A 115,343-nucleotide genomic window follows, 5' to 3' on the forward strand; every position below is an offset into this window, starting at 1 on the left:
GTAGGACTAAAAACTTATATTGTAAACTTCAAACAGGATTATCTAACAAAAGTGTAAACCTATACCAGGACTAGACCCAGGCAGCCTGAGTGCATGGATAGTGCATTAATAGTGCATGAGGAGTGCATGGGAACAGTATAGATAGTGCATGGATAGTCCATCAGGTACCCATGTCCGAAGTACCGGACACGCATCCGTGAGGCAACAGGGATACCTACTTTTTAGTATATAAAGGCAAAAAAACGGGAATACGGAAGTAAATTTCCGGTATGAAAGATTTCCGGCATCAGAACAGGCTGTATTATAGTCCTGTTGAATTTGCAATGAATTATATCGGGGGTACCTGGAAAATGCCTATCCTGGTGGCGCTTCGTGAAGGACCGGTCCGGTATGGCGATCTGAAAAAGTCCATATCGCATATCACCGATAAAATGCTGATTACGCAACTGCGCGACCTGGAAGAGAAAAACATGGTGACCCGGAGGGCATATGCTGAAAAGCCCCCGCGCGTGGATTATGCGCTCACCGAAAGGGCAAAGCAGGCATTGTCTGTTATCGATGCACTGCATGCCTACGGCGCATTCCTGATGAAGGAAGAAGAGATTACACTATAAGGAAGCAGCGACTGCGGCCGCTGCTTCCTTATACATTTACCTTTCCAGCTGGAAGCCGGGTTCCATTGCCGGCCGCTCTGCCAGGTTGGATACAGTAAAGCCGGTGGCATACATCCACCGGGCTATTTTTGTCAGCTTTTCTATATTGATAGTAGCCGCTTCATCGCCCGGGGTGTGATAAAGCGCATGTGGCAATGAGCTGAAGTAGAGTACCGGGATATTCTTTTTCGCATAGGGATAGTGATCGCTGCGGAAATACCATACTTCCGGATGGGTGGCTTTATCCCATGCCGTATCCAGTTTGAATCCCGGTCCTTTACGGTTTTCTTCCACTCCTATTTTTGCCAGCGCGGAAGAGCTGAGGTGAGGCGGGATGAGGCCAAGCAGGGCGGCGCTGTCGGGCGCATTATTGCCGATCATATCCGCATTTAATACAGCTACCAGTGATTCCCGGGGCACCGTTGGATGATCCGCAAACCAGGTGGAGCCAAACAGTCCTCTTTCTTCCGAACCATGCCAGATGAACAGGGTGGAGCGCTTGCCCGGTTGCTGGCGGAAGGCCCGGCCAATGGCCAGCAGGGCAACGCTTACGCTGGCATTATCATCGGCGCCATTGTAAATAGAATCGGCCACTCCGGGTACATTCCTTACCCCGTCATGATCCTGGTGGCCGCTGAACACCACATATTCTCCTGCCAGCTTAGGATCGCTGCCTTTTACTTTCGCTACCACATTTACCGAAGGGTAGGTAAAAGATTCAGAGAAGATGTGCGCTTTCAGTTGTTGCCCTGGCTGCTGTACCAGCGGCAGTGCATCCTGCTGCAGCCAGATGATGGGAACGCCGGTTAACAGCTGCCGGTGAAAAAGACTGCCTTCTATCTGGTAGGAACCTCGGTTGTTATATTGTGTGGCTTTGCCCCATCCTTTCTGTGCCAGTTCATCCCCAACAAAAATAATGGCCACTGCGCCTTTGGAGGCGAGGTACTTTGCCCAGTAGTTCACTACTATGCCTGCGTATCGCGTAGGTACATGCACACGCGGATCATTGATGCCTTTGGCGGAAAACTGCAATGCCACTACTTTTCCTTTTATGGTAGCGGCAGATACGGTGTCGGCATCATTTATAAATACAATGGGCGCATCCACCGCTGCAAAGCTGGGTTCATATACAATGGCGTCCTGCCATAAATGAAACGGCCGGTTGCCTATACTGATGGTGCTGTTGTTACTCACCCGTTCCCGTATCAGGGAAAAGAACTGGAAGTAGGTGCCATCATCACCGGCGGGTTCAAGACCGGCTTTACGCGCCTGTTCCGCCAGCCATACGGATGCCTTTAATTCGTCCAGTGTGCCGGCTTCCCTTCCCCTGAAATGATCGTCGGCCAGGTAGTACAGGTCCTTTTTAATATCGTCCGCTTTTATGGCGTCTATGGGTTTTTTGCTTTGCGCCATTAATGCGCTGCCGGTTAACAACAAGGCAGCCAGTGCGGCGGAGAAACGGTTTGTCATAAGCATATCTTTCTGCAATAAAAATAAGGTAATGAGGGCTAATATATTCATCCCGTTGGCGCACTGGAATTTTTTTTGGAAGTTTCAATACCGGAAATTATATTTGTAAAATAGTATAGTATAGTATAGTACAGATGCAAATAGTACAGGTCAACTAAAAAAGCACGTTATGAATGATTGGATCACAGCGCCGTTCCACGATTGATGTTTCCACCATTCGTATTCCATTTACGTTTTAAATTGAAAAAAAAATGATTGCCAAACACTTGCTGAAATGCGTCATCGCATTTTTTGCTGCGTTTTGTTTGTGCATACCAGCGTATGCCCAGCAGAAACCATTCAAAGGTAAAGTCATCAGTTCCACCGACAAATCACCACTACCATTTATTTCTATAGTTGTAAAAGGCACCACCGCCGGTGCAAAAACAGATGAGGAAGGCCGGTTTGTGCTTACCATGCCCACAGGCAGCAACACAGTGGTTGTTTCGGGAATTGGTTTCCGGCAACAGGAGTTAACACTCACGCAGGATTTCACCACTATTGCCCTGGAACCCTCTGTGGAAAACCTGAACGACGTAGTGGTAGTAGGATATGGCACCACAAAAAAAGCCACGTTAACAGGTTCCGTTGCAGCAGTGAAAAGCGCGGAAATAGTAAGAAGCCCGCAGCCCAATATCTCCAACTCACTCGTTGGCCGTATGCCGGGCCTCATTGCGCCCAACACCAGCGGGGAACCAGGTTACGACGATGCCCGGCTGCTGATCCGCGGGGTGGCTACCACCGGTAACTCTGCCCCGTTAATTGTAATTGATGGCGTACCCAATGCACTCGGTGGATTTTCCCGCTTAAACGCCAGCGATATTGAAAGCATCAGTATCCTGAAAGATGCTTCTGCCGCCATTTATGGCTCGCAGGCAGCGAACGGCGTTATATTGGTCACCACCAAAAAAGGAGAAGCCGGCAAAACAAATTTCAGCTTCAACCTCAACCAGGGTTTTATAAAACCTACCCGGTTGCCGGAATTTGTAGATGCGGCTACCTACGCCACTATCGTAAATGAAATAGGCTATTATAACAATCCTTCACAAGGCCAGCGCCAGCGCTATTCCGATGCGGAAATAGAACTGTTCAGAAACGGGAAAGACCCCGTGTCTTACCCGAACACAGATTGGGAAAAGGAAGTGATGAAACCACTGGCGCCTCAAACTTCCGCCAATCTTTCCTTCTCCGGCGGCAGCAATAAACTGTCGTATTATATCTCCGGCGGCTATCTGAACCAGGATGGATTGTATCGCAACAGTCCACTCAATTATAAACAATATAACATCCGCGCAAACTTCGATATTAACTTCTCTTCCCGGTTTAAAGCAACGGTACAGATGTCTGGCCGGCAGGAAGAAAAGACCGCACTGGCCGGCTTTGGCGCCTCCAATGTATTTGAATTCCTTTACCGCACCTATCCAACACTCCCGGCTTATTATCCGAATGGCATGATGGGCGCCGGTGTGGAAATGGGGAAAAATCCGCTGGCAATGGCACAGTTATCCGGTGCAGATAAAAGACCCATCACCACCGGTAGTATCATTGGTAAAGCGAGTTACGAATTAGCTAAAGGATTATCAGTAGATGGAATGGTATCTATCGACAAGCGTTTTGAATTTGATAAACAGCTGGCTAAAAACTGGATCGTGTACCAGTACGATAAAGGCACACAAACCTATGACGCGGTGAAAGGCGGTCCCAATAACCCTTCCATGTCGGAAAGCCAGATCAACTATACACTCCTGAACTCTTTTCTCCGTTTGAGTTATGATAAACATTTTGGTAAACACCAGCTCAGCGCGTTTGCAGCAGTACAGCAATCGAAAACAACGTATGAAACTTTTGGCGCCGGCCGTCAGAACTATATCACCACCTTGTTGCCGGAACTGAGCCAGGGAGGCGCTTTGCCAACAGATGCAAGTAACTACGGCAGCAGCTACATCATTACCCGCAGAAGTTACTTCGGCCGTATTAGTTATAACTATTCAGAAAAATACCTGTTGGATGTACAGCTCCGTGAAGATGGCTCCTCCATTTTTGCACCGGGAAGACAATACGGATTTTTCCCCAGCGCAATGGCAGCATGGCGTATTTCAGAAGAATCGTGGTTTAATAAAAATACGATCAACAGCTTAAAGCTCCGCGCTTCCTACGGACTGCTGGGAAATGAAAATATTAAACCGGACGATGCGCCCGGCTATCAATATCTTCAAAACCTGAACCTGCAAACCAATGCACTGAGCACATTAACAAACGCAGGACAGCCTTACGGCGCCAATATCCCCACCATTGTATACGCCAAACTGGCGAATCCAAATATCACCTGGGAAACAGCAAAGAAGGCCAACATCGGTATAGACGCTTCTTTATTCAATCACTTTAATGTTACCCTGGATGTGTTCAGTGAAACGAGAGACAATATCCTGGCGCCGAGAAATTTAAGTATCCCCGGCGTAAGCGGTATCAGCAGCAGCCAGATCCCCGACGAAAATATCGGTAAGGTTACCAACAAAGGCATTGAAGCCTCCGTGATGTATGAAACCCGCTTCAACGACGTAAAATTCAATATCGGTGGTAACTTCAGCTTTATCAAAAACAAAGTCATCTTCCTGGATGAAGCGCCGGGTACCCTTTCTTACCAGAAAGTGGAAGGACACCCGATCAATGCCGGCCTGTACTACCGCAGCATCGGCATCTTCAAAGACCAGGCGCAGATCGATGCTACACCACACGCTCCCGGCACCAGGCCCGGTGACCTGATCCTGGAAGACTACGACGGCGATAAGGCAATTACCGCTGCCGACCGCGTAAGAGTAGACCAGAACAATATTCCGCAAATCGTATATGGCATCACGTTAGGCGCTTCCTGGAAAAGTTTTGATGTAAATATTTTATTACAGGGACAGGGGGAATCCGCACAATACCTCCTCTGGGAATCCGGTGAATTTGGCTCCTTCCTCAAGGAATGGGCAGATAACCGCTGGACACCGGAGAATACCAATGCTTCCTGGCCTCGTCCTGTATCCAGACCGAATTCCAGTAACCTCGGTGCATACCCAAGTACTTTCTGGAACTGGAATACTTCTTTCCTCCGCCTTAAAAACGTAGAGATTGGCTATAACCTGCCTACTGCTTTATTGTCGAAAGCATCCATTAAATCGGCCCGCTTTTATGTGAATGGATTTAACCTGCTCACCTTTACAAGAGTGAAACAAATAGATCCGGAAGGCACCGATGGCAGCGGATATTTTTACCCGCAACAGAAAGTGTTTAACGTAGGCGTGAATGTGAATTTTTAAGAGGGGAAACAAATCATTTACTATTTCAATTGCAAAGAAATGAAGACTAAAAATATATCACTGATCCTGGTAGCAGCCGGCCTGGCGGCACTGGGAGCATGTAAGAAAGATTTTCTTGACACCGCACCAACCAGCATCATCACCGATGCTGCCGTGTGGGGCGATTCCTCGCTGGCGGAAGCCTATGTTACAGGAAGATATATCGGTGTAGGCGGTAGTAACGATGGTGGAAAACCCGGATTTGGCCGCGCTTTTGAAGATGCCTGGATGAGTTCTGTAACAGATGAATCCGTGGTAGTATGGGACAACAATACCTGGTTTGTGCAACAGGGCGCCCTCACGCCGGACAGAACCGGCTGGATGAGCGATACCTGGATCAGGAGCTATCGCAGCATCCGGGAAGTGAATTACGCGTTAGCCAACATCGACAAAGTTCCAATGAGCGATTATGGAAAAGAACGGCTGAAAGGAGAACTCCACTTTATCCGCGCTTACCGCTACCAGGACCTGATCCGCAACTTCGGTGATGTGCCTTTGGCCGGCGACCGCGTATACAACCTGGATGATACCAACTTCGATTCGCTTTTTATCCGTAAACCGGTGCAGGAATGTATTCAGTATGCAGTGAATGAACTGAATACTGCCGCTACTATGATGAAGGATAAAAGTTATCCCACTGGCCGCGGCTCCTACGCTGCCGCACTGGCATTGAAAGCGCGCCTGTTGTTATACGCTGCCAGCCCTTTGTATACCAATGGCTCCAATGATAAAACAAAATGGGCCACCGCTGCTGCTGCAGCTTCCGATGTAATAGCGCTGAACAAGTTTACGCTGTATAACAACTACAAAACTTTATTCACCATCAGTGGCACCAGTGAAGATATTTTTGAACGGGTATATTCTCCTACCAACGAACACACCAACCTGGAACTGGTAAACGGTCCCAATGGTTATGGCGGATGGGGCGGAAACACGCCAATGCAGAATCTTGTAGACGATTATGAAATGGCCGATGGCTCCCGTTTCGACTGGAACAATCCTGCAGAAAAAGCAAATCCCTACCAGAACAGGGACCCACGTTTTTATGCGAGCATTCTCTATAACGGCGCTCCTTACAGAACCCGCAACGTGGAAACATTCCGTCCCGGCGGCAAAGACAGTAAAGATGGCAATGGTAACTGGAATACCAGTCCTACCGGCTACTACGTAAGAAAATATATCAACGAAGCCAACCCGGTTGAAAACCCGAACCAGACAGCTTACCAGCCCTGGAAATATTTAAGGTATGCGGAAGTGTTGCTGAACTACGCGGAAGCGCAGAATGAAGCTGTAGGCCCGGATAACACGGTGTATAAAGCGGTGAATGATATCCGCGCAAGAGCAGGCATGCCTGAACTACCCAAAGGATTGTCGGCCGACAGTATGCGGAGCCGCATCCGCAACGAACGCCGCATTGAACTGGCCTTTGAAGAACACCGCTATTTCGATGTACGCCGGTGGAAGATTGCAGAGGTAACAGAAAACGTTCCCGGCTATGGCATATTGCCATCCAAACAACCCAATGGCGCCATCGTATACACAAGAATTATTGCACTGGACAACCGCAAATTTGATAAAGCAAAAAATTACTGGGTGCCCATTCCGCAGTCGGAAATTAATTCATCCGGAAGAAAACTCCGTCAGAATGCGGGGTACTGATATACTCCTTAAAATGATACGGATAGCGGGCATACCGTTATCCGTATTGCTCATAAATACCTGTAGCTATAAGTTTAAAAAGATTTTTTTCATGATACGATTCATCCACTTGAAACAGGGCATCTGGTTATTGGCGATGTGCTGCTGCGGACAAGCCTTCGCACAGGATGCCAGGCCATTTACAATCCCTGTGGAATCAAAAAATAATGCCATGGTATTACAGGTAGATGCAAAGGGACAATTGTCCACCATCTACTTTGGTACCAAACTATCCAACGCCGCAGAGTACCAGCAGGTACCAATGGCGTACAAACAAACCGAAGATTATTCAACCGTATCCAATGCTGCCTATACCGCTGCCGGTACAAAAAACCTGGTGGAACCCGCCATCGCGGTAACGCATGCCGATGGCAATAATGCGCTGGACCTGCGTTATGTAAGTCATAAAGTAACTCCCCGCGGAGCAGATGCAGAAGAGATCAGTATCCTGCTGAAAGACCCCGTGTATCCCTTTGAAGTAACGCTGTATTACAAAGTGTATAAAGCTGAAGATGTAATAGAACAATGGTCCGTAATCAGGCACCAGGAAAAAGGAAATGTAACCCTGCAGAAATTTGCTTCCGCCAATCTTTATCTCAAAGCGCCGCGTTACTGGCTCCGGCAGTATCATGGCGACTGGGCAAAGGAAATGCAGCCGGAAGAAACACCGATTACACATGGCATTAAAACACTGGATTCCAAACTGGGTACCCGCGCCAATTTATTCCAGCCACCGGTTTTCATGGTGTCGCTGGATAAACCGGCTACAGAAGACGAGGGCAGTGTGTTATACGGGTCCCTGGAGTGGAGCGGAAATTTCAGGATCGATCTTGAACTCGACAACCTGGATAACTTACGTATCATAGCTGGAATCAATAACTATGCATCTCCCTATGTATTAAAAACAAATACCGCTTTTGAAACGCCGCCTTTCCTGTATACCTTCTCCACCAAAGGAAAAGGAGATGCCAGCCGTAAGCTGCAAAGCTGGGCGAGGAACTATAAATTACTGGACGGAAAAGGAGAGCGGCTCACGCTATTAAATAACTGGGAAGCCACTAATTTCAACTTCGATGAATCCGCACTGAAAAGCTTATTAAAAGATACCAAAGACCTCGGCGTGGATCTCTTCCTGCTGGACGACGGCTGGTTTGGTAATAAATTTCCGCGCAACAGCGATCACGCCGGGTTGGGCGACTGGCAGGAGAACCGCAAAAAACTGCCTAACGGTATTGCTGCGCTGGATAGCATGGCGCAACTTAACGGGGTGAAATTTGGGATCTGGATAGAACCCGAAATGGTGAATCCAAAGAGTGAGCTGAACACAAAACATCCGGATTGGGTATTAAGACAACCCGGCCGCGAAGAACATTATTTCCGTAACCAGCTGGTGCTGGATTTGAGTAATCCGCAGGTACAGGATTTTGTGTTCCGGGTGGTGGATTCGCTGTTTATAAAAGCGCCCAAATTATCTTATATCAAATGGGATTGCAACGCTGTTATTTACAACGCATGGTCCGCTTACCAAAAGCAGCAGCAGTCGCAGTTCTATGTGGAATATGTGCGGGGCTTGTATAAAGTACTGGCCAGGGTACGCGCTAAATATCCCAATGTGCCCATGATGCTTTGCTCCGGTGGCGGCGGCCGTGTGGACTATGCTGCGTTACAATATTTTACGGAGTACTGGCCCAGCGATAACACCGATCCTTTGGAGCGCATCTATATCCAGTGGGAAAACTCTTACTTCTATCCGGCCATTGCCAGCGCCAACCACGTAACCGACTGGGGTAAGCAACCTATCAAATTCAGGGTGGATGTAGCCATGATGGGCAAGCTGGGTTTTGATATTGTAGTAAAGGATTTAAAAGAGAAAGATCTCGCTTTCTGCAAGGAGGCGATTAATAATTATAATGCTTTGAAAGATTTGATCTGGCACGGCGACCAATACCGGCTGGCAGATCCGCGCGAGGGCAGCGTAGCCGCCGTAATGTATCTCGATGAAAAGAAAGCCACCGGCGTATTGTTTAACTACCTGGTAAATTACCGTTATGGCGAAGGCAGCAAATTTCCCATCCGGTTAAAGGGCCTGGACCCTGCAAAGAAATACCACCTGAAAGAAATTAATCTTTATCCCGGAGAAGATACAGTTATCCCGGATAACACTATATTTACCGGCGAATTTTTAATGAACATCGGATTTAATCCACAGCTGAATGTTAAAAGAACCAGCGTGGTTATCCGGATTAACGAAGTATCCTGATTATCTATGAACAGATTCCAGTTAGAAGAGCACCCCCACCAGCGGTTAAATATCTTAACGGGCGAGTGGGTATTAGTATCGCCGCACCGTACCAAAAGGCCGTGGCAGGGCAAAGTAGAGAAAGTAAATAAAGATCCGCTGCCGGAGTACGATGCCTCCTGTTATTTATGCCCGGGCAACAGCAGGATGGGCGGGGATCAGAACCCTGCTTATACAGAGCCTTTTGCATTTACCAATGATTTCGGCGCACTGATGGCAGATACACCTGCAGGCGCTGATGTGACCGACAGCTTATTACATGCACGGGCCGTGAAGGGCACCTGCCGTGTGATCTGTTTTTCCCCGCGGCATGATCTTACGCTGCCGCTGCTGGAAGTAGCAGACATCCGGAAAGTGATTACGTTGTGGCAGGAAGAATTTCGCCAGCTTGCTGCCGATACGGATATAAAGTATATCCAGATTTTTGAAAACAAAGGCGACATCATGGGGTGCAGCAACCCTCATCCACACGGCCAGATCTGGGCAACCAGCGATTTACCGGCGGAGTTGATCAAGGAAACATCTCACCAGAAAAAATATTATGAAGCTACCGGCAAAAGCCTGCTGCAAAGCTATGTAGCTTTGGAGCTGGAAAAGCAGGAAAGGATTGTTTGTGAGAATGATCACTTCGTGGCATTGGTGCCGTTCTGGGCGGTTTGGCCATTTGAAACCATGATCATCAGCAAGCGGCATGTACCGGATCTGCTGCATTTTAATGAAGCAGAGCAGCACGCGCTGGCGGATATTTTAAAAAGACTGACCATAAAATATGATAATCTTTTTGAAACATCATTCCCTTACTCCGCCGGTATGCACCAGGCGCCTGTGAATTCGGGCGATCATCCGGAATGGCACTGGCATATGCATTTCTATCCGCCGCTGCTGCGTTCTGCATCCGTGAAAAAGTTTATGGTAGGGTATGAGCTGCTGGCCAGTCCGCAGCGGGACATTACACCCGAATGGGCTGCCAGGAAGTTACAATCACTGCCTGAAACGCATTATTCACTGCAAAAAGTTGCAAGTGTAGAAAAAACGCAATAGCTTAGTAGGATAGTGTAGTACAGTTAATTCCAGATCAATTTTTCCTTACATGCAGGACGTATACGAACAGATACATGAACTGGACGGCATTCCGGGTCTTTCTAAACATGAACAATTTGTTCAGGGCATCATCAATGCCATCAACTCAAAGTTGTTGTCGAGAGGCGACTCATTGCCTTCTGTGAATAACCTGATCGGGGAGCTTGGATTTGCGCGGGAAACGATTGCCAAAGGTTATAAGGAACTGGTGGAAAGAGGGATTGTGGCATCGCAAAACAGGAAAGGTTTTTTTGTGAGCAGCGACGATACCGGGCAGCAGCTGAAAGTGGCGTTGCTGTTATTTGCGTTTGATACTTTCCAGGAAACATTTTATAAAACCTTCCGGGCAAATCTTGGTGAAAACATCCAGCTGGATGTTTTCTTTCATCATAACAATATCGAGGTATTTGAAAGCATTGTGGCTTCCGTAAAGGGCCGCTACGGGATGTATGTGGTAGCGCCTATCCCTCATCCCAAAACGGCGGAGATCCTGCGGGGGCTGCCGATGGATAAGTTCCTGATGATTGACCGGTACGAGCCGTTACAGGCAGATTGTTCTTACATTGTGCAGGAGTTCGGGGAATCTTCCTACCGGGCATTCACCGCGTTAACAGATACCATCAGGCAGTTTGATGAAATGATCTTTTATTACCGGCCGTCTACCGATACGCCGATAGAAATACTGAAGGCATTCAAACGCTTTATAAAAGACCATCAGATTAACGGTGTTATTAAAACGGAATATGTACCCGGCACGGTGGCAAAAGGAAAAGTATATTACACCATCAATAATACGGAGTTGTGGGCCATCCTGAAAGATTGTGTGGGAAAGAAAATGACGCTTGGAAAGGATGTGGGCATTTTATCTCACAATGATGATGTGGTAAAGGAAATTATCTGTAATGGTATCACCACTTATTCCACGGACTTTAAACTGATGGCGGAGAAGGCAGCAGTTTTTGTACTGAACCGGGAGAAGATCCAGGAAGTACTGCCTACCATGCTGATAAGAAGAAAATCTTTGTAACTGTAATTATTAATGCCACTTTCTACTATTATAAGCTTTGCTTTTTTCGTGGTACTCATGACGGTATTGTCGTGGTACATTACAAGAAGGCACCAGTTGAAAACCGCCGCCGACGTATTTCTTGGCAGCCGTAGTTTAAACTGGCTGGTAATAGGTGGTGCGCTCATCATGACCAACATCAGCGCCAACCAGTTTATTGGTGAAAACGAATCTGTTTTCATCAATAACATGTCTATTATGTCGTGGGGTGTTACCTCTGTATTTGCGATGTTGCTGGTAGGCGAATTCCTGATGCCCATCTATCTGCGGATCGGGGCCGTTACCACACCCGATTTCCTGGAAGTACGGTATGATAGCGGCACCAAGAAAATAGTATCCGTTATTTTCCTGCTCAGCTATCTTGTAAACCTGATCCCAGCCGTATTGTATGGCGGGGCAGTGGCCTTTAACGGTATCTTTCACCTGAATGAGCTGCTGCATATCAGCTATTGGTCCACCATCTGGATGCTGGCATGCCTGATAGGCATCATGGGCTTTTTCTATAATGTATTGGGCGGTTTAAAAGTGATCAGCATCTCCGACACATTGCTGGGCGGTGGTATGATCATCGGTGGATTGCTGCTGCCTTATTTCGGGTTTAAATACCTGGGGCATGGCGATGCGGAAACCGGTTTGCTGACTGTACTCGGAAGCCATACCGATCACTTAAATGCCATTGGCTCGGCGCACGACGCGGTTCCTTTCAGCACTATTTTTACCGGTATGTTGCTGGTGAATATTTACTACTGGGGTATGGAACAGTTTATTGTGCAGCAGGCGCTGGGCTCCGTGAACCTGGAGCAAAGCCAGAAAGGGATTGCGCTGGCGTGTTTGTGTAAGTTATTGTCGCCGCTCATGCTCAATATCCCCGGCCTCATTGCCGTACACCTGTACATCCATCCGCAGGCAACGGCGGAAGTATTTCCCAGGATGGCGGCAGATGTGTTGCCGCCGGTATACACCGGTTTAATTGCGGCCATTGTTTTTGGTGCGGCGCTCAGCACTTTTAATGCGGGGCTGAACAGCGTAGGTACGTTGTTCACCATGAATTTATATAAGCCTTTCATGATAGCCCGCAAAGGCAGCGTAACGGATAAAGAACTGATCAGCAGAACCCGTATTTTCCAGGTGTTGGTATTGTTGTCGGGTATTATCATTGCGCCGTTTATCATGTTGTTCAAAGGCGGCTTTTATAATTATATCCAGATGCTGGCAGGGTTTTTTAGTCTTCCCATTTTTACCATCATGGTGGTGGGAATGGCCACCCGGCACGTTCCGCCGGTGGCGGCCAAAGCGGGGCTGGTATTTTTCCTGGCCGTAAACGTATTACTGCAATGGGTATTTGATACCGGTATCCATTACCTGCATCTGCTGGCGATTACCTTTGTGGTAACGGCGGTGCTGATGCTGATCATCGGCAAAATAAAACCAATGGCAGTACCTTATCAGCCGGCAGTAATCCCGGTAGTATCCGTGGAGCCGTGGAAAAACCGGCACTGGTACAGCGCTGCCTTATTGATATTAATGGTGTTGCTATTTATGATCTTTTCACCACTAGGACTTGCAAAATGAATAACGCTCTGATCTGGTGCAGATACTTTTTATCTGTTACGGGAATGCTTTGCCTGTTAACGCCGTTACACGCACAACAGGCCACTCATGTGAAACATATTCCTTTCGGGAAAAACAATTATATCGCCTACGATTTGCGCAAAGGCACTTACTCCGTTTGGACCGGAAATAAAGAAGTGATCCGGAATGCATTTGCTTTTTATGAAGATGCCCACCGGCCTGATACCCTCACTGCTACCCGTACTTTTGCCAGTGCACGCATAAAAGACCGGATGGGAGAAGGGACCCGGTATGTGATTACTTCTGCTGGTAACGGCATAAAAAAACAGCAGGTATTTTATGTGTATAAAGGGAAAGATGGTTTTTATACGGCTGTAACCCTGCAGGGAAAAGGCGCGCGCTCCCGGGCCATGAGCCCTTTAACAGGAGAAGCCGCGATGTATACCAGCGGGGTAGTGGTGCCCTTTGACAATGATGCCTGGATCAGGTACCGCGTAGCGGACCAGCAAGGCCCGGCATTCACCAGTTCAGAAGTAACCGCGTTGTACGATAGTGTCACCAACGCCGGGCTCATACTCGGCTCAGTAGAACACAGCAACTGGAAAACAGGGGTAAAGGTGGAAAATTCACGCATTTCTGTGGTGGCGGGGTGGACTGACAGTCTTGTTACCCGCGATAAAATACCCCACGGCATCGTTACGCAGGGCGATACCCTGTGCAGCTCCCCGAAGATCCTGGTGCTGCCCGCCGTCAACTGGCGCAAAGGCATGGAGCAATATGGCAGCGCTAACCGCCTCGCCGAACCCCGCTATATTTTTGAATGGACCGGGGCAAAGCCGTTGGGCTGGAACAGTTGGGGAAGCATGCAAACGAAATTAAACCTGGCTAAAGCCAAACAGGTTGTCGATTTTTTTGCAGACTCCTGTAAAACATTCCGTGGTAAAGACGGCAGCATTTACATTGACCTCGACTCCTATTGGGATAACATGACCAAAGGCGGCATGACAGGCGATTTCAGCCAGCTGAAAGAATTTGTGGCGTATTGCAGACAGCGGGGATGTAAGCCCGGCATTTACTGGGCGCCGTTTGTAGACTGGTCCAAATCCTCCCGCGTGGTAGAAGGAAGCCACTACAATTATGAAGAAACCTGGACAAAAGTAAACGGGCAATACCACGATTTTGACGGCGCCCGCGCAATGGACCCTACCCATCCTGCTACCCGCGAGCGCATCGCTTATCTCATTAAACGGTTCAAGGAAACCGGCTTTGAAATGATTAAGATTGACTTTATCGGGCATGCAGCCATAGAAGCAGATGCGTATTATGATCCGTCCGTGCATACGGGCATGCAGGCATTCAGGAAGGGCATGGAATTCCTTGTAGATCAGCTGGATGGCAAGATGCTGGTATACGCCGCCATTTCGCCCGGTATGGCCACCGGCAGGTATGTGCATATGCGCCGTATTGCCTGCGATGCTTTCAAAAATATTGACGAAACAGCCTATACCCTCAACGCTACCAGTTTGGGATGGTGGCAAAATAAAGTGTACGGTTTTACCGATGCAGATCACGTGGTGTTTGCAGGCGCCGCTCCCGGTGAAAACAGGGCCCGCCTTACTTCTGCCATCGTTACGGGTACCGTTATTACCGGCGACGACTACTCCGCGTACAGCAGCGCTTCCGGCGTAGCGCAGCAACTGCTGCAAAACCACGATGTGCTGGAAGCGGCACAATTGCCAAATGGTTTTGTTCCGGTGGATCATCATACCGGTGATACGCCGTCCAGCCTGTTTGTACACAACAGCGGCCGCTTTACCTACCTGGCCGTGGTGAACTATAACAAGCGCCCCACCACCTTTGAAGCTGATTTTAGCAAGCTTGGACTCGGCAGCGGGGAATATCTCTGTAAAGAATTATTCTCCGGTAAAACATCTACGGAGAAAGGGAAGATCCATATAACTGCAGATGCGGCAGATGCCATGATCTTCCGGTTAGAAAAGAAATAAAGGAAGAGCGGTCATGTGCCATTTTATCTCTAACTTTAATAAAAAAAATGGAAAATAAAGGGCTGCTTTTTATTCCGGATATAAGTGGCTTTACCCGTTTTGTGAATGAAATAGAGATTGAGCACAGCCGCCATATTATCCAGCAATTATTGGAACTGCTGATAAACGCTAATCAGTCGGGCCTGGAAGTGTCTGAAGTTGAAGGTGACGCCATCCTGTTCTATAAGTTTGGATCCCCGCCGGAACTGGAAGTACTGTATAAGCAGGTGGAAAAAATGTTCTGCGAATTTCACCGGTACCTGGTCAACTACAACCACCGTAAAATTTGCCAGTGCAAAGCATGTGTATCCGCTATTGACCTCACCCTGAAGGTAATTACCCACTATGGCGAGTTCACCACCTACCAGGTGAAAAATTTCAGTAAGCTGATAGGGAAAGATGTGATTGTAGCGCACCAGCTGCTGAAAAATGATATTGAACAACATGAATACTGGCTGGTAACAGACAACCTGCTGCAGGATGAACCACCGGAAGGACTGGCGCAATGGATGACATGGGATGCCAGCACCAAACAAACAGAAACAGGCGCTATTCCTTTCCATTACACTCATTTAAGTGAACTGCGCAATGGGTTGCCGCCTGATCCTGATCCACAGATAGAGCTTAATAACAAAACGAAAATGATTTCTGTGTCGAAGGAGTTTGACACGGATATCAAAACGCTTATTTATACTGTGGTGCATTTTGAGTTCAGGCACCTGTGGCAAACAGGTGTGAGCGCAATAGATGAGGTAGAACATTTTCTGCCTGGTATAGGTAGTCGTCACCGCCATGTGATGGATAACGGTAAAGAGGTGATCATGTACACCAGCAGCTTCTCGTACGATCCCGAACAAAAGGCGTTGTTCAGTGAAACAGATGAGAAGCGGCATAGTGCTTTCTACTATACGGTTGAAAAGATAACAGACCAGAGAAGCCGGTTGACGATAGATTATTATCTTCCTAAAAATTTTATACGGCAATCTTTGTTCCGGCTCACGGAGAAAGAAAAGATGGAAGCAGATTTGCGGAAATCGCTCGAGAAGCTGGAACCTGTTGTAATGAATATGGTATTGCCGCTTGATTTTTAGAAAGAGGGTAATACCTGGATTAATGGGCTATTGTATTAAATCCCAGTCCTATGCATTGAAGCAGGCATATTCTTTTTAATCCTCTCTCTATGCTGCTTGCCCCATTTCTCCATAGATGTTAACACTTCAGCGACGCTGTGACAATAATCAGTAAGCGTATATTCTATTCTTGTCGGATAATCGTCGTAAACTTTTCTTGAAATCAGTTCATTTTCTTCTAGGTGTCTCAATTCTTTCGATAGCACACGATTTGTTATTCTGGGAATCGATGAAAGGATTTCATTAAATCTTTTATTTCCGTGATAAACAGAAATAATAATAGGCAGTTTCCATTTACCACCGATTACATATTGTGTGTCTTGTACGAATTTGATTTTATCCTCAAAATTCAATTCTTCTTTTTTACTCATTTAAGTATCCTTTTGTATACAGGTATCAAAAGTATATCTTTTTGTCGATAATTTTGACACGCACAATTAAAAACTAATCAGAGATGAGAAAGACCTGGTTTATTACAGGAAGTTCACGAGGGTTGGGCAGAAGCATAACAGAAACTGTTCTGAAAAAAGGAGATAACGTGGTGGCAATTTTCAAATAACATAAGTAGCAATAAAAATTATATTAAAATGAATAATCAAAAAGAACAGGTTTGGTTTATAACCGGAGCTTCAAATGGTTTTGGCTTAGCACTAGTAAAGCAATTATTAGATGCAGGGTATAAAGTTGCTGCAACTTCGAGAGATAAGACACAAATCGAGGAAAAACTAGGACAAAGTCCTGGTTTACTAGCACTTACAGTTGATATTACCAGCGATGATGATGTCAAAAGAGCGATTGAACAAACGGTTGCCAAATTCGGTAAAATCGATGTTGCGGTAAACAACGCAGGCTATATGCTTTTGGGGGCTTTGGAAGAAGTATCCGATAAAGAATTTCGTCAATCTGTAAATGTAAATGTATTTGCATTTCAAAATGTAATCAGGAATGTAATGCCTTATTTCCGCAAGCAGGAAAGTGGACATTTTTTCAATTTTGCTTCATCTGCCGGATATTCTGCTGATGCGTGTGCAGGTAGTTATAATGCTGTAAAATCAGCTGTTATAGGATTCTCCGAAGCATTGGCATTGGAAGCAAAACCTTTTAATGTAAAAGTAACCATTGTTTCACCGGGACTTTTCAGGACAAACTTTTTAGGAGCATTTCCGGTAGCTCAAAATAAAATTGAAGCATACGGCACACAACATCTGGTTGATGCAATGAACCAATATAACGGACAGCAGCCAGGCGATCCCGATAAATTGGTAAAGATTTTAATTAATTCCGCGGGAAAGGAGAATGCCCCTTTACATTTGTTGATGGGAGGAGATGCCTACGAAAGAGCTGTAAATTATTACAAATCTCAACTTGAAAAACTGGAACAATTGAAAGAGTTGAGCCTCTCAACCGGATTTGAATAAAACCCTGTATTTGAACACAACCCTAAGAGATTTGGATACAGTCAGCTTCTTGATATTCCTCAACTTTGGTTTATAATTTAAAAGCGAAATTATTAAATCTTATGAGGGGAACATGTATGATAATTGGGTGCTTAAATGAAGGAGATTATTTATATGAATGAATGTAAGAAAAGACGGGAATTTCTTCCTGTCAATGAAGATAAAACATAATGTTTTTTTACAGTAAGCATTATGATGTGCATTTACACAATTGGATTTTCTCAAAGCAACCTAAATAATAATTAAAAAAATAATAAAATGAAAAATCAAGAAGTAATAACTGTAGATTATCAGCAGTTAAAGGAAGGAAAGAACAGGGTTTATTTTATGAGCCAGAGTTATAAATTAGCTGGAGATTTATACTTACCAGCAGGATTTGACAGCCAAAAAAAGTACCCTACAGTTATTTATACCCGTGTGGGTACACAAGTGAAGGAACAAACCGGAGCAACATATGGCAATAAGCTTTCAGCAAAAGGTTATGCTTTCTTAGTGTTCGATCCGAAAAACTTTGGCGATAGTGAGGGAGAAATCAGAAACTATGAATCCATGCATAATATGATTCCCAATACCACTGATGCAATAAGCTTTTTAAGAACACTGAAATTTGTTGACAGAGGCAGATTTTATGGTCTTGGGGCTTGCGCTGGTGCTCCTTATATCTGTAATGTAGCTATTGGAGATGCCCGGATAAAAGCAGTAGCAACATTGGTTGGTAATTTTGATGCAGCTGCCAGTTTATTTGGGGCTTATCAGAAAGATCTTCTTGACAAAATGCTGCAGACAGCGGCAGAAGCTAAGCAGAAATATTATGAAACCGGAGAATATGAAACCGCACCTATTTTTGGTGGAATGCCTTTGCCCCCACCTGATAGTGCGTCAAAAGCGATGAAAGACGCATATGGGTATTATTTCCTTAGAGCCGGGCAAGATAAGTGCCCTAACTATTCTCCTAATTATCCCACTGTAGGTTTGCCTGTTGATCCGGCAAGGGTATTTATGAACCAGGCAAAGTATTTTACTACGCCATTTTTGGTTATTGCGGGAAGCGAAGCATTTACACATGACATGGACAGAGAGGTATATGAAATGGCGGCGGGAGAAAAGGAATGGGTGGTCATAGAAGGGGCATCACACATGGATTTGTATGATATTGACAAATTTCTTGACCCTGCAATGGATAAGGTTGATGAGTTTTTCAAGAAGCATTGAGTGCGTACAGTAGGATTGCTAAAATAATGCAATCCTGCTGTATAGTATTAAATCTTAATCTGATAGAATTCATTTAATGAAATTAATAGGTAAATATGGACAATCGAAAAATCTGGTTTGTGACGGGTGCTTCAAAAGGGATGGGCTTGTTACTCACAAAATTATTATTGGAGAAAGGTAACAAGGTTGCAGCAACATCAAGAGATTCAAATTCACTAAAGTCAAATATTGGCATAGAAAGTGACCATTTTTTACCACTTGGATTGGATATCACAAATAGCGAGGATGTTAAAGAGGCAGTTAATCAAACAATCCAATATTTTGGAGGGCTGGATGTTGCTGTTAATAATGCGGGATTTTCATTTATTGGCAGTTTGGAAGAATTAACAGATGAAGAATTCAGAAAAGCTTTAGATGTAAATTTGTTCGGAACGGTAAATGTGATTAGGGCTTCGATGGCACAATTCAGAAAACAGCGTTCCGGGCGAATAATAAATGTAGCCTCAGCTGCCGGGTATTGCGCTGGGCCGAATATCGGTAGTTACGTAGCATCAAAATTTGCAATGGTTGGCCTCACAGAGGCATTGGCTTTAGAAGCGAAACATCTTAACGTGAAGCCTACAGTGGTATTACCGGGGTCTTTCAGGACTAATTTTTTAGATGAAAGTTCTTTGAATTATGCAAGGACTCCTATTATTGACTATGAAAGTGCAAGTACATATCAAAGTTACGCAGAAAGAGCTGGAAAGCAGCCCGGTGATCCAGAAAAACTGGTTGCAGAACTGGTAAATCTGGTCAATATGGAAAATCCTCCGGTTCATTTAATACTGGGACCTGACAGCTTTAAAATGATCATGGATAAAAGAGCACGAGATTTGAAAGAGTTTGAGGTCTTTAAAAAGATATCATTATCTACAGATTTAGAAATAAATTAACTGGAATAATATTGTATTCTGCAAATACCCAATCAATATGAAAACAGAGAGGCCTTACCATATCAAATCAATATCAGAATATCATGACTTATTAGGTGTGGAAAAGCCACAGCACCCTTTAATTAGTTTGATTAACCATGAAAATATTAAGAATTACTCTGAGGAGAAGTTAAGAAGCAAAACCTATGATTTCTATACCATCAGCAGGAAAATAAATTATACTGGTACGATGAGGTATGGACAGCATTACTATGATTTTCAGGAAGGTGCAATGGTTTTCCACGGACCCAATCAAGTCATTGTTTCTGAACTCGCAGACAACGTGAACTTACAAGGTTGGACAATGCTGATACACCCGGATTTTATAAGGGCTTATTCTTTGGCCGCAAAGATTACTCAGTTTGGCTTTTTTTCTTATGCTGTACATGAAGCTCTTCACCTCTCCGACAAGGAAGCAACAATTGTTGAAGAAGTAATGGACACTATCCGAAAAGAATATAGTTCGAGGATAGACGTTTATAGTCAAGATATACTTATCTCACAAATTGAGTTGCTGCTGAATTATTGTAACCGGTTCTACAATCGGCAGTTTATAACAAGGAAAACAGCAAACAGTGAATTGCTTATCAACTTTGAAAAGTTAATGAATGATTATTTTGAGGGAAATAATCTTTCCTTAAAAGGAATACCTTCTGTCCAGTATTTTTCCACCGAACTGAATATGTCTGCTAATTATCTAAGTGATATGCTTAGAAGCCTTACGGGTCAAAGCACACAACAGCATATCCATGATAAACTAATTGAAAAAGCCAAACATATCCTAACCTCTACCAATATGACGGTCAGTGAAATTGCTTATGAATTGGGTTTTGAATATCCGCAGTCTTTTAGTAAGCTTTTTAAGAAACAAACGAACATTACACCGCTTGAATTCCGTCAGTCATTTAACTGAATGTGAGTATCACATTTTGTATTGGTTTATTTAAGTGCCAAATAGCTTAAATCGCATAGCGTTACAGCCATTGGATTTAAAGATTAACTTCTGGTTAGATAACCAGAAGGAGTTTCGGAAAGCCTACACTTACCTTTATTAATTAAATCATTTTATGAAGAAACTATTTTATCACAGGATCATCTACAGGACTTGGCGGAGCAACAGCGATATTATTTGCTCCAAAGGTTGGAATGTAATTGCAACCATGAGAATTCCGCAAAAACAAGAAGGACTTATCATCAATATTTAATCGGCGAGGGTAGAATGGCATTTCCTTTAGGAACGCTTTATCACCCAAAGCGCCCTATCTGCTGATGCAGTTGCACAGTTTATTTTTGAAACCTCAACTGACGGCAAAAATCAACTGAGGTACGTTATTGGACAAGACGCTAGAATGCTTTTGTCGAAAAGACAAAAAGGATGAAACTTTTATGAACAATATAAAAACACAATTCGGAATTTAAAATGTATGTAATAGCAGGGCTGCCAGGTTCAAGTCTAAAATTACATCGGAAGGGTTAAGGCAGGAAGATTTCGATTTGAGTATGGCGGTAAATTAGACTTCTAGATAGAAAGGGAATTAATGGATGAATAATTGGGAAGCGAAAAAGAGAAGGTGTCTCACCATCCTGCTTTTAAAGTGGACATCTAAGCCCCACATAGATGTTCTGTCCCGTAAAAATTTTGAGGCACCCTCTCTTTATTTCATCCTCTACTCATGAAACACAGGCATGGCCGGGAAATACCATCCGTTGTAAGTGAGTGTTTTTTTCAGTGTAGCGGTAGTAGCGTCATACATCAGTACCCTGTTCACATCTCCGGTGAAAGAGCCATTCAATGTAGTCATTACCAGTTCATTTTTATCCTTGTTATACGCAGCACCGGCGCCATAGAAATATTGGCCGGAAGGCAGTGTGATAAAAGGAGATGCAAGCGATGCGGTGTTGCCAATGATATAGCGGTACAATTGGGTACCACCGGCAAAACCGTTGTTACGCACAATGTAAACAGCATTCTCCGTCGTAGAGGCAGTGATAGCCGCGTGGCGCCACGCTCCCCACGGAGACGGTACAGTGAAAGGCAGTTTCACGGCAGTGCGCACCAGTGTAGCGGGGTCTATGCGGATCAGGGAATCGGAGTTGGTAGCATATACGCCGCCATCTTTACCGGCAGCGAAGGCCAGGTTAGCCGCGCCGAATTTTTTTACTACAGCGTACGTGGTGCTGTTTAAAGCAACGATACCATCTGTTTGGGACAACACGAAAATATAGCTGCCGGCTTTTAACATATCACCGGTGTAACCGGCTACACCAGTTACTTTAGCGCCTACTGCAAGGGAAGGTAACGTAATGGGATATACGCCATCGCTTGCACTCAGCAGTCCGCGGGTGGCATCCACACCAATAAAGGCATGACCATCATTACCTGGCAGGGTAGTGATACGGCCGGTTTCAACCAGGCTGCCTGCATCTGTTACTACCAGTGGGCCGCCGGCTTTTACAACGATATACATTTTGCCGTTGAATACAGTGGCATACTGCAGGGTATTGGAAGGGCCACCCAATGCGCCTGTGGGGTTTTCTGCATGGTAAATATTGGAAACAAGACTATCGCCGCTGTAGGAATAGAAATGCAGATCGCCGGTACCATGACCAAACCATCCTTCGTTAGCGATAAAGAATCCATTGCCGTATTTACCGGCGATTAATGATGCCGTAACGCCGCCGGTACCCGCTTCGTTGGTACGTTGGCGTTCGAGGGGTTGTAAGGCATCATCTTTTTGACAGGAAGCAACAAACAGCATTAATGCTGCAGACAGAAAGGATAATAACTGTTTTTTCATATTTATTGTTTTGTTAAGAAAATACGACGCACTTTTCTCCGGGGTAAGAACCCTGGAAAAATGATCATAATACCGGTTATCCTCCCGGCATCACGCCTAAGGCTAAACGAAAAAGAATAACAGCGCATAAATGGCTGGCAGGCCTACATTCATGGCATTTCACCCGAAAGCGTTGAATGATCAATTACAAAAGGCAGGTCTTCTGGCTTACCTGCTTTTCCGGGACCTTCCCATCTGCCGGACAGGCAGACAGTGGTATGGAGTTCATCCGGAAAAACAATTTATCTGACGATAAATGCAGGATTACAGCTACGGGGATAGCTCCGGTTTTACACCGGATTCCCTTTTAATCCGCCGCGGGGCGGAACCAAATGCGGAGGCAAACCTACGGTAATTAGGTATAAATGCCAAAATGAAGTGGAGGAGGGTGTGGGCAATGGATGGATGGCTCCTTTATGGCCCGTATGTTGGCCCCTTTGTGGCCCCAATAAAAAAAGCGTGATACAATTCAACATTGCATCACGCTTTCGTAAAAAGCACGTATATAAAACTTATCCTTTCATCTGCCACGCCTTTGTTTTCGTAAACGCCCTCAATCCCTGGTGCGATAACGTTGCGCCAAAACCTGAATGCTTTCTGCCTGCCCACGGTAGTCCTGCTGTAACCCGGTCGCAGCAATTCCAGTAGCCGGTGCCTGCATTTACCTGTGAAAGAATTTCCTGCGCACGTTCCCCGTTGGAAGAGTATACCGAAGCAGTGAGCCCGTACTCCGTATCGTTCATCAGTTCGATGGCTTCTTTGTCACTGCTTACTTTCATGATGCCTATCACCGGACCAAAGCTTTCTTCCTGCATAATTTTCATGTTGTGATCCACATCTGTGAGGATGGTGGGCTCAAAGAAGTTGCCTTCATGCACAATGATATGGCCGCCAAGTTTCAGGGTGGCGCCTTTTGCACGCGCTTCCAGCACCTGGTTTTCGAGTACTTTTAGTTGTTCTTTCCTGGTGATGGCGCCAAAGTATACGCCGTCATCTGTGGGCAATCCCAGTTTCCAGGATTTAACTGCCTTTACAAATTCGGCTACATATTCGTCGTATACTTTTTCGTGTACGTAGATGCGTTCTACAGCGCAGCAGCTCTGGCCGTTGTTATAAAAGGCGCCATCGGCGGTAGCTGCGGCCACTGCTGCAATATCTTCGATATCGTCTGTTACATAAAGCGGATCTTTGCCGCCAAGTTCAAGTTGACAGGGCAACATCCTGGACGCTACTTTTTCATAGATGTATTTACCGGTTTTATAGGAGCCGGTAAAGAAGTAACCATCCACGCGCAGGTCCATCAGGTTTTCGCCGGTGGCTTTTCCACCAATGGCTATTTTGAAAGCATTTTGTTCAAGGCCGGCGTAATAGAAAAGTTTCTCTATTTCCATACCCGTGAGGGTAGCGTATTCCGAGGGTTTGTACAATACGGTGTTACCGGCCAGCAGCGCGGGAATAAAAACATTTACGCCTACCAGGTAGGGATAGTTCCAGGCAGAGATATTGCAGATAACCCCCAGTGGTTCGTAAGAGATTTTTTCCTTTAGTGTATCCGTATTGGTTACCCATTCGTCCGACAGGTACTTCTCTGCATTGTCCAGCATCCAGTTGATCCGGGCTACAGCGCCGTTGATTTCATTGCGCGATTGCTGCAATGGTTTTCCTGATTCGGAAGTAAGTATGCCCGCCAGTTTCTCTACTCTCTTTTCCAGCTGCTGGTTGAACCGGGCAATCACTTTGATACGCTCTGCCAGTGGTTTGGCCGACCAGTGGGCGAATGCCAGCCGGAGTAATGCGGTTTTCTCAACTACTCTTGCCAGTGAATCTTCTCTGAGAACGGCGAGGGTTTGTGCGGTGGCAGGATTAAAGATTCTCATTTCGTATGGTTTCTAACTGCTTGAAGAAATTGTGTTTTGATTTGTTGGGAGAGCGGGTTGCTTTCCTTCTCCGGCATTCTTTCCGGATGCCATTGCACGCAAAGCATAAATCCTTTACCGGTTTTATCTTTGAATTCAATACCCTCAATCATTTCATCGCTGGTATCGGAAGTGGCGCTCACCATAATATTTTTCCCCAGCTTAGCCGGATGGATGCCCTGGTGATGCGCACTGTTCACCTGTCCTTTTTCCTGGCCGGTAACGGCGTACAGCAATGAATCTTTCCGGATGTTTACTCCATGTATTTTATCGCTGGTATCTTTTTTATGAATTTTGTTGGCGGCTTCGCCGATGTCTTCATATACTTTTCCGCCTTCGAGGATATTGATGTATTGTAGTCCGCGGCAGATGCCCAATACAGGCAGCTGTTGCTGTTGGGAATACTCATAGATGCGTTTTTCAAAGGCATCCCTTTCGGGCAAAAATTCATGCGGCTGATGCGGATAGTTTTCAGCGCCGCCATACAGCGAAGGAATTACATCTACGCCACCGGTGAGCACCAGGCCATCGCAGGTATAAATATCTTCCACGTTATTACGCAGAAAGGAAAGGATCACCACTTCGAGGTCATCACCGAGGTCTTCGGGTGTAAACCAGTTTTCATAATTGGCAAAACTGGCTTCCGTATAGCTGATCCCTATCTTTTTCTTCATGATCTATAGCGCGTTTAGGTACAACTGTTTGAAATCTTCCCGGGTAACTGGTTTCGGGTTGTTGGGATGGGCAAAATCGGCGAGTGCCAGGTCAGCCAGTGTTTCCACGTGTGCATCCGTAACGCCGATATCGCGGAGATGATGCGGGATGTTTATTTTTGAATTAAGATCAAAAAGATATTGTACCACTGCTTCGCCGGTTTCTTCTTTTAACTCCAGGGTTCTGGCGATGCGGCGGAACTTTTCTTCAAAGCCCGCAATATTGAATTGCATGCCGTAAGGAATATTTACTGCATTGGCGAGGCCGTGATGCGTATCCAGCAGGGAGGAGAGAGGATGCGCAAGGGAATGCACCACACCCAGTCCTTTCTGAAAAGCGATGGCGCCCATCATAGAAGCCATGAGCATATTGCTCCTGCTTTCAATGTCCGGTTTGTTGGTGGCTTTTTCCAGTGAGTTTTTAATGAGATAGATACCTTCCAGGGCAATGCCATCACATAAGGGATGTGGATTCTTTGCCAGGAATGCTTCCATGTTGTGGGTCAAAGCGTCCATGCCGGTGGCGGCGGTGATAAACGGAGGCAGGTCCATTGTGAGGGCCGGGTCCGCAAATACAATCTTCGCCATCAGTTTGGGCGAGAACAGTATTTTCTTCTGATGGGTTTCATCGTCGGCAATGATGGCGCTTCTGCCTACTTCGCTGCCGGTGCCGGCAGTAGTAGGTACGGTAATAAAATGAGGCACATCATTGGTCACATAAATATCGCCGCCTATGAGGTCGTCGTATTTAAAAAGATCTTCGCGGTGATTTACGCGCAACACAATGGCGCGTGCCACATCCAGTGCGGCGCCCCCGCCAATACCGATGATACTGTCGCGTTGCGTATGATCCCAGAGATCAGTGCCTTTATACACATCGCTCTTCACCGGGTTCTTGTGGATATCGCTGAATACTTCCACGGAAATATGATGCGCCTGCAGGTCATTCACGATCGATTTAAAAAATGGTAATCCTGCTATCGTTGGATCGGTAACGATCATAGGCCGTGATAATCCGTTTTTCTGTAAATAGGCCGGCAGTTCGCTGATTACGCCTGCGCCAAAACGGATGGTGGTAGGAAAATTATACTGAAATGCCATATGCTGATGCTTAGATGATTTCAAAATATCTTTTAAGTTCCCAATCGGTCACTGCTTTGGCATATTGCCGCCACTCCCATTCCCTGGTTAACGTAAAGTGTTCCACAAAAGATTCGCCAAAGAGTTCTTTTGCGAGGGCCGATTCCTTCATTTGTTGGGTGGCTACATGAAGGTTCTGTGGTAATACACCATTCGAGGTGTCTTTGTACCCATTACCGGTGGTTAATTTTTTCTCCAGGACCATTTTATTTTTCACGCCGTACAACCCGGCAGCCAAACAGGCGGCCAGTGCGAGGTAGGGATTGGTATCCGAACCCACCACCCTTGTTTCCAGGCGGGTGGCCTTTTTATCGCCCGGTAAAGCCCGTAATGCCACCGTTCTGTTATCTATGCCCCAGGTGAGCGTGGTAGGGGCCCAGGCGCCTTCTACCAGCCGTTTGTAGCTGTTGATAGTGGGCGCTATCATGGGTAATATAAAAGGTAAACAATGCAGCTGACCGGCAATGTAACTTTTCATGACGGCACTCATTTTATGTTCGTCGTGTTCGTCGTAAAATAAATTCTGTTTGCTGCCGGCATCCCAGAGGCTCTGGTGTACATGCCCGCTGCAGCCTGGCAAACTTTCATGGATCTTAGCCATGAAGGTGGCCATTACGCCATGTTTGTATGCAATCTCTTTTACCGCGGTTTTAAAGAGTATGGCCTGGTCGGCCGCCTGTAAAACCGTACCATACTTGATGGCTGCTTCGTACACACCGGGACCGGTTTCCGTATGTAATCCTTCTACCGGTATATCAAATTTTACCAGTTGCTCAAACAGGCTGCTCATATACTCATTCTTTAACGCGCTGCGCAGGATGGAATAGCCAAACATGCCGGGCGATAAAGGCGTAAGGTCGCGGAACTGCTTCTGGTGGACCGTATCGGGTGTTTCCGTGAAATTAAACCATTCAAATTCCTGTGAGAAATACGGCAGGAAGCCATTGTTTTCCGCATCTGCGAGTACTTTCTTCAGGAGTTGCCGCGGACAGGTGTATACCGGTGCATTGTCTGCCTGTACAAAATCTCCCAGGAAAAAAGGCACGTCGTTTTCCCAGGGAATTTTGCGGAAGGTACCCAGGTCAATTTTTACCTGCGCATCGGGATAACCGGTATGCCAGCCGGTATATTTTACATTGTCGTACACAACATCGCTCATGTCCCAGCCAAAGGTAACATCGCAGAAGCCCAGCCTGCTTTCGGTTACAGACGCGAATTTTTCTGCTGCAATATATTTCCCTCTCAATACGCCGTCGATATCCGCTACCGCTACTTTTACCTTACCCGACGGATGGTTTTTTACGTACGTTAATATTTCGGAAGTTGTCATGTGTGTGCAGGTTTGAAAATTTTGTACAACAAGAAAGAAACGGCCAGCAGGGAAAAATAGATCAGTCCCAGTGCGAGGTTGAAGATAAACATCGCAACAATGGATATGGTGGCAATCACCAGTGCAATCACCGGGAAGGCAGGGTAGAAGGCCACCCGGAAAGGCCGCGGCAGATCAGGCTCCTGTCTTCTCAAAATAATAATAGACACCATTGAAATGATATACAAGGTGAGCGCGCCAAAAACGGATACGATAATGATTTCGGAAGTTTTCCCGGAAAGCAGCGCCAGTATCCCGATCACCATGTTGCCAAGCAGTGCGTTGGCGGGCGTATGAAACCGGGGTGAAATTTTGCCGAGAGCAGCGGGGAGATTGTGTACCCTGCCCATCTCGTAGGTGGAGCGCCCGGCGGAGAGGATTAATCCATGAAAGGAAGCCACCAGCCCGAACAATCCTACCGTGATGAGCAGGTGATACATCGGGTGATTGCTCCCGGTGATTTTCGCCAGCGCCAGCGGAAGAGGCGAATCGGAGGTTTCCCCGCTTATCCCGTTTTTATATACAATCGCTTCCCATCCGGCGATGCCGGTGGCGGAAATAAATATCAGGATACAGAGAATAGCCAGTGTAAGGATGGCCCATCCGAAACCTTTGCTGATATCGCGCTGGGGATTTTTGGTTTCTTCGGCTACGTTGGCAATGCCTTCAATACCCAGGAAAAACCAGATGGCAAAGGGGATCGCGGCAAAAGCGCCGCCCCACCCGTTGGGCAATGCGTTGTTGGTAAGATGAACCGCCTGGAATTTCGGAAACGACAAACCGGCGAAAAGCAATAATTCTCCCACGGCAAAAATGGTAACAATCACCTCGAAGGAAGCAGCCGCTTTTACGCCATATACATTCAGCCCGGTAAAGACGAAATAAATGGCAATGGCGCTGGTGAGGATGGGTACCTGCGGGAAAAAAGCGTTGAAATAAGCGCCGATGGCGAATGCAATGGCAGGCGGCGCCAAAATAAATTCAATGACCTGGGCTATCCCGGCAATAAAGCCGATGTTCTTTCCCATTGCCCTGTTTGCATAGTCAAAAACTCCTCCTGCTTTGGGGATGGCGCAGGCCAGTTCAGCATAGCTGAAAGTAAACGTTACATACATCACCATGATCACAAGTGTGGCAATAGCCATACCTCCTGTACCGCCCTTTTCAAGGCCAAGATTCCAACCAAAATACATACCTGAAATAACGTACCCTACTCCAAGTCCCCACAACATAAAGGGAGTCAGTGTTTTCTTTAAGCCCTTGTTTTGTGTCATTTGAAAGATCTCTATTGCGTGTATGTGTAATATAATATAAATTAAAATATTATTTTACTACAGGCCCCACGTAAAAAATTAAAACGGGCCGGATATCTTTACCACATGAAACTGATGGCAAACGGACGTATATGGATTGAAACCGAGGAAGGCCCTTTTCTCGGTTACGGGAGAATTGAGCTGTTGCAGAAGATCAGTGAGCTTGGGTCTTTGAGAAAGGCGGCTACGGAAATGAAGATTTCCTACCGGCAGGCATGGGATTTTGTGGACCAGATGAATAAGCGGACCGGCAAGCCCCTGGTGATATTTGAAAGAGGCGGGAAAAATGGCGGTGGCGCCTTGCTTACGCCGGAGGGAGAACAAGCCATAAAGTTATTTCATGAATTAAATACCGCCTTCCGGCAATTCCTCGCTACCAGAACTGCCGGTTTACAGAAACGCAAATAAGATGTTTAGTCTTTGGCAAATCGTACGGTCATGGTCGTTACCTCCCAGATCCACCGTGCCGGTTTCTTTTCGCCCGGAACCACTATCCTGAAAGGTCTTTTGCCATCGGGCAGCGGCTGCCCGTCCACCTGGTCGGCCAGGATGATTACACGATCCGTGAAAGCGCTATCCAGCTCTGCGAGGGAAAACAACACCTCATATCCATCGCCCGATTTCACGAGCAGGTATTTCGACATATTTTCCCCCTTCAGTTGAGCGCCCAGCGTTACGCCTGCCTGCTGTAGAATAGTTGTTACCGGTACGCCGGAGTAGCGATGCGGTTTCCCATTGCGGTCAGCCGCGGTGACTTCGGTTCTTTGCATTTTGCTGATATCGGCAGCACCCAGCTTTAACGGGTGGGTTACTTCGCCTTCTACCGAAATAGTTTGCGCAAAGGCAGCCGTGGCTGCGAAAATGGTAATGAGTAAACAGGCCGTGAGTTTGTATAGCATGATCTTTAATTAAGAGGATTGGAGAATGCAGGATTGGTGATAAAGGAAATCAGCAGGGCGGCCGCGAGTGACTTTTTTTGCATAGACAATGCGTTGTTCATTTTTTTGAATAACGGTGATAAATGCTTACCCGGATGCTGCAAAAGGCGATGACACGGAGCCGGAAAGGAAAGCGGAAAATAATGTGGTTGTTTGGGTGTATGGTTGAATCGGGTACAATATTAATACTAAAACCATAGAAAATCAACGTAAATTCTTTCCCACCCATTTAGCGCTGCTATTATTACCTTTAACTCCAAGTTAATCGCTTTATGAGTATCCGTATGCCAAAAATAGCGGGGATAAGTATGATCACTATTTTCTCCCTCCTGATCCTTTTTCACCTGCTGATCATTGCAAAAGTTTTACCTTATTCCATTGTATGGGGGGGCCGGTTGAAATCGCCCATGGAAATGTACCGGTTAGAAGCCATCTCGGTACTGGTGAATGTATTTTTCCTGCTGGTGGTGCTGGGGAAAAGGAAGATCTTGAAGCTACCGGCCAATAGTAAGGTGTTGAGCCTGGCGCTGTGGCTGATGTGTCTTTTATTTTTTGTAAACACCCTCGGCAATCTCATCTCCACCAATAAATGGGAGCAGCTGATCTTTACGCCGATGACGTGTATCCTGGCTGTTTGCTCCGCCATACTGGCCCGCACGCGATAGTATCCATGTGGATACAAAAATGGATGAGAAGATTACAGGAATGATGCTTAAATTACAGGGGAATAAACCGATGCTTAGATGAAAACTGGAAAAACACTCCCCGCCGCCATCACCATCTTCGGCGCCAAAGGGGATCTGACTAAAAGAAAACTGATTCCTGCGCTTTATAATCTGTACACCGATAAACATCTTCCGCCCGTATTCGTCATCTACTGCGTGGATTTCCTGCCGGAAGACGAAACTGCCTTTAAACTCGACCTGCTGGCAGGGATTAATGAGTTTAGCCGCAACGGGAAAGCAAATGAAAAAGAATGGGAAGGATTTGCTAAGAATATCTTCTATCTCCAGGGCGATTTCCTGAAAACGGAAACCTATACCGGCCTGAAAGGGAAACTGGATGCATTCGGCAAAAAGCAGAAACAGAACGGCTCCCGCATCTTTTACTTTGCAGTAGCGCCGCGCTTTATTGAAATCATTGCCGAAGGCTTATACAAACACACCATTTGCAACCGCGATGGCCTGGACCGCATCGTTGTGGAAAAGCCTTTCGGCACCGACCTTGATACCGCCAAAAAACTCAACAGGTTCCTCACAAAACGCTTCGCGGAAAAACAGATCTACCGTATCGATCACTACCTGGGTAAGGAGGCGGTGCAAAACATCATGGCCTTCCGCTTTGCCAACTATGTGTTTGAACCACTGTGGAATAAAAAATATATCGATCACGTTCAGATCAGCGTGGCGGAAGAAGTAGGCGTAGGAAAACGTGGCGGCTACTATGAAGGCAGCGGCGCCCTGCGCGATATGGTGCAGAATCACCTGCTGCAGCTGTTGTGTATTGTTGCGATGGATTCACCGGAGTTTTACCAGTCGGAACTGATCCGCGATGCAAAAGTAAAAGTACTGAAAGACATCCGGCCATATACACCGGCGCAGGTGCTGAAAAACGTGATCCGTGGCCAGTATACAGCCGGCAATGTACACGGTGTGCCACGTTTGCCTTATCGTAAGGAAGAACATGTGCTGTCTGCCTCCAATACAGAAACCTTTGTAGCCGCCAGGTTGTTTATTGACAACGACCGGTGGAAAGGAGTACCCTTCTTTTTACGCACAGGCAAATCGATGCCGGTACAATCGTCTGTAATTGTGGTGCAGTTTAAAGATTCTCCCCATAAAATTTTTAAAGATGATATCACGCCAAACAGGCTGATCATCAGTATTCAGCCAGAGCTGGAAATAAGTTTATTGTTTGAAAGTAAAGTGCCTGGTTTGAAAATGAAACTGAAACCGGTGGAAATGGATTTCACTTACCAGGAATCTTATACAGAAACAATTCCGGAAGCATACGAAGCTTTGTTGCTGGATGTGCTGGATGGTAACCCTACCTTGTTCATGCGTGCGGACCAGGTGGAAGCTGCCTGGAAAGTAGTGATGCCCATCCTGGATACCTGGAAAAAATATCCGGCAAAAGAACTGCATTTGTATAAGGCCGGCACCTGGGGGCCTACAGCGGCTACCACGCTGTTAAAGCCTTACGCAAAGGATTGGTTCCGTTTATCAGCAAGGGAAGACAGTATAAAATAAATAGTATTGCATAAAAAGAAGGGAGCGGGTTTTTAAACCCGCTCCCTTCTTTTATTAAGGTGTGTAAGTAACATTACTGCCGTAAAGAATACTGGATACACCGGAGAAGTACACATGTTTATCGGTGCTGGTGAGGTTATACCAGAGATAAATACCATAACCATTGTTCTTCGTTTGTGTGGCCAGTGAATTGGCAGTGCTCTGGCTGGTACTCTGGATATCTACCGCCGCCGGGCCTAACTGTGCCTTTGTAAGGCCGGCCACGTTGGGTACGGAGTACGAGCCATAAATAGCATTCCAGCTGTAGTTAACAAAGTCGCCCACTTTTTTTCCACCCCACGATAACCTGGAAGCTGCCGGGCCATAGTAGTAGAATGAAATAATTTTTGTGGGCATCAGCTTGCGCAATTCGTCTACCAGCATTACAAAGGAGCTGTCGTTTGGCTGCGTGGTGCCGTTGTTACCATAATCGGCATACTCATCATCAAAATCAATTCCATCCAGACCGTAGTAAGCAACGGTATCGCTGAGTTGCTGTGCAAAGGCCTTTGCAGCGGTTCTGCTGGTGAAGTTACAGAAGCCTGCTCCCTGGTGATTACCGAGAATAGACAGCAATACTTTCATCCCTTTATTTTGCAGGGGGACAATTTGCGTGGCCTTGTTGGTCAACACGTTGGATACGTTGGGATTGTTGTACAGCACGGCTTTCTGGGTAGTGGTGTTGTAATTGATATTGGCTGCGAAAATGATGGCAATATCAAACAGCTGTTGCCCGCCGGTGGTTAAAGTGTATTTGCCGGTATTCAGTAAACTGTTGCTGTTTACTTCCACATAGCAAACGGACATCCCTCCGGCTTTGGTAACGGTTTCTACATGTGCGCCGGTGGCGCTTTTACCGGTGTCTTGTGAAATGCTGCTGGTGTTTTCTTTTTTACAGGCGGTGAAAAAGAGGGCGGCGCACGCCATTCCTACGGCCAATAGCCGTAAAGGGTGGAACTGTTTTTTCATAATGGAATGAATGTTTAAGTGATCAGGAAATCTGGGTTCAAATTTTGGTTACGGGTTTTCCGGTCTGGTGGCTCTTATAACAAACTATGCTCAGGTTAACTTTAAATATTGATAGAAGAGATGACCGGCCATTCACCGGCCATCTCTTTAAGTGTTTTTTACTTTATTTATCCCACCAGAGACGGGTGCCCCCGTTATCTGCCGGTGTGCTCAGCAGCTGCACAGCAGCCGCCACTGCAGCGGGATTGGTATTATATTCATTTTGCGGGAATGGCAGCCTGCGGATCTGTACATCTGTTGAGATGGCATTACCGCTGTTGTTGTTCACCACCGGGAACAATTTAGGATAGCCGGTGCGGCGGAATTCTGTCCATGCTTCCTGTCCTTCGGGGAACATGGCGAGCCATTTCTGGGTCATGATGCGTTCCATTTTCTTAGCTTCAACATCGCCTTCATTCCATTTAATAGTAATGGTAGACGGGCTGTTTATATTATTAACCGGATTTTTTGGATCTGTGTAAGCATCGGCATGGCTTGAATCATTTGCCAGGTAACCGGGAGCGCTTACCTGCCACTGCGCCATAGATGTAGTAACGCCTTGTTCATACAGTTGTTGCGCACTGCCGCCTGTATTGCTCCAGCCTCTTATAGTTGCTTCTGCGCGGAGGAAATACACTTCTGCGGCGGTCATTACCTGCATCGGTGTTTTCAGGGTGAAAGCAGGGGAGGCGCCGTCTTCTGTATTCAGGGAAGAGTAGGTCTGGTATTTCGGTTTATCTACGAGGCTGCCGATGCGGATGCCTTTGTATACGCCTTTAAGCCCGGTGGCGGGATCGGTGGCTTTGTCCATATACCTTGAAACCCGAGGGTCTTTATAACCGGTGAGGTAGCACTGCAAAGAAGCGCCGATGCGGATGTCTGCCCAGTTTTTCGCAATGAAAACAAGCGGGTTGGTAAAGTCGCCGGTTACTTTTACGGTCATGTTATCGGCGTTATCTGTAATTACGCCGCCATTAGCCGGGTTCAGCGCTTTCTCTGCTTCCAGTTTTGCTGTGGCAGGATCAGCTTTTACGATATGCATGGCCAGGCGTAACCGCAGGGAGTTAGCAAAGCGCAGCCACTGTGGGAAATTGCCGTTGTAAACAACATCGAAATTGGAAAAATTAAACGGCAGTTGAGTGCCGCTGCTAATCTGGGCGCGCAGGCTTCCTGTTGCGGTGTCCAGCTGTGCGAAAAATCGTTTGTATACATCCTGCTGGCTGTCGTAGGGAACAGACGACAAGCCCTCACCTACACGGCTATACGGAATGGGGCCGTAAATATCCGTTACACGGCTCATGGCAGTAACCTGTATTATCTGCGCCACCGCCCATACGGCAGGAAAGTTTTTATCTATGCCACTTTCCCTTAGTTTCAATACCGGCGACATTACATTGAGATAACCCACTTTATAAGCTTCCCCATTCCAGCCCGGAACCAGGCCATAATTGGTATTATTGGAGCTGCTGAAGGGGTTGGGTGTCATGAAGTAACCGGAGAAACAGTCCGCGTTGAGGTTCTGTTGCACCTGGTAAGAGTTGGGATCTCCACCGCCGGAAAAGTTAAGGATAGACATCTGTGCAGATTTCAGATACAGTCCCAGTGAATTAAAATCAGGTCCTAGCTGACCATCTGTTACGCCGGTATTATCAGTATTATAACGTTCAAAATTTTTGGTACATGCACTCATCCCGGTTACCAGGGCTGCAGTAGCCACCAGTAAGCCAGATCTGTAACGCTTCATTTTATTATACAGTTTCATCGTTTTCAGTTTTGCGGTAAATGATTAGAAAGTGGCATTTACAGTAACGCCATAGCTGCGGGAAGCAGGTAACATAAATACATCCACGCCACTCAGTCCGTTGGAGGTAGACATGGTTTGCTCAGGATCAAACGGAGCTTTCTTGGAGAAGTAGAACAGGTTACGGCCGTTGGCAGATACCTTCAGCGCCTTCACTGCGTTGCTTTTCAACGGAATGGTGTAGCCCAGCGATGCTTCTCTTAATCTTACGGTAGTAGCGCTGTACATATATTCCCCGGAAGCACCGGTTCTGCCGCCTACTACATTATACCAGGTTTGTGCATCCACGGAAGTAACCGGGTTGCCATTCTGATCTACCCCGTTTACTTTTACGCCGCCGGCATCCCTTGCCTGGCCTGAAGTCGCTGAAACGCCGTAGCCGTCCATCATGGCCTGGGTTACAGACATTACCTGTCCGCCGAATTTACCATCTATGAGGAACGATAAGGTGAAGTTGTTGTATGCAAAACTATTGTTCCAGCCCAGCTGCCACTTGGTGTTGGCGTTACCGAGGTATTGCATCTGGCCGCCAGCGAGGGAAGGAGCGCCATTGGTAATAATCACACGTCCTTGTGCATCGCGGTTTAATACAGTGCCATAAATGTCGCCAAACGAACCGCCTACTTTAAATTGTGAAGCGTAGTTGGCGCCGGTACCGTCGCCGGTCAGGCTGAAACGGTCCACAAACGGCGACAGGGAAACGATCCTGTTGTCGTTTACTGCATAGTTTAAAGCGGTATTCCACTTCAGTTTAGTGTCGCGCAATACATCGTACCGTATCATCGCTTCTACACCCTGGTTCTGGATATCGCCTGCATTAATGAAGTAGGTGTTATACAATGTTGCATTAGGTGCGGCAATTTCCATCGTCTGGTTAGTGGTATTGGTTTTATAGTAAGTAACATCCACACTCAAACGGCTGTCGAAAAAGCGCCATTCTGTACCTAATTCAAGCGATTTTGTTTTTTCCGGTTTCAGGTCCCTGAATGGAGCAGTCGTGTTCACCTTTACAGTACCGCCTGTATTGATCAGGTTATCAGGTGTATTACTCTGGTATGCTAACGGAGAATTACCTACAATAGCATAGGAACCACGGATCTTACCATAGGTGATCGCCGTTGGCATTTTCAGCAGCTGTGTCAGGATTACATTCAATCCCACTGATGGGTAGAAATAGGACAACTGGTTGGTAAATGCCAGGTTGGAGGCCCAGTCATTTCTTGCTGTCAGATCCATGTATGCCCAATCTTTGTAGGAAATATTCACACTACCAAAAACAGATTGCCACTGGCTGTGTTTTTCCTGTGTACTGCCGGAGTTTGCAGCGTTGATCGTTTTCATATTCTGGATGGTGAATATATTCGGGAGATATAAACCTTCCTGTCCTGCTGCAAAGTAGATACCGTTTGTTTTTACATCACGGATACTACCACCAACAAGACCCGTAAAATGAAAGTCATTTGCAGGGATATTAAAGTTAGCGATCAGGTCTCCGTATTGTTGGGTGGTGGTATTGTTGGTGTAGTTATAGCCACCGTTTTTAGATGCCAGCGTGGTTTGGGTACCGGCGTATATCTTCTGCTCATACACATCATTCATACGGTCAATACTTCCCCTTCCCTGTACATTCAACCAGGAGTTAATGTCATATTTCAGGCTGGCGTTGGCGAGTATCCTGTTGCGTGAAAGCGAATTGGTATTGCGGTTGAGGATCCACCACGGGTTCTGTTGTACATCTTCTGAAAAAGGCCAGTTCTGCACCATGAGATTATTCCGGGAAGGATCAGGTATTTCGTAGTGGTCCCTGTAAGGGCTGATATCCACTCCGCGGGGGAAGAGATATAAACCGGTGAGCGGGTTGAAATAAAAGCCGGATAAAGGCGTGTTGTCAATTTTCTGGGTCATGTAATTCACATCTGCAGAGGCAGTGAGCTTATCGTTCAGAAAGTGACCGGTTTCTTTAAAGCTCAGGTTATGACGTCCGAGTTTATTGCCTTCCTCTAAACCTCTTGCAGAGGTGTTGGCATAAGAGAAATAAGTTTGTGCCTTTTCAGAACCACCGGCCAGGCTGATAGCATTTGTGAAGTTTTGCCCGGTTTGAAGGAAGTCGGATACGTTGTCGGTTGCCCCGCTGATCTTGCTGCCCCAGCTTTTGGTAGTAGGGTCGGTAGACTGACCATAATTATTCTGGAACTTAGGCTTATAGGCAGCCTGGCTGATATTGAATCCGGATGAGATGTTAATAACAGCGCGACCAACCTTGCCACTTTTTGTAGTAACGATGATCACACCGTTGGCGCCCTGGCTACCATAAAGCGCTGCGGCTGATGCCCCTTTCAATACGGAGATACTTTCAATGTCTTCCGGGTTGAGGTTGGAGATCGGGTCGCCGCCATCATAAGAGGAGCTGCCACCATAGATACTACCTGGTTGGTTGGTGATGGTATTGTTCATCGGTACCCCGTCAATTACGTACAATGCCTGGTTGCTGCCTAATCCTGATTTACTACCGCGCAGGATTACTTTGGCGGAACCGCCTACGCCGGAAGCGCTGGAGGAAATAGTTAAACCTGCTACTTTACCGTTCAGGGTATTTACTAGGTTCGCATCTTTTGCTTTGGTAAGTTCCAGTCCATCCAGTTGCTGGGCCGAGTAGGTAATGGATTTCTCTGATCTTTTGATACCAAGAGCCGTTACTACTACGGCGCCTAACTGGCTGTCCTGTACGGCCAGGGTTACCTGGATGTTGGGATCATTGCCCACGGTTACCTGTTTGCTTTCATATCCTATGATGCTGATGATCAGTACATCCCCGGGGTTGGCCGCTAAGGTAAAGCCACCCTGGGCGTTGGTTACGGTGCCTTTAGTGGTGCCTTTTATCTGGATAGATGCGCCTACGAGCGGCAGCCCTTTGGTATCGGTCACTTTACCCTGTATGTCAATCGCAGCTATGGCAGCGGCGGCAGGCGCCATTGCTTTGGCTTTCGGGCTGATCACAATTGTTTTATCTACGATGTTGTAGTTAAACAGTTTGTTATTCAAACAGGCATTCAACACTTCGGTGAGAGATGCCTGGTTCATATTGAGATTTACCGGAGGCGCCTTCTCCAGTAACTTCTCATCATAAATAAATTCATAACCTGTCTGGCGGCTGATGCTGTTGAAAACATCATAGAGGGGAAGACGTTTCCCTTTGATGGTAACAGACTGAGAGAATGTTTTGGCGCTCAGATTAAGGGTGAATACCAGTGTCAGTATTGCAGTTAATCGCATAATCAACAGTAATTTTCTTTGCATACGTCCTCCTTTCCCGGGGACTTTGCAGGTACCAAGTAGTTCCATACTTTTGTGTTGTTGGCTTAATAATTCAATTTTCTAAATGATTCAGGGAGTTGGGTTGCCTTCTATAGCCGGGAGCATTGCAGTGCTTCCGGTTTTTTTACAACCGGCAGTGGAATTATTTACGTCTTCATAACCTAAATAAATTTAAAAATGATCAATTCATAAGTGGACAAATAGCGCCTATTGCTCAGGGTCATATGGTGTTACCACGACCCGGTTGTCATTAATATCAAAGTGAACTCGTTTTGTTGTTGACAGGATCTTTAATAAAGAAGCTGCATTTTCCCGCCGGGAAATGATCCCTGTTAAGCGCACGTCCGATAGATCACCCTCATAGGTAACCTCTATATTATACCACCTGGCTATCTGGCGCATGATGGTTTGTATGCTGGTATTGCGGAACCTGAATTTGCCTTCTTTCCAGGCCAGTGTCTGTTCCAGGTCTGCTTTTTCGATGGTGAATGCGGCATCACCGGCATTCAGACTGCCGCCGTAACCAGGTTGCAGCAGGCTCCGGTTGTTGCCATTTACCAGTTGAACAGCGCCGGCTTCCAGGGTAGTGGTAATCGCTTTTTCATCGGTGTAGGCCATAATATTGAAGCTGGTGCCCAGCACGTTTACTTCCATATCAGGATTGCCTTTTACTTTCACCCGGAATGGTTGTTTCGCATTGGCAGCCACCTGGAAATAACCTTCTCCGGAAATCTCCACCAGTCGTTCTTTCCCGCTGAATGTAGTAGGGAAGCGGATACTGCTGGCGGCGTTCAGCCATACTTTGCTGCCGTCTGCCAGGGTAAGCTGGTATTGCCCGCCACGGGGCGTTACCACGGTATTGTATACTACTTCTGTGGCAGCGCCTTCTGCTTTATAGGCGAGGCCCTGCGCTGAATTTACGATGCTGCTGTTGCCTTGTTTCGCCAGTGCGCCGGTGTTGGTGCTGTCGAGCGAAATGGTTTTGCCATCCGCCAGCACCAGTACGGCGGTATTGGTACCTGGCGCCAGGGGATTGGCTTTTTGTGCGGCCACTATAACCGGCTGTTGTTCACGGTTCAGGTAAAAGACGCTTGTTAGCACAGTGGCTCCCAGCAAGGTTGCTGCGGCGGCATACCAGATCATTCTGCGGGTATGGCCGGTAGCGCGGGGAGGTGTTGTTTGCAGGATGTTTTGTAAAATGGCTTCACTATCTTCCGCAGTCAGGCCGCTTTGCGACGCTTCGCTGCTGTACAGGGCCGACAGGATATCTGCTTTGATTTCCGGCTCATAGTCGTTTCCGGCTACCATCGCTTTCAGGCGCAGCAGTTCTTCCTGGCTGATCCGGCCATTCTTATATTTTTCAAGCAGTAACTGTACTTCCGTTATGGACATTATCAGCGATTTTGGAAGGGTGATATGGGGTAAAGACGAGCAACCGGCAAAAAAGGAGTATCCGGGGTGAAAATTTTTTTTTCGGGAGAAGATATTACCTGCGGAAGATGAGCAGGAACAGGAGAAAGGGGACGATATCATTTTGCAGCCGGGACTTCACAAAAGCCCGTACAGCGTGCATAGCGAGGCTCATTTGCTTCTTGACGGTATGTACCGAGATGTTCAGCTGTCGGGAAATTTCTTCGTTGCTCCAGCCCTGTCTGCGGGCCAGGTACACCTTTTTCCGCTCCGGTGGCAGGCCGGACACGGCTTTGTCCAGGATGGCATCGTATTCCCGCTGCAGCAACAGGTGATCGGTATCATTTTGTGCTTCCGGCTGGTTTTTGAGATGGAAATCATAGGCTTTCAGCCGTACTACCTGTTTTTTGAAGCCATCGTAAATGTGGTTGCGGGTAAGAATAAACAGGTAATCTTTGAATTGTTTGATGTGAGACATATCGGCTTTTTTCAGCCATACTTTCATAAAAACTTCCTGTACAATTTCCCTGGCGAGGCTGCTGTCTCTCAGGTAAAGCATGGCCACGTCATATACCTGCCCGCTGTAGCGTCTGAACAGGATGGTATACGCGTCCCCGTCACCCATGGCAACTTTTTGCAGCAAATCATGTTCATCAGTCAAGGAAATGTCTGGCAAAGCTGGAAGTTTTGTACCCTCACAAAAACAATAACGGGGTAAATTTAGTGGACATGAAATTAATAATAAAATAATTTATGTGAGAGGGAGGTTTTCGCAGCCAGGTTGAAAAGAAAGGAAATTATTGCGTATTTTCAATGCATGCCGATACACTGACCGCTGATTTTACTACGCATTTACACTGCGTTTCCTATGTATATCTTACAGTTAATTCTTAATGATCATTAATTTCTACTCTTATGAATGAATTTAAATTCTGGCAGATTATTGAAGAAGCGTGGGCTGCATCCCCGGCATTACTGGATATGCGCAATACGGCGTTGAAAACCAATGATGCTATATTGATCGAGGACCTGACCGGTGAAGTGTATGGCGCTATCACCAATAATATCCGGGATATCCTGCTGCAACTGGATAAGGAGGAGCTGACAGAATTTAATCATATCATGGAAGAGAAATTATTTCAGATCGACCGGGAAGATATCCAGGCATATACGGATGGATCAGACGACGGTTTCCTCTATTGCAGATGTTTTATTGTAGGAATGGGGAAAGCGTACTATGAAATGATCGACGAAAATCCTTCAAAGGCTACCTGCGATGCAGAAGCAGAGATTGTTGGATTTATCGGGTATATGGTGTACCAGGAATTATTTGGAGAAGAATTTGAGCGGTATACGAGACATTGCATCGAAACCTGCTCGAATACCGATGGATGGGGTAAAGCGTAGTTTAAAACAACATATCTTATGAAAGAAGAAATCTATGGCATAGATAAAGATCATGCACATGCACGAGCTATTGCCCTGATATCTGAAGACTTTTTCTGGGACCCCGCCGATGAACTGGCGCCTTTTGGATCAGATGAAGGAGACACCGGACTTGCCTCATACCGGGAATGGCGCCGGGCATACCCCTTTACACCTACCATTGAATGTTTAAAATGGACCATTGAATCTGTAGGGGAAATGGCTTTTGAAGATTATAATGAAACACTGTTGGACAGGGACCTGATCATTCGTATGAAAGAAGATCCTGCATTTGATGATCAGCAGTTTATTTTTACATTGGATGTTTCTGTGATCGCAGCAGGCTTCGGACAACTGGCAGATGAAGGCGTGATTGAAGAAGCCAACAAACCGGTGATCAATATTGCCCTGGAACGGCAAATAGCCTGGGCGCAGCTCTCTGAAAGCAGTTCCTATGCGGAACAACATATCGGGTACCTGAATATCCTGAAACGCGTACTGGAAGAAGCATAGTATACAGGCATCCACGGCTGCGCACCGCGGATGCCTGTCTCTCTGAACCATTATCGCTGCCAGCCGGTAGCAGTTACTTCAAAATGCCAGCCCGCCGCTTCATAAGCCTGCTCAAAATTTTTATGCTTAGCGTCCGCTCCTGTAACAGGAAATACCTTACCGGAAAGCAGGTCCGGGATGAGCAAATGTGCTTAACTTGGAACGGCCTTACACTTGCAGCTTATGATCACACTAAATGATAAAACATACACCTGCCCGGTAGACGTAACACTCGGATTTATAGGAGGGAAATGGAAACTGTTAATACTCTTCCATCTGCATTATTTTACGAAAAAAAGTTACGCTGAAATCAGGGATAACCTGCCGGGCATCTCCGAAAAAATGCTCAGTCAGCAACTTAAAGAACTGGAACGCGATCAACTGATTGAGAAGAATGTGATCACCAAAAAACCTTACCGCGTGGAATACTATTTATCCACCGAAGGAAAATCACTCTCCCCCTTGTATGAATTTGCCAGCGAATGGGGAATCGCTTATCTCAAAAAACACGATATCGATTATATACAGGACCAGCATCTGTATAAATAAAGCCCCGTGCATGCAACCGGGAGAAACCGCTTAATTACTGCGTTTGTTTGCTTATCTTAAGAAAACAAACGCTATGTTATGAAAAAACTAATCCTGTTATTTACGTTATGCTGTTCCTGCCTGGGTATACTCAGCGCACAGGACTCGCCGTTAGGCGCCTGGAAATCAGTGTCGGGAGACGCAACCAGCGTGCTGCTCATTACCCCCACCTGGTTTACCGTTACCGATTACAATAGTCAACGCTTCATCACCTCATATGGCGGAACCTGGAAACAGGCAGGCGACACACAGGTGGATGTAGCCATTCTTTTTAATACTGCCAATGCCTCACAGGTAGGACAAAAAACTACGGTGCCGGTAGGCTTGGAAAATGGGCAGCTGATCACCAGTAGCCCCGGGGGCGGCAAACAGGAGTGGACCCGTATCGACGATGGAACCGGCCCGCTGGCAGGTAGCTGGCAGATCACTTCACGGGAAAGAGAAGGTAAGATGACACCCATCCCCAACAGCGCCAGGCGAACCATGAAAATACTCACCGGCACCCGCTTTCAATGGGTGGCTATCAACCAGGAAACAGGCGAGTTCTTTGGCTCCGGCGGAGGTACCTACACTTTTGAAAACGGTACCTACACCGAAAAAATTGAATTCTTCTCCCGCGATAGCTCCCGCGTTGGCGCTGCGCTGTCTTTTAAAGGCAGCGTAAACGGCAACAACTGGGACCACAGCGGCAACAGCTCAAAAGGAGATCCTATTCATGAAGTGTGGAGCAGGGAGTAATTTACTTACCAGCCTATTCCATAGTCTTCTCCATGATTACTACTGCCACCCCATAAACTGCCATGTACACGATCCATGTAAATAGCATTTATGGGGCCGCTGGTACGCTCTCCAAACGTGAGGTGATAACCCATTTGCTCCAGGGCCTTGCGTGTTTTCTCCGATGTATTATTATTGAGCAGGATGCTTCCCGGACGAGGCTCCCTGTCTTTGATGGTAGTACCGCCTAACGACAACCATAACTGGTTGGTATTTATATTCGCAGCTTCTGTAGCCTGCTGTACCGTCATACCAAACTCCACTACGTTCAGGAAAAACTGCAACAGGTTCTGGTCCTGTGTATCGCCACCCTGTACGCCAAAGGCCAGGAAAGGCTTACCGTCTTTCAATGCCATCGAAGGCGTAAGCGTTACCCGCGGCCGTTTACCGGGAGCAATCACATTAAAAGGACATATCGCAGAATCCAGTACAAAGCTTTGTGCCCGCTGACTCATACCAATGCCGGTTTTGCCTGCAATACAGGCGGGCAGCCAGCCGCCACTGGGTGTGATAGATACTACCCAGCCATCTTTATCTGCTGCTTCCACGCTGGTGGTACCACGCCAGAGCCGGTCCATATAGGCGCTGTCGGGTGTGTTGGCGGCATACAGCTGATTCAGATCCCCTTCCGGCGACATAGCATCTCCATGCTGCAACATCGTAGTGGCGTCATGTTTAGGAACAAATCCGCCGGGTTGGCGGCCACTGCTGGTATCTGCCAGCTGCTTGCGCTCCTCCAGGAAATGCAGGTAAGGATTGGTTTTCCCGATGAAAGGATAGGGATCACCCGGTCCTGCGTTTGCATCATTTTGTGCCAGATTGATCTGTTTGGCCCTCGCCTTGCCGTATTCTTTGCTTAGCAATCCTTTGATAGCAGGATTGGTATTGAACGCAGGATCGCCGTAGTAAAAGTCACGGTCCGCAAAAGTGAGGTTCATGGTTTGATACAGCGTATGAATATATTCAGTGGAATTATATCCCATTGATTTCAGGTCAAAGTTTTCCAGGATGTTGAGGCTTTGCAGCAGCATGGGGCCTTGTGTCCATTCCTGCAGCTTATACACTTCTATGCCTTTGTAATTAATATGCAGAGGTTCTTCTTCCACCGGCTTCCAGCGGGCGAGGTCTTCCAGGGTGATGAGTCCGCCCTGCTCCTGGCAGCCACGTACAAATTCTTTGGCAATATCTCCTTTGTAAAAACGATCGTACGCTGCCATGATTGCCTCTTTCCTGCTTTTATGGTTGCGCAGTGCTTCCTGTTCAGCTGCTACCATTTTGGTGAGGGTAGACAAAAGGTCCTTCTGCACAAAAATTTCTCCTGCTTCAGGCGCTTCTCTTTTTTCACCGGGATGTGTGAGGAAAACAGCTTTACTGTAAGGCCATTCGTTGATATATTTTTTCCCGCGTTCAATACTGTTGGCGGTTTGTGCTTCTATCGGGTAGCCGGCAGCCATTTCCATTGCAGGAGCCAGTACCTGTTTTAAACTGAGGGTGCCGTATTCTGCCAGCATGTAGCATAGTCCACCGGCGGTTCCCGGCGTTACTGCTGCAAGCGGACCGTATTCAGGCGGAAAGTCGTATCCTTTTCCTTTATAAAATGCGGGAGTAGCGCCGGTAGGAGCCACGCCCAGGGCATTGATGGCAATTACTTTCCCGGTTTTGGGATTATAGATCAGCGCCTGTGTTTCCCCACCCCAGCTGAGTACATCCCACATGGTGCAGGTGGCGGCCAGCATAGCGCAGGCGGCATCCACGGCATTGCCGTGTTGCTGGAAGATCATGGCGCCGGCTGTGGCAGCCAGGGGCTTGCCGGTTACGGCCATCCAGTTTTTGCCGTGTAAAGGTGGTTTCTGCGTTTGCTGTGCCTGCATGCCGGTATAATAACCCAACACGAGGGAGAGAAGGAGGAAGCGTTTCATAGGGCTAATTTATAGTTTTACGGATAAAAAATATCTGGATTTACACGAAGGGTAATGGCGGCATCGCTTTTAACGCGCATGCATATCCAGCAGCACTTTGGCCGTAACAAGCAATTGCCCGGTGTGCCGCATAGTATGTTCTGCGGCATGAAACAGTAACCCCAACACGGTAGAGGGGAGTTGTTTTCTGCCTACACCCCGGAAAGCAGTAAGCGTGTCTTCCGGGGTGGCGGACAATTGCATCAGCGATTGATGTACCTGTGCATTGAAATGATCCAGCAGATCATGAAGGGATGCGCCTGGGTTACCTTCACCAGCCAGGGCGGCAAACTGCTGCTGACTGAGCGCTTCTGCCCTGGCGTAGGTAAACAGCCGGTCGAGCACACCACTCACATGCTGAAGATGATATCCCGGAGAGGCCAGTCCGGCTGGCTTCTCCCATAAAAGATCTTCCGGGAAATCCTGCATTAAGTTATTGATCTCCTGGTTGGCCTGCAGTAAAGCATGTGCCACAGGTTGCAGTAATGCCGGTATATTTTCTACCGGCCCGCTCATCCAGTATTCCGTTGCCATGATATCTCTTTATACTTCTACGGCATCATAAACGATTACTTTCTCCCATAAATGACTGCAGTTTTTTATAAACTCCAGGTGAATGGGATGGGTTTGATAGGTGGCCTGTCCGGCGAGGTCACTGAAAAAGATCAGTTCTGATACGCCCCAGCTGTTATCCACCACCTCGCGTTTTTCGGTACTCGCTACCACGCCTACACGCAGGTCACGAACAGTTTCTATTTTCGACAGGGTTTTTACACCGGCTACCAGTTTATCGCGGTCTTCTTTGGAATCCGGGTTCTTCAGCCAGAAGAACACGTGATGCACAATCGGGTATTTCTTTTCCATATTTGTTGAGGGGATTGCTGCGGCAGCGGCAGTACCGGCGGCAAGCGCTGCTGCGGTTCCTAAAAATTTACGTCTGTTGGATGTGCTCATATTGGGCTTGTTGAGGCGATGAAAATAATAAAGATTGTCGATTTATTATAATTATCCCTGTCAGCCCGACACTTATAGGGATGGCTTCCGGAGGGAGTTCTTATTTTACCATCAAAACCGATTTCATACCGGATTACACTACTTTCATCCCATTTTGCCCCTGCTGCATAGCAACAATTGCTATTATTGCCTTAAATACATCAACCTTATGAATCAATTTAAGAAAATTGAATTCGGCATCGTAACCGCCATTTTTGTGTTGCTGATGTTTTCGATCCTATACCCCAGCATTATTTATAACGTATTTGAGCTGCAGGAGATCTATGGCAGAAAGTTCGCCACCTATCACCAGGTGTTCGACTATTACATTCATTACCTGCTGCCTTCTATGGGACGGGTAACGCTGGTGTATGTGACCTTCCTGCTGGTGAATTTTGTAATTGTACCGGAGTTCCTGGAGAAGGGGAAGTGGCTGGGAGGCATATTGCTGCTGATCCCGGTGGGGGCGTTTTATTTTGCCATGATGATGGTCGCCAATTCTTATTACAACGGCTACCTGTTGGGCGTATATGATACGGTGCGGGGTGCGCATATGTATTTTGCAAAAACAGCTTTCATTACCACTGTTTTTTCCGGCGTGCTCTATGTGGCATATTATTATTTCCGCAAAGCACTGGTAAGTCTGCTGTATCCGCGTATTGTAACAGATCCGGCTTTCCGGCAGATGCTTACAGAAATTTGCTGGGCTGCCGGCGCATTTGCGGTATTGTTTTGCCTGTCGTTTTCCGATTCCAGGGACATGGCACTGATGATCTTTTTCTTTGGTCCTTCGCAGATTGCCGTGTTTTTTATTCTCCGTTATAAAGTATTTCCGGCATTCGAGGACATCCACCGGAATAAGAGCTTACTGATCCGGGATGTTGTTTTTACTATCGTGGGAAGTAATGTGCTGATGGCGCTGATATGCCGCGCACTGGTACACCGCGACGGAGGCTGGTTTGTGGCGCTTGCACTTATTGGCATAGCGGTATCCACAGGCATTGTGCTGCCCGTTTGCTGGCTGTTGTTTAAAAGTCGCCAGAAGCAGGTGAATACGGTGGTAACGCTGAAGAAAGCGCTGGGGCATTCCGCCGCCAATCTCGACTTCCTGCGTTCCCAGATCAATCCGCATTTTTTATTCAATGCCCTTAACACGCTGTATGGCACCGCTTTGCAGGAGGAGGCTGCCCGTACCAGCGAAGGCATCCAGAAACTGGGTGATATGATGCGGTTTATGCTACATGATAACCATATGGAAAAAATTCCACTGGATAAGGAGGTGGCTTACCTGCAAAATTATATCGCCCTGCAACGCCTGCGCGTATTGTCATCTCCCGATATCCTGATAGAAGTAAATATAGATGAAAGTCAATGTCAGCATGAGATTGCGCCGATGTTACTGATCCCTTTCGTGGAAAATGCGTTTAAACACGGGATCAGCCTGCGGCATCGCTCCCGTATCGTGATTTCCCTGAGCTGTACCGCCGATCAGATCTTCTTCGATGTGTATAACAGCGTGCACCCCCGCCCGGAAAATGATCCGGAGAGGGAGGGTATGGGGATTGGTTTGAATAATGTAAAAGAAAGACTAAATTTATTGTATCCTCACCGGCACGAGCTGAGTATCCGTCACACGGCTACTGAGTTTTTTATCCATCTGACAATTGATGTTAATAAATAAGTAAATGAAAAAAGAAGAAGAAGTGGTACCGGGCCCTGATGGCATGACGCGCTTTTTATGGTGGCTGGCCGCTGCTGATGCCGATGTTTTGCAGGAGTGTAAAACCGAGAAAGAGCGGTACCGTATCATCGGCGTATCTGTATTGGTGACGTGGATGTTTGCCACACTGTCGTGGGGCTATTTCTTTTCCACCATCGTAAACGATGATATGGTGGTAGCCGGGCTGGCGCTGTTTTTTGGCTTTGCCATTTTATCGGTCGACCGTACCCTCATTGCCGCTATGTCGCGCACCAACGGCAGCATAAAAGTGATGCCGGTAATATTTCGTTTAGTCCTTGCCGTTACCATAGGTTTGTTTATTTCCCAGCCTGTAGTGTTAATGTTATTTAAGAAAGATATCGATACACAGCTGGAACTTGGCAAGCAGGCAAAGCTCGATGCTTACCGCGCGCAACTGGTAAAGCTCAACGCCGGCCAGATGGCCACCCTGCAGCAATCCCTTGATCAGGGCAAGCAGCAGCTGGCGCAGAAAACCGCGGAGCTGAAAGTATATAAAGATGGCTACATCAAAGAAACCGACGGCACCGGCGGCTCCGGCAGAATAGGAGAGTCGGACATTGCCCGCGTAAAGAAATCGGCTTATCTCAAATCGGAGGAAGAACTACAGGCTATGCAAAGAGCCTGGGAGCCGCAGCAGCAACAGCTGCAGGCACAAATGGCACGTATGCACAGCGTGGACAGCCTGAAGGAAGCCGTATATGTTAGCACACTCACCAACGGATTCCTGGCGCAGATAGAAGCCCTGAACGAACTGACCGAAACGCATCCGCCGGTAAAACAACGCTACCGCCTCATTGTATTTATCATTACCCTCATAGAAGTAATGCCCCTGCTTAGCAAAATACTGATGCCCAAAGGTGAGTACGATGAAAAGCTGGCTGCCGCCACTGCCCAGGGCGTAGCCTCCGCACGGCTGCAAACAGACACCGGCAAAGAATTAATGGAACACTACCAGGCTGCTGCACTGGCGGCCGATAAGGAAACGGTGGACCACCTGTTTGAATCTACCCGCGACCTGCGCCGCGAACAGGCCGATGCCCTCGTAAAAGAGTGGCAAAGCCGGGAAAACAGCCAGTACCAGAATCTCTGGCAGCAGGCCCGGCGACTCCTGCTCGGCAAAATTAGTTAGATCCCTGTATTGCTTACCCGTAAAAATAGCCAAAGATGACTGCTATTGCGATAGATGATGAACCGGTGGCGCTGGCTGTTATCAAAAATCACGCTGCCAAGGTTCCCTTCCTGGAAATGAAGGGTTTTTTTACCAATGCTTTTGAAGCAATCGACTTTCTCAGTAAGGAAAAAGTAGACCTGCTGTTCCTGGATATTAAAATGCCGGATATCTCCGGGCTGGATTTTTTATCCAGTTTGCCGCATCCGCCCATGACGGTTTTTACCACCGCCTATTCTGAACATGCGGTGAAAAGTTTTGAGCTGGACGCCATCGATTACCTGCTCAAACCCTTTTCCCTGATACGTTTCATGAAAGCCTGCAATAAAGCCAATAACCTGTTGCAGCTGAAACAACAGAATGGCGTTCCTGTGAATAAGGAACAAACAGACTACATCTTTGTGAAAAGCGGCTATGAACAATTCCGTATTGTGCTGGATGATATCCTCTACCTCGAAAGCGCCGGCAATTATGTGAACTTCATCCTCACCGACCGTAAGCTTATTTCCCGCCTGTCTATGCAGGAAGCGGTAGATCTGCTGCCCATTGGCTCATTCACCCGTGTGCACCGCTCCTATATTGTGGCTAATAAAAAAATTGAACGCGCCGACCGCAACTCCCTTTACATCAAAAACATACCAATTCCCATTGGGGCGGCGTATGCACCGGCGATTGAACGCATCTTTAATTTATAACTCCGCGTAGAAAAAATATTTGCCAGAATGGACCAATTGGTCTAATTTGCTAAAAGCATGGGCAAAGCAGAAAAAACACGCCAGTTCATTATAGAAAAAGCCGCTCCTATTTTTAACAAAAAAGGAGTGGCCGGCACCTCTATCAGCGACATCCTCAAAGCCACCAGGCTGGCGAAGGGTGGCGTGTACGGCAACTTTTCCTCCAAAGAGGAAATAGTGATGGAAGTGTTTGATTATATCGCGGAAGAAGAGAAGCTGAACCTGCGGCAGGTAACCGCCACCGCCAATACTTCGGCCGGTAAGTTTGAAGCGTTGTTTGAGTATTATACCCGCTTCCCGGCGGAGCAGAAAATAGCCGGCGGCTGTCCTATGCTCAACTTCGGCGTGGAGGCAGATGACACCAACCCGGGGCTGAAGAAAAAAGTGAGCGAACTGGTACTCTACTACCAGTCGCGCATCGCCAAAATGGTGCAGTACGGAAAGGAACACGGCGAGTTTAAAAAAGACTGGGACGAACGGAAATTTGCTATCCGCATGTTTACCATGCTGGAAGGCGCTATACTCGTAAGCAGCGTACTCGGACATAATAAACAGATGCTCGTGGTACTGGAAGCGCTAAGAGAAGAAATCAGGCATCATTCTCTTTAACTTTTTTTATTCCTAAAAATAAACCAATCGGTCTAAAATGCAACACCAGGTTTTACCATTGTCACTGCGGATGACCGGTGCGATATTATCCGCCATGAGCCGCCCGTTTCCGGTTACCACGGCAAAGCTGTTTTACCGGCTGTATTGCACACCGCCCGCATTAAAGCTCCGGCCGGTACATCAGCAGTTCCGCGATCAGGCCGTATTGCAGCATTTGCAGGTAACCAGCTATCCTTTCGATAATGCGCCCCTGAAAGTAACTACCTACCGCTGGGGAACCACCGGCCCCAAAGTATTATTGCTCCACGGCTGGGGTGGAAGTCCTCTTCATTTTAAACAACTCATCAGTTCAATGGTGGCGCAGGGCTACCAGGTAGTGTCTTACGATGGGCCGGCACACGGCCTTTCCGGCGGCAAACGTACCAACCTGGTACAATGGATGCATGTACTGGAACAGGTGATGCAACAGGAAGGCCCCCTGCATGCTATCGTTGGCCATTCGTTCGGCGGACTCAATGCTGCGCTTACCCTTTCCCGCAAAAATGTACACGTGCCACGCCTGCTGATGCTCAGCACCGCATTGAGCGCACCCGTATTCTTTGATGAAGCGCTCCGCCTGTTCCGTATCCACCCGGTAGTAATGCCCGTGCTGCATCAACTGATCCGGCAAAGACTGAAAGAAGACCTCTCTGAAATGGACATGCACCGCTACATCAATAACATCAAGGCAGATAAAATATGGATGGCTTACGATACTACTGACACCCTCGCAAAAGCCACGGAAATAGACGACTACCTGCAGCAATACCCGGCTATACAATCGCTTCGCATCACCGGCGACGGCCATTTCCGCATCATGCGCCATGAAGCCGTGTTACAGGGCATCCTGGCGGTACTGGCAGCCGACATAAAATAAAAAGCTACACGGGACCATGAAATAAAATCCGGACCTTTGGTGATATAACTTCGCATATGCCCAGGTATATAACGGTTACGTCACTACTGAATAAAACCAAAAGAAGGGACCCCTGGTTCCTGGACGACTATACCATTAATCCGTATAGTGGTTGCGCATTCAACTGTTTGTACTGTTATATCCGTGGCAGTAAATACGGTATCAACATGGCAGAAAAGTTGTCCGTGAAAGAAAATGCGTTAACCATTCTTCGCCGGCAACTCGCAGCCAGGGCGCGTAAGCAGCAACAGGGCTTTGTGGTGCTGTCGTCTGTAACAGATGCATATCTTCCGCTGGAAGAAAAGGAACTGCTCACCCGGAGCATCCTCGAACTACTGCTTGAATACCGTTTCCCGGTACATATCATCACCAAATCGCCGCTGGTATTACGCGATCTCGACATCCTCCGGCAAATCAACGAACAGGCCGTATTGCCCGCTGATATGGCTTTGTACCGGCATAAGGCTATGATCACTTTCTCTTTTAGTACCATCGATCCAATTATCGGAAAGCAGTTTGAACCCGGTGCGCCTGATCCCGTGCAACGGTTGCTGGCCCTGAAATCCTGCGCAGATGCAGGGTTTATGACCGGTGTGAGTTTAATGCCTCTCTTACCGTTTATCACCGACAGGCCGGAGCAACTAGCATGGCTATACGCTGCTTTTCACCAGCATGGCGCGCGGTATGTATTTCCCGCTTCCACTACTTTGTGGGGAGACGAAGCGGCTGATAGCAAACAGCTGGTGATGCAGGCCGTGCAGCAATACTATCCGCAGTATGCGGAACAGTACCGTCTTCTTTTTGCCCACGGCAGCCAGGTTCCGGCCACTTACAACAACGCCCTTCAGACCGCGGCAGCAGTGGAAGCGGCGCGTTATCATCTTCTTCCTGAAATCCCTTTTGAATAGTTCTTTTTTATTTCTCCCTGAAAATTTATACGCTTAAACTTGCTTTCCCCCGTGTAAATGAATATTTTAGGAGAATGAATTTTAAAACCCACGTATATGAGTAATGTTAACAACCGCAGGCAATTCCTGCGTCAAATGGGCGTGTACACTATGGGAATGGGGATGTTGCCCGCTATACTGGCCGCCTGTAATGAGGGGAAGTCCACAAAGAGCGAAGGCGACAGCGCCGCTGCTGCAAAGCCCGGCGAAGCTACTGCCCACGAGCTTTTCTTTAAGATCTCGCTGGCGGAATGGTCGTTCCATAAAGCTTTGTTTGCAGGTAAAATGAACCACCTGGATTTCGCCTCCCGCGCAAAGAATGAATTCGGTATTGAAAACATCGAATACGTGAACCAGTTCTTCAAAGACAAAGCAAAGGATCAGGCATACCTCGCAGATATGAAGAAACGCGCCGATGACCTGGGTGTTCGCAGCGTACTCATTATGTGCGATGGGGAAGGAGAAATGGGCGACCTGGATGTGAAGAAAAGAATGAAGGCGGTTGAAAATCATTACAAGTGGGTGGAAGCAGCTAAGTTCCTGGGTTGTCATGCGATCCGTGTAAACGCAGCAGGAGAGGGATCTCCGGAAGAAGTAGCCAAAGCGGCTGCAGATGGCCTCACCAGGCTGGCTACCTTTGGAAAGGAACATGACATTAACGTGATTGTGGAAAACCACGGCGGCATGTCTTCCAACGGTGAATGGCTGAGTGGCGTAATGAAAACCGTGAACATGCCCAACTGCGGCACCCTGCCGGATCTGGGCAACTTCTGCATAAAAAGGAGCAAACCGGAAAGCAACACGCCGGAAGCATGGGCTAAAACTACCTGTCTCGAAGAATACGACCGCTACAAAGGTGTGGCAGAACTGATGCCTTTTGCAAAAGGCGTGAGCGCAAAAACATACGACTTCGATGCCAACGGCAACGAAGTAACCATCGACTATACCCGTATCCTCAAAACAGTGAAAGACGCCGGCTTCAATGGCTTTATGGGTATTGAGTATGAAGGCGAAAAATTATCTGAAGAAGAAGGTATCAGGAAAACAAAAGAACTGCTGCTCAGACTCGGCGGTAAGTAAAAATATTTCAGCGGAGGGAATATTTCCCTCCGCTGAACATTTACAGTGAAAATGCTTTTTTCAGAAATGGCACCACATACCCGTAAGCATCCGCAGTAGCGGCGCTGTCGAAAATAGGGTTGCTCGGATTGGCAAAGCCATGCGCCGCATCATAACGTTTAACCGTGAGTGTTTTACCCGCTTCCTTCATGTTCTTCTCAAATTCATCTACTACCTGCGGGTTAATGCCTTTGTCTTTGTTGCCGAATAATCCCAGTACCGGCCCGTGTAAAGTTTTCAGCTTACTCACATCTTTCTCAGGCATGCCGTAATACATCACTACGCCCACATTTTGAGCCCCCGCCACTAAACCCGACTGCAAAGACAATCCACCTCCGAAACACCAGCCAATGGACGCTATTTTAGCCGTTTTTCCGGCATGGGTAATTGCCCCCTGCATAATGGCCTGTAATCGTTCCCTGGGGGCTCCCTGCATTAATTTAGCGGCATCTTCCCGGTTGGTAGCTACCTTTTGATCATACATATCCACGGCCAGCACATTTACTTTGCCTCCCAGGTCGTTATACAGTTGCTCCGATTGCTTTTTTATGTAGTCGTTGAGGCCATACCATTCCTGGTACACCAACAGGTATTTATCCGAGGTTTCTTTGGCTTTGAACAGAAAGCCATGCGCAGGTGTTCCATCTGTAGTGGGAAACGTGACAGCCGCGCCGGTAGTTCCCTGGTAGGTGAATGGCAGCGGGTCTTTGTGCGCCATGCGGAATTCTTCCTGGCTGGCCAGTGCGGCAAATTCCGTGATGGCATCTGTATGACAGCAGGGAGCCGTTTGGGAAAAAGCACTCACAGCCATGAGTAAGCAGCTGGTTAAGAAAGTTAGTGTTTTCATGACAGTTTGATTTTGCTGACAGAAGATACGAATTTCTTTGGTGCAGCTTTTGTAAAATCAGTAAATATGGATCTTCAGTCAGGTTACCCTTATTCACTCATCCGTAACGGCCTCCCATATAATTATCCCTGGCTGGAACAGGACATTCGTACGCACGTGGCAGTTATAGGCGGCGGTATCTCCGGCGCGTTAACGGCCTATGCCTTAACAAAAGCAGGCATCCCCTGTGTAGTGGCCGACGCCCGGACCATTGGCCTCGGCAGCACCGCCGCCAGCACTTCTTTGCTGCAGTATGAAATTGATACGCGTTTATCGGAGCTAAGGGAGAAAGTAGGCGTTCGCAATGCCAACCGCGCATACGAACTATGCGCCGCTTCTATTGATGAACTGGAGGCTATTTGCAAAGCACTGCGCTTCCCGCATTTTGAAAGAAAGCATAGTTTGTATCTCGCATCTTACCGGAAAGATGTAAAAAAGTTATCGGAAGAACTGGAAGCCCGTCGTGAGCTGGGGCTGAAAATGGAATGGTGGGACGCCGCAACAGTAAAAGCAAAGATGGGCTTTGATGCGCCGGCAGCCATCTATTCACATACCGCTGCACAAACAGATGCGTATATGCTCACCCATGCGCTGCATCAGCACAATATTAAACACGGCGCATCCGTATTTGACCGTACCGCTGTAGTGGATATTGATTTCCGCCCGCGCAGCGTGGTGTTGAAAACTTCGCAGGGGCACCAGGTTACGGCGCGCTATCTCGTAATCGCCACCGGGTATGAGGTGCTGCAATATATCAAAACTCCACTGCTGAAATTAACTTCTACCTACGCCGTGGCAAGTGAACCCAATCATGCGCAAGAACAATGGTACCAGGATTGCCTGATCTGGGAAACAAAATCCCCATACCTCTACATGCGTACTACCAGCGATCACCGGGTGCTGATAGGAGGGCGTGACGAACCTTTTTATAACCCCCGCCGCCGGGATAAACTGATTCACCGCAAGGCGAAAGACCTGGAAAAAGACTTGCGGAAGAAATTCCCGGAGCTGCGTTTTCATCCGGAGTTTAAGTGGACAGGCACCTTTGGCGCTACGGAAGACGGGCTGCCTTTCATCGGCACTTTTGCGCCCATGCCGCATACCTTTTTTGCACTGGGCTTTGGCGGCAACGGCATCACTTTCAGCCAGATTGCCGCCAATATCATTACAGACCTGGTACAGGGAAAGAAAAATCCCGATGCGGCCATCTTTTCTTTCAACAGGAAAACAGGTAACTAACGGTAATGGATATACTAAAATGTAATCACTACCTTATTGTCACGGATCTTATATTTGAAATGCTGTTGCTCGCCGAGGTTGTTCAGCACATCTTCCAGCGACGCATGAAAAAAAGCAGCGTCTGTGATCGCGGGCGCTTTGGATGCATCGCCCTTCATTTCCACTTCCACGCCAAACCATTCTTCCAGCATGCGGGATAGCGCCATAGGATTAGTGTTATTTATCCGCAAAGTATCAGACAACCACGTTTCCAGTTCCTCCGGTTGATAGGTTTCTTTTTCCATCAGGTCAATTTCATTGTTGGCCAGGATCATCTGTCCACGTTCCAGTATTTCCGGCTGATTATCGGTGGCGGAATGATAGGATTTTCCCACACGGATCTTCCCGTTGAGGAGGTATACGGTAGCGCCATGCTGACTGGCAAAGGAGCGCATTTTGAATTCGGTACCCAACACAGTAGCCCTTAATTTATCGCTGGTAACAGTAAAAGTATCGGTAGATGGAACAACGGCAAAGAATGCATCGCCATCCAGGATCACCGCACGGTTGCCCTGTAAATAATTGGCGGGTACTTCCAGTACAGAAGCAGAGTTAAGTATTACGCGGGAGCTGTCGGGCAGTGTAACGGCAGTACGACGGCCGGTGGTGCCCTTATAGGTTTGGTATCCGATGCCCGGCGTTTTCAGGTTCACAGGTGCATTTTCCGGCGCTTTTGTCTGGCAGCCGGTGATCACTATCCCGCCCGTTAACAACAACGCCAGCGCATTACGGCTGGAAAAGCAACGGGAGATAGTATCAGGTTTAAATAGCATATTCCAGGAATTTTGTATGTATTCAAAAAGACCTAAAAGTAATAAAATAAACACCGGTAAAGGAGTATGCTTCAACAATTTCTGAGAAGCAATAGACAATATCTGTTAACGCTGTTAAAAAGATATGCTGATATTATAATGATTTTTGTTTAGAAGCCGGACGCACCCTAACTTTGCGGCCCATGGAAAAGCAGCTACCTTTATCATTTGATAATACCGCTATCGCATTTGAGGCAAAGACCGACAAGGCACTGAAAAAAGCCAACTTTCTCTTTAGTAATATCGGGAAGCCCTGGCTGGTAAAATTGGGCGCCGTGATGACTCCCATCGCCTTTAAACTGGGGTTACCCATTAAAGGCATTATTAAAAGCACTATTTTCTCACAGTTCTGCGGTGGTGAAACCCTGGAAGAAGCGGCTACCACTGCGCTGCAACTGGGTAACTATCATGTAGGGGTAGCACTCGATTATGGCGTGGAAGCAATGGAAGGGGAAGAAAGCTACGATGCCGCTGTTCCCGAATTCATCCGTGCTATCCAATACGCTGCCACCAGACCCGATATTCCTTTCATCGCTATAAAAATTACCGGCTTCGCCCGGTTCGATCTGCTGGAAAAAGTACACCGCAAGGAAACTTTAACCCCTGCCGAACAACAGGAATATACCCGTGTGCGCAACCGCGTACATGCCATCGCTGAAGCAGGCGCCCGTCATAATGTGGCCATCCTCGTGGATGCGGAAGAATCCTGGATCCAGGACCCGGTAGACGCCCTCACCGATGAAATGATGTCACTGTTCAACAAAGGAAAGGTAATTGTGTACAATACCTTCCAGATGTATTGCCACGACCGTTATCCTTTCCTGAAGGTATCCCTCGATAAAGCGGTAAAGAATGGCTACCTGCTGGGCGCCAAACTGGTACGCGGCGCTTACATGGAAAAAGAAAACAAACGCGCGGCAGAAAATAATTACCCAACCCCTATCCAGCCAAGCAAAGAGGCTACGGATAAGGATTACGACGCAGCGGTAAAATTCTGTCTTGATAACATCGACAAGCTCGCCGTTTTCATAGGTACGCACAACGAAAACAGCTGCATGTTTGCCGCAAGATTACTCCACGAAAAAGGATTGCCGCACAACCATCCGCATGTAAGTTTTTCACAGTTGCTGGGCATGAGCGATAACATCACTTTTAACCTGGCGCATGCCGGTTATAACGTCAGCAAATACCTGCCGTATGGTCCCGTAAAAGAAGTAATGCCTTACCTGATCCGCAGGGCGCAGGAGAATACCTCCATCGCCGGGCAAATGGGCCGCGAACTGGCACTGATCAGAAAAGAAATGAAGAGAAGGGCGATGGCATAAAGTAATGGGGCTGACCCAAAAAGGCTCAGTCCTCAAAGAATGTAGAAGAAATGGCCGGCTGTTTCGTTCCATTTTTATTTTACCACCAAGAAGTCCTATGTTTAAGATTATTTCATATTTGTTTTCAAATATTATTAATTATATTGAGCCACTATTGGCAAGTTTTTTTACACCTTACCTATTTTTTGTTTTGTAGTTAAGCCTTGAATTGTTATAATAGATTGTTGTAAAAGATCCCATTTTATTCTCTATCCCGCCTCTTAGGTGGTATCAGAGTGTCCGATAATAATGTGTAACCCGGTAATATTATTAGTTCAAACCTATGTTGTGTAAGTCAATCCCTTCCATGGTACCAATAAAGTTTTATTTAAGCTGGCTACTGTTTTTTTTATTACCAGTTTTGAGCCAAGCCCAAAATGATTACGTTACCCTTTCTAAGTCATTTAGCATTACGCCCCCCTCTCCTAATGCAGCGGCGTTAGGGCAGTATGGTAATACCCCCGTCGGGCTGGCCACTGGAACCCCACAGGTATCCATTCCTTTGTATACGCTTAAAACGCAGCATCTGGAACTTCCGATCGGTCTCTCTTATAGCACCAACGGAATAAAGATTGACCAGGTAGCCTCCAGAACTGGAATAGACTGGGTGCTAAATGCCGGAGGGGTGATCACAAGAACTGTGTATGGCAGCCCTGATGAATTTAGTACCTGGTTATCCATGCCTCCTAATGTTTTTTCGAGTCGGGCTGGATTGAGTTATTTAAGAGTGGCTTGTGAAGTTACCAGTGGTAACCAGCTAAGTCAAGATACGCAACCGGATGTCTTTTCTTTTAATTTCAACGGCTACAATGGAAGGTTCACTCTTGACAGCGCCAGAAACATAGTGTTGATAAAGTTTGACAATCTTAAAATAGAAAAGCAGTTTACCTCCGACGATTGGAACTTTAAGGTCACTACAGGAAATGGAATAATGTACTATTTCGGTGGAATAGGAGCTACAGAAACGACGAGAAATGTGCCTAGTAGTGGCATTTGCGAAGCCCATTACGTTCGTCCGGCCAAAACAGCCTGGTATCTAAAAAAAATAGTACATCCGCTGGGCGATTCCATCACCTTTAACTATACAGGGATAGAATGTATCTACGAAACGGGAGTTAGTCAAACTATAGCGGAAACAAAATGGTCCGATAGAAATATAAGATGCGGCAGTACCCTATTTTGCACAGTCTCCGGAGAGTCCACATGTTTGTCTAAACTAAGATTGAATGCGAAGGCGTTAAATGAAATCAATACCTCCGCGGGAGACAAGATAAAAATAATTAACTCGAATCGCTTAGATATTAATAACGAGTATTTAATAGATAGTATTGAAGTATATCATAAAAAAAACCTGTCTACCCCTTTTAAAGTAATTGATCTGGTATACAACTATTCGAATAGCAGAGAGCCGATGGCCAATAGTTATTTTATTGATACAAAATATAAATTACGTCCCTTCCTTACGGAAGTGATAGAAAGAGGAGGTACTTCCACCATTCGCAAACACGCATTTGCATACAATGATTATGATGGGTTGCCAGCCAGGCTATCTTTTTCGCAGGATCATTACGGATATGCAAATGGTAAAAGTAATGCTTACCTGGTACCAGGATCGGTGGATTATAAAAGTGAGTTTCCTTTAACTTATGCCAACAGATCGCCTGATCCTGCCTACGCCGTTAAAGGGGTTTTAAGTAGAATTACCTTTCCCACAGGAGGCTATGACACCTTAATGTATGAAGGTCATACTATATCCCAAAGGGTGGATATTACACCACCTTTGAGATCCGTATCACTGGCTACCATCGGATCGGGTGTAAAAAATGCAAAGACAGTTTATACTATAATTTCACCGCTTTATAATCAGGATGTAATTTTTCATTTTGCTTGCAATCTGGTTCCCGGAGAAAGTTATGAGCCATTGGATAATTACGCATATGTTCGTATTTATTCGGGATCGGGCACTACCAATCCAATTTATTGGGCCACAGTGAATGTGGGGAGTCCAGTTGACTATACCGCCACGTTATCGGGGAGCACGGATTATAGAATTGAAATAACTGCCTATGGAGAACAGGTGGAGGCGAGAGCAAATTTCGAATATGGCGGTGATCCCACCACACCTGTGGATCAGAATGTATATGTAGGAGGAGTAAGAATTGCTAAAATCCAATCATTTACACCGGAAAATGGTCTGGTGAATACAAGAAAATTTTATTATGGAGGATTAAACGCGCCGTATAAATCGAGTGGGCAAATAGTGGAACCAGTATGGGGATATTATGAAGAATATCCAGTGTTGGATAAATGTGCTTTAGATGAACACAGCGTTACATTTGGAAATTGCTTTAGGGTGGTAGGACATTCCAGCACTATGCATAATCTTTTTGGTAATGCAGGAAGCCATATATATTATGGTAATGTAATTGAGGGGATGGGAGAGGATTTTGAAAATGGCGGAATTTCTACGCTATTTAAGTCCCGTAGCAATGATGACGCAGAACTCTTATATGGATATAGGCTACATGGTTGGCCGGTTTCAAATGTCGCCTGGGAAAATGGTTTAAAATCGGCAGAGCTGTTTTTTTCCAAAGAAAATAATCAATACAAGAATAAGAAGGAGGTAACGTACAATTATAAGATTGAAACCCGGAATGTAAGAGATTTGTATGGGTACATCGTTCGGAGAAGACACGACGATTTTATCACCACTGCCACAGGTCCTACAGATCCTATGGAATGGTTACCCTGGGATGTTGTAAAATACTCTGTACAGTCTAACTGGAACTATCTGGATACTACGGTTACTAATTTGTATGATGATGTTGGGGCAATCGCATCCACTACTAAAGTGGCATATACCTACGATAATCCACTGCATGATAATCCTACCAGGGTATGGACCATTCAAAGTGACGGAGCAGAAGAAACGATAAGTACAAGTTATCCGCTGGATTATGCAACGGGCACCCCCTTTATTGATAGCCTGAAGGCTGCAAATATGGTGGATCTACCCATTGAGAAGGTAAAATACAGTAAACGCGGGACGGCTGTTAAAATCTTAGCAGGGAGCATTACAAAGTATTATCCGAATAGCAAAGGATTAATAGAATCAGAAATGCTGCTGGAAAATGCGGCGCCATTACCATTGGCTAACTACAAGTTTTCCTACAGAGGACTTGGGGTATTACCACCAGCAGGCAGTGTGTCCATTTTTCAGCCAGACCCGGGTTATAAAGGAAGGGTTAATTATGATAATTACGATGGCTTTGGCAACATCGGCCAATTCACAGTAAATGGTGGTACTGGTGGGTGTTATCTTTGGGCTTATAACTCTCTGTACCCCGTCGCAGCTATCAAAAATGCTGGCTTATCTGATGTGGCTTATACCAGTTTTGAAAGTGCGGACTGGGGTAACTGGATATCGGCAGGTAATACTTTTGTAATTACAGATGGACTTACCGGCACTCGCTCTTATACACTCCAAACCGGCAGTATTTCCAAAACGGGACTAGTGGCAGCCAAAAAATATATAGTGTCTTACTGGGCAAAGGCCGGTGCATCCATTATCGTCAATGGGATAGTTAGTAGCACTATTGGAAGAACTTTTAAAAATTGGACCTATCATGAAAAGGTGGTTTCAGGAGTCACTTCGATAACCGTATCCGGCACTGGAGGCATTGATGAGCTACGTTTGTTCCCCGTGGAAGCCTTAATGAATACCACCACCTATGAGCCTTCTGTAGGTGTAACGTCTTCCTGCGATACCTATGGGAATGTTACTTACTACGAGTATGACTTGTTTGGACGTCTTAAAGTTGTAAAAGACTTAAATGGAATGATTCTGAAACAGTATGATTATCAATATCAGGCACCAGTACAGCAATAAAAGGAGGTGTAACTATTATTAACAGACATCTTATGCGTAATTCTTATTTTCTCTATATTTTTCGGACGTATACTGCAGTAATCGTTTGTCTGCTGGCTGGAAATACCGTTGACGCACAAAACAGACCCCAGGCAACAGCTCAAACCGTTGTTACACCTGTTGCCAGACCTGTTGCATACAAAAATACTCGCACTAATTACGTACGGTCCTGGGAACCTTCCATGCCAGCCAACGACACGGCTTTTGTGGCTGCCACGTCCCGAACTGTAGCTGAAGTAAAGGAGAACACCCAGTATATGGACGGATTAGGACGCCCAATACAAAACGTCACCAGACAAATCACTCCTTCTGGTAAAGATTATGTAAAACCGTTCGTATATGATGATTTTGGACGGGCACAGTATAATTATCTGCCTTATGCTGCTACCGGCAACAATGGAAAATTTAAGATGGATCCCTTCCAAGAGCAGGCATCATTTATGAGTAACCAATATTCCAGTCAACATATTTTTTACGGTGAAACGAAGTTTGAACCTTCCCCATTAAACCGTGTCTCCAAAGCATTGGCGGCAGGGGATAGCTGGACAGGTACAGACAGAGGAATCAAGGTAAATTATCAGTTTAATACCATTAGTGATGCTATACAAATATGGGAAATAAGAGAAGGGGATCTGAAGCCATGGAGCACCGGAGTATTTGCATCCGGTGAGTTACAAAAAAATATATCCACTGATGAAAATGGTATCCGTACTATTGAGTATAAAAATAAAAAAAGCCAGACTATCCTAAAAAAGGTCGAATTATCTCCTAATTCGGCAGAAGGGTACGCTAATTGGCTTTGTACCTACTTTATTTATGATGACCTTGATATGCTGCGATACGTTTTGTCTCCCAAGGCCATCTCATTAATTTACCAAAACTGGAACACTAATCTCACTACGGCTATTATCAGAGAGCTATGTACGGTTTATCGTTATGATGGGCGGAGAAGAATGATCATGAAACAAGTACCTGGTGCTGATTCTGTTGAGATGGTGTACGATATCAGGGATCGTTTGGTGTTTACCCGCAATGGTAATTTACGGAGTAAATCTCCTGCCCAGTGGCAGGTTTCTTTATATGATGGACTCGACCGACCAGTCATGACTGCTTTATACAATTCAAGTTTAAGTAGAGAAAGCCTGCAAATGGCCATGAATACGGCATTGAATAATAGCAAGACCATTACTTATAACGTGCCTTATATCAACGATCTGGTAGTAGCCTCTCACGACAATCGTTTGAAGTATGAGGCGAAAAATAGCATAGTATTTAATCCTGGCTTTGAAAGTTCTGTTGGTAATGAGTTTGAAACGGAGTTGAATCCGGCAGGCATCAGCCATAGCATTAATCTTATAGTGAGTAATCCGCTGCCCGATTTACAGGATGCCAACCTTTATCCGCTTACTTACACTTTTTATGATGATTATTCCTATCCAGGAGTACACACGGCGGTCACCAATGATTTAGCGTTAACAGATAAAGGCAGTAATGTATATGAAGAATTGGTGACCAATCCCGGTAATATGACAAAGGGGATGGTTACTGGCATGAAAATCCGGGTGTTGGGGACAAATGAATGGTTAACAACTACTAATTTTTATAATTACAAGGGGAGAGTTATTCAAACGGTTGCAGATAACGCGGTAGGAGGAAAAGATGTTACCTCCCTTTTGTATGATTTTAATGGAAAATTATTAAGTACTTTCCTGCGGCATAGTGCGCCACGAAGCATCCTGACAAAGGAAACAATCATATTGACCACTACCAATTATGATGTTGCAGGAAGAGTGATTAGTACCAAAAAACGTTTAAACGGAGAGGCTAGCCTCGATAGAACTCTCCACATTAACACCTATGATGAGTCAGGACAACTTAAAACAAAACGACTAGGGATAATTGGTACTGGCCAATTAGAGACACTTACCTATGAGTATAATATCAGAGGCTGGGTACGGGGAATCAATAGAAAGTATGTAAATGCCGCGAATAATCCGGACAACAATTGGTTTGGTATGGAAATGAATTATGACTCCGGCTTTGTAGTAAATCAATTCAATGGCAACCTGGCAGGCGTACGTTGGAAAAGCAAGAGCAATGATATTGCTAGGGCGTATGGTTTTACTTATGATGCGACAAATCGACTGCTCTCGGCCGACTATTCCCAGCAAAATGCCCCCAATACACCTGCCTCTGCATGGCAAATCGATAAAGCTGATTTTTCTGTAAGCGGTTTGACTTATGATCCCAATGGTAATATAACGCATATGAACCAGAAAGGGATGGATGGGCTTAACGTGGTTAACATGGATAACCTCTCTTATACCTATAGACCCAACAGTAATAAGATAGCAGCTGTAGCGGATGCCAGCCAATTGGTAACCAATCTAGGCGATTTTAAGAATGATGCGATAGGGGGAGATGATTATGATTATGATGGCAATGGAAATCTTAAATATGATAATAACAGAAATATCAATAGCATTACCTATAATCACCTGAATTTACCAGAAAACATTACAGTCCGTAATAAAGGTAGCATCCTGTATTTATACGATGCTCTTGGCAACAGGCTCCGGAAAACTGTTATTGATAATTCAACTGCCAGCCCCAGAACCATTGTTACGGATTATGCCACGGGTTTTGTATATCAGAATGATACCTTGCAGCTATTGGCACACGAAGAAGGCAGAGTTAGGGTATTTCACAAAACAGGCGATCCGCCAGCCTTTAAGTACGATTATTACATGAAAGACTATCTGGGAAATATAAGAATGGTACTGACAGAGCAAAGTGATTTAACCATCTATACAGCTACGATGGAAACAAGTAGCGCGGCTAAAGAAAATGCCCTTTTTGGTAATGTAGATAATACAAGAAGCGTTAAACCTATTGGATATCCCAGTGATGAAGTGGTGGCCAAGAATGAATTTGTAGCAAAACTTAATGCTGCAGGGAATGGAAAAAAAATTGGTCCCAATATCGTATTGCGGGTAACGGTTGGTGATACGGTGCAACTCAGTACCAGGGCATTTTATAAGACAAGTGTTCCATCCCATGATAAACAACCTATAGGGCCAGAGAATATCATCAGTTCCTTATTGCAGGCGTTTAATGGCAACAATTCTACTGGAGGAGGACATGGCAATGGAACGCTTAATAGAAGGACACCTTTTAATGATCAATTTACCACTAACGATTATCAAAAAATACAGCGAAAGGATCCGGATCAGCAAATGGAGAATAAACCTAAAGCCTATCTAAACTATTTACTTTTTGATGATCAGTTTCAACTCGTGGATGAGAATAGTGGCGTGAAACAGGTAAAAGGAGAGCCGGATCAGTTACAAACCTTGGAGAAAGATAAAATGGTCATGCAGAAAAGTGGTTTCCTGTATGTATATACCAGCAATGAAAGTGCCCAGGACGTTTATTTTGATAATATCACCCTTGGGGTTATGTCTGGCCCGCTCCTTGAAGAAACCCATTATTACCCATTTGGTCTTACAATGGCCGGCATCAGCAGCAACCTGTTAAAAGGAACCAATTATCCTGAGAATCGGTTAAAATACGGAGGAAAGGAATTACAAACTAAAGAATTTGCAGATGGAAGTGGACTGGAACTATATGATTTTAATGCAAGAATGCAGGATCCTCAAATTGGACGCTTCCAGCAGATAGATCCTAAAGGAGAACTCTTTGTTAATGCGACTCCATATAACTATTGTTTTAGCAATCCGGTTTTATTTATTGACCCTGATGGGATGCTTGCAGAATACAATTGGGAAGATGGGAAATACTATGATGGTGGAGAGGAGGTGTCCTGGGATAACGTGCAGAAACAATACAGGACGGGTAATTATGCAGGTATCCAAAGTGTGATGCTTGCGCCTCAATATACCGATGATAAAAAACAGACCATCGTCAATGATTATGGCAGTGGGGCATTGAAAATTGTAGTGGATGCTGCAATAAATACTAAAGGAAATATACGTGTGATGCATGTTGAAGATTCACGGGATGCCGCGGAGCAGATGGAATCAATTGAAGGGAAAATCAACAATCTTTTTATTCTGAGTCATGGTGATGCAGCGAATGCGCCGCACAGAGCTTATTTTGCCATCGGTGTTGAAAATTTTCATACCGAAGATATTTCAAAGTCATCCGGACTGGCAGGTATCGCTAAAAAAATGGCCAGCACAAAGGGGCCATTACCCAGTGCCGCACAAGTAATCGTCTTAGCCTGTGGAGCTGGCGGTACGCATAATGGCGGAACTGAATTAATGATGGCATTGGCTAAAAAATTGCACGCCACCGTATTCGGCAATCAATCTTTAACCCATGCTTCAATGGGAATGTTTAGCGGATCTACCCTTTCTTATTCAAGAAATAACTGGCCCTCAAATCATGATCCCAATGGAAAGTATTCAAATGGTTATCTTAACACTGGCAATTGGACCAAGGCATACGAACGAGGGGGAAATGCCGTATATGAAACAGTGCAGAATGTGTACATAGACGCTTTTGGTAAAATTCACTCAAACTAACTCCTTACATTTACAGGTATGAAAGATACATCGCTCCTGCTGTTATTATTATTTTATTCCTCCTGTCTGGTTGATACTGGTCAGAAGCAAAGTGGTTTTTACAACGATATAGACCTTTTTTCTCTGCAGGGGAAAGAGAAACTGACGACAAAGCCTATCTTACCCTATATTGAAATAAAGGAGAATAATGATTCTGAGCGGATCGTTACCTTTCATAGAAGTAAAAATCAAGTAAAATCAACTATTTATAAAAAGAAAGCAGATGCCTGGTGTACTGTTTATCTGGAAACATCGGACACAACCACTCAAACCGTGTATGAATACCTCCAGCCCGCGAAAATCATAAAGTTGTATTATATTCAGGCTTCTAATAACCAATTGCCACTTTTGCAAGAAGTAGTGGTTTTGGAAAAATGGAAAGAAACCTCTTTTCTGGTGGACAACCTTCCTATTTCCCCCGGTGTGGATGTTGCAAAGAATGTGACGCCAAATGCAAACGGGACATATGTGGAAACCATCACAAAGTTGAATGGCACTTTAATTATTGAAGGAACAAAGTTGGATGGTGAGCGAAAGGAGACATTTCATATAAAGAAATGCTATGAAATTGGTGGGCAATCTTATTTCAGATGGAGATATCTCAACCCACAAATAAAACCGATACTATGTGATAGCCTTTGAGATACAGCGTAGTGTCCAATTTAGTTAATTCACTGATATCCACATCCTCTGCAACTTCATTCACTGCACGCGCCAGATTTTTTTCGCCAATCAATTCGCCAAGGGCGGCGGGAGATAATAAAAGAAATTGTTGCTGGTTATATTACTTAAATATTACGGAGGTCTTTACTTTACTACTGTAATTTTGATGTGGGGATCAAAATTACAATTCGGGCTTTACTTAAAAAAGTAAGGGCTGGCCCAAATTGGGTGCTTGTCCAACAGCCACTTTGGGCCAGCCTTTAGATATTTTCTGCTTCTTAAATATTGCTTTCACTCTGCGGCAACGGATACCTCGGCCACACATCATCATCCGGCCTGTCTTTAGGCAAAGTTCCCAACAGGTTATATCTCCTTACATCTATCCAGCGATGGCCCTCCATAAACAGGGAATAACGCCTGTTGTATAACAGTTCCGTAATTAGTGCTGCCAGTGTAGGGGGGCCGCTATATACCGGAAGGTTATGCGCTGTGCGTATACGGTTGATGGCCACTATGGCATCGGGGATTGCATTTTTCTGCATCTTCGCTTCTGCATAAATCAATACCAGCTCCTCGTTCCGGATAATGCTGATGGGCGCATTTAAGGAGGTCCATACTATCACATCACGGTTACCGGTTAAGCCGCTCTGGCTGGCGGAGGAAGTGCGCAGCGATGTTTTGGTGATGCGGTCGTCGCCTGGCAGGATATTGATGGCAAAAGAAGGATGCGCGACCCTTATTTCTCCATTGCCATTTGGCGGGAGGTACATGGTATTGGCAAGATCGCCGCCATTGGTGGAAAAGGCATGATAAACACCCCTTGTTAAAGAGCCGTTCAGGTCAAAGAAGGATTCATTGAGCGCGCTCAGTGCGTTATCCCATTTCTGTTGGTAAATATACACCCTGGCGGCAATGGCGCGGTTAAATTTAATCAGGCCCGGGGCGTCTTTAAATCCCAGAAATCCATCTGACAAAGGAAAAATAACTTCCGATCCGGTGAGGTCAGCTTTTCCTTCATCGAGGAATTTTAATATAGAATCCATCACTACAGCAGGGTTGGTAATAACAGGTCCCAGGGTAGCGCCATTGGGTACGGGTATACGTACGCCATTGGTATTGGTCATGTTGAGATTCAGCAACAGCTGATAGCCGATCAGTGTTTTGGCAAATCCTGTGAATGCCTTCTTTTGTACATCAGATGCTACTTCTGTACGGGTATTGTTAATGGCATCGAGCAAAATGAAACATTGTCTTGCTACCTGGTAGCGGGCCGACCAGGGGTTGGTAATGTAAAAGGTGTTATTGTCCAGCAGTTTGGAGCCGCCACCCAGCAGATCGGTGGTATAGCGGGGCTCTGCACCGGAGAAACGGTAAATTTCCCGGCCAATAATACCGGTGCCATCAAGGTAAGCGGAGAGACTGTTGCGCATACCGGATTCGGCGCCCGTTACCAGGTTAAACAGGTCGCTCCTGGAAGGATCGGTGATGATACCGCCTACCACGGGTGTATTCAAACTGTTGATCTCTCCTTTCTGACAGGCGTTGAGGGCCAGCAGGAAAAGAGTTACCGTTATAATGGAAAGATACTTTTTCATATGTAATGATTTTAAGCAGATGGATAATGATCAGAAATCGACGCCAACATGAAAACTGGCCCTTTTGGATGCAGGGAACGGCATAACATCTACGCCTGTTGATAAACCGTTACTGCCGCGGGTTTGAGCGGTAGTAATGGTGTTACTGCCGAAGTTGGATACTTCCGGATCATAACCCACGTACTTTGTCCACGTAAAGAAATTATTGGCGGATACGCCAACACGGATCGCTTTCAGTATCGCAGTATTTTTGATGGGAATATTGTAATAAAGACCTATCTCACGGATACGCACATACGAAGCGTCCTGTACATAGATGGATGCATCGCCGGCGCCAGGACGGTAAAGCCCTGCCTTCGTGCCTTTCATCTCATCATCATAATCAAAAGAAGTAGCTCCGAGATCGGTGAGCAGCTGGGTGAGGTTAATGTTGTCGCCGCCTTTTTTCCAGTGGATGAGGAAACGGAGGGACAGGTTTTTGAATACGGTTAATTCATTGAAGAAGCTCATCTGGAAATCCGGTTCGGCATTGCCGATCAGTTTCAGGTCGCCGTTCACGGTGCCTTTGATCTGCGTGGCAGGTTGTCCTTCTTCCAGGTAAAAAGTACCGAGTGAATTACCAAAGGCGCCAATGGCATACGGAGGAATGATCAGCTTGGTGACTTTGGAGCGGTTTTGCCACCAGTTGATGCTGCTGTTCCATCGCACATTAGGCGTGTTCACAGGTATCAGGTTTAAGCCCAGCTCTATTCCTTTGTTTCTCAGGTCACCGCTGTTTTTCCACTCAGTGGCATAACCGGAGGAGCCGGGAAGCGCATGACGCAGTAATACATCGTAGATCTTTTTGTTGTAGTAGGTTGCTTCCAGGCTGATGCGGCCATTCAGTACGCTTACATCCAGCCCGGTTTCAAATTCTGTTTGCCGTTCCGGTTTAATATCGGGGTTGCCCTGCAGGTTTTCCACGAGTACGCCGGGGAAGCCGCCGATGTTGCTACCCAGCATCTGGGTAAATTTACTGCCATAGGGAGGTACGTTGCCGGATTGGCCATAAGCTGCGCGCAGCTTGAGGTTATCCACACCGGGTACCTTCCAGAAATCCATTTTCGCAATATTCCAGGAAATGGACCCTTTGGGGAAAACGTAATATTTCTGGTATTCACCGTTGTTGGTCGACCGGTCGAAACGCACACCTGCACTGAAAGTAATGGCATCTATCAGGGAAAGGTCTTCCTGTATAAAAATACCATTGTCCCGGTATTTCTGGCGGAATTGGCGGGTAGTGGTGTTGGCGCTGGCATCCAGGTTACTTTGACCAGACACGAGGTTGGTAGCTACTGTAACAATATTATCAAGGTAGCCGGTTTCCAGTGTGGCGCCGGCGGTACTGGTTAAGCTGAGGTTGTTGTTGGGCGTAAAGGTATTCACAATGAATCCGCCGATATTGGTGTTGGTATTATTGGTATTGCCCTGGATGGAATGTCCCTGCAGGCCGTTCTCTTCAAACTGGAGATTGCGTGGAAATAAGGCAGCGGTTTTGAAATTAAAGTAGTCAATACCACCGCGTCCTACCAGCCTGGTAGTGGAACGGTCGCTCTGTTGCAGGCGTATCTCTATATTACCGCCACCCACAAAACGGTTGGTTTGTTCGTTGTTGATCATGTTGTCGCGCGTTTCCAGCGGGTTGGAGCTGGCAAAGGTATTGCGCGGATACTCACCCAGCGCATTGGGGAACAGGTTCACAAAATCAGGTGTGGACGACAACGCCACACCGAGCGAAACGCCGTTGTTATCGTTATTGGTCAGCCCCCTGTCGGCGGAGGAGTTGATATAGTTGGTAGTAACGCCTACGGATACACGATCACTCACTTTGTGATCCACATTCAGCCGGATGGAGTTGTTGAAATAGCCGGTTCCTTTCACAATGCCGTTTTCCTGCCGCCGGTTTCCGGAAAGATAGAAAGTAGTTTTTTCGCCGCCGCCACTGAGGGAGATACCGGTGTTCAGCACCAGTCCTGTTTGTCCGAAGATTTCTTTTTCATAGTCAAAGATCTTCCCGGCATTTTTTGCTTCTGTAAACTGCGCTTTATAGGCGGCGCGTTTGGCCTGTACATCAGGATCAGGGTTATCGGCAGTACCTGCAAGATCGGCGGCTGTTTCGGGGGTAAAGGTGCGTACACCCATCAGGTGACGCACTTTGGTAAAGCCGGTTTCCTGGTTAAGGGAGATTTTTGTTTTGCCGGATTTACCTTTTTTTGTGGTGATGATAATTACGCCGGCAGCGGCCTTGGCGCCATACATCGCAGCGGCGGAAGCGCCTTTCAGGATTTCAATGTTTTCAATGTCTTCCGGGTTGAGGTCCGCGATACGGCTGGAAGGGTTATCCTGGTTGTTGGGGCTGCCCGAAGTAGCAGCGCCGGTTACATCGTTCAGTCCTGCGGGAATGCTGCTGTTGTTGAAGAAGATTCCATCTACTACATACAGCGGCTGAGAGTTACCAAATACGGAAGTGATACCGCGCATTTTTACAGAGATACCGCCACCGGGGGCGCCGGAATTAGCCGTTATCATGGCGCCGGGCACTTTACCGCTGAGGGCTGCGTCAAATGTTTGCGCAGGTGCCACCCCGTTTAATTCCGTGCCTGAAATAGTAGCTACTGCATTGGCAAGATTACTTCGCTTCACATTGGTGGCTAACCCTGTTACCACAATTTCATCCAGCCGGGCGAAATCTTCTTCCAGGGTCAGGTTTATCACATTGTTACCCGGCGTAAGATTGATTGTTTTGGTTTTATAGCCGGTATAACTCACCGTTAAACTTGTGGTGCCGGCCGTGATGGCCAGCGTATAATTGCCATCAGCATCGGTGATGGTCCCTTTGTTGGTGTTGGGAATGCGTACGGTAACGCCGGGAATGGGTTTGCCGCTGACGGCGTCCCTGATTTTTCCGGTGATGTTTTGCTGCGCAAATAGTGCCAGGGTACTGCATAGGCATAGCAGTACCAGCAAGCTGGATTTTGGTAGAAGCATAGCTTGTGATGGTTTAGATAAATGAATGATGATTAAAACGAGGTTACAATATCATGTTGCTGATTATTTTTTGGTTTACAGATAGCACAGATCCTGATCCGATTTTGGTTGTTTAATAAAGTTAATTTTGTTGTGATCCTTGCCGCAAGGGGAACTATAGGTTTTTCATCATCATCGCTGATGGCAAGGACTTCTCACTAAGCCGATCTTGTTGTAACGTAAAATGCTATAGCAGATTACGAAAATTTAAGGGTACTTCCGCTTTTTTTCTTTGACTTAAATATGTTATATTTTTTCAACTGGAAAACTTCGTAAATTGCGACCTTATGGAGCAGTATTTATCTTTATTACAACATATTATACGGGAAGGCGCTGTAAAAACAGACCGCACCGGCACCGGCACTACCAGCTGTTTTGGCTACCAGATGAGATTCAACCTGCAGGACGGTTTCCCGGTGGTGACCACCAAAAAGCTGCATCTCAAATCGATTATATATGAACTGCTCTGGTTTTTAAGAGGAGATACCAATACCGGCTGGCTGAAAGAACATGGCGTGAGCATCTGGGATGAGTGGGCCGACGAAAATGGCGACCTCGGACCGGTGTACGGAAAGCAATGGCGCAGTTGGGAAACCCGCAGCGGTAAGGTAATAGACCAGATCACTGAAGCCGTAAATACCATCAAAAATAATCCTGACTCCCGCCGTATTATTGTGAACGCCTGGAATGTGGGTGAACTGCCGGAAATGGCGCTCAGCCCCTGTCATTGCCTGTTCCAGTTTTACGTAACTCCTGCAGATACTGCTAAAGGGGAAACCCGTGGCAAACTGAGCTGCCAATTGTATCAGCGCAGCGCCGACGTATTCCTGGGCGTACCTTTCAATATCGCGTCTTACGCATTATTAACCATGATGATGGCGCAGGTGTGCAACCTGGATGCCGGCGACTTTATCCATACTTTTGGTGATGTGCACCTGTACAGCAATCATATAGAGCAAGCCAACCTGCAGCTGGGCCGGCAACCATTCCCGCTTCCGGTAATGAAGATCAACCCGGAGGTAAAAGATATTTTCTCCTTTAAGTATGAAGATTTTGAACTGGTAAATTACCAGTTTCACCCGGCCATTAAAGCACCGGTAGCCATATAACTTCCCATATGCGTATATCCATTATCGTAGCCGCTTCGGAAAATAACGTAATCGGTATCAATAATATGTTACCCTGGCGTTTGCCGCTGGATCTTAAATATTTTAAATCCACCACATTGGGAAAACCCATTGTAATGGGACGTAAAACATTTGACTCCCTCGGTAAACCACTGCCCGGCCGGCCTAATATAGTAATCACCCGTCAAACGGATTTTCAGCCGGAAGGTGCGTATGTAGTGCGTTCTGTAGAGGAAGGTGTTGAAAAGGCAAAATCTTTCGGTGGTGATGAACTGTTTATCACCGGTGGCTCCCAGATTTTCGAGCAGGCGTGGCCGTTAGTAGAGCGCATCTATCTTACCCGCGTATACGCAGTGGTTCACGGGGATGCTTTTTTCCCTCAGCTGGATGGGGCAGAATTTGAACTGGTAAGTGATGAACGCCATGAGGCAGATGAAAAAAATCAGTATCCTTTCTCCTTCCAGGTATGGGAGCGGATTTAAGCTACTAACGCGAACACTTACTTGAAAATAACGGTACCCATACCGTTGGTAAGTTCTTTCTCCAGGGAGTTGAGGTGTTTCTGCATTTCAAGACAGCTTTTAGCCGCTTCGTAGTCGTTATCCTTGAAGGCCTTTTGAACTTCGGCCTGATTTTCATAGATTAACTTTTTCACTTTCCGCAGGATCAGATAGTTGGTAGTGGAGAGCGTATCTTTTAAATATGCATCGTCGCCATAAACAGTATCTATTTCAAATTGTTCTTTCCATTTCATACTGAGATCGGCTTCCTGATCTTCCAGGATATTGGCAATCTCTTTTGAAAATTGCTGATCTTCATGATAAAGAAACCAGCGTTTATCCTGGAGATTCCCTGCATCATACAAAGCTTTGTATTCCCTTAAAATCCTTTTCACCAGCTCACTTTCCGCCAGCGCCTCAAAATCGTAGGGAAGATGGAACACATAATCTGCTACAGTACTATTATCTTCTTCTTTAAAAGGCTTGTCGCCAAAACGTAACAGGATTTTTACCAGCGCCTTTTCCTGCTTTTCATGCCCGTTGATGAGCGAGTCAACCGAAATGCCTGTTTCGGCCGCTTCCATTGCGGCAATTGCTTCTTCACTCAGGTCATCATCACTGGGTGCGGGATTGTTACGCGCGTATGCCTGCTCGCGTTTAACGAGGCGGTCGCGGATAAATTTATTGACCAGCTGGATCAGCCCCTGCTCATCGATATGGAGTAACTGGCTGCATTGACGGATATAATCCTGCTGCCGGGTAAAATCTTCCGCCTTATCAATTTTGGAAATGGTTTCAGCGATTTCATTTACCAGCTGCGACTTTTTATTACTGTCGGTGCCGGCTTCCTGCATGCTGAGCTGCAGCTTAAACAGTACAAAGTCCTGCTTGTTATCTTTAATGAATTCGCGGAACGCTTCTGCCCCTATCTTCTGCACATAGCTATCCGGATCTTCTTTGTCCGGCAGCAATACCAGCTTCACATTCAGCCCTTCTTCAATAGCCATGTCCAGTCCGCGGAGCGCTGCTTTCACCCCGGCGCTGTCGCCATCATAAAGGATGGTGAGGTTATTGGTGTATTTCTTAATCAGCCGCAGCTGGTCCTGTGTAAGGGAGGTACCACTGGAGGCCACCACGTTTTCCACACCTGCCTGGTGCAGGGAAATTACGTCGGTATAACCTTCTACGAGCAGGCACTCATTGAGTTTATCGATGGCGTGCCGTGCAAAGTAGGTACCATACAGTACCCGGCTTTTTACATAGATTTCGTTTTCGGGAGAATTGATGTATTTGGGCGCCCGGTCTGATTTTACCAGGATACGTGCGCCGAAGCCCAGTATTTTTCCGGACTGGTTATGGATCGGGAAAATCACCCGGCCGCGGTAGTTATCGGCAGGTTGATCGTTGCGAATGGTAACCAGTCCTGTTTTTTGCAGGTATTCCAGGTTGTATCCTTTGTTCAATGCCGATTTGGCAAAAGCGTCAAAGGTATTCAGACAGTAGCCCAGCTGGAACTTTTTGATGGTTTCTTCCGTAAATCCTCTTTCTTCAAAATAACTCAGGCCCACATTCTGGCCTTCCTCTTTATTAAAAAGGGTATCGGTAAAGTATTCACGGGCGTAGTTGTTGATGATAAACAAACTATCCGCCATCAGCTGGTGCTGCTTCAGTTCCGGGCTTACTTCCGTTTCCTCCAGTTCTATCTGGTACCGTTGTGCCAGCCACCGGAGCGCTTCTACATAGGAGTACTTTTCATGCTCCATGATAAAGCTGATGGAATTGCCGCTGGCGCCGCAACCAAAGCATTTATAGATTTCTTTGCCGGGAGATACGGTGAAAGAAGGGGACTTTTCGTTGTGAAACGGACACAGGCCCAGGTAGTTGGCGCCTCTTTTTTTCAGCTTAACGAAGGAACCCACAATTTCCACAATATCAATGCGGCTGAGGATCTGTTGTATGGAGTTCTGAGATATCACGGTTTGGTAAATGCAACTGCAAACATACGGGAAAATTAGGATTTGGAGAGAAGGAGGGTAGTATATCCGTGTGGTTGCTGTTCCCGGCAACTTTTCCTTATATTTGGTAGATTATAAACTAGCCAAATCAATCTTATTTATCAGATGAAAGAAGTATTTATAGTAGCTGTGGCCCGCACCCCTATCGGTTCGTTCAATGGCGCACTGGCAAGCATTCCGGCCACTCAGCTTGGCGCACACGTTATTAAGGCGGCACTGGAAAGGGCTGGTATTGCCCCGGCAGAAGTAAATGAAGTATATATGGGCAATGTGCTCAGCGCCAACCTCGGCCAGGCGCCTGCCAATCAGGCGAGTCTCGCTGCAGGCGTGCCCAATAATGTTCCCTGTACCACTGTTAACAAAGTATGCGCTTCCGGCATGAAAGCTATTATGCTGGGCGCCCAAAGTATTATGCTGGGCGACAACGACGTAGTAGTTGCCGGTGGCATGGAAAACATGAGCGCTACGCCTTACTACCTGGATAAAGCCCGTACCGGTTATAAACTGGGGCATGGCGCTATCACCGACGGTATCATCCGCGATGGCCTCTGGGACCCCTATAAGGATTTTCACATGGGCAACGCAGCAGAGCTATGCGCCACCGAATACAAAATTACCCGGGAAGACCAGGACGCTTACGCGATTGAAAGTTATAAACGCGCAGCAGCAGCCTGGGAGAAAGGATATTTTAAAGATGAAGTAGTGCCGGTGCAGGTACCCGGAAAACAGGTAGTAACAGTATCTGAAGATGAAGACTACAAAAAGGTCATCTTTGAAAAAGTACCTTCCCTGAAACCAAGTTTTCAGAAAGATGGAACCATCACTGCTGCCAATGCCTCCAACATCAATGATGGTGCTGCAGCTGTAGTGCTGGTAAGCGGCGAAAAACTGAAAGCGCTGGGATTAAAGCCACTGGCAAAGATCATCAGCTTTGCAGATGCTTCGCAGGCGCCGGAATGGTTTACCACTACGCCGGTAAAAGCCATCAACAACGCGCTTACCAAAGCCGGGCTGAAAATCAGCGATATGGACGTGGCAGAAGTGAACGAAGCATTTTCCTGCGTGCCTATTGCCAATGCGAAAGACCTGGGGCTGTCGCTTGATAAGGTGAATGTATGGGGCGGCGCCGTGGCAATGGGGCATCCTATTGGGTGCAGCGGTGCGCGCATTGTGGTAACGTTGAATGCTATCCTGCATCAGCAGCAGGCGCGTTACGGCGTTGCAGGGATTTGTAACGGTGGTGGCGGCGCCAGCGCAATTATCATAGAAAGAGTTTAATGATAGGTCGTCAGTTGATGGTTGTTGAAAAACCATCAGCTGATTTTGATCTGGTAGCGAACCGGGCAGTTATACGGTTCCCGGTTACCTGGGTATTACTTCCCGGATACTTCTCCGGTACTTCTCGGATACTTAGGAGTCGTCTATGTGTCGTATTCCCCATACAGTTCCTATACAGTCCCCATACACTCCCTATACTCTCCCCATACTGTTCCCATACACTCACCATACACTCACCATACACTTCCAATACACTCCCCATACACTATCAATAAATAGCAATCACCGTATCTATGCTGTTTACCTGTATCCTGACACTGTCTTTTCCCCGTTTTGCCATCTTCAGCGATTGCAGTGCTGCCTTCGGTTTTACCACATCTGGTACTATTTTCTCAAAAAACAGGTATTTGTCTTCCACCAGGCTGTAAACCGGGTAGGTGGATAATATGCCGGTGCTTTTCGTTTGCAGGGCGTAGTCGTCGTCGATATTGTAGCGGTGAAACTCGCTGTCCGACAGCAGGGTGATGGCAGCTACCAGGGTGAGGGTACGCAGTGGTGGCAGGAGCAGGCCAAGCAGCAGCACAAACGGAAACCCGAAGAAACCGGTCAGGTAGGCGTACCGGGCGTCGTTATCCGGCTTGGTGAGGCCGTAAATAAGCATGCCGGTACCTGCGTAGAGGGTAAAGAACACCCGTTCAGTTTGGGTGCCTTTGAAGCCGTAATCATTCAGCATCAATAATACGCATAAGAGCGCAAAACAGCCAAAAATCAGGTGCAGGTACCACAGGAGTGCCTGTAGTTCCGGCGCTTTTGCCTTTTTAATTTTACAGGAAAGGGCGGCTAAAAAGCATAAGGTAAGGATAGTGATGGTAATCATGACAGCGGGTAAAGTTGTTGGCAGGTCTTAATAAAGTTTGAAATATAAATATATGTATTTATTTTAATTAATACTATACACACTGCTTGTCGGAGGTATAATAATTATTAATCGGGTGTTTGCTTTGCTTTTTCGCTAACAAACAATATTTTTGCCCTGCCTTTCAATAAGGCATTTAAACTTTCAATTAAGAATAGCATGCGTCAGATAGCTTTCAGACAAGCCTTAAGAGAAGCCCTGCAGGAGGAATTTCGCCGTGATGAACGGGTATTCCTTATGGGGGAGGAAGTAGCCGAATACAATGGTGCTTATAAAGTGAGCCAGGGAATGCTGGATGAGTTTGGTCCAAAACGTGTTATTGACACGCCGATTGCTGAACTTGGATTTGCTGCTATCGGAGTAGGTGCTGCACAGAACGGCCTGCGTCCGGTGGTTGAATTCATGACCTGGAACTTCGCTGTACTGGCGTTGGATCAGATCCTCAATACTGCTTCAAAAATGCTGGCAATGAGTGGCGGCCAGGTGGGTTGCCCGATCGTTTTCCGCGGACCAAACGGTTCTGCCGGACAATTAGGTGCACAACACTCTACTGCATTCGAAAGTTACTACGCCAACATCCCGGGCCTGAAAGTAATCTCCGTTTCCAATCCATATGATGCAAAAGGTTTGCTCAAAGCGGCTATCCGCGACGACGATCCGGTTGTTTTCATGGAAAGTGAACTGATGTATGGCGATATGGGTGAAGTTCCTGAAGAAGAATATATCATCCCGATTGGTAAAGCAGATATCAAACGTGCCGGTAAAGATGTAACCATCGTATCTTTCAACAAAATGATGAAAGTAGCGCTGGGTGCAGCGGAAGAACTGGCAAAAGAAGGTATCGAGGCAGAAGTAATCGATCTCCGTACCATCCGCCCGCTGGACTGGTTCACTATCCTGGAATCTGTGAAGAAAACAAACCGCCTGGTAATTGTGGAAGAACAATGGCCATTCGCAAGTATTTCTTCCGAAATTACTTACCGTATCCAGAAAGAAGGTTTCGACTACCTGGATGCACCTATCCGCCGTATCACCGCACAGGATGCACCTATGCACTACGCGCCTAACCTGGTTAAACAATATCTGCCGGATGTGGAACGTACCGTGAAACTGGTGAAAGAAGTGATGTACATGAAGAAATAGCAACCGCTATAAGTATAAAAAAGAAACGGAGCGAAGATTTTCTTCGCTCCGTTTCTTTTTATCTCTTTAAATATTTATCAGGAAAACAGATCGCTGGAAAGGTACCTGTCGCCACGATCACAGATGATACTAACGATCACACCACTACTTAACTCCTTCGATACCCGCACTGCCGCTGCCACAGCGCCGCCGCTGCTCATACCGCAAAATACCGCTTCTTCTTTTGCCAGTCTTTTGGTCATGATCCTCGCTTCTTCTTCTGAAATATCCATAATACGGTCTACCCTCGGTTTTTCAAATATTTTGGGAAGATAAGCCTCCGGCCATTTGCGGATGCCCGGGATTTTTGAACCTTCTGTAGGCTGGCATCCCACAATCTGTACTGCCGGGTTCTGTTCTTTTAAATAGCGGGATACTCCCATAATAGTACCGGTAGTGCCCATTGCGCTTACAAAGTGGGTCACTTCCCCGTTGGTATCTTTCCAGATTTCCGGTCCGGTAGTTTTATAGTGCATGCCGTAGTTATCGGGATTGGCAAACTGGTTGAGCATATAATAGCCGCCCTTCTCCATCTGGGCATTGGCGTAGTCAATAGAGCCTTCCATCGACAGCTCCTTTGGCGTGAGCGTAACTTTTGCACCATATACTTCCATGGTGAGCACCCGTTCGCGGGTGGCGTCTGCAGGCATTACCAGCTCTATTTCAAGTCCGAAAATACTGGCAATCATAGCCAGTGCAATACCGGTATTACCGCTGGTAGCTTCTATCAGTTTCATGCCCGGTTTAATATCGCCCCTGTCCAGTGCGCCTTTGATCATGCCATAGGCGGCCCTGTCTTTTACGCTGCCGGCAGGATTGTTCCCTTCCAGCTTGGCGAAAATTTTAACGGCCGGGTTAACGGATATCTTCTTTAATTCTACCATCGGCGTATTGCCGATCAGATCTATGATGGAAGCCATTGTACTAGTCCTGGTTTGTATCTGAAAATTTATGTTCTGCTTTGTAATAGATCCGGGAGAAAGGTTCCACACTTTTAATCAGCCACACATTCCCGCCTATTACACTATGATGGCCTATCACCGTATCTCCGCCAAGAATGGTGGCGCCGGCGTAAATCACCACATGCTCCTCAATGGTCGGATGGCGCTTGCTGCGCGCCATACTCTTCTCAATGCTCAGTGCACCCAGTGTTACGCCCTGGTACAGCTTTACATGCGGTCCTATCACGGTGGTTTCCCCGATCACAATGCCGGTACCATGATCTATGCAGCACCACGGTGCAATTACGGCGCCCGGATGAATATCCACTCCTGTGCGTGAATGCGCCAGCTCCGTGATCATCCGGGGTAATACCGGGACCTTCAGCTGGTACAGGGCATGCGCAATGCGGTAAAAGGCAATGGCGTAAAACCCGGGATAGGCACGGATTACCTCGTATAAACAGGATGCCGCCGGATCGCCCTGGTAAATGGCCGAGGCATCTTTTGTCAGTTCATCATATATTACCGGTACTTTATTCATAAAGTCGCGGCTCAGGCCCGCGGCATCTGCGGGCAGCTGATTTTCCATTGATTGCAGCAATTGCTGCAACTGAGCTTCCAGTTCATGGCCAAAACGCTCCAGCGCCACCGGATCAGCAATTACCTGACCGGTATGTTCAGGGAATAACCAGTTTAACAGGTGGCTCACAAATTCATCTACTGCACCCGTGGCAGGATAGGCGTTCGCCGCTGCCAGCTGGTGCCGCCGCTTCAACTCTTCCAGAAAATCATTCATATGCGGATCGAATTACAGGTATTGGCACTTTAATAGTTACTGAAATTACGCATTAATCCTGTAAAGGTAGTAGACTGTCTGCTAATATTCAAGCCTTCTTATCTGCCCGGATATAGGCCACTTGTAGAACCAATGTGGTCAATAGCCAGCACGTATTCACCGGCCGCATCGCCCGGCTCCCGGGCTATTTCGAGGAATTCTTCCGGCCAGCGCGGACTATATGGTAATATCTCAATTGTTTCTGACATGTTAAATGATCCCTGATATAATGCAATTTTAAGGGATTAATCTTTATTTTTGCCCGTTGTATAAAAGGCAGGTATTGCCGGTCGTACAAAATAAAACTGATTATGGCTAACATTTTAATAATAGACGACGAAAAAAGTATTCGTAAAACACTCACGGAAATTTTAACTTATGAAGGTTATAAGGTAGATGAGGCCGCGGATGGTATGGAAGGATTTAAAATGTTCCAGGCAAAGTCATATGATGCCGTTCTTTGCGATATCAAAATGCCTAAAATGGACGGACTGGAGTTTCTCGAGAAAGCCCGTGAGGTGAACGGAGATATTCCTATTATCATGGTTTCCGGCCACGGGAATATTGATACGGCAGTAGATGCGGTGAAAAAAGGCGCCTATGATTATATTTCAAAGCCGCCGGATCTGAACCGCTTACTCATTACCCTGCGTAATGCAATGGATAAAACCACCCTGGTTACCGAAACCAAAACCCTGCGCCGCAAGGTGAATAAGGTGCCGGAAATGATTGGTCAGTCCAGCCCGATCCTGAAAATTAAAGAAACGATAGAAAAAGTAGCACCCACGGATGCCAGGGTACTCATCACCGGAGATAACGGGGTAGGTAAAGAACTGGTGGCCCGGTGGCTGCATGAACGCAGTAACCGCGCCGCCGGCCCGATGGTGGAAGTGAACTGCGCAGCTATCCCCGGAGAGCTGATAGAAAGTGAACTGTTTGGTCATGAAAAAGGTTCCTTTACCTCTGCTGTAAAGCAGCGGATCGGAAAATTTGAACAGGCCAGCGGCGGTACCCTTTTCCTGGATGAAATTGGCGATATGAGTCTCAGCGCCCAGGCAAAAGTACTGCGCGCCCTGCAGGAAGGAAAGATCACCCGCGTAGGCGGAGATAAGGAAATAAGTGTAGACGTACGGGTAGTAGCCGCTACCAACAAAGACCTGCTGCAGGAAGTGGAAAACAAGAACTTCCGCCTGGATCTCTATCACCGTTTAAGCGTAATCCTGATCCACGTTCCTTCCCTGAACGACCGCCGGGATGATGTACCTTTGCTGGTAGACAGCTTCCTGGATAGTGTTTGCAGTGAATATGGCATTACCCGCAAAGTAGCAGATAAAGAGGCCATGAAGGCTTTACAAAACCACAACTGGACCGGTAATATCCGTGAGCTGAGGAACGTGGTGGAAAGGCTCGTGATCCTTTCCGGTAAAACCATCACCGCGGAAGATGTGGACGATTTCGTGGTGCCGAGCCGCGACAAAAGGAAAGTAAGCTCTTAACCGGCTAACAATATGCAAAAACACCTGTATCTGATCAGTGGGCTGGGGGCGGATGAACGCATTTTCAACAACCTGCGTTTTCCCTCCGGCTACCAGCTGCATCACCTGCATTGGATCCCTCCATTGCCGGATGAACCCATCAGCCGTTATGCGGCACGTATGGCCAAAAACATTACGGCTGATGGGACGGTTACCTTAATAGGCGTGTCTTTTGGCGGTATCATGAGCCTGGAAATAGCCCGGCACATCCCTGTAGAAAAGAACATCCTGCTATCAAGCATTAAACGAAGCTCGGAAAAACCTCCCTACTATAACTGGGTAAAGAAACTCGGCCTGCATAAGTTGCCCGACAGCCTGCTGTACCAGCGGCGAAGCGCTATTGTCAGGAAATTCCTCAACATTGAAACACCGGAAGAACGTACACTGGTAAACGAATATCTGGCGAAGCGTGATTACACTTATACACGATGGGCGGTAAATGCTATCCTGCATTGGGAAAACGAGCAGGTACCGGAAGGCGTGGTGCATATTCACGGTGCACGCGATATGCCTTTCCCGGTTAAATATCTTCAACCTACACACCTGATCCCCGACGGTGGCCATTTTATGGTGCTGAACCGCTCGGAAGCCATCAATCGTATCCTCGAAGAAGTGCTTTGAGAAATGGTCAGCCAAATGCCTGCAGCTCTTCCAGGCTTTTTATTACAAATACATTGGCAGGCAGCGGCATGGTCAGTTGCCAGGACTGTGGCCCCGATAACAGGATTTTAATGCCCGGGAACTGCTGTGAGAGTGTGGCAGCAAAGCGGTTCATTACCTGCTGCGTGACATTGGTAAGCAGATGGGTATAGATGTGGGTCACCGGACGGGCCGGGGCAAATGCTTCCAGGTCTGCCAGGGGGACATTGGCGCCAAAACTGGTGACCAGTTTGCCACTCTTCTTCAGCAGGTATTGTGCATATAACAAAGGTATTTCATGAAATTCTCCCTCCGGGAGAAATAACAGGTAATGGGCGGTAGCCTGTTGGTTCATCTGCTGGCCGTCGATAGCCGTCATTATTTTAGTACGGATAATATTGGAGCAGAAGTGTTCCTGTGCCGGAATCACGTTGCCGGTAAGCCATAGTACGCCTATCTTTTCAAGGAAAGGGTAAATGATTTTTGTAATGCAGTGTTCAAATCCCAGATGCAGTACCTGGCTGTAAAAAACGCGCTCAAAGCGGAAGTAATCGTAGTCGAGTGTGGCGGCAATCAGCTCATTTACCTGGAGGCCGGCGGAAGATCCTTCTGCGGCCAGCTGCAAGGATAGTTTATTCTGTTCCTCGTCCGACAAAGCAGCTATGCGCGAGATCCTGATCCCGTGATGATATAAATACGCAATACGCAGTAAGGTTTTCAGATCCTCCCCGTCATAGATCCTGTGGTTGGTATCCTTCCGCCTGGCGGAGAATAACTGGAACCGCTGCTCCCAGATCCTGATGGTATGCGCCTTTATACCGGTAAAGTTCTCAATATCCTTAATCGTAAATGTATTCAACGGAGGTATAGTAAACATCAAATTTAGGCAATTCGGCGTAGGGTACACCATATACCTAAAAATTATAATAAACAATCTTTTAATCTATTTTTAAGAAAACTTTTGTAAAGTAATAGCAACTGGCTAGCAACAGAATATTATATTTGCCTTTTTAAGCATCTAATAAGCGTAACTGAATGAACCTGGCATTTTGGAAAAAAAACAAAGACAGTCAGCCTAAGAAAAAGAAATCTGCGGTTAGAGAATGGTTAGACGCTGCGATCTTCGCTATTATAGCAGCCACGCTTATCCGCACCTTTATTTTTGAGGCCTATACGATCCCGACCCCTTCAATGGAAAAAACCTTACTTGTGAACGACTTCCTGTTTGTGAGCAAGATCAGTTACGGACCACGTATCCCAATGACTCCACTGGCAGTACCTTTTGTGCATCACACGCTGCCTTTCACCAAATCTGCCAAAGCCTATTCAGAGGCGGTAAAATGGAAATACAGACGTTTACCCGGTTTTTCAGCAATCAAGCGGTATGATGTAGTGGTATTCAACTTCCCGGAAGGAGATACCGTGGCCATTGATTCGCCCGATCCGAGCTATTATGGCATGGTGCGGCAGTTCGGCTGGCAGTCGGTCCAGAATTCTTACAAAATCATTCAACGCCCGGTAGATAAAAGGGAAAACTATATTAAACGCTGCATGGCCGAATCCGGCGATACGATCCGGATCATTAAAGGTGCAGTATATGTAAACGGACAGGCAGCGCCGGTTCCCCCTGGCAGCCAACATAAATATGTAGTGGAAACTACCGGCGATCAGCTTAACAGCAGCCGCCTGGAAGACCTGGGCATTGCTACTTCCGGTTCTGACTTCTACCAGCTGGATGCCAGCAAGTACATTTACAACCTCACACCGGCCAATGTTGCAGCGCTGCAACAATTTAAGCCGGTCGTAAAAGACATTAAAATATACCAGGAGTCTGATTTTACAGATTTCAATTACAATAACGTTTTCCCGCACGATACTGCCCATTTCAAATGGACAGAGGAAAACTTCGGTCCGTTGTATATTCCTAAAAAAGGCGTTACCGTTAAGCTGGATGAAAGCAACATTGCTTTGTACGACCGCATTATCCGCGTATATGAAGGCAATACACTGGAAAGAAAAGACGGTAAGTTTATCATCAACGGTCAACCCGCTGATAGCTATACTTTTAAAATGAACTATTACTGGATGATGGGGGATAACCGTAACAACTCCCTGGATTCCCGTTTCTGGGGTTTTGTGCCGGAAGATCACGTGGTGGGTAAAGCCTGGCTGATCTGGATGAGTTATGGAGAAGGCGGTATCCGCTGGAGCCGTATCTTCAGAAATATCAAGTAAGCAACCGCCCGAAATATAATTTAAAGTAAATTACGGACCGGCACTATGCCGGTCCGTCGTTGTCTTACCCCGACAACGGCTATACGAAGAACCCTTTTCAACTGTTGTTATGGAGAAACAATTGCTGCATATCGAATACGAGGTATATGATGATCTTGCTGGTCTTTCCGACGCTGATGCATGGCTGCTGAAGGAAGCAAGGGAAGTAACGGAATACGCTTATGCGCCTTATTCCCGTTTCCAGGTGGGGGCAGTGATCCGGCTGGCCAACGGTGAAATCATTGCCGGTTCCAACCAGGAAAACGCTTCTTATCCGATCGGGTTATGTGCAGAGAGAGTGGCGCTGGCTTCTGCTGCGTCGGTATATCCCAATATTGATATTGATACCATTGCCATTAGTTATAATAACCTCAATGGGGAGAGTACGCATCCTATTTCTCCCTGCGGGATTTGCCGGCAAACATTGTCGGAGTACGAAAGGAAACAGGAAAGCCCTATCCGGGTGATTATGGGGGGATTAAGCGGTAAGATATATGTGATCAGCCGTGCGAACGACTTGCTGCCCCTTTCCTTTAGCGGGGACGAGCTGGGTTTGTGATTACTACATATAGATAAGTTTTCATTTGCAATATATTCTTTATATATTTGTCCGGCGCCCCATAAGTGCTGCGACCTATGAAACCCTGTCAGCTATCAGTTAGTATCTGTTGTATTGTATTACTTACTGCAGTGTATAGTGAACCGGCAGCCTGTTACTTTGATAAAAAAGAAGTGAACTACCGTCCGGGGCTATACGTTTTCAAGGATACCCTGAAAAGAGTTAACCGTTATCAGCATCTGGCACACGACTTGTACGAAAGGAAACTTTTTAAACAGGCAATAGTGCAATGGAAAAAAGTTTTACACTTGCAACCTACCAATGCTTTTGCTATGTTTATGCTCGGAAAATCGTATATGGGTGCGGGTGAGCAGGAGAAGGGGGAACGCCTGTGCGATGAGGCCATCATAATGGGAGAACTACATGATAAAAATATTTGCCACAGTGTAGAGGGACTTTAAACAGCGCATAAAGGATAGGCAAGCTCCTTTTTCGCTGCGCTGCTTACTGTGGTATTTTCTTCGGCAATTTCGGCCACGGCGGCCGCAAGTTGCTAACGCTGCAACCCGTAAGGGCTGCAGCGTTTTAATGAAACAAAAAAGGAAGGCATTGCACCTTCCTTTTTCTGTTTATAACTTAAACCGTTATTACATTCTTTCCGGTACACGGATACCCAGTAATTTCATGCTTTGAGCAATAGTGTGGGCGGTGAGCATAATAATCTGTAAACGCAGCTTCTTCTTTTCTTCACTGGTTGCGCGGATGATGGAATAGGTAGGTACCCCTTCCACTTTCTCGGCATAAAAGGAATTGAATAACTGGGCCAGCTGGAACGCATAGTTGGCAATCACAGAAGGACTCAGTTCGCGGTACGACTCTGCGAGTATACCCGGAAACTGTTCGTTCAGGATGATCAGTTCCTTTTCCAGCGGCAGCAATTCTCCTTCGTAGGTGTACGCCTCCAGCCCTTCTGTTGTGCCGGCATCGCGGAGGATAGATTTGATACGCGCGTACGCATACTGGATAAACGGAGCGGTAAACCCGTGCAAATCGATTGATTCTTCCGGATTGAAGATCATTTTCTTTTTAGGATCTACACGAAGCAGGAAGAATTTCATGGCCCCCATGCCTACGGTATCATACAGTTCGTTGAGCTGTTCATCGGAAAACATATCCAGGTTTTTGCCGGATTGTTGTGTTTTTTCGGCGGCAGTATTCACCATTTCTGTAATCATATCATCTGCATCCACTACGGTACCTTCCCGGCTTTTCATCCGGCCATGCGGTAATTCCACCATGCCATAGCTGAGGTGGTGGATACCTTTGGCAGAAGGTTCTCCCAGTTTCTCCATAATCAGCTGGAGTACTTTGAAGTGATAGTTCTGCTCATCTGCCACTACATATACACTCTGGTCCATGTGGTACTGCTCATATTTCAAACGCGCCGTACCCATGTCCTGGGTCATATATACAGAGGTGCCATCTCCGCGGAGCAGCAGTTTCTGATCCAGCCCGTCGGCGGTCAGGTCTATCCATACAGAGTTATCTTCTTTTTTAAACAGTACGCCTTTCTCCAGTCCTTCGGCTACGAGGTTTTTACCTAACAGGTAAGTTTCACTCTCGTAGTACATCTGGTCGAAATCAATACCAAGCCGTTTGTAGGTTTGATCAAAGCCTTCGTACACCCAGCCGTTCATAGTAGCCCACAATTCCCTTACTTCAGGGTTGCCGGCTTCCCATTGCTGCAGCATGATCTTCGCCTGCTGCATGATCTCTGTTTTATTACGCGACATCTCTTTGATGTCGTCCATGATCTTGCCAGACTTTTCTTTATCATCTTTTACTTCCGGCTTATGCAGTGCAGTAACCAGCTTCTCCAGCTTTTCAGTTTCGGCGCTGTCGAAGTCACGGAAGTCATTTTCCAGTACGCGGTCAATGATAATTTCTGCCTGTTCCTTCACCACAGATTCAAACTTCACGTAGTAGTCGCCCACCAGGTGATCGCCTTTTATACCGGTAGATTGCGGGGTGTCGCCATGTGCAAACATTTGCCATGCCAGCATGGATTTGCAGATGTGGATACCGCGGTCATTTACCAGGTTGGCTTTGATCACTTCGTAGCCATTGGCTTTCATAATTTCAGCGATAGCATATCCCAGGAAATTATTACGCAGGTGACCGAGGTGTAAAGGTTTGTTGGTATTGGGAGATGAATACTCTACCATGATCCTTTTACCATTGGCAGGCTGTATCCCGATGTTTACGTCACTATAATGTTGCTGCAGGAATTTTGTCCAGTAGGTATCGTTAATGCTCAGGTTCAGGAATCCTTTTACTACGTTGAATCGCGCAATCAGTTCCGGATAGTGGGCAGTAAGGTATTCCCCGATACGTTGTGCAGTTTCTTCCGGTTTCTGCCGGCTGAATTTTGTAAAAGAGAAAACGACAATGGTATACTCACCTTCGAATTCAGGCTTGGTGGTATTAATAGCAATATCTGCTGCTGTTAACTGCTGATCGTAAAGTGAATTAATGGCGGCCACGGCGGCCGTTCTGATGGATTGTACAACACTCATGCTGAAAATGATTAATGCGAGGGGCAAAGATAGTTAATTAGCCGAAAGCAGCGAAGGTTGTCTTTATCAGACAACCTTCGCTTATCGGGAATATTTTATTCCTGCATTAAAAAGTGTAAAACACACCGATCTGTGCTACGGAGTTTTTGCTGTCCACTTTGTCGGAATCATACACATTGGTAAGTCCGAAATTATACCGGCCGCTGATACCGAGGCCCATATCGAACTTATAACCAAAGCCGAAGCCCAGTCCAAAGTCTACGGATTGCATATCATCTTTGATATCTACCGTTACGTCGCCGGATTTAACCTTGGCTGCTGTGAGAAAGCCTACCTGCGGGCCTGCTTCCAGGTAAAATTCAGGCACAATGGAATACTGCACCATTACCGGTACATTAATATAGTTAACCTTTACGGTGTTGGAAGTGGTTAACCATAATACACTTCTTTCTGCTTTGGTGCCCTGGGTAGAATACAATACTTCCGGTTGGATAGCCCAGCTTTTATCCAGCCCGATGTTAACAAGACCTCCTGCGTGAAAGCCTGCGAGGGTTTTGGAGCCGTCGGTATCGGTTAGTTTGGAGATATTCAAACCACCTTTAACACCGAACTTTACATTTTGTGCTTGTACTGCCAGCATAGTTCCAATGGCTAATACACCAGACAGAATAAGTTTTTTCATGATATGTTATTTTGTAAGCCCCAGTTGGCAAGAAGTGTGCCGGTTTACGAAGAGGAATAGAAATCCACCTGTTGAGGAAAACTACAAATCCTTCAGCATCCAGCTGTCACAGCCAAAATGGCCGGTATTACCCATCGGACCTGTCAGGTACCGGAATCCGAACTGTTCATATACTTTTCTGGCCCTGGCTAATTCGGGGGCAGTTTCCAGGTAGCATTGCGTGTAGCCGTTTTGTTTAGCGTAATCCAGGCATAAGGTGATTAGCTTGCCTGCCAGTCCTTTTCCGCGGGCTTCGGGGAGGAGGTACATTTTCTGTAGTTCGCATACGTGCGCTTCACCGCCATCCAGCGGGTGGATGCCGGCCCCGCCGATTATTTCATTGTTTGCCACTGCTACGTAATAAACTGCACGGGGAATATCAAACAGTTGGGAGAGGTGGTCGGTGGTAGGGTCTGAAAACGCAGTACCGGCCTTGTTCATGCCGAATTCTGTCAACGTGGTTTTTACTATATGGGCAATTGCCGGATCGTCTGCTGGCGCTATTGTTCTGATGATATATGGTTCCATAAAATGAAAATAGGGATTTTTTGATTTTTACATCAAAAAATCCCTATCATCTTATAGTCAGCCTGTTAGAATATTGTAAACTCTACTCTTCTGTTTTTCTGCCTGCCTGCCGCTGTTTTATTGGAGGCAATAGGTTGTGTCATACCATAACCTACGGCTTCAATTTTAGAAGCGTTCACGCCTTTTTCCACAAAATAGGCTTTAACGGATTCGGCTCTTTCCTTTGACAGGGCGAGGTTCCTTGATTTGCTGCCTACATTGTCGGTATGGCCGGCCAGCTTGAGGTTGAGGTTTTTGCGTTTCAGGAGTGCTGCCACCCTGTCGAGTGCAGGATAGGAGCTGGGCTTGATACTGGCCTTTGCAAATTCAAACTCCAGGTTCTGAATGGCTTCTCTTACAAGACGGTTGTCTTCTTCTGTAATCACTACTTTTTCTTCCTGCTTCACTACTTCCGGTACCGGCAGCGGACAGCCGGAACCATCTACTTTGGTATTGGCAGGTGTGCCCGGACATTTGTCGAAGAAGTCGGAAACACCGTCTCCGTCACTGTCTTTTGTCAGTTTATCCACATCAGCCGTCAACCTGGCATTGTTCTGATTGGCAGCATCCAGTGAGGCTGCGAGGGTGGTTTTCTGGGCTTCCAGCTCGTCGTACATCACTTTGGCCGGATTGGACCACTGTAGCTGTTTTTTGCCTTTCTTTCCCAGGGCAAATTCCAGTCCTGCGTAGCCATAGGAGTACTTATCCTTATTGGGACCGTAGTTGTAACCGTCGAGGTTATCACCGTCGGTGTAATACATGGTATAGCCCAGGTCCAGGTTAACAGCTTCTGACAGTTTGAATTTGAGCCCAGCGCCTACAGGAATAATCAACTCCTTGATGGCTTTATCTTCTGCTTTATAAGGAAAGCTGGTGTTATCATTCCTGGTTACGGTTGGTTTATATCCGGCCAATCCGCCGCCCACAGAGGCGTATAGCTGAACAAAGTTCTCCCGGAATAACCAGTTGACCGTAGTGATATTAAATACGGCGTTTAAAGTTCCTGACCAGTTTAGTTTGGTTTCGTAGGATTTATATGGTCTGACAGGAAGGGAGCCATTGCCGAGTTCCTTGCTGTTATCGGCCTGGAGTTTACCGCCTACATAATCGGCCCGGAGGGCAAAGAAGTGCAGGATCTGGTACTTCACATAGGCGCCGTAACCGGCAGACCCTTTCCACTTGGTGAAGTCGTTACTGCCACCGGTGGCAGCAACTGGCGCCAATACGCCGCCGTTTACGCCGATTGACCATGTTTTATAGTCACTGGGGCCACTGAATAATTTCGCTGTGGGTACAGCCGCGGAAGTGGCAGAAGGTTGATCCTGAGCCTGGCTCATCATTGGGGTGGTTGCTAACAACAAGCACGCAGCCCTCCATAAAATGGATGTGTTCATAAGAAATAACGGTTAGGTTACACAATTTGTACAATTATTAAAACAAAGGATCAGGAATAAAATAGCTTAAAGGAAGGCGAGGTTATGAACAAATTAAACGATACAGTTATTAGTAATCAGGTGTGTTTACCAACAGGCTAACTGCGATCTATGATCAAATATAGGGTACCTGACTGACATAATTTCATATTTTTTTGCTTGGCATAATCATTGACAAACCAACGACAAACACGAAAATACTTACAACTAAAGGATAATCTTTAATACTATGGGAAAAATAATAGGCATTGACTTAGGAACTACCAATTCATGCGTTGCCGTAATGGAAGGTAACGAACCGGTAGTGATTGCCAATGATGAGGGCAGGAGAACAACCCCATCTGTAGTGGCTTTTTTAAAGAACGGAGAAAGGAAAGTAGGTGACCCCGCAAAGCGTCAGGCTATTACCAACCCCGTAAACACTATTATGTCAGTGAAGCGTTTCATGGGCCGTCATTTTGACGAAGTTGCCAGTGAAGTGAGCCACGTTACATATAAAGTGGTAAAAGGGGACAACAATACCACAAGAATCGATATAGACGGCAGATTATATACTCCGCAGGAAATTTCAGCAATGATCCTGCAGAAAATGAAGAAAACGGCCGAAGACTACCTGGGCCAGGAAGTAACAGAAGCAGTAATCACTGTACCTGCCTACTTTAATGACGCACAACGTCAGGCTACCAAAGAAGCCGGTGAAATTGCCGGTTTAACTGTTCGCCGTATTATCAATGAGCCTACTGCTGCGGCATTGGCTTATGGTATGGACAAAAAACACCACGACAGCAAAATCGCTGTATTTGACCTCGGTGGTGGTACCTTCGATATCTCTATCCTGGAATTAGGTGATGGCGTATTTGAAGTAAAATCTACCAATGGTGATACTCACCTGGGTGGTGACGACTTCGATAAAGTGATCATGGATTGGCTGGCAGACGAATTCAAAAAAGATGAAGCAGTAGATTTACACAAAGATCCAATGTCATGGCAGCGTTTAAAAGAAGCTGCTGAAAAAGCAAAGATCGAATTATCTTCTTCTCAGGAAACTGAAATCAATCTTCCTTATATCACCGCAGTGGATGGCGTTCCTAAACACTTAGTGAAAAAATTAACCCGCGCTAAATTCGAGCAGCTGAGCGACAGCCTGGTGGAAAGAACACTGGAACCTTGCCGCAAAGCACTGAAAGATGCCGGTATGAACACTTCTGAAATCGACGAAATTATACTGGTAGGTGGTTCTACCCGTATTCCTAAGATCCAGGAAGTAGTAGAAAAATTCTTCGGTAAGAAACCTAATAAAGGTGTAAACCCGGATGAAGTAGTAGCCGTAGGTGCTGCAATCCAGGGTGGTGTACTGACAGGTGAAGTGAAAGACGTACTGTTACTGGACGTTACTCCGCTGTCACTGGGTATCGAAACAATGGGTGGTGTAATGACCAAACTGATCGAATCCAATACCACTATCCCTACCAAGAAATCTGAAACCTTCTCTACTGCAGCAGATAGCCAGCCTAGCGTGGAAATCAATGTACTGCAGGGTGAAAGGCCAATGGCTAACCAGAACAGAACCCTGGGCCGCTTTATCTTAGGTGATATTCCTCCTGCTCCGCGTGGCGTTCCACAGATCGAAGTAACTTTCGATATCGATGCCAACGGTATCCTGCACGTAACTGCAAAGGATAAAGGCACCGGAAAAACACAGAACATCAAGATTGAAGCTGGTAGTGGTTTGAGCAAGGAAGAAATCGAAAAGATGAAAGCCGAAGCAAAAGCCAACGAATCATCAGATAGGGAACAACGCGAAAAGATCGAAAAGCTGAATAAAGCAGACAGCCTGATATTCCAAACCGAAAAACAGGTGAAAGAATACGGCGACAAACTGCCTGCTGATAAGAAAGCAACTATCGAAGCGGCACTTGAAAAGCTGAGAGAAGCACACAAATCACAGGATAGTGCACAACTGGATACTGCTACCGCAGAACTGGAAGCTGCCTGGACTGCTGCTTCTGAAGAGCTGTACAAAGCCTCTCAGGGTCAACCGGAAGGTGGCCAGCCAAATGGCGGCCAGCAACAGGGCCAACCTCAGGGTGGTGGCAACGATGGCGTTACCGACGCAGAATTCGAAGAAGTAAAATAAGTGGATTTTGTCTTTCTGAGGAATAGACTGATTTACTTTTCAGATTATAAATGATTTAGGGAGATGTAAGCGGATAAACCCGTTTATATCTCCCTAATCTTTTTTAATCAAATCCCTGAATCAGCGTAATCAGTCTGTTTTTTTCCTACTTTGTTCCGGCTTAGCCGGGACCAGATGAGTTATAGTGTACGTTTTTATCTCCGTTATCATACTTATTACGGGCAGGATTTATACCTGCTTGGTAATTTACCTGCGTTGGGTAATGAAGTTCCCCTGCATGCCCGCCGTATGCAATGGGGAAATGAAGAATGGTGGTATACGGATATCCAGCTGACACCCGGTGGTACTTTTACCCTGCGATACCAGTACCTGTTAAAAGAAGGGGAAGAAGCAGTATATGAAGGCGCTGTGCGCGAATTTGTTTTCATCCCCGGAGAACATCCCGATATTGTTTTCATAGATAGCTGGAATGATGCTTATCGCCCGGAGAATGCCTGGTTAACGGCTCCCTTTTCACGTGTTTTTTATAAAAGACCTGCCGCTGCGATTACTGCTGTACTAACAGCCACGCATATATTCCGCGTACAGGCCCCCCTGTTAACTGCCGGTAAAACCGTTTGTTTGCTGGGTAGTGATCAGTTGATGGGTAACTGGAACACCGGTAACCCCCTGCTGCTGCAATACGATGAACAGGGCTGGTTTTCTATAGCGCTGGACCTTTCCGGCGTAACGGCGCCTGTGTATTATAAATACGGCATCTACGACCTGGAGCTGCAACAATTTGTTCAGTATGAAACCGGCAGCAACCGCGAATTACACACCACTGCCGTAGCAGGGCGGCAGGTAATTTTACACGATGGATTTTTGCGCGTTGTGCATACCCACTGGAAAGGCGCCGGTGTGGCCGTACCCGTGTTCAGCCTGCGCAGCCCGGAAGGATTTGGTACCGGTGAATTTGCAGACCTGCCCGCCCTTGCGCAATGGGCGCAGCGTAAAGGACTGCAACTGATACAGCTGCTACCGGTAAATGATACTATACAAACCGGTACCTGGAAAGATTCCTATCCATATGCCGCCATTTCTTCCTTTGCGCTGCATCCGCAATATATCCGCTTACAGGACGTAGGCAGCCTGCCCGCACAACATCCGTTGCAACGGCAATTCGACCGGCTACGGCAATGGCTCAACGAAAAGGAAACCGTGGATTATGAAGAAGTGATGTCGTTTAAACTGGCCTATCTGCGGGCGCTGTTTGAAGTGGAAGGCAACCGGCTGCAAACACCTGAATACCGGCAATGGCTGGGTGCCAATGAACATTGGTTGCTGCCTTATGCCGTGTATTGCTTCCTGCGCGATCGCTATGGAACCGGCGATTTTACGCTGTGGCCGGAGTATAACGTATATGACTATACGGCTGTAAAATATCTGGCAGCGATAGATAAAAATGCTGCAGCGGTCGTGCAGTATCACTTCTTTGTACAGTATCACCTGCACCGGCAACTGGTTGCCGCCAGCACCGCGGTACACAGCTACAACGTAGTGCTGAAAGGGGATATCCCCATTGGAGTGGCACGTCACAGCGTGGATACCTGGATGAACCCGGATCATTACCACCTGGATATGCAGGCAGGCGCGCCACCAGACAGCTTTACCAGCGAAGGCCAGAACTGGGGATTTCCCACCTATAACTGGAAACGCATGATGGAAAACGGGTTGCAGTGGTGGCAGCAGCGGCTCCGCCATATGTCTGTTTACTTTGATGCATTCCGCATTGACCACATCCTCGGATTCTTCCGCATCTGGCAGATTCCGCGGGAAGCGATACAGGGAATCCTGGGATATTTTCATCCAGCCGTTCCCGTTACCCCGGAGGAAATACACGGCCGCGGCATTCACTTTGACGAAAGCAGGTACTGCCTGCCTTATATAACAGACGCCATCCTCGGGGAATTATTTGGCAACTACGCAGGCATGATGAAAGAACAGCTGATGCATCCCTTGCCGGATGGGCGCTACCAGCTATTGCCGGCATACAGCACGCAACGAAAAGTGGCGGAATCAGCATTGCCGGAAGCAATAAAAACAATCCTCTATACCCTGATAGCCGATGTGTTGCTTATAAAAGTAACTGACGCCGGCAAAGCGTTGTACCATCCCCGTTATGATATGGCCGCCACCAGGTCGTTTGCTGCATTGGATGCCAATAGTCGGGAGGCGCTGTCTGCATTGTACCACAACTACTTCTACCTGCGGCAGGAAAGCTGCTGGCGAAGAGAAGCGCTAGATAAGCTCCCCCTGATAAAAAGGGCCACGCATATGCTCATCTGCGGAGAAGATCTCGGCATGGTGCCTACCTGCGTGCCCGGCGTGATGCAGGCACAGGGCATTTTAAGCCTGGAAATTGAACGCATGCCCAAATCAGGAGATGCCCTCTTCGCAGACATATCAAAGGCGCCCTACCTGTCTGTTTTAACCCCTTCCACGCACGACATGAGCACCCTGAGAGGGTGGTGGAAGGAAAACGCATCTGTCTCCCGGAAATACTATCAGCAACAACTGCAACATACCGGACCAGCTCCTGCTACCGCCACGCCGGAACTGATCCGCGAAATTATCAGCCGGCATATGGCGGCTCCCGCCATGTGGCGCATCTTCCAGGTACAGGACCTGTTAGCTGCGGAAGCCCCGGAAAGCAACCGGCATCCTGATGCGGAAAGGATCAATATTCCCGCAGTAGCATCGTATTACTGGCGTTACCGCATCCCGCGGAACCTTGCCGACAGATGACCGGGCGCAGTTAACAATATCATAAATGCGTTGTATTTTCACAGAAAGAACCCGTTAGTAAAATGAAGCTCACCCTTTTTCCTTTTGAACTGAAATTCAGACACACTTTTACGATTTCCCGTAAGTCAAAAGATCTGCAACCCCTGCTGGTAGTAAAACTGGAACAGGAGGGCAAGAGCGGGTTGGGTGAAACCGCCGACAATGCCTATTATGAGATGACTGTACCACGGCTGATGGCAGATATTGAACAGCACCGTTCTTTTATTGAAAATTATACCCTGCACACACCTGAGCTTTTCTGGCAGGATATGTATCCGCTGCTGAAAGACAATATGTTTGCACTATGCGCGCTGGACATCGCCGCGTGGGACCTGTACGCCAAACAACAGCAACAGAAACTCTACGAGGTATGGGGACTGGATATTTCGCACAACCCACTCACCGACTACACCATTGGTATTGATACCATTGAAAATATGGTGCGGAAACTCCAGGAATTTCCGTGGCCTATCTATAAAATCAAACTCGGCACAAAGGAAGATATTGCCATTATCAAAGAGCTGAGAAAACATACCACAGCTGTTTTCCGGGTGGATGCCAATTGTGCCTGGGGAGTAGAGGAAACCCTGCGTAACGCGGTTGCCTTAAAGGAACTGGGCGTGGAGTTTATTGAACAGCCAATGGCTGTAGCAGATAAAGAGGGAATGAAACGGGTATATGATGAAGTAGTGTTACCGGTTATTGCCGATGAAAGTTGTATTGTAGAGCAGGATGTAGCCCAATGCCACGGCTATTTTCACGGCATCAATATCAAGCTTACCAAGTGTGGCGGCATTACGCCGGCGCTTCGGATGATTGCGGAAGCGAAGCGTTCAGGCATGAAGGTAATGACCGGCAGTATGAACGAAAGCACCGTGGGCACCTCTGCAGTGGCGCATCTGCTGCCGCTGCTGGATTATGTGGATATGGATGGACCGCTGCTACTGGCAGAAGACAGTGCTGATGGTATTAAGATGGAAAACGGTCGTATTATTTACGCCGACAGGTGGGGAACCGGTGCCGAGTTGTTACATGAAGATCACTCTTCTTCTTTCCACGTTTGAGCAAGGAAAACATAGTCTTCAATGCAGCCGGTGGCTACTATTATTTTGCCGGCCAGTGGCATCAGCGGGTTAGGCATAAAAGGATTTGCCCCTGACGGGCGTATCAGGTAGTCTCCCTGATCTGTTACCAGGAATACGCCGAGGTGTTCACTTTTACTGTGTTTACCAAATGTGCGGAGCACCAAACGCCCGGTAAGTGTAATAAAGGGACTGTTTTTGTCCCTGTTGCTGTTATCTGCTGACATATTCACGATACCCCAGTATTTGATTATTCTTTTCTTTCACCACTATCACCTTTGTTGAAGGTGAGTCCCCAATGGTGGCAGATTCCGAAAATACGTGAAATTTTACAGATGGCATGGAACCGCTCACATCTTCTTTCACCGCCGGGTTATTTTTCTTGTTTATAAATACTTTCGGATCCCTTTTTTCGGCGAAGTTTTTTTCGTCCAACAGCTTGTGCATCGCGTTGTGCAGCGCGGGATCTGTGGCATGTGAGCCGTCAGACGGGTGAGGTACGGCGATAAAGTCGTCCAGCATTTTACCCCGTGCTTCGAGGTTATCGCGGCGGTTTTGCAGGGTGTTCACAAAAAGTTGTGTATCACCGGGGCTGCTGGGATCTTTGTCGTTGATCACCGGCTGCCAGGATGGATCGCCCAGCAGGTAAAACTGTGCGGCTGTTTTCAGTTCGTAGGGGTCCAGCGTGGGTCCCATTTCATTCAGGAACCGTTGCCTGGCCTCCAGCAGGGCTCTCCCGGTAGAAGCGCCGTTCAGCACATTGATCACAAAATACTGTGTAAGCAGATCTGCCAGTCCCTGCCCGGTGGGCGGGCCATAGGCAATATTGGAGCTGCCTACAAAAGCGAGGGCATGATTCAGCAGGTAGCTGTTGGCCATGCTGATCCGCTTACCGCTGTTTTTCTTCGGGTCAAACAACTGGCCACCATAGCAGCATTCTGCCGCTACGATGGTGCCGTGGGTGATTTTATCTTTCAGGATATCCGATCTGAGCGCCAGTGGAAACTCGGTGGATTTTTGTCCGTAAAACCCCGGATTATAAATTGCCCCGTGGCAGTTGATGAAATGTGTTTTTGCCTGTAGCTGTGCGGCGGTCCAATTGGTGCCATTCAGCGTTTCATCGCTGCCGGGAAATATCAGCAGGTTGGCGGTACTGCCAAAAATGTTCTGGAGCGTGTTCTGGGTAGAGTTCTGCCAGTCGAAAGTGCTCATGGAAAAATAGGGGAGGTAGTCGCCCTGTTGGGAGGGCACTGCCGCCATAATATTGGTAATGAGCGTGTGCAGGTAAGAAGCATCTGCCACGCCGGGAATATCCGGCAGGCGGCCTACCACCCGGGTAGGCGAAATAAATTTACCAGGGTCCGTATCATATGGCGTGTCGCACGCATAGGGCAGATCGCTGGGGATAAAGGTATCGGGGTCATTATCTCCCGGTAATAAATTCTTCAGCCGCTGAAATGGAATGATGTCCTGTGAGCCCAGCAACAGGATATATCCGGGTGAAAAGAAGCGGTACAACTCATCAATCGCTTTTTTATTCTGGGCGTCGTCTGTAGCCTGTGTCACTGCGGTAGACTGGCAGGCTTGCATCTGTGCCGCATCATCAAGGAAGATAATGTGGGCATCCAGGTGCCTGTTGTTATCAAATGCCTGTAATGCGTTTATATCATCCAGGATCTGCTGGTGAGTGTCGCCGTATTTCTGTTGAAGGGCGGATTTATTGGTTATAATGAGTTTTGTTGTCAGCATATTAATGTGAGGGCCGGCCATAATTATCCTGATTAAGCGTTCAAAAATATTGAATTAAAGGGTAATATGGTACTGGTCTCCAAACAATATTAATATTTCCCTGCGCAAGGTATTTGCATACTGAAAAAGTAAACCGTATTTTTCAGGGAATCTACCGGCGCGTTATATGAAAAAATTCCACCTGTTATCGTTACTATCTGTTTTCTTTTATACCGGCACTTATGCACAGGTAATTGCACACTTTACTGTAAAGGCAGGGAAACTAAACCGTTATAACAGTATTGTATATACGGGCGTTCCTTCGTCTGCCACCGGTCCGGTAGTGCTGGAAGAAATAGCCGGCAGTAAACGTATACCCGTTGCCGTTAGCCGGCAGGCGGACCAGCTCTGCTGGATCCTTACAGGAGCCACTGCGGCCGGTACGGAAAGAAAGTATGAGCTGAGCAAAGGTAAAGGCGCCGCCGGCACCCTTATGAAAGCGCTTCGCCAGGATGGGCACGTACTGCTGGAACAATCCGCGCAGCCTATCCTGCAGTATAATTTTAAAACGGTACCCGCGCCTGCCGGTGCAGATACCGTGTATAACCGCAACGCATTTATCCACCCGCTCTGGGCGCCCAATGGAGTAGTGCTCACCAATATCTTCCCCAACGCTGGTCACCGCCATCATATGGGCATCTGGAACCCGTGGACGCATACGCTTTTTGAAGGACGTGAAACTGATTTCTGGAACGTGCAGAAGAAAGAAGGTAAGGTTCGCTTTGCCGGAAAAATGGAAACCTTTTCCGGAAATGTATGGTGCGGATTCAGCGCCAGCCAGGATCATATCGCATTGCTGAAAGATGGTACCGAAAAAACAGCCATTCATGAAACCTGGCTGGTACAGGCGTATCCCGCCACCAATGATGGCGCCCGCCGCCTGTGGGATTTTACTTCTACTTTTACACCGGCAACTCCTACCGGCATCACGCTGCTGCAGTACCGCTATGGCGGCGGATTCGGGTTAAGAACCACTGCCGACTTTACGGATAAAACAAGCCAGGTGCTTACCTCCGAAGGCAAAACGCGCCGCGACGCCGACAGCACCCGCGCCCGCTGGGTAAAAATATCCGGTGCCACCCCAAAGGGAAAGGCAGGACTGCTGATCATGAACTATCCTGATAATTTTGATTCTCCTGAACCGCTGCGTGTATGGCCCGAAAATGCGGAGGGCGGCGAACTGATGTTCAATTATACCCCCACCCGCATGAAGCCGTGGCAGCTGTATCCGGATGCCCGCTACCAGCTGAAGTACCGGGTAATGGTGTATAACGATGATATCACCGCGGAAGAAGCAGAGGCGGCCTGGCAGGATTATGCGTATCCCCCGGAAGTGATCACAGCGCCGTAATGTGTTTGTGAATTATCTCTTTTTCATTTATTTTCGTAACGTGAGTGATTCGGTTTCAATTCGGTTAACCTCGGAGAAGCCATGTGAACAACAGCCCTGTATTTAATAACCCTTAACCATCATCCAAATGAGTAATGTAAATGAACCTGGTAAAGACGTGCGTCCCGACAGTCCTGAAGAAGACGATGATCCGCCTTCCTGGGGTGGCGTTATTGTTGGCTTGTTACTCGGCATAGCGGGTATCGTGCTGATCTTCTACCGTTATAAACAATTTCACGCCATTAGCGACGCCAGTATCAGTATCACCAAAATTGAAATGCTGATCTATAAAGTAACAGGTGAAAGCATCTGGGCACTGATGGCTGCTTATGGGCTGGTAGCGCTGGCAGGATTCTATCTTGCTATCAGTAATTACAGCAAACTGCGGGCAAAATAATTTTTCAAAACCGTATCTGATGAATAACTTCTCCGAGCTGAAAACAACGCTGCTGGAAATCCATGAAAAAGATAGAAAGCAGACCATCTCCGCCCTCATTACCGCAGAAGTATTGGCGGTACTGGTGTTTGGGCTCATCGGCTACAGCATCTTTGCCGGTAAAAGCACTGAAACACCTACAGCCGTTCTTTTTATACTGCTGTTTATGCCGGTAGGCGTATTGATCCCCTATCTTTTTATGTTTGCACAGATCAGGAAACGGCCGGAGAAAATTAATGATTTGGTGAGCCGTCTTGAAAGAGGTGAAGCTGTGAATAACGTGAACACCTATACGGACTATAAACTTACTTTGCCACTGCGGATTATCAGGGTGCGTTTATTTCCTATGGAATATGCGCATATACAACTGGGACAAAGCCGGTCGTTTTTTAAACTGCCTTTGTCTGCGGAAAATGTGCAACCGTTTAAAGCGCTCATCAGCCAGCCATTTACAGGCGAGGTGGTAAACAGCATAGGTGGCACTGCTGCACACTGGTCCTCTAACTGATAACAGTAATTATAATGAAAACACTGGAAGAATTCAATGCCTTCCTGGATCAGCAGCTCAGGGATGAAGTAGAGTCGCTGGAGCAGCAGCGTATTACCGGCCGCAACTGGGTACGCCGGATGTGGATCGCCTCCCTGGTGCCGTTTGCTATTTTTGTTTTTTTTATCGTGCGTTTTTCCCTGCAGCCCACTTCGGGAAATGAAGGGAACAGAACGTTCATTATAGTTGCACTGGTACTGCTCGTTACCCTGGGCGGTTATGTAACACGCTATTTTATGATGAAACTGGGAGGGGTAAACGAAGCAACAGATTACCAGCCTGATTTTAAGAACAGGATTGTAAAACCACTGATCAGCTTCCTCCATCCGGACTATCACTACCAGCCCCTCAATCATGCCAGCTACGAGGAATTTACAGAAAGCGGGTTGTTTGAAAAGAAAGCATACCAGATGACCGGTAACGACCAGGTGTATGGTAAATTGGGGGAGATGAATTTTCAGTTCTGCGATCTCACGGTGACGCATATGCCGGTTGTAACCGTACGCGGACAAGGACCAGATACCGTTTTTTGCGGCAGCTATTTTATCGCGCAATTTCCACGGTACTTCAGTACGCCGGTGTATGTGCTGTCACGTAACAATAACGCTGCCGGCGACGGATATATCCAAACCTGGCATCTTGGTAAGAAAGTGTTACCGGCTGATGCCGCTTTTAATAAACTATTCATGGTATATGCCCCCGATGATGCGGCAGCACAGCAGTTGCTTACGCCGGCGCTGATGGAAAGGATTGTGGCGCTGCATGAACGCACGGCAGCGAAATTGTTTATTTCTTTTTATAATAACCGTGTTTACGTGGGCATTGATCATGGAACGGATTACTTTGAAACGACCCTGAATAAGTCACTACATAACCGGCAGATGCTGAATAATTTTTACCTGGATTTTATGTCTATGTTACAACTGGCAGAAGACCTGAAAAGTAATCTGCCTATCTGGACGTCCCGTTCATTTTCCCCGTCGTGAAAATTCCGGATGAGTATGCCTGGATTTTTTTTCGGAAGATATAAAGACCGCACGTTCCTATTTAATTGGTAGACATCCTCCCTATATCCGCTGTTATTTTTTAATGATTATTTATATTAGTAAAATATTAAATAATATTGTTTGGTTATTGACGTTCTTTAAAACCCTTTACTGTATTGTGTTTGGTGGGTTTTATTTATTGCGGGGAATAAGATATATATCCGGTGCCGGTGTGCTTAAAAAAAGAGTGCATTTTTTTCCGGAATGAATTCTATGTATATGTTTTCGCTGTATCTTTACTTTGCTTCCAAAAGAGGCAACCCGGTAATTGTAATTGTTAACTGAATTCTGAAAAACCTGGAATCATCCAAATGACCCTGTCAACCTTGACCATATTCGGCCCGGCATTGCAATCTGCTATTAGAATTGCAACAGCTATTGCAAAGGAGTATCATCATCCGCAGTTTACGCCTGCGCACTTATTGCGCGCCTGTTTGCATAAGGAAACAGGTATGGCTCCTGCATTGCATCAAATGGATATCGATGTATACTACCTGGAAGAATGGGCGGAAGTGCGGCTGGATGAGATGCCCAGGGCATCGCGTATTCCGGATGAACCGGAACCCGATGAAGCCGCAGCCGCAGTGTTGAATGAGGCCATCAGCATAGCGCAGGATAACGACAGTGAACCGGATGCGTGGAGCCTGCTCATCGCTTTGTGCACACCGGGTGTGGGCTTTTCCTATGAGCAACTCAAAACATTTCCGTTCACACGCGACCAGCTTATAAGCGCCGGCAAAAAAGGAAAAGAAACCAATACTACTAATACCGTTGCGCCGGGCGCTATTAAGCCGGGCGCACTGAAATATGTATATCGTATCACCGATCCGCAGCTGCTGAAATCCTTTCACCCGGTAATTGGCCGCGACGGGGAAATCAGGGCAGTAACGGAAGTGCTTACACGTAAAGACCGCGCCAGTGTACTGATCATTGGTGAAGGCGGGGTAGGGAAAACCGCAATGGTAGAAGGGCTGGCCCGCGCGATTGTGCAGAAGCAGGTACCGCTGCAGTTGCAATCCTCTGAAATTTACGCACTGGACTATGGCGCATTTATAGCAGGCGCCGCCTATAAAAGTGAACTGGAAGACCGTCTCCTCCAGATCATCCAGCAACTTAAACAATCAGGCAGGCATATCCTCTTTATCGATAATCTTCACAGCCTGCTGGATAAACAATCCGGTACCGGCATGGCCAATGTGCTGAAAGCAGCGCTGGGTAAAGGGGAGATCATCCTGATAGGAACCACCACACCGGAAGGTTTCCGTAAACTTATTGAGCCGGATGCTATCCTGCGGCACCGTTTTGAAACGATTACACTGGCAGCGCCCGATGAAACGCTGGCAGGAAGAATGGTAAGTGCCGTGGTGCCGGTGTATGAAAACTTCTACCAGCTCAAAGTTTCACCCGAAGGGATATACGAAGCCATCCGTTTGTCAAAACGTTACCTGAAGGAAAGAAGCCTGCCGGATAGCGCCGTAAACCTGCTGGACCGCACAATGGCCGCAGTTAGAGCGATGGAAGATACCAGCCAGCCGCTGTTGCAAATTTTACAACAGGAATTTGCTGATCTGAATAGTAAGGAATCCTTACAGGAAGCCGATCTTCATTGGTTTTACCGCCAAATGAAAGAAAGACTGGGTGTACTGTTATCATCCCGTTTGCATACAGATACCGATCCTGATAAGATAACATCTGTTCCGGAACTGCAATCTTCATTGCAGCAATTGCTGGAGCAGCTGGAAACAATAGCCGCCAACCGGCAGGAGGAAGTAACCCCGGTGGATCTGGCCACCATGATTGCTGCCATAACAGGCATTCCCCTGGGCAAGGTGCAATCGCAGGAAAGGGAACGGCTGATCAATATGGAAGCGCAACTGCGCAAACGCGTAGTAGGGCAGGACCATGCCCTCAAAGCAGTAGCAGATGCGATCCTGGAATCCCGCTCCGGCCTGAGCCGCCCCGGGCAACCAATAGGCTCCTTCTTTTTCCTGGGGCCAACAGGAACCGGTAAAACAGAGCTGGCAAAATCACTGGCGGATTTTCTTTTCCAGGACGAACGCTCCATGATCCGTTTCGACATGTCGGAATTCAAGGAGGAACACGCCGCAGCGCTGTTATATGGTGCCCCTCCCGGATATGTGGGATACGAGGAAGGCGGATTACTGGTAAATAAAATACGGCAACAGCCCTATGCCGTGGTGTTGTTTGATGAAATAGAAAAAGCGCATCCGTCTGTATTTGATATTTTTCTGCAGATCATGGACGAAGGAAAGCTGCACGACAGGCTGGGAAAAACAGGCGACTTCTCCAATGCGCTGGTGCTGTTTACTTCCAACATAGGCAGTGAAGCTATTACCCGGTCTTTTCAGGAAGGCGTGATTCCTGCTTCGCAACAGCTGATGGAGTTAATGGCCCGTCACTTCCGGCCGGAGTTTTTGGGCAGGCTCACGGAGATTGTTCCCTTCGGACCTATCCAGTCTGCCAACGTAGAAAAGATCTTCGATATTCATTTACAGCATTTACTGCAACTGCTGGAGCAACAGCAGATCAGTTTTACTGTAACAACAGATGCCCGCCGGCACCTGGCGCTGATGGGATATTCTCCCCAGTATGGCGCACGGCCGCTGCGGGAGGTGATACGGGGACAATTACGGAAGCCATTGTCGAGAATGATCATCGACGGCAGCCTCCGGAAAGATATGACGGTAACACTGGATATAAAAAATGATCAGTTAGACTGGACAATAATTTGATGATTGTCAGATTCCAAAATTCTAAATTTATCTCAAATGAACGACAACTACGGAATTGGCGGCACAGAAGTGAAGCTGGACGCCAACGAAGCCATCGCGGAAATTTCGCACAACCGTACCTTGTTTGCTGAAAAGTTAACCCAGCAGGCACCTGTTAAACCGGAAATAGTGGAAGGGCTTACTTCCGTAGAAAGTGTGTTTGAACACTTCAAACCGGCAGTGAATGTAAGTTTCCATGATGCAGAAGGCCGCCCTGTGCCGGAAAAATTACAGTTCCACCACCTGGGCGATTTCGGCGTAAAAGGTATCACTGCACAAAGCGCTTTTCTGAACGACCTGGCCACTGAAAAGGAACAGTACCTGAAAATTATGAAACAACTGAAAACGAATAAGATCCTGAAGTCAGCCCTGGCAGATCCGGACGCCCGTAAAGCCATGCTGAACGCTATTCGTGGAATGATGAAAGACCTTAATACCAAATAATTAACCGTTGCCTATACGGGAACATAACCTCAATGATTATGGCAGAATTACAGAAAAACGAGGAACTGCAGAATGAAAGCCTGTCTTCACAGCAATCTGAAGTAAACCTTGCCGGAAGTATTGAAGACCTGGCAAAGTATGGCGGCTTCGACCTGCTGGAAGCAGCCGTGGAAGGTGCGCAAAACCTGAACCCCGATCGTAAGGCGCGCCGCAATATCTTTTTGACCGAAGCCGGCAAAAAAACAGAAAGAGATAAATTAAAGAAGATACTGTCCCTCTGGGAAAAAGTATTGTCCGAAACAAACGAACTGCCTGAAATGGTGGACTACTGCACGTCTCATGCAGAAGAAGCGGAAAAGGTGCTGTCAACTAATCTCGGGGAAGCAGTAGAGGCTACCCGGGAGCTGGAGCAGTCGTACCGCAATGTAGCCCTCTTCTTCAAAAATACAGAGTCGGACAAGGTAAAAAATATATCCTTCATCAACGTGGAACTGGAGCAGCTCAAAGACCTGGATAACACCCGGTTTATTGATGCCATCAGTACCGAACTGGTGAACAACTACGATCGCCTGGATCTTCGCACCAACTACAGCCTGCTGGTGATTCCCGGCTACCTGGGCTCCAACAAGGTGATAGAGAAATGGGCAAAAATTGCGCATGAAAACAAAGCCATGCTGGTAACAGATTTCGCGCATCTCGACGCACCGGATGATGTAATGGAGATGTTTGAACTGGCGAATCTGACCGGTGGGGAAATTCATCGCTCCAATGTAATCATGTCCTGCAACTGGCTGGTTGGCCGCGGGAAATTTGATGAAGTGGGAGAGCAGGAACACCTGTATGTACCACCTTCCGGCGCACTGGCAGGTAAGATCTATAAAACCCTGATGTCGCAGGTGACCGCCGGTAAGAAATTCGGTGGCATGAACGAAGTAGATGGGGTGAAATTTGAACTGAAGAAAAGTGAAATCGCCAGCCTGGAAAAAATGGGCCTGGTACCAATGGTGAAAGAATACGGAAAAGTGATGGCGTTCAGTGCCAAAACACTGTTCAACGGGGATAACCTGGGGCTGCAAACCTATTCGGTAGTACGTGTGTTCGACTTTGTAACTAAAGTGCTCATGGACTTCCTGAACCGCAGGGCCTTTGAAAATTTCAACGCCAATACCCGCAAGGACCTGATGAAACAGATCATCCGCTTTCTTGATGGCATCACGGGACCGGACAAGCTGATCGAAGATTTTAATATCCGCCGTTTCGAGCAGGACCCGATACAGAAAGACCGTATCCACCTGGATATTCATCTGAAGCCTTATTTCCCTGCCAAGAACTTCCTGATCAAAATGGAGGGGCAAAGAGGCGATGATGCGGCAGATTGGGATACTACTTACGAACAGGATGGTAAATAGCCGTCAGCGGTCAGCTTTGGGGCTTAAATGTGCATTTGGGAGTAACCTCCCATCCCGGAGCTGATTGCTTTAACCCCCGTAGATAAAATATCATAAGCATTAAAGCCAATTGAAACGATGAAACATGTGCTGTGCAGTTTGCTGCTTTGTTTGTTAATCACAGGCGCCTTGTCAACGGTAAGTGCCCAAACGGGCACAGATAGTATTCTGACCACCAAAGGCGCTGTGACGCTGATCACATCCGGTGCGCCTATCAGCACTTTCCAGATCGGCGACGGGAAAAACACCGACTACGATTACCGTATCGTGGATGGTAACATGGTTTTTCTGCGCCCTATAACGCCTACTCCCCGGCCTACCAACCTGATAGTGAGAGAAGGAGAAAATATCCACTACATGATTATTGCCTTCCGCGATAAAGTGGACCTGGCCCGCCTGAAGTATACGCTGTCCGGTAAAACCAAAACAACCGGCGCGTTTACCACACCAGAAACAGCGCCACAGGCGCCCCGTGCCGGCTATGGCGAAAGGGACGGACAAATCTCCCTGGCAGAAGTGCCCGAAGAAACCGGACACCTGATCAGTGTTGATACCGTAACAGTTGGTAAAATTGCGGAAGACTTCGGGAAAGACCGTAAAGTGAACCGCCAGTATGAAGTGAAAGTGGAAGATGTGAGCGTTGGATATGCACAGGCCATGACACTGAACAACATGAACTACTTCTGTTTCCGTATCCGCAATAAAGGAAAGGTACCCTTTGAAATAGTGAAGACCAGCCTGCTGCACAAGGAAAAGAAAGATACCGCCCTGTTGCATGCAATGCCTATCCTCTATAAAAAAGGACCGGAAACCATAGCGCCAAAAGAAGAGGCCAACGAAGTATTTGTAGTGCCTTCCAAACAATTCAGGAAGGAAGATGAAGTGATCATTGTGCTGCAAACCACCGAAGGAAAACAACAGCTGGTATTGTATGTACCGGTAACCGTGTTCCCGAAATACATGCTGGCGAAGCAATAGAAAAACCAAATGAAGAAACAGGTTGTTCTGATAGGAATACTGCTGTTGCTGTTGCCGCGTTACACCACGGCGCAGCAGGTGGATTTCTGCGGTGAGGTGGTGCCTATGGAAAGGGACTTTGTTTCTTACCGCCTCATGGATGTTATTAAACGCAACCTGCGCTACCAGGGCTATCTGCCGGCACTGCGGTTGAAAGCGGAACAATATTTCCCGGTGATAGAACCCATATTGCAACAATACCAGGTACCGCTGGATTTCAAATACCTGCCTATTGTGGAAAGCGGTTTAAGTAATGCCACCTCACCTGTTGGCGCACAAGGCGTGTGGCAGATCATGCCCGGTACTGCTGCTGAACTGGGACTAACCGTTAGCGCAGGCTACGACGAAAGGAATCATCTGATCAAAGCCACACACGCCGCCTGTAAACTGATACGGTTATTACACCAGCAGCTCAACTCCTGGACGCTGGCCGCAGCAGCCTATAACGCCGGTTCGGGTAACATCTCCCGGAACATAAAACGCCAGGGGAGCAGTGATTACTACCAGCTACTGCTGAATAACGAAACAGCCCAGTATATCTATAAGATCATCGCTATAAAACAGCTTTTTGAAAGTCCCGAGTTATACCTGCCGGGTTTTGGATACAATGTGTTCAGTAAAAGTTCTGCTAACGGTTCCGTCTTCTCTACGCCCGCACCAGTAAGCAAAGCGGGCGACAAAGATTTTAATTCTATCCGTATCTCTGTAGGTAAACAAGCCATTAGCCGGCCGGCAATAGTGACATATGCTGCCCGGCTGAAAATCAGCAAAGCCTTTGAAGATGGCCAGCTGATAAGCATCCAGCTATTGGACGATCTGCAGGCGAATGGCGTGTACATCCGCAAAAATGCGAGCCTCTCCGGCAAAGGCTGGATGGTGGGCAGCCGGATCTATGTGGATCTTGGCTTTGAAAATGCCGTAGTGTTATATGCCGCGGATGGCAAAAAAGGAGTGCCCGCCGACTTGCTGAAAACCGGCGGAGATGTACAGTTGCGCGGAAGAAGCGATAACAGGAGCGCTATTTCTGTGCTTCCTTTACCGGCTGATGCACTTACATCAACACTTCATTAATAAACACCCGGAACGGAAAAGTATTACTGGACTTTTCTTCCAGCTGTAAAAGCAATTCCTCTTTCATGTATTGCAAATTGGCAGCAGGATAACGTTCGGTTTGCTGGAATAATGAAATACGGATATCAAGCGTACGGCTGTAACCCGCATTCATACCAGGCTGCAGGGCCATCCCTTTAACAACAGTGGCCGATTTCATTTCCCTTCCGAAAATAGTACGGCAAAGCGCCTTGATATCTTCCGGGGTAACCACACGGTTGTGCGACAGTAAATGAGAACGGTACAGGTTAATTTTCTCATCAATATTCAGCCTGTCTTTTCCCCCCTGCGTATTGCTCAGCAGTGTGATACTGTTGGGACGGGTATTGATGCTGCCATATTCCAGCAGCCGCGTACCCATGCGGATGTTATTCGCGGCGGTGCCGTTGGTAGAATAGAATTCCAGGAAGATGTATTCTGCATTTTCTTTGGGTTTCACCATCACATAAGGAATATTTCCTTTATTGTTACCGGGTTGCAGCTGTTCTTCCAGTGAGGCAATCAGCTGATGCAGTTCCCGCATGCGGTTGGTAACAAAATCATTCTTTACTTCTTCAAATAAAGAGCTTTCGTCGCGGATTACTTCCACGAGGTATGCAATCACTTCTTTGGCTTCGCGGGTATCAAAACGCCCGATGCCACTGCTGCGGATCACCAGCTCCCCTTCCTGCATTTGTCCGGCTGTAGAGAAGTTGCGCACATAATAATCGGTTCCTTCCAGATCATATACGCGTTTGATATCAAAGAAGATATCCGGTGTTTGCAAAGGAATGATATTCAGATAACGATTCAGTTTCATGGACTGCTCGTTATTTTTTTTGTTGATGACCGGGAAACAGTTGATGCTGCAATACAGGTCTTCCAGCAGGGTATGGTGCAGCGCTTCCGGAAACTCGATGCGTAACCAGTGCACCTCTTTGTTTAAGCGGGCGGTATCCTGACCAAAGATCCTGGTGAGGGCTTCCGGTGTGCGGGAGGCAAGAGGAGGCTGCGTATCCGTGATGGTAAGGAAGTGACGGCGGAAACGTTGCAGGATATGCTGGCTGTAACGGGAGTTATTATTTACCGCCACCTGGATCATATTATCAGTTTCTTCTTCTGCCACGCTCCGGCTGTGGTGATAGCCGCCTTTTATCATCAGTTCCCTGTTGCCGCTGAATACTTTTGCCAGCGGGAGATAGTGATAAAACATTTCCTGCTGATGGATATTCCGCAGGTCAAAAAAGAAGGACATGCCTTCCCAGGAGTTCGGTACATCTTCCAGTGAAATGCCTATCCATAAATGATTGGGGGCCATATCCGGAAAAACCTGCCCCTGTAATATCTGCTCTTTGAACCAGTGATCGCGGGTTTCGTACAGCTTATTACCAATGGCCATGTATTGTACTTGTCCGCGGAACAGGCGGTGACTGGTCACCGGTGCAAAGAACAGATCGCGGTTATGCGTGCCTGATTTGGTATGATGATAAAACTGGTGATCGGCATGAATATCGGCTACCGGTTCAGTGGCAATGGCGTGGAGGATGCCGTAGGCAGGCTGACTGCTGGTAATTGGTTCCGGCATCATGATCTGTGCGAGCCGCTCTACCAGCCGGGCATGTGAAACGTCTACTTCTCCTGAAATTTTCTCCAGCTCGCTGGCGCAGGCTTCCAGCAGGAGTTGCACTACCGGGTCAAAAGAAGTTTCCACTTCTGCATCCGGATATCCCCATAAACGTGCAGCTGTTTTCAGCATGCGGTCTTTTATTCTTTCTTTTTTTTCTTTCATGAGAGCGGTTAATAAACAAGTAATCAATCGTACGACAACGGGCTGATGTAAAAGAAGCTGCTGTACTGAAACGGATGATTGTTTTTGGTAACGTTTCCTGAAACGGTTACCCGGATCTTCTTTTTCATCTTACGGGTAGATGGCAGCAACAGCTCTTCCTGGTTCACAGCGGCCACTACCCTTATTTGCGAAATCCGTTTTTCGTACCGGGTAATGGATGCTTTAACCGCATTTTCTATCTGTTCCTTTACTTCGTTATTGGAAGCTTTGATGTCAAAGTCGCTGTCCCACCATTGGCAGCCGTAATTGGGATCATCTTTATTTTCCCCCAGTACGGTAGTAATGAGCAGGTGGATATGCTGTGCGATAGAGTCTTCCAGCGAAATGGCCGGCATATCTTTTTTCTGCAGCAGCTGTGAAAAGTCGATGGGTAATTGATAATATTTTCCTTTCATGATATCAGCTTAAAATATGCCCAGCACTTTTTTGCGGTCGTACATGATGAGAATTTCCTTTACACATCCTTTCTCGTCTTTTGCCAGGTTTACTCTTTCTATTTTGAATTTCTTCTTTCCATAAATCCGTTGGCAGAAGTGCGTGAAGTTATCCACGTCGTTGGTATTGAGTACTACTCTTGCATTGAGGTTATTGCAGAGGTATTGAGCGAAGTCGTTAGCCGTTTTTTGTTTCAGCGTCACCTGGGTGAGCATGTATTTAAACTCATCATCGGAGATGGTAGGCCGTGGCTCTTCTTTCTTTACCGGTGCTTCCGGCGTTGGTGCAGGCAGTGGTACCGGGTTAAAGGCCGGTTCGGGCTGCTCTTCATGCTGCGGGGCTCTTGCAGGGAATACGGTGATATGTTTCAGTACCATATGGCTGCTATCGCCGTTGATGATCAGTGACAGGGTTCTTTCACCGGGAGAGGAGAAAGTATAGGTAACAGAAGAACCGCCATGAGGCTCTGCATTATCCTGCAACAGGCGCCAGGTCCAGCTTTTGGCAGTTGGAGTAGAGTTGGTAAAGGTAACCGGCCGGCCTGCAAATGCTTCAGCGGGGCCATCAATAACCGGGAAGATATCGGGTTGACTGCTGGTGGCAGCAGGTGTATTCATGATCACCAGTACTTCTTTACGCCAGGTGCATTTGCCGGAAGTGAGGGTGATCATATAGCTGCCGGCTTTGTTAAAAGAGTGATATACCTGTCTGCCGGTGGCCCTGGCACTGGAGTCGCCGAATTCCCAGGAGTAGTCTGCAATTTTTTTATCAGCGCTTTCTGCATTAAAGGTGATCACTTCTCCTACGGCATATGCTTTACTGTTACTATTTTGAATATGACTGAGTTTTATATCTGTATTACTGCAATCTTCCCGGCCGTCGAGCTGAAAAGCCAGCAGCACAATGCTAATGAGGAACAGGCCCAGGAAGGTCCACAGTACCATCGGGTCAACATGACTGGCAATTTTTCCAAAGGGTCTGAATGAATTTACCTTGCGTTCATTTTCGGGTTTACGGGGGGCCATCGGTTTTTCAGGTTTTTACAATTTTAGTGTTTTTTTTAGATAAATTGCCAAAGATAAATGACCGTAGAAAAAATTTTTTCCCGGTTCAAAATTTAAGCCGTAATATTCACAATAATAAAATCAAACCGCTATTTTTGTTACTGGAGTTGTTAGCCCGGAACCATAGACGAAAGATAGTTATGCTAACGGTTTACCGCTAATAGCAGAATCAGAGAAACCTAAATATGACCTCATGGTAAATAATGCGCAGAAGGCTGCCGTGCTGGAAGAAGTGATTGACCACGTCAATGCTTTACCATACGACGTAAGAGCCGAGGTAGTGGTGGGGGAATTACTCGATAATCATGTGCGGGAAGAGGAAATTGTAGTGCAGTTGCAAAATGTGTTTACCCGTTCTTTTGCAACAGATATTACCGGGGTGAAGCTGGACGACAGCCAGCCCTATCAGCCGTTTATTAGTTTTTCCCTTTCGCGCGATGGTATTTACGACCGGCTGCCGCAGGGAATGTTTCATGAATTTAAGCAGGAGCCTTCTTCCAGGCAGAACGCTGTTGCCGAAATGGTGGTGCGGTATAAAAGGCAGCAACAGCAGCAACAGCAGGCGCGCCGTTTTTTTCAGCCCCTGGAAAATGAGTTCTTCCTGCAACGTGTATACCTGGAGCAACGGGAAAAGCACCTGTTGTTTGATGTATTCGGCAAGGATACGGACCAGTTATTTCATGAATTCTGGAAGTTGCCCGCCGGGCTTCCTGATGCCGCCGTGAACAGGCTGGTAAAGCTGTTACCATATGTTCACCGGATAGCAGGTAACATGACCCTGGTTAAACTTTGCCTGGAACAGGTATTGGAGGAAACGGTAACAATCAGCTGGCAACGCCAGCCACAGATGGTTAGCACAGGGAACAGTGTTCCGCTGGGCGAATGTATGCTTGGGGTAGATGCGATGGTAGGAACAACGTGCTATACGGATATGCCGGTAGTAACGGTGAGCATCGGCCCGGTAAAACGCCAACGGATATACGATTACCTGCCCTGGCAACCCTATGGGAAGCTGCTGGAAACCTGCTATGGCTACCTGTTTCCGGCGGATGTGGAAATTAATACCTTACTGGTGCCTTCTTCCGGGGAGAAAAAAGTAATCCTGTCCGACAAGCAACCTGAGCAGGGAATTATGGGTTATAATTTTTTTCTCTGAAAAACAGCGGACAGCGGCTTACATGGAATCATTTTTGCTATTAACGACCATCTGAAAAAACCTGAAATGTTAGTACCCAAACCCGAAAAACCTTGACATACCAACAGAACTATGAGATACACCGCTAAGTTTTATATCATGCTGGCCGGCGCCCTGGCTATAGGCTCCTTTATAGTGGCTCTGCTCAGCAGGTACATCAAAAATTTCAGTCTTTATAAGAAGAAAGCACTGCTGTATTTAGTGTGTATGACGCTGGTATTTGCTGTAATCAGTTCCATTCCTTTCCTGTTTACCCACCAGAACCTCATGAACCAGTATCTCTTTTATGAAGTATGGTTCCTGGGATTAGGTGTAGTGCATTGTCACTTTATGTATACCCGCTTCTGGGCAAACGAAACCACCCTGGTATCTGAACTGGCTTTTATACTGGCCATCTGGTTATTTGGCGGCGCCGGATTTGTGTTGGTAAACCGCTTCCTGGATAAGGACACCTTTCTTTATTATCCGATGCTCACCAGCATGTTTTCCTTTGTACTGCCCACCTTCGTTTATAAAACTTTTGAAAAGATGATGGCCATCCCGGTAAAGGTGCATAAGTGGTGGCAGTATCCTGTTTATAAAGATGTACCGGAAGTGAATGAGGAAGAAATGAAAGACCTGATTGTCATTGGCCTGGAAATGGAAAAAGGACCGCTTGACAACAGCCGTACTTACTTCCGCGCGCGTACCCCCATCAAGATGGACCTGGGCGACCTGTTCTATCATTTTATCAATGACTACAACGACCGTTATCCCAATACCCCGATTGATTTTGTGGATCACACCGGGCAGCCATATGGCTGGGTTTTTCACCTGAAACCACGCTGGTTTGGCAGCGCCAAAACACTGGACCCGAATAAGGCCGTGTTTATGAATGGCATCAAAGAAAACAGTGTGATTATTTGCAACAGAATTATGTTATAGTAAAAGCAGTATTATGGCAGAACCGCTAAAGCATTTTCCCGTTAACTGGGTTGATGGTATGAAGATAAAAAAGCAGCATTTCATTGATACGGAAAATGCTTTGCTGGACCAGATCAGGGATGCATTGGCGTGTGGTATCCATGCACTTAATTATGGACTGCTGCCACCCAAAGCAGAAAATAAAGAGTCGCTGCGTTGCTGGTTTGTAAGCGACAACCAGCAGCAGTGGAGGATCAAGCTAACAGAGTGCCGTGCAGTAACCCCTGGCGGCGGCCGTATTGAGATCCCTGAACATACCGTGCATTCATTGAAGTATGCCACCACTTTTCCGGAGGCCACTTATACCTGGGATCCGCAGCACACAGAAAACACCTACTACATCTTAATACAGGTAAATCCCTTTAACAGGCAACCCAGCGGAGAACCTTTGCTGGATGAAGATCCGCCAAGACTGCCTTATGCTACACCGGAATACAGCCTGTATGTGGCGCCGGCGTCGCAGCTGCCTTCCGGCCAGCTAGGCAGCTACCAGATGGTGCTGGGCCGCATCAGCGTGACCGACGGCCGCCCACAGATGGATGATGATTATATTCCGCCCTGCAGTATTGTTAGCGCGCATCCTGCACTGATAGATCTCTTTCATGAACTGGATCAGTTCCTCGGACAAATGGAATTATACGGTGTGCATATTGTGCAGAAGATCTATGGCAGAAACCAGCAGAATGACCTGGCGCTTGTTGTGTTGTATATCACCGAAAAAATGGTACAGTTTCTCGGTACCAGGATCACACAATTCAGGTGGCTGGCATTACAGCAACCACCGGCTCAAATGCTGGAAATTATTGCGGGCCTGGCCCGCACCATGAAAAATGCGATTGATCAGCGTGCCGGCGCAGGTAAAGAGGAAC

92 protein-coding genes and 1 riboswitch (1 of these 93 running past the window's edge) are annotated in these 115,343 nt (G+C 46.9%); of the genes, 56 read left to right on the forward strand and 36 right to left on the reverse strand.

The window, feature by feature from the left end; translation table 11 throughout:
* Positions 1 to 269: 269 nt before the first annotated feature.
* Complete coding sequence (locus V7S65_RS00005) at positions 270 to 614, forward strand: winged helix-turn-helix transcriptional regulator (protein ID WP_336386627.1); 345 nt, start codon at positions 270 to 272, stop codon at positions 612 to 614.
* A 36-nt stretch (positions 615 to 650) separates the two neighbouring features.
* On the opposite strand, the gene V7S65_RS00010 is transcribed toward V7S65_RS00005, so the two are convergent.
* Complete coding sequence (locus V7S65_RS00010) at positions 651 to 2,123, reverse strand: M28 family peptidase (RefSeq protein ID WP_336386626.1); 1,473 nt, start codon at positions 2,121 to 2,123, stop codon at positions 651 to 653.
* 251 nt (positions 2,124 to 2,374) lie between these two features.
* Here V7S65_RS00010 and V7S65_RS00015 point away from each other — a divergent pair, with 251 nt between their 5' ends.
* The 8 genes from V7S65_RS00015 to V7S65_RS00050 all read left to right on the forward strand — a co-directional run bounded on the left by V7S65_RS00015 (position 2,375) and on the right by V7S65_RS00050 (position 16,354).
* A complete protein-coding gene (locus V7S65_RS00015) occupies positions 2,375 to 5,464 on the forward strand; it encodes a SusC/RagA family TonB-linked outer membrane protein (protein WP_336386625.1) in 3,090 nt (1,029 codons plus the stop codon).
* 39 nt (positions 5,465 to 5,503) lie between these two features.
* On the forward strand, positions 5,504 to 7,162 hold the full coding sequence (locus V7S65_RS00020) for a RagB/SusD family nutrient uptake outer membrane protein (RefSeq protein ID WP_336386624.1): 1,659 nt from the start codon (positions 5,504 to 5,506) through the stop codon (positions 7,160 to 7,162).
* Between the two features lie 91 nt (positions 7,163 to 7,253).
* On the forward strand, positions 7,254 to 9,461 hold the full coding sequence (locus V7S65_RS00025) for an alpha-galactosidase (protein WP_336386623.1): 2,208 nt from the start codon (positions 7,254 to 7,256) through the stop codon (positions 9,459 to 9,461).
* A gap of 6 nt (positions 9,462 to 9,467) precedes the next feature.
* A complete protein-coding gene (locus V7S65_RS00030) occupies positions 9,468 to 10,541 on the forward strand; it encodes a UDP-glucose--hexose-1-phosphate uridylyltransferase (protein ID WP_336386622.1) in 1,074 nt (357 codons plus the stop codon).
* Positions 10,542 to 10,590: 49 nt separating this feature from the next.
* Positions 10,591 to 11,607 (forward strand): GntR family transcriptional regulator, encoded by a 1,017-nt coding sequence (locus V7S65_RS00035; protein WP_336386621.1) that lies wholly within the window; start codon positions 10,591 to 10,593, stop codon positions 11,605 to 11,607.
* A 12-nt stretch (positions 11,608 to 11,619) separates the two neighbouring features.
* Positions 11,620 to 13,218, forward strand: coding sequence for a solute:sodium symporter family transporter (locus tag V7S65_RS00040; RefSeq protein WP_336386620.1), 1,599 nt, complete (start codon positions 11,620 to 11,622; stop codon positions 13,216 to 13,218).
* The gene (locus V7S65_RS00045) at positions 13,215 to 15,224 is read left to right on the forward strand and encodes a hypothetical protein (protein WP_336386619.1); all 2,010 of its coding nucleotides are present in this window, start codon (positions 13,215 to 13,217) and stop codon (positions 15,222 to 15,224) included. Before V7S65_RS00040 ends, V7S65_RS00045 begins: the two co-directional genes overlap by 4 nt.
* 47 nt (positions 15,225 to 15,271) lie before the next feature.
* Positions 15,272 to 16,354 carry a DUF2652 domain-containing protein gene (locus V7S65_RS00050; protein WP_336386618.1) on the forward strand — a complete coding sequence of 361 codons (1,083 nt, stop codon included), beginning with the start codon at positions 15,272 to 15,274 and terminating at the stop codon, positions 16,352 to 16,354.
* 35 nt (positions 16,355 to 16,389) lie between these two features.
* Here V7S65_RS00050 and V7S65_RS00055 read toward each other — a convergent pair whose 3' ends face one another.
* On the reverse strand, positions 16,390 to 16,764 hold the full coding sequence (locus V7S65_RS00055; RefSeq protein ID WP_079468852.1) for a winged helix-turn-helix transcriptional regulator: 375 nt from the start codon (positions 16,762 to 16,764) through the stop codon (positions 16,390 to 16,392).
* Positions 16,765 to 16,980: 216 nt separating this feature from the next.
* Between V7S65_RS00055 and V7S65_RS00060 the strand changes: the two genes are divergently transcribed.
* From V7S65_RS00060 to V7S65_RS00075, 4 genes are all read left to right on the forward strand, one after another.
* On the forward strand, positions 16,981 to 17,811 hold the full coding sequence (locus tag V7S65_RS00060) for an SDR family oxidoreductase (RefSeq protein ID WP_336386617.1): 831 nt from the start codon (positions 16,981 to 16,983) through the stop codon (positions 17,809 to 17,811).
* 297 nt (positions 17,812 to 18,108) lie between these two features.
* Complete coding sequence (locus tag V7S65_RS00065; protein ID WP_336386616.1) at positions 18,109 to 19,062, forward strand: alpha/beta hydrolase; 954 nt, start codon at positions 18,109 to 18,111, stop codon at positions 19,060 to 19,062.
* 95 nt (positions 19,063 to 19,157) lie between these two features.
* Positions 19,158 to 19,997, forward strand: coding sequence for an SDR family NAD(P)-dependent oxidoreductase (locus V7S65_RS00070; protein WP_336386615.1), 840 nt, complete (start codon positions 19,158 to 19,160; stop codon positions 19,995 to 19,997).
* A 37-nt stretch (positions 19,998 to 20,034) separates the two neighbouring features.
* Positions 20,035 to 20,949 (forward strand): helix-turn-helix domain-containing protein, encoded by a 915-nt coding sequence (locus tag V7S65_RS00075; protein WP_336386614.1) that lies wholly within the window; start codon positions 20,035 to 20,037, stop codon positions 20,947 to 20,949.
* 754 nt (positions 20,950 to 21,703) lie between these two features.
* Here the strand turns inward: V7S65_RS00075 and V7S65_RS00080 are convergent.
* The 6 genes from V7S65_RS00080 to eat form a co-directional block, all read right to left on the reverse strand.
* A complete protein-coding gene (locus tag V7S65_RS00080; protein WP_336386613.1) occupies positions 21,704 to 22,834 on the reverse strand; it encodes a DUF5074 domain-containing protein in 1,131 nt (376 codons plus the stop codon).
* A gap of 175 nt (positions 22,835 to 23,009) precedes the next feature.
* A riboswitch (cobalamin riboswitch) is annotated at positions 23,010 to 23,221 on the reverse strand.
* Between the two features lie 164 nt (positions 23,222 to 23,385).
* On the reverse strand, positions 23,386 to 24,750 hold the full coding sequence (locus V7S65_RS00085; RefSeq protein WP_336386612.1) for an aldehyde dehydrogenase family protein: 1,365 nt from the start codon (positions 24,748 to 24,750) through the stop codon (positions 23,386 to 23,388).
* Positions 24,747 to 25,463, reverse strand: coding sequence for a gamma-glutamyl-gamma-aminobutyrate hydrolase family protein (locus V7S65_RS00090; RefSeq protein WP_336386611.1), 717 nt, complete (start codon positions 25,461 to 25,463; stop codon positions 24,747 to 24,749). The genes V7S65_RS00085 and V7S65_RS00090 overlap by 4 nt, the downstream gene beginning before the upstream one ends.
* A gap of 3 nt (positions 25,464 to 25,466) precedes the next feature.
* The gene (locus tag V7S65_RS00095; protein WP_336386610.1) at positions 25,467 to 26,603 is read right to left on the reverse strand and encodes an iron-containing alcohol dehydrogenase; all 1,137 of its coding nucleotides are present in this window, start codon (positions 26,601 to 26,603) and stop codon (positions 25,467 to 25,469) included.
* Positions 26,604 to 26,613: 10 nt separating this feature from the next.
* On the reverse strand, positions 26,614 to 27,972 hold the full coding sequence (locus V7S65_RS00100; RefSeq protein ID WP_111579540.1) for a glutamine synthetase family protein: 1,359 nt from the start codon (positions 27,970 to 27,972) through the stop codon (positions 26,614 to 26,616).
* On the reverse strand, positions 27,969 to 29,285 hold the full coding sequence (gene eat / locus V7S65_RS00105; protein ID WP_336386609.1) for an ethanolamine permease: 1,317 nt from the start codon (positions 29,283 to 29,285) through the stop codon (positions 27,969 to 27,971). Before eat ends, V7S65_RS00100 begins: the two co-directional genes overlap by 4 nt.
* A 105-nt stretch (positions 29,286 to 29,390) precedes the next feature.
* On the opposite strand from eat, the gene V7S65_RS00110 reads away from it, so the two are divergent.
* Positions 29,391 to 29,732: a winged helix-turn-helix domain-containing protein gene (locus V7S65_RS00110; RefSeq protein WP_079468841.1), complete on the forward strand. Its 342-nt coding sequence runs from the start codon at positions 29,391 to 29,393 to the stop codon at positions 29,730 to 29,732.
* 5 nt (positions 29,733 to 29,737) lie between these two features.
* Here the strand turns inward: V7S65_RS00110 and V7S65_RS00115 are convergent, their stop codons facing one another.
* On the reverse strand, positions 29,738 to 30,223 hold the full coding sequence (locus V7S65_RS00115) for a molybdopterin-dependent oxidoreductase (RefSeq protein WP_336386608.1): 486 nt from the start codon (positions 30,221 to 30,223) through the stop codon (positions 29,738 to 29,740).
* Positions 30,224 to 30,570: 347 nt separating this feature from the next.
* On the opposite strand from V7S65_RS00115, the gene V7S65_RS00120 reads away from it, so the two are divergent.
* Positions 30,571 to 30,927, forward strand: coding sequence for a hypothetical protein (locus tag V7S65_RS00120; protein WP_079468836.1), 357 nt, complete (start codon positions 30,571 to 30,573; stop codon positions 30,925 to 30,927).
* Between the two features lie 78 nt (positions 30,928 to 31,005).
* Complete coding sequence (zwf, locus tag V7S65_RS00125; RefSeq protein ID WP_111579543.1) at positions 31,006 to 32,511, forward strand: glucose-6-phosphate dehydrogenase; 1,506 nt, start codon at positions 31,006 to 31,008, stop codon at positions 32,509 to 32,511.
* Positions 32,512 to 32,565: 54 nt separating this feature from the next.
* Here zwf and V7S65_RS00130 read toward each other — a convergent pair whose 3' ends face one another.
* The 5 genes from V7S65_RS00130 to V7S65_RS00150 form a co-directional block, all read right to left on the reverse strand.
* Positions 32,566 to 33,519, reverse strand: a complete 954-nt coding sequence (locus V7S65_RS00130; RefSeq protein WP_227024656.1) for an endo-beta-N-acetylglucosaminidase H — start codon at positions 33,517 to 33,519, stop codon at positions 32,566 to 32,568.
* Between the two features lie 163 nt (positions 33,520 to 33,682).
* On the reverse strand, positions 33,683 to 35,320 hold the full coding sequence (locus V7S65_RS00135) for a RagB/SusD family nutrient uptake outer membrane protein (protein WP_336386607.1): 1,638 nt from the start codon (positions 35,318 to 35,320) through the stop codon (positions 33,683 to 33,685).
* Between the two features lie 24 nt (positions 35,321 to 35,344).
* Positions 35,345 to 38,632 carry a SusC/RagA family TonB-linked outer membrane protein gene (locus V7S65_RS00140; RefSeq protein ID WP_336386606.1) on the reverse strand — a complete coding sequence of 1,096 codons (3,288 nt, stop codon included), beginning with the start codon at positions 38,630 to 38,632 and terminating at the stop codon, positions 35,345 to 35,347.
* A 249-nt stretch (positions 38,633 to 38,881) separates the two neighbouring features.
* Positions 38,882 to 40,066 carry a FecR family protein gene (locus V7S65_RS00145; RefSeq protein ID WP_336386605.1) on the reverse strand — a complete coding sequence of 395 codons (1,185 nt, stop codon included), beginning with the start codon at positions 40,064 to 40,066 and terminating at the stop codon, positions 38,882 to 38,884.
* Positions 40,067 to 40,160: 94 nt separating this feature from the next.
* The gene (locus tag V7S65_RS00150) at positions 40,161 to 40,760 is read right to left on the reverse strand and encodes an RNA polymerase sigma factor (RefSeq protein WP_339544920.1); all 600 of its coding nucleotides are present in this window, start codon (positions 40,758 to 40,760) and stop codon (positions 40,161 to 40,163) included.
* Positions 40,761 to 40,999: 239 nt separating this feature from the next.
* Between V7S65_RS00150 and V7S65_RS00155 the strand changes: the two genes are divergently transcribed.
* From V7S65_RS00155 to V7S65_RS00170, 4 genes are all read left to right on the forward strand, one after another.
* Positions 41,000 to 41,491 (forward strand): DUF4240 domain-containing protein, encoded by a 492-nt coding sequence (locus V7S65_RS00155; RefSeq protein WP_336386604.1) that lies wholly within the window; start codon positions 41,000 to 41,002, stop codon positions 41,489 to 41,491.
* A gap of 18 nt (positions 41,492 to 41,509) precedes the next feature.
* A complete protein-coding gene (locus tag V7S65_RS00160) occupies positions 41,510 to 42,022 on the forward strand; it encodes a hypothetical protein (protein WP_079468829.1) in 513 nt (170 codons plus the stop codon).
* 222 nt (positions 42,023 to 42,244) lie between these two features.
* Positions 42,245 to 42,610, forward strand: coding sequence for a winged helix-turn-helix transcriptional regulator (locus tag V7S65_RS00165; RefSeq protein WP_336386603.1), 366 nt, complete (start codon positions 42,245 to 42,247; stop codon positions 42,608 to 42,610).
* Between the two features lie 78 nt (positions 42,611 to 42,688).
* The gene (locus tag V7S65_RS00170; protein WP_336386602.1) at positions 42,689 to 43,387 is read left to right on the forward strand and encodes a hypothetical protein; all 699 of its coding nucleotides are present in this window, start codon (positions 42,689 to 42,691) and stop codon (positions 43,385 to 43,387) included.
* 5 nt (positions 43,388 to 43,392) lie between these two features.
* On the opposite strand, the gene V7S65_RS00175 is transcribed toward V7S65_RS00170, so the two are convergent.
* The 3 genes from V7S65_RS00175 to V7S65_RS00185 form a co-directional block, all read right to left on the reverse strand.
* A complete protein-coding gene (locus V7S65_RS00175; RefSeq protein WP_336386601.1) occupies positions 43,393 to 45,345 on the reverse strand; it encodes a gamma-glutamyltransferase family protein in 1,953 nt (650 codons plus the stop codon).
* Between the two features lie 69 nt (positions 45,346 to 45,414).
* The gene (locus V7S65_RS00180; protein ID WP_336386600.1) at positions 45,415 to 45,918 is read right to left on the reverse strand and encodes a DinB family protein; all 504 of its coding nucleotides are present in this window, start codon (positions 45,916 to 45,918) and stop codon (positions 45,415 to 45,417) included.
* Between the two features lie 9 nt (positions 45,919 to 45,927).
* Complete coding sequence (locus V7S65_RS00185; RefSeq protein ID WP_079468824.1) at positions 45,928 to 46,338, reverse strand: Dabb family protein; 411 nt, start codon at positions 46,336 to 46,338, stop codon at positions 45,928 to 45,930.
* 208 nt (positions 46,339 to 46,546) lie between these two features.
* On the opposite strand from V7S65_RS00185, the gene V7S65_RS00190 reads away from it, so the two are divergent.
* The 7 genes from V7S65_RS00190 to V7S65_RS00220 all read left to right on the forward strand — a co-directional run bounded on the left by V7S65_RS00190 (position 46,547) and on the right by V7S65_RS00220 (position 53,611).
* Entirely contained in the window at positions 46,547 to 48,058 is a 1,512-nt protein-coding gene (locus V7S65_RS00190; RefSeq protein ID WP_336386599.1) for a sensor histidine kinase, read from the forward strand.
* Positions 48,059 to 48,062: 4 nt separating this feature from the next.
* Entirely contained in the window at positions 48,063 to 49,247 is a 1,185-nt protein-coding gene (locus tag V7S65_RS00195; RefSeq protein ID WP_079468822.1) for a DUF4407 domain-containing protein, read from the forward strand.
* 35 nt (positions 49,248 to 49,282) lie between these two features.
* On the forward strand, positions 49,283 to 49,981 hold the full coding sequence (locus V7S65_RS00200; protein ID WP_079468821.1) for a LytR/AlgR family response regulator transcription factor: 699 nt from the start codon (positions 49,283 to 49,285) through the stop codon (positions 49,979 to 49,981).
* A 57-nt stretch (positions 49,982 to 50,038) separates the two neighbouring features.
* Complete coding sequence (locus V7S65_RS00205; RefSeq protein WP_079468820.1) at positions 50,039 to 50,629, forward strand: TetR/AcrR family transcriptional regulator; 591 nt, start codon at positions 50,039 to 50,041, stop codon at positions 50,627 to 50,629.
* Positions 50,630 to 50,666: 37 nt separating this feature from the next.
* A complete protein-coding gene (locus V7S65_RS00210; protein ID WP_336386598.1) occupies positions 50,667 to 51,545 on the forward strand; it encodes an alpha/beta hydrolase in 879 nt (292 codons plus the stop codon).
* Positions 51,546 to 51,601: 56 nt separating this feature from the next.
* Positions 51,602 to 52,492 carry an SPL family radical SAM protein gene (locus tag V7S65_RS00215; RefSeq protein WP_336386597.1) on the forward strand — a complete coding sequence of 297 codons (891 nt, stop codon included), beginning with the start codon at positions 51,602 to 51,604 and terminating at the stop codon, positions 52,490 to 52,492.
* Between the two features lie 96 nt (positions 52,493 to 52,588).
* Positions 52,589 to 53,611 carry a sugar phosphate isomerase/epimerase family protein gene (locus V7S65_RS00220; RefSeq protein ID WP_111579556.1) on the forward strand — a complete coding sequence of 341 codons (1,023 nt, stop codon included), beginning with the start codon at positions 52,589 to 52,591 and terminating at the stop codon, positions 53,609 to 53,611.
* A gap of 40 nt (positions 53,612 to 53,651) precedes the next feature.
* On the opposite strand, the gene V7S65_RS00225 is transcribed toward V7S65_RS00220, so the two are convergent.
* Entirely contained in the window at positions 53,652 to 54,497 is an 846-nt protein-coding gene (locus V7S65_RS00225) for a dienelactone hydrolase family protein (RefSeq protein WP_336386596.1), read from the reverse strand.
* 66 nt (positions 54,498 to 54,563) lie between these two features.
* On the opposite strand from V7S65_RS00225, the gene V7S65_RS00230 reads away from it, so the two are divergent.
* Positions 54,564 to 55,775 carry an NAD(P)/FAD-dependent oxidoreductase gene (locus V7S65_RS00230; protein WP_336386595.1) on the forward strand — a complete coding sequence of 404 codons (1,212 nt, stop codon included), beginning with the start codon at positions 54,564 to 54,566 and terminating at the stop codon, positions 55,773 to 55,775.
* Between the two features lie 14 nt (positions 55,776 to 55,789).
* Here V7S65_RS00230 and V7S65_RS00235 read toward each other — a convergent pair whose 3' ends face one another.
* A complete protein-coding gene (locus V7S65_RS00235; protein WP_111579559.1) occupies positions 55,790 to 56,587 on the reverse strand; it encodes a FecR family protein in 798 nt (265 codons plus the stop codon).
* Between the two features lie 182 nt (positions 56,588 to 56,769).
* Between V7S65_RS00235 and V7S65_RS00240 the strand changes: the two genes are divergently transcribed.
* From V7S65_RS00240 to V7S65_RS00255, 4 genes are all read left to right on the forward strand, one after another.
* Positions 56,770 to 57,951, forward strand: coding sequence for a proline dehydrogenase family protein (locus tag V7S65_RS00240; protein WP_079468813.1), 1,182 nt, complete (start codon positions 56,770 to 56,772; stop codon positions 57,949 to 57,951).
* 346 nt (positions 57,952 to 58,297) lie between these two features.
* Positions 58,298 to 61,879, forward strand: a complete 3,582-nt coding sequence (locus V7S65_RS00245) for a hypothetical protein (RefSeq protein WP_336386594.1) — start codon at positions 58,298 to 58,300, stop codon at positions 61,877 to 61,879.
* Positions 61,880 to 61,911: 32 nt separating this feature from the next.
* On the forward strand, positions 61,912 to 66,465 hold the full coding sequence (locus tag V7S65_RS00250) for a DUF6443 domain-containing protein (RefSeq protein WP_336386593.1): 4,554 nt from the start codon (positions 61,912 to 61,914) through the stop codon (positions 66,463 to 66,465).
* An 18-nt stretch (positions 66,466 to 66,483) separates the two neighbouring features.
* Entirely contained in the window at positions 66,484 to 67,146 is a 663-nt protein-coding gene (locus V7S65_RS00255; RefSeq protein WP_336386592.1) for a hypothetical protein, read from the forward strand.
* 299 nt (positions 67,147 to 67,445) lie between these two features.
* On the opposite strand, the gene V7S65_RS00260 is transcribed toward V7S65_RS00255, so the two are convergent.
* The gene (locus V7S65_RS00260; protein ID WP_336386591.1) at positions 67,446 to 68,762 is read right to left on the reverse strand and encodes a RagB/SusD family nutrient uptake outer membrane protein; all 1,317 of its coding nucleotides are present in this window, start codon (positions 68,760 to 68,762) and stop codon (positions 67,446 to 67,448) included.
* A 30-nt stretch (positions 68,763 to 68,792) separates the two neighbouring features.
* Positions 68,793 to 71,789 (reverse strand): SusC/RagA family TonB-linked outer membrane protein, encoded by a 2,997-nt coding sequence (locus V7S65_RS00265; protein WP_336386590.1) that lies wholly within the window; start codon positions 71,787 to 71,789, stop codon positions 68,793 to 68,795.
* 326 nt (positions 71,790 to 72,115) lie between these two features.
* Between V7S65_RS00265 and V7S65_RS00270 the strand changes: the two genes are divergently transcribed.
* Positions 72,116 to 72,937 carry a thymidylate synthase gene (locus V7S65_RS00270; protein WP_079468810.1) on the forward strand — a complete coding sequence of 274 codons (822 nt, stop codon included), beginning with the start codon at positions 72,116 to 72,118 and terminating at the stop codon, positions 72,935 to 72,937.
* Positions 72,938 to 72,945: 8 nt separating this feature from the next.
* A complete protein-coding gene (locus V7S65_RS00275) occupies positions 72,946 to 73,437 on the forward strand; it encodes a dihydrofolate reductase (protein WP_079468809.1) in 492 nt (163 codons plus the stop codon).
* 17 nt (positions 73,438 to 73,454) lie between these two features.
* Here the strand turns inward: V7S65_RS00275 and dnaG are convergent, their stop codons facing one another.
* A complete protein-coding gene (gene dnaG / locus V7S65_RS00280) occupies positions 73,455 to 75,431 on the reverse strand; it encodes a DNA primase (RefSeq protein WP_111579563.1) in 1,977 nt (658 codons plus the stop codon).
* Positions 75,432 to 75,575: 144 nt separating this feature from the next.
* Between dnaG and V7S65_RS00285 the strand changes: the two genes are divergently transcribed.
* A complete protein-coding gene (locus V7S65_RS00285) occupies positions 75,576 to 76,748 on the forward strand; it encodes an acetyl-CoA C-acyltransferase (RefSeq protein WP_111579564.1) in 1,173 nt (390 codons plus the stop codon).
* A gap of 268 nt (positions 76,749 to 77,016) precedes the next feature.
* Here the strand turns inward: V7S65_RS00285 and V7S65_RS00290 are convergent, their stop codons facing one another.
* Positions 77,017 to 77,625, reverse strand: a complete 609-nt coding sequence (locus V7S65_RS00290) for a hypothetical protein (protein ID WP_079468806.1) — start codon at positions 77,623 to 77,625, stop codon at positions 77,017 to 77,019.
* A 156-nt stretch (positions 77,626 to 77,781) separates the two neighbouring features.
* On the opposite strand from V7S65_RS00290, the gene V7S65_RS00295 reads away from it, so the two are divergent.
* Positions 77,782 to 78,807: a pyruvate dehydrogenase complex E1 component subunit beta gene (locus V7S65_RS00295; protein WP_262488110.1), complete on the forward strand. Its 1,026-nt coding sequence runs from the start codon at positions 77,782 to 77,784 to the stop codon at positions 78,805 to 78,807.
* A gap of 77 nt (positions 78,808 to 78,884) precedes the next feature.
* On the opposite strand, the gene cysM is transcribed toward V7S65_RS00295, so the two are convergent.
* The 3 genes from cysM to V7S65_RS00310 all read right to left on the reverse strand — a co-directional run bounded on the left by cysM (position 78,885) and on the right by V7S65_RS00310 (position 80,831).
* The gene (gene cysM, locus V7S65_RS00300; RefSeq protein ID WP_079468804.1) at positions 78,885 to 79,766 is read right to left on the reverse strand and encodes a cysteine synthase CysM; all 882 of its coding nucleotides are present in this window, start codon (positions 79,764 to 79,766) and stop codon (positions 78,885 to 78,887) included.
* A 4-nt stretch (positions 79,767 to 79,770) separates the two neighbouring features.
* On the reverse strand, positions 79,771 to 80,583 hold the full coding sequence (locus tag V7S65_RS00305) for a serine O-acetyltransferase (protein ID WP_336386589.1): 813 nt from the start codon (positions 80,581 to 80,583) through the stop codon (positions 79,771 to 79,773).
* 98 nt (positions 80,584 to 80,681) lie between these two features.
* Positions 80,682 to 80,831, reverse strand: a complete 150-nt coding sequence (locus V7S65_RS00310) for a GrpB family protein (protein ID WP_336386588.1) — start codon at positions 80,829 to 80,831, stop codon at positions 80,682 to 80,684.
* A gap of 102 nt (positions 80,832 to 80,933) precedes the next feature.
* Here V7S65_RS00310 and V7S65_RS00315 point away from each other — a divergent pair, with 102 nt between their 5' ends.
* Positions 80,934 to 82,118, forward strand: a complete 1,185-nt coding sequence (locus tag V7S65_RS00315; RefSeq protein WP_079468801.1) for a sigma-54-dependent transcriptional regulator — start codon at positions 80,934 to 80,936, stop codon at positions 82,116 to 82,118.
* Positions 82,119 to 82,130: 12 nt separating this feature from the next.
* Positions 82,131 to 82,778: an alpha/beta fold hydrolase gene (locus V7S65_RS00320; RefSeq protein WP_336386587.1), complete on the forward strand. Its 648-nt coding sequence runs from the start codon at positions 82,131 to 82,133 to the stop codon at positions 82,776 to 82,778.
* A 7-nt stretch (positions 82,779 to 82,785) separates the two neighbouring features.
* Here the strand turns inward: V7S65_RS00320 and V7S65_RS00325 are convergent, their stop codons facing one another.
* Positions 82,786 to 83,673 (reverse strand): MerR family transcriptional regulator, encoded by an 888-nt coding sequence (locus tag V7S65_RS00325; protein ID WP_336386586.1) that lies wholly within the window; start codon positions 83,671 to 83,673, stop codon positions 82,786 to 82,788.
* A gap of 158 nt (positions 83,674 to 83,831) precedes the next feature.
* Between V7S65_RS00325 and lepB the strand changes: the two genes are divergently transcribed.
* The 3 genes from lepB to V7S65_RS00340 all read left to right on the forward strand — a co-directional run bounded on the left by lepB (position 83,832) and on the right by V7S65_RS00340 (position 86,090).
* Entirely contained in the window at positions 83,832 to 85,031 is a 1,200-nt protein-coding gene (lepB, locus tag V7S65_RS00330) for a signal peptidase I (protein WP_336386585.1), read from the forward strand.
* A gap of 109 nt (positions 85,032 to 85,140) precedes the next feature.
* Entirely contained in the window at positions 85,141 to 85,629 is a 489-nt protein-coding gene (locus V7S65_RS00335; RefSeq protein ID WP_079468797.1) for a cytidine deaminase, read from the forward strand.
* 77 nt (positions 85,630 to 85,706) lie between these two features.
* Positions 85,707 to 86,090, forward strand: a complete 384-nt coding sequence (locus V7S65_RS00340) for a hypothetical protein (RefSeq protein ID WP_079468796.1) — start codon at positions 85,707 to 85,709, stop codon at positions 86,088 to 86,090.
* 186 nt (positions 86,091 to 86,276) lie between these two features.
* Here V7S65_RS00340 and argS read toward each other — a convergent pair whose 3' ends face one another.
* From argS to V7S65_RS00360, 4 genes are all read right to left on the reverse strand, one after another.
* The gene (argS, locus tag V7S65_RS00345; protein ID WP_079468795.1) at positions 86,277 to 88,205 is read right to left on the reverse strand and encodes an arginine--tRNA ligase; all 1,929 of its coding nucleotides are present in this window, start codon (positions 88,203 to 88,205) and stop codon (positions 86,277 to 86,279) included.
* Between the two features lie 106 nt (positions 88,206 to 88,311).
* A complete protein-coding gene (locus tag V7S65_RS00350; protein ID WP_111579571.1) occupies positions 88,312 to 88,887 on the reverse strand; it encodes a porin family protein in 576 nt (191 codons plus the stop codon).
* Positions 88,888 to 88,968: 81 nt separating this feature from the next.
* Positions 88,969 to 89,454 (reverse strand): GNAT family N-acetyltransferase, encoded by a 486-nt coding sequence (locus V7S65_RS00355; protein ID WP_079468793.1) that lies wholly within the window; start codon positions 89,452 to 89,454, stop codon positions 88,969 to 88,971.
* A gap of 65 nt (positions 89,455 to 89,519) precedes the next feature.
* On the reverse strand, positions 89,520 to 90,887 hold the full coding sequence (locus V7S65_RS00360) for an OmpA family protein (RefSeq protein ID WP_079468792.1): 1,368 nt from the start codon (positions 90,885 to 90,887) through the stop codon (positions 89,520 to 89,522).
* A 268-nt stretch (positions 90,888 to 91,155) separates the two neighbouring features.
* Between V7S65_RS00360 and dnaK the strand changes: the two genes are divergently transcribed.
* The 3 genes from dnaK (at position 91,156) to V7S65_RS00375 (ending at position 96,953) form a co-directional block, all read left to right on the forward strand.
* A complete protein-coding gene (gene dnaK, locus V7S65_RS00365) occupies positions 91,156 to 93,063 on the forward strand; it encodes a molecular chaperone DnaK (RefSeq protein ID WP_079468791.1) in 1,908 nt (635 codons plus the stop codon).
* A gap of 174 nt (positions 93,064 to 93,237) precedes the next feature.
* A complete protein-coding gene (locus tag V7S65_RS00370; RefSeq protein ID WP_336386584.1) occupies positions 93,238 to 95,850 on the forward strand; it encodes a 4-alpha-glucanotransferase in 2,613 nt (870 codons plus the stop codon).
* A 62-nt stretch (positions 95,851 to 95,912) separates the two neighbouring features.
* Entirely contained in the window at positions 95,913 to 96,953 is a 1,041-nt protein-coding gene (locus V7S65_RS00375; RefSeq protein ID WP_336386583.1) for a dipeptide epimerase, read from the forward strand.
* On the opposite strand, the gene V7S65_RS00380 is transcribed toward V7S65_RS00375, so the two are convergent.
* Together V7S65_RS00380 and V7S65_RS00385 are read right to left on the reverse strand one after the other, a co-directional pair.
* Positions 96,929 to 97,204, reverse strand: a complete 276-nt coding sequence (locus tag V7S65_RS00380; RefSeq protein WP_133256249.1) for a hypothetical protein — start codon at positions 97,202 to 97,204, stop codon at positions 96,929 to 96,931. The two genes, V7S65_RS00375 and V7S65_RS00380, sit on opposite strands and share 25 nt — an antisense overlap.
* Positions 97,185 to 98,720: a C25 family cysteine peptidase gene (locus tag V7S65_RS00385; RefSeq protein WP_339544933.1), complete on the reverse strand. Its 1,536-nt coding sequence runs from the start codon at positions 98,718 to 98,720 to the stop codon at positions 97,185 to 97,187. Before V7S65_RS00385 ends, V7S65_RS00380 begins: the two co-directional genes overlap by 20 nt.
* 166 nt (positions 98,721 to 98,886) lie before the next feature.
* Between V7S65_RS00385 and V7S65_RS00390 the strand changes: the two genes are divergently transcribed.
* The 9 genes from V7S65_RS00390 (at position 98,887) to V7S65_RS00430 (ending at position 108,950) form a co-directional block, all read left to right on the forward strand.
* Positions 98,887 to 100,110, forward strand: coding sequence for a DUF6807 domain-containing protein (locus V7S65_RS00390; protein ID WP_336386581.1), 1,224 nt, complete (start codon positions 98,887 to 98,889; stop codon positions 100,108 to 100,110).
* Positions 100,111 to 100,237: 127 nt separating this feature from the next.
* Entirely contained in the window at positions 100,238 to 100,546 is a 309-nt protein-coding gene (locus V7S65_RS00395; RefSeq protein WP_079468785.1) for a hypothetical protein, read from the forward strand.
* Between the two features lie 19 nt (positions 100,547 to 100,565).
* Entirely contained in the window at positions 100,566 to 101,093 is a 528-nt protein-coding gene (locus tag V7S65_RS00400; protein WP_336386580.1) for a hypothetical protein, read from the forward strand.
* 14 nt (positions 101,094 to 101,107) lie between these two features.
* Positions 101,108 to 102,118, forward strand: coding sequence for a DUF3137 domain-containing protein (locus tag V7S65_RS00405; RefSeq protein WP_336386579.1), 1,011 nt, complete (start codon positions 101,108 to 101,110; stop codon positions 102,116 to 102,118).
* 371 nt (positions 102,119 to 102,489) lie between these two features.
* Positions 102,490 to 104,931: an ATP-dependent Clp protease ATP-binding subunit gene (locus V7S65_RS00410; protein WP_336386578.1), complete on the forward strand. Its 2,442-nt coding sequence runs from the start codon at positions 102,490 to 102,492 to the stop codon at positions 104,929 to 104,931.
* A gap of 36 nt (positions 104,932 to 104,967) precedes the next feature.
* Positions 104,968 to 105,414 (forward strand): hypothetical protein, encoded by a 447-nt coding sequence (locus tag V7S65_RS00415; RefSeq protein WP_079468781.1) that lies wholly within the window; start codon positions 104,968 to 104,970, stop codon positions 105,412 to 105,414.
* 38 nt (positions 105,415 to 105,452) lie between these two features.
* Complete coding sequence (locus V7S65_RS00420) at positions 105,453 to 106,823, forward strand: DUF5458 family protein (protein WP_079470003.1); 1,371 nt, start codon at positions 105,453 to 105,455, stop codon at positions 106,821 to 106,823.
* A gap of 117 nt (positions 106,824 to 106,940) precedes the next feature.
* Positions 106,941 to 107,840, forward strand: a complete 900-nt coding sequence (locus V7S65_RS00425) for a hypothetical protein (protein ID WP_079468780.1) — start codon at positions 106,941 to 106,943, stop codon at positions 107,838 to 107,840.
* 9 nt (positions 107,841 to 107,849) lie between these two features.
* Entirely contained in the window at positions 107,850 to 108,950 is a 1,101-nt protein-coding gene (locus V7S65_RS00430; protein ID WP_336386577.1) for a lytic transglycosylase domain-containing protein, read from the forward strand.
* Here V7S65_RS00430 and V7S65_RS00435 read toward each other — a convergent pair.
* Genes V7S65_RS00435 through V7S65_RS00445 form a run of 3 tightly spaced genes read right to left on the reverse strand, consistent with a single transcriptional unit; the run spans position 108,931 to position 112,277 of the window.
* Positions 108,931 to 110,757: a hypothetical protein gene (locus V7S65_RS00435; RefSeq protein WP_336386576.1), complete on the reverse strand. Its 1,827-nt coding sequence runs from the start codon at positions 110,755 to 110,757 to the stop codon at positions 108,931 to 108,933. The genes V7S65_RS00430 and V7S65_RS00435 overlap by 20 nt on opposite strands.
* Before the next feature lie 23 nt (positions 110,758 to 110,780).
* Entirely contained in the window at positions 110,781 to 111,212 is a 432-nt protein-coding gene (locus V7S65_RS00440; RefSeq protein ID WP_079468777.1) for a GPW/gp25 family protein, read from the reverse strand.
* A gap of 9 nt (positions 111,213 to 111,221) precedes the next feature.
* Entirely contained in the window at positions 111,222 to 112,277 is a 1,056-nt protein-coding gene (locus V7S65_RS00445) for a PKD domain-containing protein (RefSeq protein ID WP_079468776.1), read from the reverse strand.
* 232 nt (positions 112,278 to 112,509) lie between these two features.
* Between V7S65_RS00445 and V7S65_RS00450 the strand changes: the two genes are divergently transcribed.
* The 3 genes from V7S65_RS00450 to V7S65_RS00460 form a co-directional block, all read left to right on the forward strand.
* Complete coding sequence (locus V7S65_RS00450) at positions 112,510 to 113,472, forward strand: type VI secretion system baseplate subunit TssG (protein ID WP_079468775.1); 963 nt, start codon at positions 112,510 to 112,512, stop codon at positions 113,470 to 113,472.
* Between the two features lie 111 nt (positions 113,473 to 113,583).
* A complete protein-coding gene (locus V7S65_RS00455) occupies positions 113,584 to 114,435 on the forward strand; it encodes a TssN family type VI secretion system protein (RefSeq protein ID WP_336386575.1) in 852 nt (283 codons plus the stop codon).
* Between the two features lie 13 nt (positions 114,436 to 114,448).
* Positions 114,449 to 115,343: the 5' portion of a hypothetical protein gene (locus V7S65_RS00460; protein WP_079468773.1), read on the forward strand. 281 nt of this gene lie beyond the right edge of the window; the window shows 895 of its 1,176 coding nt (coding positions 1–895); it begins with the start codon at positions 114,449 to 114,451; its stop codon lies off the right edge, out of view.

It is taken from the genome of Chitinophaga sp. CCNWYY40 (assembly GCF_037483205.1).
In the GTDB taxonomy this organism is placed as follows: domain Bacteria; phylum Bacteroidota; class Bacteroidia; order Chitinophagales; family Chitinophagaceae; genus Chitinophaga; species Chitinophaga ginsengisegetis.

Bases quoted from the DNA above. Each gene is read 5' to 3' on its own strand.
- V7S65_RS00005 (WP_336386627.1), top strand. From the start codon at position 270: ATGAAAGATTTCCGGCATCAGAACAGGCTGTATTATAGTCCTGTTGAA.
- V7S65_RS00010 (WP_336386626.1), bottom strand. From the start codon at position 2,123: ATGACAAACCGTTTCTCCGCCGCACTGGCTGCCTTGTTGTTAACCGGC.
- V7S65_RS00015 (WP_336386625.1), top strand. From the start codon at position 2,375: ATGATTGCCAAACACTTGCTGAAATGCGTCATCGCATTTTTTGCTGCG.
- V7S65_RS00020 (WP_336386624.1), top strand. From the start codon at position 5,504: ATGAAGACTAAAAATATATCACTGATCCTGGTAGCAGCCGGCCTGGCG.
- V7S65_RS00025 (WP_336386623.1), top strand. From the start codon at position 7,254: ATGATACGATTCATCCACTTGAAACAGGGCATCTGGTTATTGGCGATG.
- V7S65_RS00030 (WP_336386622.1), top strand. From the start codon at position 9,468: ATGAACAGATTCCAGTTAGAAGAGCACCCCCACCAGCGGTTAAATATC.
- V7S65_RS00035 (WP_336386621.1), top strand. From the start codon at position 10,591: ATGCAGGACGTATACGAACAGATACATGAACTGGACGGCATTCCGGGT.
- V7S65_RS00040 (WP_336386620.1), top strand. From the start codon at position 11,620: ATGCCACTTTCTACTATTATAAGCTTTGCTTTTTTCGTGGTACTCATG.
- V7S65_RS00045 (WP_336386619.1), top strand. From the start codon at position 13,215: ATGAATAACGCTCTGATCTGGTGCAGATACTTTTTATCTGTTACGGGA.
- V7S65_RS00050 (WP_336386618.1), top strand. From the start codon at position 15,272: ATGGAAAATAAAGGGCTGCTTTTTATTCCGGATATAAGTGGCTTTACC.
- V7S65_RS00055 (WP_079468852.1), bottom strand. From the start codon at position 16,764: ATGAGTAAAAAAGAAGAATTGAATTTTGAGGATAAAATCAAATTCGTA.
- V7S65_RS00060 (WP_336386617.1), top strand. From the start codon at position 16,981: ATGAATAATCAAAAAGAACAGGTTTGGTTTATAACCGGAGCTTCAAAT.
- V7S65_RS00065 (WP_336386616.1), top strand. From the start codon at position 18,109: ATGAAAAATCAAGAAGTAATAACTGTAGATTATCAGCAGTTAAAGGAA.
- V7S65_RS00070 (WP_336386615.1), top strand. From the start codon at position 19,158: ATGGACAATCGAAAAATCTGGTTTGTGACGGGTGCTTCAAAAGGGATG.
- V7S65_RS00075 (WP_336386614.1), top strand. From the start codon at position 20,035: ATGAAAACAGAGAGGCCTTACCATATCAAATCAATATCAGAATATCAT.
- V7S65_RS00080 (WP_336386613.1), bottom strand. From the start codon at position 22,834: ATGAAAAAACAGTTATTATCCTTTCTGTCTGCAGCATTAATGCTGTTT.
- V7S65_RS00085 (WP_336386612.1), bottom strand. From the start codon at position 24,750: ATGAGAATCTTTAATCCTGCCACCGCACAAACCCTCGCCGTTCTCAGA.
- V7S65_RS00090 (WP_336386611.1), bottom strand. From the start codon at position 25,463: ATGAAGAAAAAGATAGGGATCAGCTATACGGAAGCCAGTTTTGCCAAT.
- V7S65_RS00095 (WP_336386610.1), bottom strand. From the start codon at position 26,603: ATGGCATTTCAGTATAATTTTCCTACCACCATCCGTTTTGGCGCAGGC.
- V7S65_RS00100 (WP_111579540.1), bottom strand. From the start codon at position 27,972: ATGACAACTTCCGAAATATTAACGTACGTAAAAAACCATCCGTCGGGT.
- eat (WP_336386609.1), bottom strand. From the start codon at position 29,285: ATGACACAAAACAAGGGCTTAAAGAAAACACTGACTCCCTTTATGTTG.
- V7S65_RS00110 (WP_079468841.1), top strand. From the start codon at position 29,391: ATGAAACTGATGGCAAACGGACGTATATGGATTGAAACCGAGGAAGGC.
- V7S65_RS00115 (WP_336386608.1), bottom strand. From the start codon at position 30,223: ATGCTATACAAACTCACGGCCTGTTTACTCATTACCATTTTCGCAGCC.
- V7S65_RS00120 (WP_079468836.1), top strand. From the start codon at position 30,571: ATGATCACTATTTTCTCCCTCCTGATCCTTTTTCACCTGCTGATCATT.
- zwf (WP_111579543.1), top strand. From the start codon at position 31,006: ATGAAAACTGGAAAAACACTCCCCGCCGCCATCACCATCTTCGGCGCC.
- V7S65_RS00130 (WP_227024656.1), bottom strand. From the start codon at position 33,519: ATGAAAAAACAGTTCCACCCTTTACGGCTATTGGCCGTAGGAATGGCG.
- V7S65_RS00135 (WP_336386607.1), bottom strand. From the start codon at position 35,320: ATGAAACTGTATAATAAAATGAAGCGTTACAGATCTGGCTTACTGGTG.
- V7S65_RS00140 (WP_336386606.1), bottom strand. From the start codon at position 38,632: ATGCGATTAACTGCAATACTGACACTGGTATTCACCCTTAATCTGAGC.
- V7S65_RS00145 (WP_336386605.1), bottom strand. From the start codon at position 40,066: ATGTCCATAACGGAAGTACAGTTACTGCTTGAAAAATATAAGAATGGC.
- V7S65_RS00155 (WP_336386604.1), top strand. From the start codon at position 41,000: ATGAATGAATTTAAATTCTGGCAGATTATTGAAGAAGCGTGGGCTGCA.
- V7S65_RS00160 (WP_079468829.1), top strand. From the start codon at position 41,510: ATGAAAGAAGAAATCTATGGCATAGATAAAGATCATGCACATGCACGA.
- V7S65_RS00165 (WP_336386603.1), top strand. From the start codon at position 42,245: ATGATCACACTAAATGATAAAACATACACCTGCCCGGTAGACGTAACA.
- V7S65_RS00170 (WP_336386602.1), top strand. From the start codon at position 42,689: ATGAAAAAACTAATCCTGTTATTTACGTTATGCTGTTCCTGCCTGGGT.
- V7S65_RS00175 (WP_336386601.1), bottom strand. From the start codon at position 45,345: ATGAAACGCTTCCTCCTTCTCTCCCTCGTGTTGGGTTATTATACCGGC.
- V7S65_RS00180 (WP_336386600.1), bottom strand. From the start codon at position 45,918: ATGGCAACGGAATACTGGATGAGCGGGCCGGTAGAAAATATACCGGCA.
- V7S65_RS00185 (WP_079468824.1), bottom strand. From the start codon at position 46,338: ATGAGCACATCCAACAGACGTAAATTTTTAGGAACCGCAGCAGCGCTT.
- V7S65_RS00190 (WP_336386599.1), top strand. From the start codon at position 46,547: ATGAATCAATTTAAGAAAATTGAATTCGGCATCGTAACCGCCATTTTT.
- V7S65_RS00195 (WP_079468822.1), top strand. From the start codon at position 48,063: ATGAAAAAAGAAGAAGAAGTGGTACCGGGCCCTGATGGCATGACGCGC.
- V7S65_RS00200 (WP_079468821.1), top strand. From the start codon at position 49,283: ATGACTGCTATTGCGATAGATGATGAACCGGTGGCGCTGGCTGTTATC.
- V7S65_RS00205 (WP_079468820.1), top strand. From the start codon at position 50,039: ATGGGCAAAGCAGAAAAAACACGCCAGTTCATTATAGAAAAAGCCGCT.
- V7S65_RS00210 (WP_336386598.1), top strand. From the start codon at position 50,667: ATGCAACACCAGGTTTTACCATTGTCACTGCGGATGACCGGTGCGATA.
- V7S65_RS00215 (WP_336386597.1), top strand. From the start codon at position 51,602: ATGCCCAGGTATATAACGGTTACGTCACTACTGAATAAAACCAAAAGA.
- V7S65_RS00220 (WP_111579556.1), top strand. From the start codon at position 52,589: ATGAGTAATGTTAACAACCGCAGGCAATTCCTGCGTCAAATGGGCGTG.
- V7S65_RS00225 (WP_336386596.1), bottom strand. From the start codon at position 54,497: ATGAAAACACTAACTTTCTTAACCAGCTGCTTACTCATGGCTGTGAGT.
- V7S65_RS00230 (WP_336386595.1), top strand. From the start codon at position 54,564: ATGGATCTTCAGTCAGGTTACCCTTATTCACTCATCCGTAACGGCCTC.
- V7S65_RS00235 (WP_111579559.1), bottom strand. From the start codon at position 56,587: ATGCTATTTAAACCTGATACTATCTCCCGTTGCTTTTCCAGCCGTAAT.
- V7S65_RS00240 (WP_079468813.1), top strand. From the start codon at position 56,770: ATGGAAAAGCAGCTACCTTTATCATTTGATAATACCGCTATCGCATTT.
- V7S65_RS00245 (WP_336386594.1), top strand. From the start codon at position 58,298: ATGGTACCAATAAAGTTTTATTTAAGCTGGCTACTGTTTTTTTTATTA.
- V7S65_RS00250 (WP_336386593.1), top strand. From the start codon at position 61,912: ATGCGTAATTCTTATTTTCTCTATATTTTTCGGACGTATACTGCAGTA.
- V7S65_RS00255 (WP_336386592.1), top strand. From the start codon at position 66,484: ATGAAAGATACATCGCTCCTGCTGTTATTATTATTTTATTCCTCCTGT.
- V7S65_RS00260 (WP_336386591.1), bottom strand. From the start codon at position 68,762: ATGAAAAAGTATCTTTCCATTATAACGGTAACTCTTTTCCTGCTGGCC.
- V7S65_RS00265 (WP_336386590.1), bottom strand. From the start codon at position 71,789: ATGCTTCTACCAAAATCCAGCTTGCTGGTACTGCTATGCCTATGCAGT.
- V7S65_RS00270 (WP_079468810.1), top strand. From the start codon at position 72,116: ATGGAGCAGTATTTATCTTTATTACAACATATTATACGGGAAGGCGCT.
- V7S65_RS00275 (WP_079468809.1), top strand. From the start codon at position 72,946: ATGCGTATATCCATTATCGTAGCCGCTTCGGAAAATAACGTAATCGGT.
- V7S65_RS00285 (WP_111579564.1), top strand. From the start codon at position 75,576: ATGAAAGAAGTATTTATAGTAGCTGTGGCCCGCACCCCTATCGGTTCG.
- V7S65_RS00290 (WP_079468806.1), bottom strand. From the start codon at position 77,625: ATGATTACCATCACTATCCTTACCTTATGCTTTTTAGCCGCCCTTTCC.
- cysM (WP_079468804.1), bottom strand. From the start codon at position 79,766: ATGGCTTCCATCATAGATCTGATCGGCAATACGCCGATGGTAGAATTA.
- V7S65_RS00305 (WP_336386589.1), bottom strand. From the start codon at position 80,583: ATGAATGATTTTCTGGAAGAGTTGAAGCGGCGGCACCAGCTGGCAGCG.
- V7S65_RS00310 (WP_336386588.1), bottom strand. From the start codon at position 80,831: ATGTCAGAAACAATTGAGATATTACCATATAGTCCGCGCTGGCCGGAA.
- V7S65_RS00315 (WP_079468801.1), top strand. From the start codon at position 80,934: ATGGCTAACATTTTAATAATAGACGACGAAAAAAGTATTCGTAAAACA.
- V7S65_RS00320 (WP_336386587.1), top strand. From the start codon at position 82,131: ATGCAAAAACACCTGTATCTGATCAGTGGGCTGGGGGCGGATGAACGC.
- V7S65_RS00325 (WP_336386586.1), bottom strand. From the start codon at position 83,673: ATGTTTACTATACCTCCGTTGAATACATTTACGATTAAGGATATTGAG.
- lepB (WP_336386585.1), top strand. From the start codon at position 83,832: ATGAACCTGGCATTTTGGAAAAAAAACAAAGACAGTCAGCCTAAGAAA.
- V7S65_RS00335 (WP_079468797.1), top strand. From the start codon at position 85,141: ATGGAGAAACAATTGCTGCATATCGAATACGAGGTATATGATGATCTT.
- V7S65_RS00340 (WP_079468796.1), top strand. From the start codon at position 85,707: ATGAAACCCTGTCAGCTATCAGTTAGTATCTGTTGTATTGTATTACTT.
- argS (WP_079468795.1), bottom strand. From the start codon at position 88,205: ATGAGTGTTGTACAATCCATCAGAACGGCCGCCGTGGCCGCCATTAAT.
- V7S65_RS00350 (WP_111579571.1), bottom strand. From the start codon at position 88,887: ATGAAAAAACTTATTCTGTCTGGTGTATTAGCCATTGGAACTATGCTG.
- V7S65_RS00355 (WP_079468793.1), bottom strand. From the start codon at position 89,454: ATGGAACCATATATCATCAGAACAATAGCGCCAGCAGACGATCCGGCA.
- V7S65_RS00360 (WP_079468792.1), bottom strand. From the start codon at position 90,887: ATGAACACATCCATTTTATGGAGGGCTGCGTGCTTGTTGTTAGCAACC.
- dnaK (WP_079468791.1), top strand. From the start codon at position 91,156: ATGGGAAAAATAATAGGCATTGACTTAGGAACTACCAATTCATGCGTT.
- V7S65_RS00370 (WP_336386584.1), top strand. From the start codon at position 93,238: ATGAGTTATAGTGTACGTTTTTATCTCCGTTATCATACTTATTACGGG.
- V7S65_RS00375 (WP_336386583.1), top strand. From the start codon at position 95,913: ATGAAGCTCACCCTTTTTCCTTTTGAACTGAAATTCAGACACACTTTT.
- V7S65_RS00385 (WP_339544933.1), bottom strand. From the start codon at position 98,720: ATGCTGACAACAAAACTCATTATAACCAATAAATCCGCCCTTCAACAG.
- V7S65_RS00390 (WP_336386581.1), top strand. From the start codon at position 98,887: ATGAAAAAATTCCACCTGTTATCGTTACTATCTGTTTTCTTTTATACC.
- V7S65_RS00395 (WP_079468785.1), top strand. From the start codon at position 100,238: ATGAGTAATGTAAATGAACCTGGTAAAGACGTGCGTCCCGACAGTCCT.
- V7S65_RS00400 (WP_336386580.1), top strand. From the start codon at position 100,566: ATGAATAACTTCTCCGAGCTGAAAACAACGCTGCTGGAAATCCATGAA.
- V7S65_RS00405 (WP_336386579.1), top strand. From the start codon at position 101,108: ATGAAAACACTGGAAGAATTCAATGCCTTCCTGGATCAGCAGCTCAGG.
- V7S65_RS00410 (WP_336386578.1), top strand. From the start codon at position 102,490: ATGACCCTGTCAACCTTGACCATATTCGGCCCGGCATTGCAATCTGCT.
- V7S65_RS00415 (WP_079468781.1), top strand. From the start codon at position 104,968: ATGAACGACAACTACGGAATTGGCGGCACAGAAGTGAAGCTGGACGCC.
- V7S65_RS00420 (WP_079470003.1), top strand. From the start codon at position 105,453: ATGGCAGAATTACAGAAAAACGAGGAACTGCAGAATGAAAGCCTGTCT.
- V7S65_RS00425 (WP_079468780.1), top strand. From the start codon at position 106,941: ATGAAACATGTGCTGTGCAGTTTGCTGCTTTGTTTGTTAATCACAGGC.
- V7S65_RS00430 (WP_336386577.1), top strand. From the start codon at position 107,850: ATGAAGAAACAGGTTGTTCTGATAGGAATACTGCTGTTGCTGTTGCCG.
- V7S65_RS00435 (WP_336386576.1), bottom strand. From the start codon at position 110,757: ATGAAAGAAAAAAAAGAAAGAATAAAAGACCGCATGCTGAAAACAGCT.
- V7S65_RS00440 (WP_079468777.1), bottom strand. From the start codon at position 111,212: ATGAAAGGAAAATATTATCAATTACCCATCGACTTTTCACAGCTGCTG.
- V7S65_RS00445 (WP_079468776.1), bottom strand. From the start codon at position 112,277: ATGGCCCCCCGTAAACCCGAAAATGAACGCAAGGTAAATTCATTCAGA.
- V7S65_RS00450 (WP_079468775.1), top strand. From the start codon at position 112,510: ATGGTAAATAATGCGCAGAAGGCTGCCGTGCTGGAAGAAGTGATTGAC.
- V7S65_RS00455 (WP_336386575.1), top strand. From the start codon at position 113,584: ATGAGATACACCGCTAAGTTTTATATCATGCTGGCCGGCGCCCTGGCT.